The sequence below is a fragment of the Persicobacter psychrovividus genome, from assembly GCF_036492425.1.
Classification (GTDB): Bacteria; Bacteroidota; Bacteroidia; order Cytophagales; family Cyclobacteriaceae; genus Persicobacter; species Persicobacter psychrovividus.
On record NZ_AP025292.1, the window covers coordinates 2996718 to 3112060 of the forward strand.

The following is a 115343-nucleotide window of genomic DNA, read 5'->3' on the forward strand; positions in this document are numbered from 1 at the left end:
GTTATCCAATAGGCTTGAAGAAATTAAAATTAAATTATTTCTTCACCAGCCCCTAAGCACAACCCATTCAAAATATCCATGCCTCGACTGATAATTTTGTATATTGCCTTTCAATATATTTTGCATCCTTCACTTACAACAGCTAAGCATGCCATCCAATAAACTTTTCTTGCTTGATGCAATGGCGCTGATTTACCGTGCGCACTTTGCCTTCAGCAAAAACCCACGAATCAATTCCAAAGGTTTCAGTACTGGTGCTGTCCTTGGATTTACCAATACTTTACTCGAAGTACTGAGAAAAGAAAAGCCCACCCATATTGGTGTTGCCTTCGATCCGCCAGGCCCGACTTTTCGCCATGAGGAGTATGTTGAGTACAAAGCACAACGGCAGGAAACCCCAGAGGACATCCGCATGTCTATTCCGATTGTCAAGCAGTTGGTGCAGGCTTTCAACATTCCCATCCTTGAAGTAAAAGGCTACGAAGCCGATGATGTAATTGGAACCATTGCCAAGAAAGCATCAAAGGAAGATTTCGAAGTATTTATGATGACGCCGGACAAGGATTATGCCCAACTTGTTGAAGATCACATATTTTTGTACAAACCTGCCTATATGGGCAATGCTGTTGATGTGCTCGGCATCAATGAAGTTTTGGCTAAATTTGACCTCGACCGCGTTGATCAAGTGATTGACTACCTCGGCCTGATGGGAGATGCTTCCGACAATATTCCAGGCATTCCTGGGGTTGGGCCAAAAACAGCCGTGAAGTACCTGAAAAAATATGGATCAGTAGAAGGCTTGCTGGAAAATACCCACGAGCTGAAGGGCAAGGCCAAAGAAAAGGTGGAAGCCAATAAAGATCAGGCCCTGCTCTCCAAAAGGCTGGCCACTATTGCCCTCGATGTACCGATTGCCTTTGATGGGGAAGACCTGAAACTTATCCCGCTGAACAAAGAGGCTGTCGCTGAAATTTTCGATGAAATGGAATTCCGCACCCTCAAGCGCCGAGTACTCGGTGAGGATGCTCCCGCAGCGCCTACGGCCAATACACCTGCGCCTCCTGCTCCTGCAGCACCTTCCGCAGGGGGGCAAATGGACATGTTCAGCCAACCACAGGCAAAACCTCAGTCTCAGCCCGCGCAAATGGGCTTGTTTGATGCCGCACCGAAGCCCAAGGCCGCGCCGAAGCAAACGGAGGCACCCAATGCCAACCCCTTGGAGGGACATGCCGTGGTGGCGGAGAAAAGCAGCTTTGAGCAGTCGAAGAAAAACTATCACATGGTGAGCACGGCAGAAGAACGCCAAAGCCTTTGTGAATATTTGCTCCAACAGGATGAGGTTTGCTTCGATACAGAAACAAGTTCCCTCGACCCGCTGAAAGCACAACTTTGCGGAATCTCTTTCGCTTATCAGGCCAATGAAGCCTATTACGTACATATTCCTGATGAAACACCTGAACTGGCTCAGACGGTCGTTGAGGATTTCAGGGCGGTGTTTGAGCATGAGCAGATCACCAAGATTGGCCAGAACCTCAAGTACGATATGCTGGTGTTGGAAAAGTACAACCTTCAGCTTAAAGGGCCATTGTTCGATACCATGATCGCTCACTACCTGTTATCACCAGATGGCAAGCACGGCATGGACGTCATGGCTGAAAATTACCTGAACTACAGCCCAATTTCTTTTAAATCCCTCACGGGGAAAGAAAAAGACAAAGCCAAAGATGGGCTCTTCTATAAAGTGCCCGTCGATAAGCGTGTCAATTATGCTGCCGAGGACGCTGACATTACTTTACAGCTAAAGCAATACTTTGCCCCTAAACTGGCTGAAGTAGCCTCAGAGGACCTGATGAACGGCCTGGAGATGCCTTTACTGAAAGTATTGGAAGAAATGGAGCGTAACGGTGTCAAGATCAATACTGATGCCCTTGCGGATTTGTCTGAAGAACTGGGTGCCGAGAGCAAACAGATTGAAGATAAAATCTACGCTATGGCGGGAAAAGAATTCAATATCGCTTCCCCAAAACAACTCGGGGTCATCCTCTTCGATGAGATGAAACTGGTGGATAAACCAAAAAAGACCAAAACGGGGCAATATGCCACTGGGGAGGAGATTTTATCCAAACTGGCCAAAGAACATGAAATCTGTGCTTTGATTCTCGCATTTCGGGAACTGAACAAACTGAAGTCCACTTATGTAGATGCCCTGCCCGAGCTGATTGCCGAGGATGGCCTCATTCATACTTCCTACCGACAGGCAGTTGCCGCCACAGGACGACTGAGTTCTACCAACCCCAATTTGCAAAATATCCCGATCAGAACTGCAAGGGGTAAGGAAATCCGCAAGGCTTTTGTTCCTCGCCACGAAGACCACCTGATCCTCGCCATTGACTACTCCCAGATTGAGTTGCGCATTATGGCGGGTTTTGCACAGGATCAGCACATGATTCAAGCCTTTAAAAATGGGGAAGATATTCACCGTGCTACCGCAGCGAAAGTGTTCAAGGTAACGCCAGAAGAAGTGGACAGCGACATGCGCCGTAAAGCCAAAACGGCCAACTTTGGGATTATCTATGGTATTTCGGCTTTCGGGCTTTCCGAAAGGCTCAATATTCCGAGGGGCGAAGCTTCTGACATTATCAAGGCGTACTTTGAAGAATTTCCCGCAGTAAAGGCCTATATGGACCGTGTAGTGAATGAGGCCCGCGAACAGGGCTATGTGGAAACCATTATGAAGCGTCGTCGATACCTCAGGGACATTAACTCGCGGAATGCCACCGTGCGCGGTTTTGCCGAACGAAACGCCATCAATGCACCGATTCAGGGATCTGCTGCCGACATCATCAAAAAAGCAATGATCAATATTGCCGCATGGATGCGATCAGAAAATTTGCAGTCAAAAATGATCATGCAGGTACATGATGAATTGGTTTTTGATGTACACAAAGAGGAGCTGGAAAAGGTCAAGGAGAAAGTAACAGAACTGATGGAAAATGCCATTGAGTTTGAAGTACCGCTACTGGTGGAAGCTGGTGTCGGCGAGAACTGGCTGCAGGCTCATTAAGGCTGCCCGGCCATCAGACTAATGATGCAAATTCAATGATTCGACACTGATGTACACAGGGTATCACCGATGAATATTGCAATTCCCAGTCACGATTAAAGATAAGTCAGTCGCTTAGGAGGCTGACTTATTTTTTTACCACTGATTTTGCTGACCGTGGAATTTGCGCCCCAAAGTTCGGGCAGCAATAAACAGGTGCGCCTTTACCGTCCCCATCCATCCATAATGATTTTTCATGATGGCCCACCGCTCTTTCAAGCTTGCTTTCAGGTGTTTGGCAGAATGCCCACCCACAAGATATTCCACCAGTGGCGTTTCAAAGCGCTTACATTGCTTGCTCTTGCTCAAAATTTCTAAACACCAATTGTAGTCTGCACTATGGCGATAAGCAAGGTTATAAGGCTCACACAGGCTGCGCTTAGGCATAAAAGCCTGATGGCACACGACCATTCCTTCCGCAAAGGCATTCTTGTTCAAGACTTGAGGTAACTTTCGACTGGTCAGTTCGGAGCGAAGCCCGAGGTGGTGGCGGGCATCATCCACCATCATTGTTTCCGCAAATATAATATCTGTGGCAGGGGGGAGGTGATCAAAAACCGATTGCAGGCTGCTTTCAGAAAGCAGGCAATCGCCAGCATTCAGAAAAAGGACATAATCGCCCTTGGCCAACGCCAGCCCTTTGTTCATCGCATCATAAATGCCTTTATCGGGCTCGGAAATCCACTGATCAATCCCTTCATAATTGGGCAGTGCTTCCACAAAGCCATCGGTTGATTGTCCATCAATCACCACATATTCAAAATCCTGAAAGCTTTGGCAAATGACACTCTGATGGGTGAGCTCAAATAAAGATTTGGCGTTAAAAACAACCGTAATAATGGACAACTTCAATGTTACAGCACTTTAATGATGAAAACACAAAGTTATAAAACTTTCTCCGCCGCCATCAATTATCGACTGATAATATCATGATAATGCAGGCTGCTGCCATCTGTTATTTCCTCGTAAAAAGTCGGCAGAATCACTTCAAACGTAGAGCCTACACCAAGTTCTGACACCATATTGATGCGGCCGCCAAGTGCATCCACCCGACGCTTTACAAGATTAAGCCCCAGTCCAGTGGTCATGAATTCGTAATTGGTTCGGAAAAAACGTTCAAAAATTCGGGTTTGCCCTTCTTCAGGAATGCCCAGGCCATTATCACGAACTTTAATAATCAGCTGCTGATTAGAGACCATCAGGTACACTTTCACATAAGGCGTTGCCTTTCTGCGATCATGGAAACGATAAGCATTTTGCACCAGATTGAACAGAATAATTTCGATATCAAGCACCGGCAATTGCATCCCCTCAGGAATCTGCGTGTTTGCTTCAAACTTGATCAGCTCACCCATATCCGAGTTGCAGCGCATCCCTTCTTCCCGAGCCTCGGTAATCAGCTGATCGCAACAGACTGCCCGCAATTCACTCTTTTTACTGGGCTGACTGGCATGGTAGTTATTCACCTCAGTCACAAAAACATCGATTTTCTCGATCAAATGCCCAAACTGATCAAAATAATTTTTATAATCTGAAAAGGATGGCTCATTCTGAATCACCCGCAACAAGCCCGATAAACTTGCTACTGGCCCACGCAAGCTGTGCGACATCTGATACACCACCTGATTAAGGTCCTCATTGACCTTATTAAGCTCCTCGGCCTGCTCCAATAATGATTTTTCCACCTTCCCTTTTTCCTCCAGCATATATTCCAGTTTATGATGCTCTTGCAAATCCTGACTGACTTTAATATAAACCAGCAAACCGGTATAAATCATGGCTAAAATCTGATTCACCCACACAACGGTCAGCTCACTTACCCCTAAAGGCAGCGCTACATTGGCCCGAAAATAAACGGTATAAGAACAATAAAGCAATGAGCCGATAGGAACGATCAGCTTAATGACAAAAGGAATAATCTCACTCTTGCGGTGATTTAAACTGATTTGCACCAATATGGGAAAGAAGAAATAGGAAATCCCTGTGGACTGAAATGACCACTGACACACTAAAAAAACATAAGTATTCGTGATCAGGAAGAAAAACTCGATGGCCAGGCCTTGTTCCCTGCTGAGGTAAAAAATATAAGGGAGCATCATCAGCCCCAAAAAAACCAAATGCAGAAACAGATTGGCATCGTGGCTTACAAATAAGCTCAAACCGATCTGAACTAATATTGCAAGTTGCGCAGCTATGATCCCTCCTCGCACAAGAGAGTGGTCAGCATCTTTCTCCTGAGGTTTTGCAACCTCATTAACAAAGAAGCTCATGAGTCGGTGACGTAGTCCAGCTTTCATTATTTTCTTACATTATTAAGTAAAAATAGTAATAAAAAATAGAACTACAATTATATCGAGTACCTCAAAGGCCTCCAAACTTCCATTTTAACAAAATGCAATCACAGAAAATTTACATTACGTGTAAACTACCTGTTTTAAAAAAATAAACTGATTGAACGGAAAGGCAATTTTTACGCTTAATCCTTTGGTTTCTAAGGATCAGCAGCAAAGTCAAATTTGCACATTTAGGCACGAAAAAATAGTTAAAAAAAAACCACTCAACAAAGTGAGTGGCTTAAATTTTATGGTTTTTTACCTGTTGTAAAGTACATCCTGATCACGACTTGATCACCTTCAATTTTCAAACCTTCCAGTTGATCATGAAATGGGCCAGGGGCTAACATCAGTTTATTCTTCTCTTCCATATCCCCGTTGAGCAATGCCTGAACATATCGTGTGATGGTCGCCTTATAATACTTCTTGTCAGTATTCGGTGATAATCGTACGATATTCTCGCCAGGGTTTTCAAGGGTTGGGTCAACGGCATCGTTCGGCAGTAAATTGGAATTCAATGTCCGAAAATCCTCATCCGCTCGGTAAACCAATATCGGGTTCGGCTCTTTCTTGAAGTCCGTCACATCAGTGTCATCATAAGGAATCAGCAATTCTGCTGAATTCACCATAATTCCACCCTGAATACTATCAGATTCCACTGCCTTTTGGTAGTCAGCAAGAATCGAGTCTGTTCTCAATGCTGCAAAAATACCTGCACCAGCTTTCAAATAAGCATCGCCGCCTAAATCTTTATTCACATCTACAAATGCGAGGGTATCTTTCATTGCTGCCAGTGGCGTTCCTGAATAGTCCTGAGCGATACCTGTAAAGTTCGCAAAGAACGAGGTGTCTGCACTATTAAAGAAGGAGAAAGAGAATACCGCATTGGAGGTATCGGTAGGGGTGTGATAAAAAACACGAATTCCTGAATTGTCCAGGTTGAAGCCCAACATACCGTTGGTGGTGTTTCGATCATCTGTAATGGCGAAACCAGGGAATTCAGTACTGAAATCTTTTTGGCTCAACTCATCCAAATCTTCCTGCTCTACCTGTGCCGAGTTGTACAATCTAATGCCGTAACCATCAGGCATACGCAAGTTGTAAAGGGAATCTACCGTATTGCTCGTGGCATCTTCGTTTTCTACCTGAATACTTCTGTTCAAAAGGCTCGATGAATTATAATCGACTTGGTCAAAGGTATAAAAGTTACGATTCTCACGATCTGTAGAATCTGGCGTGTTTTTCAGTTCGTGCAGGCTGATCGCCAAAGGACTCGTGAAAACATCACCATAACCATAAATCCCTGTCAGGCTTAAGGTCGCTGAATCATAAACAGCATCCGTAGGGATGATTTTTGATGATTTACGCATCATGGTATAAACACTCCCTTTCTGCGTTCCAAACTCAGGGTCCTTAATTGTGCCCACCAATGCACGGCCACTCTGATTAACAGATGTACGGACAGAATCATAACGGAACACCTGCACAGGAACATGAAGCTCCACATAATGCATGTCCGTAGGGTCGAAACCGGGGTCGAAACCAAATGTTGGATTCTGAGAATCTTTACATGAGGATAAAAAAAGGACTAACACTACCATTAGTCCTAATATGTTTTGGATGGATTTACTACCCAACAAGCTCATTATAAATGTCGTAATATTTATCTAAAAAGTTTTCTTCTTCGACAGTGTCAATTTGCTTATGTGTCATTCCTTCAAACAGACCTTTCAATGTATCATTGTATTCGTCCTGTTCGGCTTTCACGACAGCATCAGCATATTCAACGCCCATCTTGATGAATCCTTCGAAGTCTGTTGACATTGCTTGCAACATCTCATCTTCAATATCAATCATCTTAATTTTCTCGAATATATCCTGAGAAAACTTCTGAGGCAAGTGATTGTTGTAAATAGTGAACACCGATTTCGCATTTTTGAAAATCGGATCGTTTTTGTAAGAGGTTTTCAAATACATTGGAATCAAACCAGTCATCCAGTCGTTGCAATGTACAACATCTGGCTCCCAGCCTAATTTTTTCACGGTTTCGATCACTCCCTTACAAAAGAAGATCGCCCGTTCATCGTTATCGGCGTGCAGATTATTTTCCTTATCCACAAATACAGATTTGCGCTGGAAGTAATCCTCGTTGTCGATAAAGTACACTTGTAGTCGGGCGTTAGGGATAGAAGCAACCTTGATTACCAATGGTTTCTCCTCTTCTCCTACGGCAATATTAATACCTGATAAACGAACTACTTCGTGCAAACGATTTTTGCGTTCGTTGATCAACCCAAAACGAGGTACCATAATCCGAATCTCCATTCCGCGCTCTTGCATCTCCTGAGGAAGCTTGCGCACAAAATCAGCGACTTGCGAAGTTTGGAGAAATGGGTTAATTTCGGTAGCTACGTATAGAATTCGAAGTTTTGACATACTGTTATTGAGTAAGATTAATCAAACAAAGGGAACACAAAATTACGAAAATTTAAGCGATTCTCAATTTATTTAGGTTAAAATCATAGATTTAGGGTTTAAATTTGCAGGAATAAAGATTAATCATGCTAATTATAAATACTATTTCTGAGATCCGGGCCTATGTACGTGAGCAAAAACGTGACGGCAAGGCGATTGGCTTTGTGCCAACAATGGGGGCGCTTCACGAAGGCCACCTATCACTTATTAAAGAATCTACGGACCGTTCCCTGACGACCATCTGCAGTATTTTCGTCAATCCTACGCAATTCAACAATGCCGAGGATTTGGAAAAGTACCCGCGGACTTTCGAGGCCGATGTCGAGATGCTGGAACGTGCAGGCTGTGCGGCAGTGTTTGCTCCTACTGCTGAGATCATGTACCCCAAAGGAACACCCCTGGGCTTTGATTTTTCCCCCCTCGATCAAATCATGGAAGGGAAATTCCGCCCAGGCCACTTCAGCGGTGTCGGTTTGGTGGTTAATAAGCTGTTCAATATTGTTCAGCCAGATCAGGCTTTCTTCGGCGAAAAAGACTTTCAGCAACTGGCCATTATCCGCAAAATGGTATATGATCTTGATATGCCCGTTGAGATTGTCGGCTGCCCTATCCTTCGGGAGGCCAATGGCTTAGCCATGAGTTCCCGTAACAGACGCCTTTCTGAACATGCCAAAAACGAAATTGCACCGGCGATCAATCAGGCGCTGATGAGTACGGCACAATGCTTGCGACGTTTGGGTTCGTTGGAGAAAGGTCGAAAGGCTTTCGATAACGTGATGTCACAACACCCTGAAATGGAACTGGAATATCTGGAGATTGTCGATACAGCGACCCTTGAGACCGTTGAACGACTGAAACTGGGACAAAAAGTAACGGTATGTGTTGCTGCTTATCTTGAGGGGGTTCGCCTGATTGATAACCGCACCTTCAGCATCTAAGCGGCTAAAAGCCAAACAAATGCTGTTCCCTTGCTAAAATTGGCTTTTCAGCATCAGATTTTTCTATTTTATTAGGGATAGTTGGATAAAAATATAAAATTGCATTTTGAAATATATTGTACTTTCAACTGTTGAATAATGAAGGCACAATCAAAAATTATCCCATCCCAAAGGGGATGACAGATTTTGGAAAGATGAACATTGAAGTAGTAAAATCTAAAATCCATCGCGTAAAAGTTACGCAGGCAGAATTGCACTATGTAGGAAGTATCACTATTGATGCCGACCTATTGGATGGCGCAAACATTTTAGAGGGCGAAAAAGTCCAGATTGTAAACGTCAATAATGGCGAGCGCATCGAAACCTACACTATTGCCGGAGAAAGAGGCAGTGGTATGGTATGTTTGAATGGGCCTGCTGCCCGTCGTGTACAAGTAGGGGATATCATTATTATCATCTCTTACGGAAGCATGGATTTTGAAGAAGCGAAAAAAGGCTTTAAGCCGTCGATCGTCTTCCCTGATGGCGACAATAAAATCGCCTAAACAAAATAGCGAGACCTTTATGGGTCAAATTTAGTTAAGTTCAGCGCACCTCCATTTATGAGTTGCGCTGAACTTTTTTTACATGAATGCCCCTCCTATGAAGCATCTGACCACCGTCATCAAATACCTCATTTCCCTGAGTATTTCTCTTGGGCTGCTATATTATGTCTTTAAAGACATTGATTTTTCTGAGCTGAGCAGCCGCGCCACCGACCTCCGATACAGCTGGTTGTTACTCTCCATGGCACTGGCGATTGTCAGTCATATTGCCCGTGCCTACCGATGGAACCTGATGCTCAAGCCGCTTGGTCATAAAAATCTGAGTGTTTTCAGAACTTTTCTCGCCGTTATGGTGGGTTATTTTGGCAACCTGATTATCCCAAGGGCAGGGGAGGTGATTCGTTGCGGTATGCTGAAACGCTCAGATCAGGTACCAGTATCCACGGGTGTTGGCAGTGTTGTGGCAGAAAGACTTCTGGACCTGATCATGCTTTTGGCGAGCGTTGTTTTGGTCATTTTCCTGGAGTTCGATAAACTGTATGGCTTTATTATTGGCCTGTTTTCCAATAAATACGATCAGCATTCGGCCATTGTGCCTATTCTGCTTATTTTGACTGGAGGCTTCTTTACCATGGTTTTTCTCGGTATTTACCTGTGGAAAAAACAGCGAACATGGCTACGCAAAAATGCCCTTTTCCTTCGGGTGGAAGCATTCATCGAACAACTTAGTGCAGGACTGATGTCCATTCAGTCTCTTGAAAACAAGACCGGCTTTTTCCTCTCGACGATCGTCATCTGGGTGATGTATTTCACCATGTCATATGTCATTTTCTTTTCTACTCCTATCACCGAACACCTGACGCTCCGTATCGGGCTTGCGATGTTTGTGATGGGTGGCCTTGGAATGGCGGCGCCCGTACAAGGAGGCATTGGTGCCTACCACTGGATTGTCAGCCAAACCCTCGCCTTATATGGGATGAACCTGACCGATGGCGTGTTCTTTGCCACCGTAATGCATACCACCCAAACACTGATGATTCTGATTGTCGGTGGTTTGTCGTTAGCGGTTTCCCTGATCATGTTTCAGAAGAAAGGAGAAGCTTCTTCTGGGGAATCCATAATCAGTACCTCCTAAGGTTAAAGTAAAAGATGTAAAGGAGTATTTATTTTGTCCACAGATTACACAGATTTCCGCAGATATTTTTGTGAGATCTACTCATGACAGGTCGTGGCGTCCCGCTACGATCCCCAAAAAATTAAGCACCCGCGCTTATCAATACCGAAAAAATATCATTATGAATACCACAGCAAATAAAATCATTACCTGGGAACAGATCGAAGAAACCATGGACGCCTACCGTAAAGCCGGCGAGCGTATTGTGTTCTCTAACGGCTGTTTCGATATCCTTCATTTAGGCCACATCGACTACCTTGAAAAAGCCCGTGAAAAAGGGGATCGCCTGGTGATGGGACTGAATACAGATGCCTCCGTCAGTAAGCTGAAAGGCCCGGAACGCCCGATCAATAACGAGTATGCCCGCGCAAGAATGCTGGCTGCTTTGGCTTTTGTGGATAATGTGATCCTGTTTGGTGAAGAAACACCACAGCTATTGATTGAGACCGTCAAGCCGGATGTTCTGGTGAAAGGAAATGATTATACCATAGACAATATTGTGGGAGCGCCTTTCGTTTTGGAACGCGGCGGGAGTGTCGAAACGGTCGAGTTGGTGGAAGGATTCTCCACCACCAATATGATTGAAAAAATCAGAAAAGTAGGCCTCTAAAATCGCTTCAATTAAAAAATTAATCCGCACTCTCGCACGCAGAAGGCGGATTTTTTCCTGTCTTCGCCACCTTTTTTGGCTGATTTTCGCTACACCCTAAAAATCAATCGATTACAATAAAAACAGGTCAAAAGTGGGTGTCCCGTTTCTAAATTTTGCCTAATTTAAGGCATGTTTGTGCGTGAAAAACTCAATAAAAGTGGTACCATTAGTGTCCAAGTCATACTGAAATCCTCAAAAAAGTACAAAGTTGTTAAGACTTTTGGCTCATCGGCTGACCCAAACGAGATTTTAGCACTTAAAAATGAAGCAAATCAATGGATTCATGGTCAGACTGGTCAGGTTGCCATTAATTTCGATAATCAAAGAGCCGAAACTGAACAGGTCCTTGACAAAATAGATCAAGTCAAATCAGTTGGCATTGACCTTCTACTAAATTCTATTTATGACGAAATAGGCTTTAATCTTGTCGGTGATCTCTTATTTCGGAGATTAGTATTTTCTCGCATTGAATATCCTGTAAGCAAGCTAGTGCGATAACCCTTAAATACCACCCGATTTAAAACCCACCAAAACACCACTCAATTGGCTTTTTCCATCTTTCATTGTAATACTCAATATAGTTGGTGATTTTTCTTTCTAAATTAGGGACCGAGTTAAATTGCCCATTACGAATTACATGCTTCTGTAAACGGCCAAACCAATTCTCTATTTGGTTCAACCAAGAGCAATGTTTTGGAGTATATTGAAATCTGATTTTATGGTCTTTATCCTCTAAAAATTCCATCCTGGACTTCATCGTCTTTAATACTCCACACCGTCCTTTCTTACCTAAATCACTGTCATAATTTACTTTATCAGCAATTAGCTTGACTAATGACTCTGATTTATGTGTATTAAGCTGGTCTGCAATAAAAACGATTTTTTTGTTAGGGTATTTATCGATGATTGACTCTATAAATTTACAAAAATCCTCCTCATTCCGAGTCTGTCCAAGTTGATATTTGGTGACCTCGCCGTCCATTATATTCAGGCCTGCGATTAAACAGGTCGTTCCGTTCCGCTTGTATTCTGGGTCTACTCGCTTAACTTGACCGCTTTTTGCTGTGGTTATTTTTATGTTTTGTTTAGCTTGAATACCCGTCTTTTCATCCACAGAAATAGTCACAACATCGTCTGATTGCTCCAAATAAACACTGCAAACATCAGAAACACGGTCGTTATGCTCCTGTTGGTCACCTATTTTTGGATGTATCCAATATTCAGTTTTATGAGGACTTAATTCGTTTTTTTAAAAGTCGACCAACATGACTTGATGAGATTTCGATTCCCATTTTCTTCGCTTGCTCACTCAAAGACTCATGAGACCATTCAGTGATTGGAACATCATAATCTTGAGGATCTTGGCAGCTTAATGTTTGCACTTGAATTTTTTCTTCGGCAGTTAAACGAGGTTTCCTTCCGCTTCTTTTAGAATCAGTTAATTGTTCATAAATAAGTCGGATAAATTCAGTATCTCCTATTTTATTTTGGGTTTCATCTAACTCATTGATTGCGTCCCATTTATTAAGCCATCTCTTCACTGTATTGGGATCTGCTTTTTCATTAGCACAAATCTCTTTGAAGCTTAACCCCTTATTAAAATGGTACACAAATGAGGCTCGGCGACGAATATTTGAAGGCGTCTTCCCACTATTAATAATTCTAAATAGTAGTCTCTCTTCTCGCTCCGTCAGATCAATGACAATAGATGTTTTTCTTCCCATACAGTGATTCAAGAAAAAATCATGCTAAATTTAGGGGGTGTAGCACTAGCGACAACAGAGCATTGGTCGTTAAATCATGGGATGAATGTCTCTGTCAATACTGTTTACAGGCTAATGGATAAGGTTCATTCAGAGTATAAAGAGATATTACAACATCTTAGCTTCGAACACTCGAAACAAGTTTTAGAAGGCGAGGTGAATATTGCATTTTATGATGTAACCACTCTTTATTTTGAAACAGATCATCAAGATGATTTAAGAAAAACAGGCTTTTCAAAAGAGGGGAAACATCAAAATCCGCAAATTGTACTGGGCTTATTGGTTAGTAGAGGAGGCTATCCACTTGCTTACGAAATATTTGAAGGTAATAAGTTTGAAGGGCATACCATGTTGCCTATCGTGGATGAGTTCTGCAACAAATATAATATTACCAAGTTGGTAGTTGTTGCTGATTCAGGGCTCATGTCTAATAAAAATGTAAAAGAACTACTTAATAAAGGCTATGGATTTATTCTCGGAGCAAGAATTAAGAACATGAACAAAGAAGTCAAAGACCAAATATTAAACTTGACTTTGGGTAATGGAGAGTCTGCTGAAATAGCTCAACCTGATGGATTAAGGCTGATTATTACATATTCTGACAAAAGAGCCAAAAAGGATGGTAAAAACAGACAAAAAGGGCTTGATAAACTCAAGAAGAATATTGCATCAGGTAAGCTTACAAAGTCCAATATCAATAACAGAGGCTATAACAAATATTTAAAACTTGATGGCGAGGTAAAGGTGCAGTTAGATGAAGAGAAGTTCAAGGAAGATGGTAAATGGGATGGCCTAAAAGGCTATTTAACGAACGTAGAGGGTAATTCTGATGAAATCATTGCCAATTATGGAGAACTATGGAAAATTGAAAAAGCTTTTCGTATCTCGAAGACAGACTTAAAAATTAGACCTATATTCCATCGGATTCAAAAAAGAATTGAGAGTCATATCTGCATTTCCTTTGTTGCATATAAGGTACATAAAGAGTTGGAGAGACAGCTCAATATTAAAGAGGCAAGGCTAAGTCCTGAACAGGCAATCAAAATTGCTCGGAGCATTTACGAAATTCAGGTTCGACTACCAGATGGAAGCAAAATAAACAAAGTACTTTTGTTGCAGCCCGAGCAGGTGAAATTGGCGGAATTATTCAATTTTTGACTTGGGTGTCCCGATGGCGAAAACAGGACAGGTCGTGGCGTCCCGCTACGATCCCCAAAAAATTAAGCACCCGCGCTTATCAATACCGAAAAAATATCATTATGAATACCACAGCAAATAAAATCATTACCTGGGAACAGATCGAAGAAACCATGGACGCCTACCGCAAAGCCGGCGAGCGTATTGTGTTCTCTAACGGCTGTTTCGATATCCTTCATTTAGGCCACATCGACTACCTTGAAAAAGCCCGTGAAAAAGGGGATCGCCTGGTGATGGGGCTGAATACAGATGCCTCCGTCAGTAAGCTGAAAGGCCCGGAACGCCCGATCAATAACGAGTATGCCCGCGCAAGAATGCTGGCTGCTTTGGCTTTTGTGGATAATGTAATCCTGTTCGGTGAAGAAACACCACAGCTATTGATTGAGACCGTCAAGCCGGATGTTCTTGTGAAGGGAAACGATTATACTATAGACAATATTGTGGGAGCGCCTTTCGTTTTGGAACGCGGCGGGAGTGTCGAAACGGTCGAGTTGGTGGAAGGATTCTCCACCACCAATATGATTGAAAAAATCAGAAAAGTAGGCCTCTAAAATCACTTCAATTAAAAAATTAATCCGCACTCTCGCACGCAGAAGGCGGATTTTTTGTTTTTCAGCAGCATTATTTTCCCCATGATTTTAAAACCGGCATTGTATTGGCTATATTTATCGTAAATTCACGATAAACGATAAATATGAACAGCAAGGACAAAATCAGCTTCAGCGAGGAACAAATCCGTATGGCCACTTTGGCAAAAGCCATTGCGCATCCTGCCCGCATTGCTATTCTTCAGCATTTACTTGATGCCAACGAGTGTATTTGTGGAGATTTTGTCAGTAAGCTTCCCTTGTCGCAATCTACGGTCAGTCAGCATTTAAAAGAACTGAAAAATGCGGGTTTGATCAATGCGAGTGCCAACCCTCCCAAAATGATGTACTGTATCAATAAGCCCACCTTCGATGAGCTGGAGCAGTATTTCAAAAATTTAGTCAACAGAAAGGCCATTAAAGATTGTTGTGAAAAATAAGCATTCAGCCGAAAATATCGGCTTTTTTTCACTCCATAACCATCGTAAAATAACGATTAACCCATGTTAAATTCAAAGGCTTCACTTCCCCCTAAAAACCGGCTGATCCGTTTGGCACTCCCCATCATCACGGGATCGCTACTGCAACTGGCCTACAATATTACCGATATGTTCTGGGTTGGGCGAGTGGGCAGCAGTGCTGTTGCGGCAGTGGGAACAGCGGGTTTCTACATGAACCTTGCCTGGGCCTTGCTTACCCTGCTGCTAACAGGCGTGAATGTGCTCGTACCACAAAGCGTTGGGGCAGGCGACAAAACAAAAATCAACAGGGTGGCCTCCACCGCTTTTTGGGGAATCAGTATATTGGCTGTGGCAGTAACGGCAGTACTCTGCTGGGGAAAGCAGCCCCTTATTGGCTTTTTCAAATTTAACGACCCCGCAGTAGAAGAGCAAGCGCAGCAATACCTGTATATTGTCGCTTTCAGTGTTGTGCTTCAATACCTGAACCTATTCTTTGCTTCGCTGATTAATGCTCATGGCAAAACCAAAACTACCCTGAAAATCAATTCCCTGGGTATCCTTACCAATATTATCCTCGACCCGCTGCTGATTACAAGCTACGGCATGGGCGTAAAAGGTGCTGCCTATGCGACCGTCATTGCGAGGGCAGTGGTGTTTGTCCGTTATCTGTACCTGTTACAAAAACAGCAGGACATTAAAATATGGAAGGTTCGTCCGGACTTTAAACTGATCAGGCCCATTATTAAACTGGGCAGCCCCATAGCCCTGCAACGCCTGACCTTCACGGGTATTCAGATTATTATGGCCAAGCTGCTTGCCGAATGGGGTGCCAAGGCTGTTGCCGCACAGCAAATTGGTTTGAGCATGGAGGCTTTGTCGTTTATGACCATGGCCGGACTTTCACAGGCCATGACCATTCAAACAGGTCAGGATTATGGCGGACAGCATTACAAGCTTATCCCCAAAACTTACCGGGAAGGCATCACTTTCGCCACCATCATCGGGCTGAGTATAACCGCGCTGTTCTGGCTATTGCCTCAACAGCTTATGGGCTTCTTCCTGAAAGATCCACAGACTATCGCACTGGGCACCATCTACCTGTATATCCTCGGCGCTTCTCAGGTATTTATGTGCTGGGAAATGGTAACCGTCGGCGCCTTCAATGGGCTCGGCAAAACACAAATTCCGCCTATCGTCAGTATTATCTGTACAGGCGCCCGCATTCCCCTGGCCTTATTGCTTGCACACCAGTTGGATTGTGGCGTCGAAGGTATCTGGGCGGCCGTTACGGTCAGTTCAATTGCCAAAGGAGTCATTCTCCCCAGCCTATTTCTCTGGACACTTTACCAATTCAAGAAACATTCATTTTCCTTTTCTAAATCTATATAAATGATGGACACTTCTGTTTTTACCCTCCCACAAGCAACCAGCCCTTTCCAGATAGAAGGTTTATTCGGTTTGGAAAAAGAAAATTTACGCGTAAACCCTGACGGTACCCTCGCCCTGACCCCACACCCGAAAGCACTGGGCGACAAACTCAAGAACCCTTACATTACCGTTGATTTTTCCGAAAGCCAATTGGAAATGATCACGCCCCCATTGCCGAGTATTGAGCAGGCGCATGGTTTTTTATCCACCATTCATGAAGTGGTCAGTGCCAATATCGGCGAAGAGTTGTTGTGGCCATCGAGCATGCCCCCGATTTTACCTGAGGCTGAAGATGAAGTGCCCTTGGCTAATTTTGGGCAAGCAGGGAAAGATTTTGAAGCGTACAGAAATCATTTATCTACCGCATACGGACGAAAAAAACAGCTTATCTCAGGTATTCATTTCAATATCAGTCCCACGGAAGCGATGCTCCAGCAATTGTTTGAGCAAAGTGACCATAAAGACCGTGAAACTTTTGAACAGGCGCTTTACCTGAAAGTCATGCGCCAAATGATGCGCTACCGATGGATCCCGCTTATGCTGACAGGCAACAGCCCCGTGGCACATCATTCCTTCCTCAATAATGGCTGTGATATGCTTACCGCCAAAGGCGATACCCACACGCATGAGCATTCCCATTCTATCCGTACCAGTATCTGCGGATACAAAAACAAAGAGGAGTTTTTCCTAAATTACAGCAGCTGGAAGCAGTATAAATCCTCGATTCAGGCCCTCATTCAGCAGGGAAAATTAAAAGCTGAAAAAGAGCTTTATCTACCTTTCCGCATTAAGCAACAACCCAAAACCAACCGCATTTCACATCTCGAAATACGTATTCTCGACCTGAATCCGACTGTGGACATGGGGTTGCAATTGCGGGACCTGGCCTTGTACCACCTGTTCTTCCTCTGGGCCTTGTACTCCGAGGAACAAAATGCACAGTTTACACAGGCTGAACAGTTTGTTGCCTACCGAAACCAATATCAGGTCGCCTGTTGTGGTACTCATGTGGAATTGTGGGACGCACAAGAGCAGGTGATGGCCAATCAGAAGGAGCTTGTCGGGGCCTTTCTTCAAGCGGTAAAAAACTTTCTTCCGAAGGATTTACCCACCAGCACCTACCATCAGGCCATCGCCTATTTCGAGCAACTGAACGATAAACCCGAAGGGAATATCACCCATAAAATCAGGCAGGAAGCCCAAAAACAAGGCTTTATTGACTATCACCTGAATTTGGCAAAAACTTACCGACAGCAGGCGCATCAACATGGCTTTCAGTTCAAAGGGCTGGAAGAGCTCGAACTATCCACACAGCTGATGCTCCGCGAGGCGATAAAAAGAGGCATAACTTTCGAGCTGATTGACCCCGCTGCCAATTTTGTGAAATTCACCAAAGACGGGAAAACTGAATTTGTTCAGCAAGCAACCAAAACCTCCCTTGATACTTACAGTGGGGTACTGATGATGGAAAATAAGGTGGTTACAAAAAAAGTGCTGCACCAGGCAGGAGTACAAGTACCACTCGGCGCCGATTTCGATGACCCCAAACGGGCGAAGCAGGCTTTTGCTCGGTTTGCAAATCAGCCGATTGTCATCAAGCCCAAATCCACCAACTTTGGCCTGGGGATCAGCATTCTGAAAGAAAATAACGAGGAAGCACTCTTTTTGGAAGCAATTGAGGCGGCATTCAATGAAGATGACACGATTCTCATAGAGCCATTTATTGCTGGGCGTGAATTTAGGATTTTCGTTATTGGCGAGGAAGTTGTCGGCATACTTCATCGTGTTCCTGCCAATGTTGTCGGCGATGGAAATTCAACCATCGCGACATTGGTTGAAAAGAAAAACCTGGATCCCCTACGGGGTGTCGGCTACCGAACCCCCTTGGAGAAAATCCGTCTTGGTGCCCCGGAAAAGTTGTTTTTAGCCACTCAGGGACTCACTTTTGAGGATGTCCCCAAAGCAGGAGAAGTGGTTTTCATTCGTGAAAATTCCAATATTTCTACTGGTGGCGACAGCATTGATTTCACCGATGACATTCACCCAAGCTACAAACAAATTGCCTTGGATGCCGCAAAAGCCATGGGGGTAAAAATTACTGGCCTCGACATGATGATTCAGGAAATCGATCAGCCTGCAACGGCGCAAAATTATTCCGTGATTGAAATGAACTTCAACCCCGCCATTCACATCCACTGCCACCCCTACAAAGGGAAAAACAGACATCTGGACGCGAAAATGATGGATATTCTGGGTTTTTAATCAGCAAAAAAATGAGGTACCCCCTCATTTTCTTAAATCAAAGCACTGGGGCTTCCACGCCCAATTGCCAGGACAGCATGCCCCGTGCCTGATCAATTATTAAGTTGTGGGCACCAGCATCAATCTTGTTTTCTCGGCCCTGTAAATGGCTTTTTCAAACGCCTTGAAAGCCTCAAAATCATCGGCAGGAAATTTACCTGCGGTATACTGATAGTTCCGTGTCCATACCAGCACATTGCCTTGCATTTCGTATCGCCCATGATAAGTTCCAAAAGGACTTTTCAATTCAACAGGCTCCGGCAATTTATGCGGATGATAGCCGGCAGGTAAGTGCCAGCGAACCACATTGTGCTGATCAAAACTTTGGCTTTGCTGAATGGGAAAGTGACGGCTGTCGCCCTTGATCTGTTCCCCCATGTTCTGAAAAATATTCGGGGTCAGGAAAAGCTTTGCGCCTGCCTTTTTAACGGTGTTACTGGCCTCAATATTGATTTTCTTGCGGTGGATAAATTGTGCCATTTCATCGGATTCCTCATGAGCTTGCAGTGTAAACGACTTCATTCTTAGTGAACTGTAGTAGTACGCTTTCTGCTCTTTTTGTGTCCGCTGATTCCAGTTCAAAAATTCCCCGAAATATACCCCCTGATAGGTTTTTTCGATTTCGCCTATTGCTGTTCCGTTGGCCTGTAACTGCATTTCTGCCCGATTCATCAGTATATTATCGGAAAGGGTATACTGCTTCGTTTTTACCAGCCCACTGCCCTGATCCTTAATATACAGCCCATAGCGGTCGCCTGTAAAGGCACCCAAATACCCCACAGGACTCGTATCGCTGGTGCATTCCAGCCAGGTGGTATCCTGCGCATTCGGAAGTGCCAAAATCACATGATTAAATTGATTGTTCACCATACCTGCATCCACCTCACGCTTTGCCTGCCCACCGTAAACCAAAACAGGATCTGCGGCAATTCCAGCATAATTGAGCATTCCTTTTGTCAGGGTCGTCAGCGCCTTACAATCTCCATACCCCCGACTGAACGTCAAAGCACTCGGAGCAGATTCAAAGCCGCCAATACCTATTTGAATACTGACGTAGCGATTGTTTTTTTGAACCCACTGATAAATTGCCTGAATCGCCGAAGCGCGGTCCTTATCCTTCACTAATTCGGCTGTTTTCTCCTGTAAGGCAACTGGCAAGCTGTATTTATCCTTATTTAGCTCGAAATACCACTGCCCAAAAGTCTGCCAACTCGCGTTGTTACCCACCGTATTTCCATAACTGAAATGCTGTGGAACCACACTCACCGTTATCGATTGCTTATTTTTCGGATAATAATCTTCCCATTGGTCCCTGGCCTCCAAATCGTTCACCGCCCACTTTAACAGACGACCACCTTTCTCGAGGGCTGTTTCTTCAACTGCTGTGGGGTAATTTTGCTCCGCCACTGTTACAGGGTAATCTGCCGGCAGCTGCACCTCAAATATGGAGGACTTTACAGGAGTTCTTAAATACCGATCGGGATTCCAGGAAGGAAGACTCAAAAAGCCCTTTTTCACTCGAATTTTAGAGACAATTTTTACTCGATAAGGGTAATTGCCACTGGTCATGTCCAAGCGCCTAACACGATAATCGGAAACCCCGCCATTATAAATAGAGCGGTCGATAAAGTCTTTTTGCTTGGATTTCCTGACGGGCGTATCACTGTTTAAATTATAAACGGCCCCTTTGAAAGAGACAATCGAGCCTCCGTCATCATAAAACAGATAATCTTCCGCCAAATGAGCCCCTTCAGCATTAAAAATCATCACATCCCGTTCTCGGGTAACCGTGTAGCTCATCGGAGACTCCACCTTTACCCCAAGTTTTTCTTGCAGAATCATCGCATCTGCAGTAGATGACTGTGGTAAAATAAGCCAAAACAGGTAAAGTAAAACACTCATGCTATTGCGATATTTTAGTGAGAATAATCTCTTCTGCAAACTTATTAAGTACCTGATCATAAATTGCCTTGAAATGAGCGAAGCTGTCCGCCTCATACAAAGGTTTACCGATATTGACCTCGAGCATCAATGTCAAAACATTTGGGCTCCTCGAAGGGGTAAAATTGAAGTACGTTACCTTGTCTGGCATGATTACCCGAATTGGCTTCAATTCATTTTCAATCGTATAGCCCTCAGGAATCTTTATCTGGTACAGGTACTTATTTTTAATGGGTGCACCAAAATCAATCGGCACCTTTCTGCCTTCATTTAAAAATTCATTTTTCTTCAGGCCAAAAGGCAAACTGACGGTCAAAAACTCAGGGTCATCAATCTGCTGAGTTGCTGAAAACTGTCTTTCAAACGTTTTATAAATTTGATTCAAATTATTGGCATGGTAATCCGAGATTTCATAGTCGGGTAACATATCTGCGACAGTCTCTTCTTCCTCTCGCTCATTACGCTTAATTTCCAATGCCCGCTCCTGTACTGCGCTCAAGCCCTGGTATTTCAATTTAACGGCAAGCTGCTTTTGCTCCTTTTCTAAATCGAATGAAATAGTGGTTTGATAAGTGCGAAAAAAACCTTTTGATGCCCTGATATTAAATTGTGAGGGGTTCTTGTCATCAATCACTTGCCCGAAAGTACTCATACATCTGAAAGGAAGCTGGCCGGCAGTGAGCAGGGGAGAGGTCGCATCAAGAACGATCGACGCTCGGCTGTCAGGCAAGCGCACCAAAGCACATACATAATTATAATCCTGAATCATGGGAACAGAGATATTGGCCCGCCCATGTGAACGTGTGCTCAATATTAGGGGAGAAACCTCATAGCCCAGTTTCTTCAGGCATCCAATGAGCATCAAATTAATATCTGCAGAATTACCGAGGCCCTTTTCTACCACTTTTGAGGGGGAGCGTTCCTCGGCGTACAAACGGCTCTCGCCATTCCATTTCACCTTTTTACTGAGGTTGTGGTAAACAATGGCTAAATTCTCATTGGAGCACTGAAGATTACCCTCAGAAAGTTCTGCACTGAATCTTTTATAAAAACCCGAGTGCCCATCATAATAATTACCGAAATGTATATAAGTGCTTAAGGAGTAAGAAAACTCCTTCCAGTTCCCCAACAGCGTTGCTTGCATTTGAGTAAATGGGTTTCTGAAGGAGTTCAGTTGAACCCGCATTTGCTGATAAAAGTCCACCGCTGCCGTCGAGAATTTTTCAGGCTTCAATGCCGGCACCAGATAACACGTTTGATGCAAAACATTAATATTCCCAATCTTTGGCTGTTCTGAAGGATCAAATTTAAACTGTCCAACCACTTGGTCTCTTTGGTTGGTGTGAAAAGATAAAAAACCTTGATTTGGGCTCACAAAAGAAAAATAATCGGGAATACTTACGGTGTAATCACTCCAAACCGTAGGAATATCTGTTTGATAAAACCATGTTTTAAATCCAGCAATTGAACTTGATGTGATCTTATATTTCAACTCGATCACACTACCAACCTTCACGTTAGGGAAACGAATTTTTTTCCGAAGCTGATCGTCCGACACCTTATCGTTAAATATATGATCCTTATCCAGCTTATCTTTTACCCATTTTCCATTTTGCAAATTATAGGTATTTCCTTTGATCACAGCGCGGTCGGAATACTGCTCCATCTGGCCGTACAGGTCCAAATCAACATCAGCCCACTCTTTTCCAGACTCGTTATTGACTCTGATCACCAAGTAGCGATTATACGTCCGTACCCAACCTCTATTGGAAATGTACTCAATGCCTTGCCTTCCTTGATCGAAAAGAATCAAGGCCTCTGCTGAGGCGTCCAGCTCAGGATAGTCTTTCGACAAAAAAGCCGGTTTCAGTTTGCCAAACTTCAAATTGGGCAGTTCATTCGCAAAGGTGATGTTAGATACTAAGCAAAAAATGAGCAGGAAAAAAAGTCTATTAAGTGATATCATTATACTAAATCATTATTTTATTTTACAAAATAAATAATTTATTTATTAAAAATAAATTAAATGAAAAAGACTCGCTATCTCTTATCGTATTTATATTCCTTCTTTTTGATAATAAAATGTTAAAAAAAATCCCCTGCACGCTCAACCGTACAGGGGATTTTTATTTTTATATCTAATCAGAGATTAACCATTCATCGACAACAGGAATTCCTCATTGTCTTTGGTGCCTCTCATTTTCTCCAACATCCATTCCATCGCTTCTTGCGAGTTCATATCCGACAAACCATGCTTACGCAGCAACCATACTTTTTGTAGGGAATCGCGGTCAGTCAATAGATCCTCACGGCGTGTACCTGAAGAAAGAATATCAATAGCAGGGTAAACGCGACGGTTGGCCAATTTACGATCCAACTGAAGTTCCATATTACCTGTACCTTTGAATTCTTCAAAGATTACCTCATCCATTTTTGAACCTGTTTCTGTCAGGGCTGTCGCAACGATGGTCAATGAACCACCATTTTCTACATTACGTGCCGCTCCGAAGAAACGCTTAGGTTTGTGCAATGCGTTAGCATCCACACCACCAGACAAGATTTTACCTGATGAAGGAACAACGGTGTTGTGCGCACGTGCCAAACGAGTGATAGAATCCAAAAGGATTACTACATCATGACCACACTCTACCATACGTTTGGATTTCTCCAAGACCATATTCGATACCTTCACGTGGCGTTCTGCCTGCTCATCAAAAGTAGAGGATACTACTTCTGCACGAACCGAACGCGCCATATCAGTAACCTCCTCAGGACGTTCATCGATCAACAAGATGATCAAATAAACCTCAGGGTGATTTTTGGCGATCGAGTTGGCGATATCTTTCAACAATACCGTCTTACCTGTTTTTGGCTGTGCCACGATCATACCACGCTGACCTTTACCGATAGGTGCAAACAAATCCAATACTCGGGTAGAGTATTTGTTGGTTTGATCTACCAAGTTCAACTTTTCCTGTGGGAACAAAGGCGTCAAGTGTTCGAATGGTACACGGTCACGAATTTCTTCGGTAGTTTTGCCGTTTACAGTTTCTACACGCAACAAAGCGAAGTATTTTTCACCTTCTTTTGGTGGGCGGATAGATCCACAAACAGTATCACCTGTTTTCAAACCGAACAATTTGATCTGCGAAGGAGATACGTAAATATCATCCGGCGAAGCCAAATAGTTGTAGTCTGATGAACGCAAGAAACCATAGCCATCCTGCATGATCTCCAACACACCTTCGCTTTCAACGATACCGTCAAAATCCTTAATGGTTTGTTGCAACTGGCGCTTGTTCATGCGGTCGTCACGGTTATCACGATTATCTCTTGGCTCGCGCTGTTCACGACGCTCCGTTTTTTCTTCTGGAGCATCAGCCTCTTCTGTGGCTGCCACTTCTTCTTCAGCAGGTGCAATCGGTGCAACAGGCTCACGCTTGCGTGGTGGAATGGCCACAGGCTCGTCTTGCTTTTTAGCTACAGGAGCGATAGTTTCTGCGGCCTCTTCAGGCGCTTTCTCTTCTGACACAGGCTTTGTTTCTTCAGGGGTAGGTTGGGTAGGTGCTGTAGCCGGTGCTGGCTCAGGAATTTTTCCTGACGTTACCGCAGCAGTGAATAGGTCAAGCAAATCCTCTTGCTTATCCGACTCATTATTTTTGTTGTTGTTGCGTGGTTTACGCTCCTTGCGCTCTTTGTTACGGTCGTTATTATTGCGATCGTTAGGGCGCTCAGTACGCTCTGGGCGTTCAGCACGAGGCTTACGCTCACGTTTTTCACGCTTTTCCGCAGGCTTCTCGTCAATACCAACAGGCTCAATCGTTTTTACAGATTCACGCTTTGGTAATTTCGATTCAAAAGCAGGGGCATCAGCTGCAGGCTTTTCTGCTTTTGGTGCACGTGCCGGTTTTTCTTTGGCTGCTTTTGGCTCACGAGGTTTGCGTGCAGGCTTTTCTTTGGCAGGTTTGTCTTTCTTTTCTGCTTTGGGTTTTGCTTCTTTTTTCTCAGCAGCAGGAGCAGTTTGTTTTTTTTCGATCAGTTTTTGCAACTGGTCTTCGGGCATTACCGCTTGTTGATCGAGGATTTTATAGATCAACTCTTTTTTAGGAAGGCTTTTATATTTGGTAACTCCCAACTCTTCGGCAACTTCTTTCAATTCAGAAAGTAGTTTGACACTCAGTTCTTCGATATTGTACATAGAATAGTAATATAATGGGCACTTACGTGCGAGGGGATTCTCTTTTGAGGGAGAAATGATTAAGAATGAAAAAAATCAGTGATATTAGAATATAGGAATAATCTAATTTGAAACTTAGGAGAGGTTCCTAATGATTTAAGATATGCAATTATATACTAAAGCATTAGAAATGTCAAGTATCCATGGAAATAACCTTGCCTAATTAAGGAAGGTTTCGGTAAAATTCACATTTATCGCCATTATTATCTCCAGAATATAAAATCCTCTGAAAGATTATTCAATGAAAGCCATTGGTTTTTTTTAACTTAGCGACGATATTGGGTCGTTCGTGTGGCAAATGGGTTTTTATGCAGCCCACCGCCATGCACAAGCAACACTCAAAACTTATTTGAAATTAAATTATTCATATATTTTCCTGCAACATGTTACAAATCAGCGAATTTAAGGAAAACAAAGAAGCCTTGATTGCGGGCTTAAAAGTTAAGAACTTTCGCAATCCTGAAGAAGCCGTAGAAAAGGTTTTGGCATTGGACGAAGAGCGCCGTCATACACAACAAGCAAGTGATGACAAATCGGCGGAATCCAACCAGCTTTCCAAACAAATCGGATTGCTGATGCGCGAAGGCAAAAAAGAGGAAGCCAATGAGGTGAAATCCAAAACTGCGGCACTGAAGGAGGAATCAAAAAAATTGCAGGAAAAGCTCTCGAAGATCGAAGGCGATTTGGAACAATTGCTTTTCACAATTCCCAACATCCCGCACGAGTCTGTACCAACAGGTAAAAGTGATGAGGACAATGAGGAATTGCGCCAGTTTGGAGAAATCCCTACTTTGGCAGAGAACAAAAAACCACACTGGGAGCTGATCAAGGATTATGACATCATTGATTTTGAACTGGGCAATAAATTAACGGGTGCTGGATTCCCTGTTTACAAGGGTAAAGGTGCGCGTTTACAGCGTGCGTTGATTAACTTCTTCTTGGACGAAGCCGAAGCGGCAGGCTTTAGCGAGGTATTGCCTCCGATTGTAGTCAACGAAGCTTCGGGGATTGCGACAGGGCAGTTGCCTGATAAAGAAGGGCAGATGTACCAACTGGTAGGGCATGATTATTATTTGATCCCAACAGCTGAGGTACCGATCACCAATATGTACCGCGACGTGATTCTTTCTGAGAAAGACTTGCCGATTAAAAATGCAGGTTTTACGCCTTGTTTTCGTCGTGAGGCAGGATCTTGGGGTGCTCACGTACGTGGCCTAAATCGCTTGCACCAATTTGATAAAGTAGAAATTGTACAGATCACCAAGCCTGAGGATTCTATGAATGCCTTGGACGAGATGGTTGCTCATGTAGAGGGACTCTTGAAAAAACTGGGCTTGCCGACACGCGTATTGCGCTTGTGTGGTGGCGATCTAAGCTTCACTTCTCACATCACTTTTGATATGGAAGTGTATTCTGCAGGGCAGGATCAGTGGCTGGAAGTTTCTTCCATCTCTAACTTCCTGACTTATCAGGCCAACCGCCTGAAGTTGCGTTATCGCCCAGAGGGAGAAAAGAAAACACAATTATTGCATACTTTGAACGGTTCGGCATTAGCTTTGCCTCGTATAGTTGCCACCATCCTTGAAAACAACCAAACACCGGAAGGCATTAAAATCCCTGAGGTTTTGGTACCATACTGTGGTTTCGACATGATTAAATAAAATAAAAAGGGCGTAAGGGATTTATCCGCAGATTATTTTTGGAGCACCTCCTTAAAAATGTGGATAGCACCTTCAGGCTGCGCTATCAGTAGTGTTCCCCTTGATATTTAAAAATAATAATGCTTTTGATCGGAGGGTAAGGCCGGTTCTGAAATAGGAAATCTAATCGTTTTGCCTTCCGTCGAAAGCCTTTAACCTCTATCCGTTCGGGTAGAGGTTTTTTTTGTGAATTACCTTCGGAAAGTATTTTGGGAGCATGATTTACCCATTAAAAAAAGGCCGTACCTCCCGTTACGACCTTTATTGAAATACTGATTTAATACTTTGAGCGCTTCATGCTGTGCTACCAGATTAAAAAGAGCGATAAACATCCGATAATCACCCACAGGCATAAGCCCATCGCGAAAGATCTCCAGCCTACTTTTTTCAGTGTCTGAAAATGTAAACCCGTACCTACCCAAAACAACGCCAAGGTCATCAGGTGCTTAGAAACCACATTCACTTTTGGGCCCCAGCTTGAAACATAAGGCAAGTAGCCATGAAAAAAGATAACGGCTATAAACAAAACGAGGAATAACGGGATCGGCAATTTTTTATGCTCGGTTTTTTTCCACCAGCCAATACCGATGCAAACGGGAATGATCCAGAGTGCTCGGGCGAGCTTAACTGTCGTGGCCAATTTCAGTGCTTTATCGCCGTATACAGAGGCTGCACCAACCACAGAGGAAGTGTCGTGAATTGCCATGGCACACCACCAGCCAAAATGCGTCTGACTCATGTTTATCAGGTGGCCAAGTAATGGAAACAACACCAAGGCGATGGCATTAAATGTAAAAACAGTGCCCAGTGCAATAGACATATCCTCCTTCTTGGCATCGAGGGTTGTTCCTACAGCAGCGATGGCGCTACCTCCACAAATGGCCGTTCCACAGGCAATCAATAAACCTGCTTCTTTTTCGAGTTTAAAAACCTTTGTAAAGATTAAACCAAGCACGAGTGTTACGCTGATGGTAATGGCTGTTATGCCAAATCCTTCCCCTCCAATAGCCATGGCTTCTTTGAACGACATCCCAAAGCCCATACCTACAATTGCGGTATTAAGCAGTATTTTAGTCCATTTATGCGATTTGGCCTGATAAGAGGTACTGACAAAATTAGACAGCAGCATGCCGAGAATCAGTGCGATAAAAGGGCTGCAGATGGGTGAAAGGCAAAACAAGCCGACCACCCACCAAAGGATTTTTTTCTGATCAGGCTTAGCCGCTATTGTTAATGTGTTCATGTATTCTTCTTTTGATTCCTGTGTCGAAGCGACATTACAAAAGAAGAAAAAAGGCATGAATAAAAGTTATGCTAAATCTTTATTCAAAATAACCACAGGTTATGACTTTAAAAAGCGAAGGAAGAGTCCGCCTAAATCCGAGAGTGCCTGTTGCCCATGTTGTACCAAAAAAAGCGGGCGTTTGATATGCCATTGTTTGGCGTCTATTATTTCCAACCGATGCAGCAACTCATCTTCAATAGCACACTGCGGTAAAAATGCGCAAACATCTGTATGGCGTAAATAAGACTTGATGGCCTCTGTACTGCCCAACATCATTTGAATGTTCATCTGATTCAACCGCACGCCCTTATTTTGCAGATAATGCTCAATAACAACCAACGTACCAGAGCCTGTTTCCCTGAATACAAAAGGCATTTTCGGCAATGCCTCAAGCCCTTTGGCCTCCCATTGTTTTTTCCATTGGCTCCCTTTTCTGCAGACCATCAGCAGGTCGTCCTGCCACAGGTCATCATATTTCAGTCCGTGGTGAAAAGTATCTCCCTCAGACAGCCCAAAATCCACCTGATTTTGCCTGACCAGGTTTTCCACCTCCGTTGTATTGCCACTTTCAAGGTGAATAATTATTTCAGGATGCTGCGCCTTAAATTCAGAAAGGTATTTTGGCAAAATATATTGTGCAATGGTGGTACTGGCCGCTATCCGAAGTGTTCCGCTATACGATCCTTTAAACTCCTGCATGGCAAAATCCATTTGCGCATACTTTTGCATAATGCCCATCACATGCTCATGCAGCCGCTCGCCAGCCGCAGTCAGCTGTATCTCATTCCCACGACGGATAAATAACGGTATGCCCCAATGTTCCTCCAGGGCTTTAATATGTTTGGAAATTGCAGGCTGACTCACAAAAAGGGCATGTGCTGCCGCGGTAAAGCTTTTCAGCCTAACCACCATTTCAAAAACTTGTAATCGGAAATCGAACATAAATAACGAAGCGGCTTGTTTCTCTCAAAAGTAAAAAAGCCATGCAAGGAACATGGCTTCTTTAAGGATAAATTATTTCAGCAATCGTAAGAATCCTTCAGTCACTAAAGCCACAACGCTCAATATTTACACAATAGTTTTGTCCCCACGATTAATTTTTACACCAATCCGTTCTGTTTGGAGCGAATTCAGTAGTCATCTGCCTAAACTTCGGATAGAAGATCAGACGATCATGGAGGGCTGTGGCGCTATGCTAAGAATAACAACAATTCGTTTATCTGATCTGGAAAGTTACCCCTATGGTGAAAGCATTCAGCTCAGGTGCATGATCTTTCTGAAAGATCGGGTTCAGGTCGTAAGCCACAAAGAACTGGCTGTCTTCCCAACCCAACTGCGCACGGAGACCGTAGCGCAGGTTTTCAAGATAAAAATCCTTATGACTTTTCGGCTTATTGGTAGAGCCGTCCACTTTTTGCTTTACTTTGGTGTGCGCCCCTATTCGGTAACCGCCATAAACCCCTGCACCAATACTTAACCCACGATAGCGAGGACCAATTTTAAAAGTCGGAATAAACGAAGCGTTAATGTAAGGCACCGTCAGTTTAGATTTGATAGAACTGATATTTGGCGCCGTTTCATGAACAAATTCCAGCTCGTCAGGCCCTTTGACCAACCGAACAGTAGCATCCTGAAACTTGAAGTTATACCATGAAATGCTGGTGGAAAAATCAAACCCAAAATGGTTGCCAAGCATCAGCATATAACCTCCTCCAAGCCCCACATACCACGACCCCCACGGTCTTACGTTATAAGGTTGATTTCCACTGACCGTCTTGCCATCTTCCAGCCAGTTGTTTCCGCCGAAATCTATCAGGCCATAGCCATAAGAGCGACGTTTGGCGGGCTTATCACGGTACTTTTTATTAATCTCCATCTTGTATTTCTCGCCCCAATAAATGCCCATGCCTTCGTCATTATCAAAGCGCATCGCTCCTTGGGCCTCAAGATCCTTGTTCATCTCAGAATCCTTTCCGTAATGGATAATCAACCGTTTCTTCTCTTTCACAGGCTGTTTCTGATATTTCTTCCCGCGCTTTCTGAAAGCCTCATCGGAATGATCTTCAAGCGGTGCATCGAAAGGCTCAAGGGTATTTTCAGCCCTCAGATAAGTGTCATCAGTCTTTTTAATCACCAGTTTCTCCTTTTTGACCGAGTCTGCCGCCACGTCCATATCTTGCAGAATCTGATTGACGTCAAGTACTTTCAGCTCTTTCAAGGCCTCTTTATCATTGGCGATGATCAAGATTTTCGCCCCTTTATTGGTTTCCACCTTGAGGGTGTCGGTTACTGGTGAGGTGCCTGAGGCCAGGGCCTGCACCGAAAAATAAACACAGCAAATGAGGCAAAATACGATTTTGCGATATTGATTGTCCATGAGTATGAATTATAAGGTTGTTATCTTCTTCTAAGTTTTGAAAATTGTTTGGCGATAAATTGCTCGCCGTCCTGACGTTGGTTCCACTTCTTTTCCAAAAAGCCTTTCACTTTGTCGATCGGTTTTTCTTCGGAAGGAATATAGGTGATCGTCACCGCTACACCACTCCGCTGATCGGGCAAGCTTTCCTCCATCGCCAAAAGTGACTCGTCTGACGCTGCCGCAGGTGCCGCAATCACTTTTTCCACCTCTTCCAATGCCACTTCAGTATGCATTTCAATTTTTACAGGTTCAGGCGCAGCCATCGCGAGGGTCTGAACAGGAAGGGCCTTTACCACAGCCCGTTCCTTCACGGGCGTTGGCCTTGCTTTCGCTATTTTCGGTGCCCTGTGTTGCGGTCGCTTGTGTGCCTTCTTTGGCACTGCTGCCGCAATTTCCGTGGCTCCACGGCTCGGCGTGGTGGTTTCTGCCTTCGAAATGTTGGTCGCCAAGGCTGAAACATCAGGCTTAATCAGCTGGTGCTTCTGCTCCACCTTGGTGTCCTCCACCTGCTGGCTCAGCATCGGCACCTGCCGCAGCACCGTTCTTAATGATAAATAATAGCCCCCGCCAACAAAACTCAGCAACAGCAATAAACTTGCTGCCACCCGCCAGTAAGGCATGCCCCTTCTCGAGGAAGACTTTTGCTGAAGCCCCATAGCAATTTGGCTCCATGCCTCAGCAGAAGGTGGGGTTTCGTGCTGGGATAATTTATCCTTGAATTCTTGATCAAAAATTTCCATTTCCCTTTATTTCAATTTTTTCCAATGCTTTTATTTGTTGCTGAAGCAGTTGTCGTGCACGGCTCAGCTGTGACTTTGAGGTATTGATACTGATCTCAAGTTGGTCAGCGATTTCCTGATGACTAAAGCCCTCTATGGCATACAGGTTAAAAACCGTTCGGTAACCTGTAGGCAACTGCTCAATAAGCATCATCAGTTCATCCGCTTGCAGGTCACTGTCTGCTTGCAAAGGGGCTTCATGGGATGCTTCTTCCACCTCCACAAAAAGCACCGCTCGCTTTTCCTTTCTCAGGTACATCAGGCATTCGTTCACCATAATTTTGCGAATCCATGCCTGCAGCTTCCCTTCACCACTAAAAGAATCAATACACTCGAACACCTTCAGAAACCCCTGTACCATGACGCTTTCCGCCTCCTGAGCATCCGCCACATAGCGTCGGCAAACCGACAGCATCTGCGGGGCCACTTGCTCATAGAGCAATCGCTGCTGCTGAGGGTCGCCCTTTCGGCAGCCCTCCAAGAGGCGATCCTCTTTAGATTTTGGCTTAAAACGTAAAAACATGGGGTAAATGATATAGCATAAATTTCAGGATGTTCACCTACATGATGATCGCAGGGGGCAAATGGTTGCATGAAGATTTGAAAAAAAATCTCCCGCTCAAAAGAACAACAACAAAACCCTGTAAAAGAGTGAATTACCCCCGAAAAAACTTTTTCAAAAACAAAGATAGGGAATTCAGCAGTTGAAAAGCAGCTTGCTGAGGCTTAAAAAAATCTCTGATTGAAAAGCCTTATAGACTCATTAGCAAAGAGTATAAAATAAAATTTATTTTGTAATTTAGAATGACAATATTTGGGGTATCAAATTACAATTAACCGCCTGCGTGGTTTGTAAGGCCTAATGTCATCTATAACTGACAGAAAGGCAGGCTTTTGAGCTTGGTCTGATTTATGACTACAAAACACGTAAATGCCTGTTAGCTGACAATCCCTTTGGGCGTGTTCAGCGTACATTTGATTATCTAAAGCATTTAAAATCTAATACATAAAAAATTAATTTTACTACTATGGGTAAAGCTATTGAAATTACCGACGCAAACTTCCAAGAAATCATCAACAGCGACACGCCAGTATTGGTTGACTTTTGGGCTGAATGGTGTGGACCATGTAAAATGATTGGGCCAGTAGTTGAGGAATTGGCGGGTGAGTACGAAGGTAAAGCAGTAATCGGTAAAATGGATGTTGATGCTAACCCATCTACTCCAGGACAATTCGGTATTCGTTCTATCCCAACTTTGTTGGTATTCAAAAATGGCGAAGTTGTAGACAAGCAAGTTGGTGTTGCAGCCAAAACAGCTTTAGCGGCTAAATTGGACGCTCAGCTGTAAGCTACCGTCGATATAAAACACTGAAACCACGCTTTTGGGCGTGGTTTTTTTTGTGTCCTGATTTTCGATCCGCAGATAAATTGGGTTGGTGTTTTAGACCATGATTACCTTGATTTACAGGATTACCATGATTTTTTATTTTGCATAAACCTACCCTATCGCGAGAGTCCCTCTCGTGATAGCAAATCATAAGACCTATCAGGGGCTATTGCATAACCGTAATTTAAAATTGCCCTACAAAACTTTATTCTATTTGGTGCGGGCGATCCCACGTGTTCGCCCGAAACTAACGTTATAATGATTGTTTCGGTCAGATACACGGGTCTGACCCTACCAAAACGAAATATTATTTGATGATATAAACTACAATCAAGTTGCGCGACAGCCCCCTACGAAATGGAAATCTGTGGTTAAAAAAACATCCTACTGATGATCCTTCAGCCATTCCAGCCGGCGCTCATCTGCGAGATGCTTCACCTTGAAATCCTTGAAAGTTGCCTCAAATCCATCACCATCAGGGCTTGCGGCCATCATTCCAACCTTAACAGGCACCTGCTCGGGCAAATAGGAGAGGCCAGCCATGGCATAGTTTTTACCGTCCGTAGAATAGAAAATTTCCACCCCATCTCGGCGACGCGTTGCTTTAATCCAAATGGCATCTGGTTTTTCCTTGAGGGCGGTTACTCCCCAGCTGCTGACACCATTGGTGGTCACTACACTGAAATGATAAACCCCATCAACGTATTCAATGCCCGTTTTAATCCAGTGCTTTTCATCTACCCGCAACATCAAGCCCATTTGGTCATAGCGGGATTTATAAGCCCCCTCAATCTTTACCGAAGTTTCAAACTCTCCTCCCCGAAGGGTATATAAAAATGGGCCATCGTCAACGGTAAAGCCATAATGGGTTTTTACCCAATAATCTGACTGCGGAGTAACCTGCATTTTCAACTCCTGATTTTTGATGCTCCACTGAGCAGGTTCATTGAACCACTGCATATGGTTCAGATCCTGCGCAAATGCCTGCTGAGCACAAAGCATTCCTAAGGCTAAAACAATCTTCTTCATGCTGCAAAAGTAAAAAAGCCCACCACAATGGGTGAGCTTTATCAATTTATTTTTTTAAGCTAAAATTAAGCTTCCTGTGTCAAAAGACCATTGGTTTTCTTCACGCCTTCCGCTGAAGCAGTCAATTTTGCTTTTTCGTCTTCATTCAAAGCAACCTCTACGATTTGCTCGATACCGTTTTTACCGATAATTACCGGAACACCGATACAAAGGTCAGAAAGACCATACTCGCCATCCAACAATGCTGAACAAGGGAACATTTTCTTAGAATCCAATGCAATGGCTTTAACCAATTCAGAAACTGCCGCACCTGGAGCATACCAAGCTGAAGTTCCCAACAATTTAGTTAATGTAGCACCACCAACTTTTGTAGCCTGAACGATTTCTTCTTGCTGTTCAGCAGAAAGGAATTCAGTAACAGGTACACTGTTACGTGTTGCTTTAGCGATCAACGGCACCATACCGGTATCCGAGTGGCCACCAATAACCATTCCTGCAACATCTGACTGAGGGCAACCCAAAGCTTCCGCCAAACGATACTTGAAACGTGCGCTATCCAAAGCACCACCCATACCGATGATACGGTTTTTAGGAAGGCCTGTCGCTTTCGCAGCAAGATATGTCATGGTATCCATAGGGTTAGAAACCACAATGATGATCACGTTTGGAGATTGTGCGATCAGGTTTTCTGCTACTGTTTTTACAATACCAGCATTGATCCCGATCAACTCTTCGCGCGTCATGCCCGGCTTACGAGGAATACCACTTGTGATTACAGCAACATCACTGTTGGCTGTTTTGGTATAATCACCTGTTGTTCCTGTAATTGTTGAATCAAAGCCATTCAATGAAGCAGTCTGCATCAAGTCCATCGCTTTACCTTCAGCAAAACCTTCCTTGATGTCCACCAAAACGATTTCATCAGCGAAATCTTTAATGGCAATGTACTCTGCACAACTTGCTCCTACGGCTCCGGCTCCTACTACTGTTACTTTCATTGTTTTATTGTTTTATTTAAAAAATCAAATTAAAAAATATATTATTATGGTATAGACAAATGTAATTAACCCGAAGGATTAAAAAAAAACTGAATATGTGATATTCATCATTATTCAGATAAAATAAAATGACGTTTGTTATTTTTCCAAAAGAAAGGCGATAAACAGCGCCTAAATCGGCATTTTAGTTAGATATCTGCTTATTTTTTGGGGATTTGTTATCCTCAACTTCCGTCTTGCGGTCGTCCATTAATATCCTGACCCCAGGGGATACAGTATCTTCATACTGCCCCGATTTAACCGACCAGAAAAAAGCGGAAAGAAAGATCACCGCAACCACGATGCTGATAGAAATCAGAATAAAGATGACAGACATGGGTAGATATTTTGATGTACGATATCGGACAATGCGTACGATTGTCCGCTAAAACAGTGCAGCAGATCAAATTTTGAGCACCCCAAATAGGGCGTTTAAATACCGCCAGGCGGGATTATAGTAAAAATACATTTAAATTTTTACTTGGCATATTGTTTGGCCTATATAATCCAAGAAACCTACATTCATTGGAACAAAATATTAAACCATGCTTACATACATCGCATTCTGCTTGTTGGTCTGTGTTTTGGCACACAACAAAAAACGCTCTACCGCTAAAGCCTTTTTGGTCTCCTTTTTTTTCTCTCCCATCATTGGGCTGATCGTTGTGGCGCTCCTACATGATTATTCCAAGGGATTCCCCTGCGAGCAATACATAAATAATTGCAATGAAAATTCCTCCGTCGCTCAGAAGATTCGTAATTTACGCTTGCTTTTGGAGGAAGGTATCCTGACGGCTGATGAGTACGAAAGACAGTTGAGCCGACTTCGCCAAAAATATTACAGCAACCTTTAATTTAATTTACCATGACGGGATTTTCTATATATGTCTCTTTGGCCCTTTTGGTCGCTTATTACGCCTCCACTAAAGGGAGATCGGGTGTCAAAGCCTTTTTTCTTTCCTTTTTCCTGACACCACTGATCGGACTGATTGTGGTATCGCTCTTGAGGGAGTCAAGCATCCGAAAGATGCAACGCACCATGGAGGCTCAGCAAAGACCTGCCGAAGAACACCTGAACGACGTCAGCAAAAAAGTGCAGGAACTCAAGGACCTGAAAAAGGAGGATATTATTTCTGAGGAAGAGTATCAAAATCGGATCAGTGCTTTGCGCCAAGCACATGAAAACCGAAAAAATGCACCCGTACAAACTATTGTTGCCGATCAGCATGCGCAAGAAGCCAAACGTGGAAAGATCGCGGGAGGAATTGTTGCGGTAGCCTTGTTGTTCGTTTTTGCTTACGGAAGTTTTACGGCTGATGAGATAGCAGATGATTTCAACATCACCTACACCACCAACAACAACGGAAACATCACCACCAGAACTTACAGCAATCGCAACGCTGAACCGAATCCTTTCGGGGAGTTTGGGGAATACCGAACCATTAATATGGAGCCTGTTAATGCCGATGGCATGGAAGCCCGCATCGTGGTGGATCCGCTGATCGGTTATGACAGCCTCAAAGCCACCCTTTTCGATGCTTATCAGCAGTGTTTAGCCAAAGCGGGACGTGCCGGAAAAGTTCAGGTTTTGGCCTATGCCGATGAGCGAAATATCAACAATGGTTTTTCCTATGGACGATTGCGTTGGCAGGCAGGAGATGAGGAGCCCACTTATGAGATCAAGGATAAAGTAGGCCGACTGACCGAAGCCGACCTGCCGACCGCTCAGGAGTTTGATATTTATTTTATTGAAATGGAAATGGTTAATCAGAGCAATGATTCCTATGATACCATCGAGGCGAATATCGCCAAGCAATATAATGTTTCAGCCGATCAGATCCGTGATGCTTTCAATAAGGTGGAAGAGTTCATGAAATATTGATTGTACAGAGCATTTCAAATTCTATCGCGAGAGTCCCTCTCGTGATAGATTTTACCCTAAGACCTATCACGTCTCGCGATAGGAAGTTTCGTTGGGTAAGACCTATTCGGTTGTTCCTCAAAAATAAATAATCATGGTAATCCTTTTAATCAAGGTAATCATGGTCAATAACCCCCCTCCAATTCTATCGTGTCGTGTTTACAACCGATACCTGCGCGCCAACACCTGCACCGACAAGGTCGCGAAAGCCACCACCGAAATGCTACTGACAGGCATCAGGATCGCCCCCAAGACGGGCGTCAGCATACCTGCTACGGCAAAACTCAGTCCGATGATGTTATAGGCAAAAGAAATCACAAATGAAGCAATGATGATCTTTTTGGCGGTATGCGAAAAACGGATCAGTCGCTGAAGCATCGGCAGTTTTTCGGCATCCAAGATCGCATCGCAGGCGGGGGTGAAAGCGCCAATATCATCCGTTACGGCAATACCGAAATCTGCCTGTTGCAAAGCCACCGCATCATTCAGCCCGTCGCCCAACATCGCTACCGAAGCGCCGTCTTGCTGTTTTTGTTCTACAAATGCCCGCTTTTGATCAGGCGTCTGATTGAACATCAAAGGTACCTCCTTCGGAAAATATTCACGCAACTGTTCGGCTTCACTGTCATTATCCCCCGAAATCAGTGCCATCGAAAAATGACCTTTCAGCGCATCAATCAAACTTTTCAGTCCTTTTCGATATTGATTATGCAGGATAAAATAGCCCCTGAACTCCCCGTCAATTTTCACATAAACCTTCGAAGCGCCCGAAAGGGTAGCACCCACATAGTCGGCTTCCGTAAACTTGGCTGACCCCAACAAATAGGTTTTACCTTCAAAAACCGAGGACTGCCCTTTGCCTGCAAACTCCTGATATTGCGCCAAAGCCAAAGTGGTTTCTTCCCCCATATACTCCGCCAATTTCCGGCTCAGTGGGTGGGTAGAATGCTGGACCATATTTGCCAAAACTGATAACTCATCCTTACTAATCGCCTTACCCTTGTATTCGACTTTGCCTTTGGCTGAATAAGTGATCGTTCCCGTTTTATCAAAAATCAAAGTATCAATACTCGCCAAATTCTCCACCGAAGCGGTATTTTTCAGGTAGAAATGTTGCCTTCCGAAAACACTCAAAACCGCACTCAGCGTAAAAGGTGTTGCCAAAGTCAGGGCGCAAGGGCAGGCCACAATCAATACCGCCGTAAAGGCATTGAGGATTTTACTTGGATCCACCAACGTCCAATAGCCCGCCGAAGCAAAAGCAATCAGCAAAACCACCACCGTGAAATATTTACTGATCTGATTGATCATCGAACGGCGATCCTGTGCATCATCCTCCATCGCTTTTCCCTGATTCCACAACTGCGTCAGGTAGCTTTGCGAAACCGGCTTTTTCACCACTAATTCAATCGAGGCACCGACCTGTCGGCCACCGGCAAAAATCTTTTCTCCCTGCACTTTCCGCACGGGTTCCGATTCCCCCGTAACAAAGCTGTAATCAATATTGGCCTCCACGGAAGTCAAGACGCTGTCGGCAGGAATAATCTCATGATTCCGGACCATGATCTGATCGCCCACCTGCAAATTCGCCACGGGAACGGGCTTCATTTGCTCGTCCTCTTTTCGGTTAATCGCCAAAGGAAAATACGATTTGTAATCCCGATCAAAAGAAAGTGACTCGTAGGATTTGGACTGAAACCATTTTCCCGTCAAAAGGAAAAACAGCAAGCCCCCGAGCGAATCAAAATAACCCGATCCCCAATCGAAACCAACCTCCAAGACCGAACGCACGAACAGCGTAACAATCCCGATAGCAATCGGCACATCAATATTAATATGTCGGTGTTTGAGCCCTTGATAGGCACTTTTGAAATAATCTGTACTGCAAAAACCAATGATCGGCAGGGAAAGAAATACATTCAGCCAAGAGAAAAATCGGCGATACTCATCATCCCATCCGCCATCAAAACCAAAATATTCGGGGAAGCTCAGCAGCATGATATTGCCAAAGCAAAAAGCGGCCACGCCAATTTTCAGGAAGAGGGTGCGGTCTGGGGAACTTTTTTTCTGCTGATCGTTTTCTTCCAGAGAAATATGAGGTTCGTAACCAATAGAAACCAGTGTTTCTACCAGCTGCCGTAAACTCAGCGCTTCATTACTGAATTCCACCATCAGCTGTTTCTTCCCGAAATTAACCCGCGACTGGCGAATCCCCCCTTTCAGCTTGTAAAGATTCTCGAGCAACCAGATACACGACGAACAATGAATTGCCGGTAACAATAAACGTACACGGCTCATCTTTCCATCGGTGAAGTCAAGCAGCTTTTCCTGAATTTCATCATGGTCAAGGAACGCATATTGGTCTTCAAAATCCTGTGGCTTTAGATTGATGCCCGGGTTTTGCTCCAAGTTATAATAATCCCCGAGGTCATTTTCCTTCAGGATATCATAGACCGTCTGGCAGCCGTGGCAACAAAAATCCCTCTGATCAAAACGTAAATGTTCCTCTTCGCAGGGGCCTCCACAGTGGTAGCATTGGGTTTGTTCCATTAAGTTTGATGGTAGCTCGCTCATATTATCCTGTCCCTTCTCTAAAAAAATAAGCGTGAAGATTCCCTCACGCTGAAGAAGCACAAAATTACAAAAAAAGGAGAAAAAGACTACACGCCCTTTTCTCCTTTTGTCATCTGTTCAGATAATAAATGCTGAATGATCAGGATTTTAGCCATTTACGAAACACCTTCCCGTACCGCACGGCATTCAATACTGCCCGCGAAAGGGTTTTGGTACTGAGCATATTTTTGAGAACATATTCATGAATGCCCTTGGCAACCACCGACCACCGGTTACTGTTCTTCACCAATGTAATAGGCACATGGCGCAAGTACTGGTCCTGCTGCAACATTTCCGAAAAATGCTGAATCTGCTCTTTGTCCAGATTATCATCAAGCACAATACAGTCAGGCTTAAAATTGGTCGCTTTTCGCAGGGCGTCATGCTCATTAAAACTGACCTCAAGCTGGTACTCCTGCTCCTTGCTTGCCTGCAGTAAATCGTAAAGTCGCCCAAGTTCAATGGGGTTGTTGCCAAGCATCAAAACCCGCAAGCTTTGTGCAGACGCATAATCTGAGGGGGAAAAAATAGGGTTTGCGTTCATCGTTTTGGGGGTTATGGTTGATATAACCTTTTAAACGAAAAACCCTGCTTTCCGAATATTAAAACATCAACTTTTATGGCATCACCCTACAATAAAATCGTTCTTCCTGCCAACGGGGCTTCCTCCCTTAGAACATTTTTCTTTCCCAAATCATTTCAAATAGACTATGAAGATATTTTTGACAGGAGCCAATGGGTATATCGGCCGCCGATTATTGCCCGTACTGATTCGCGAAGGACATTTTGTGTACTGCCTGGTGCGGGATAAAGGCCGAATTGAACTTGAAGAAGAGTGGGAGGGAAAGGTCGCCCTGATCGAGGGAGATTTGCTGAAAATGGGCGATGATTTTAAACTGCCGGAAGATATTGAACTTTGCTACTACCTGGTGCATTCGATGGGCCAGAGTTATTCTGACTTCAAGGATTTAGAGCAAAAAGCCGCCGAAGCCTGTGTGCAGATTTTAAACCCTACCCAATGCCGACAGATTGTTTACCTGAGTGGAATTGTGAATGACGACGACCTTTCCAAGCATTTGGCTTCTCGACTGGCCGTGGAGAAGGTGTTTTTAGCTTGCAGAATTCCGGCCACTGTTTTGCGCGCGGCCATTATTATCGGTTCTGGTGGGGCTTCTTTTGAGATTATCCGTGACCTGGTGGAAAAGCTCCCGATGATGATCACCCCAAAATGGCTAAAAACCAAATGCCAGCCTATCGGTGTCAGAAATGTGATTCATTATCTGGCGAAAGTGATTGACCACGAAGAGTCCTATCAGCAAGTGTATGACATTGGTGGGCCGGAAGTGCTGACCTATAAAGAAATGCTGCTCAAGTATGCAGAGGTGCGAAACCTGACACGCCACATCATCACTGTTCCCTTTGTATCCCCGCGGTTGTCATCATGGTGGTTATATTTTGTTACAACCACCTCTTTTGCTTTGGCCCGAAGCTTAGTGGACAGCATGAAAAATGAGGTTGTGGTTCAGAAAAAAGGTATTCGGGAACTGATTCCACAGGACTTACTCACCTATCAGGAAGCCCTGGAACTGGCTTTCAGTAAAATTGAACAAAATGAGGTGATCAGCAGCTGGAAGGATGCTTATTCTGAAAGCAACTTTCATACGGACAGTAAAAAGTATATTAAAATCCCTAAAAATGGTTGCTTCCGGGATGTTCGCAAGGTAGCCTTCGGACGATCCAAAGAAGAAGTTATTGATAACATCTGGAGCATCGGGGGAGACCGCGGCTGGTACAAGTGGGATTCGCTGTGGCGACTGCGTGGATTTTTGGATAAGGTGGCTGGGGGGGTAGGGCTCCGAAGAGGCCGGCGCAGCCCAAATCAACTGATTGCCGGTGATGCCCTGGACTTCTGGCGGGTGCTGGTCGCCGATCGGGAAGCGGGGCGCTTGTTGTTGTATGCTGAAATGAAATTACCCGGCGAGGCTTGGCTGGAATTTAAAATTGAAAAAAATGACGACCCCGACAAACCCTACGTATTGGTGCAAAATGCAACTTTCCGACCTGTTGGTGTGAGTGGGCGCGCCTACTGGTGGGCGGTATTTCCGTTCCATGCTTTTATATTTCAGGGAATGGCCGAGGGGATTGTGAATAGGAAAAACAGTGCCTTTTACATTCCTTCCACCACAGAAAGCCGTTGAGAAGAATCCCAAATATTGTTCCACAGTGTTTCACAACTCCTGCGCTATGCATTAAAACAACTATAATCAATCAGTTACCTCTTTACCCTTTTTGTTTCACAGTGTTTCACGGGAATTTTAAAATAAAACGGAGAGCAATAAGGGAGCTGTCTCGGTCCTCAGTTATTCGGGCTGAGTACCCTATATTGGGACTCGCCTCTTTGTTTCACGGTGTTCCACAAAAGCCAGTGAATACTGTGTCCCATAAAAAACACCTGTCAATCATCACAAAATCAATGTTTTGAAAATGACCAACAGGTGTTTCACAAAGTTTCACGGCAGCTGCCATCAATTACATTTTGTATTCGCTCCTCAGATTGTTGAGGTGATTGGTTAATGCTTCCTGCCAGGTTTCGTCCGCATCCCATTTATCGCCAAGGTAGATTGCCCCGTTAATCGTCGATCTCATGTACCATTTATACACGGGTGCATTGGCTGGAATAGAACGGAAAATAGCCCCATTAGGCTTTTGTTTCACCGTAATAATATCCGTTTCGTTCGGATCCACCTCATACCTCAAAAATTCCTGAATGGCTTTACCAGAGGTATTCATAGGGATCAAAATCACCTGAATGCCCTGCTTTCTTAGTTCTTTGAATTTGGAAGGATTATAGTCCAGCATTTCATATTTGAAGGGGTACTGCTTCATCATCTCGGCCAGCTGATCATTGGCGCGGTCAATTTCCGCATTCATCTTTTTGGCCTGCTTCATTAAGTTTTTGTTGATCATCCCTCCGGGGATATCATTCGGAATATTGATTTTCCGAAATTTCACCACCCCCACTTTATCCGTTTTCAGGTTAATGCTGAAAGAAGTATAGCGTTTGCCTTTGCCGAACAAATCCGTTGACCGAAAAATTTCCGGCTGATCGATAATCAGGTTATTCTCCACCGGCTGATCGTCCCGCTGACTGGTCTTGTAAAGCTTCTTCATCACATTGTTCAGGTCTTTGTTCTGATCCATCCAGGCCAGTTGCCCCGTTTTAGTCAGCGAGCTTTTACCATTGAAAGAGGTGATCACCACAACATTTCTCAGCGAAGGCTTTTTGCGAATCTTCAGCTCTACTTTGGATAAAAACACAATATTGGAGATCCGGCGGGCACGCCATTCCTTTACAAATGCTGCGGTAACATCCGTATTGGCCATTACATCATCATAGTAATAGTAGGCTACAGCATCAATATGTGCTTTTTTCAAGCCTTTATGTGCCTGGGTAGCAAAAGCCTCCCAGCCTGTACGGCCCGTGGTACCATCAGCCTTGGTGGGCATCGATACCAGCACAATCGATCGGCTCGAAAGGGCATCATCGGGTAATTTGTTCCCGAAATCCAGAAAACGGAGGCCTGTTGCCGCATTGAGGTTCTCAATATCATCGTCCTGGCAGTGCGCAGGGCTCGCTCCCCACAGCATTGCGATCAATAGCAGGCTGAAAATTCTAAGCAAATGGTTCATGTCGTGGTTGTCTTTATTTATTCTGTAAATTTCTTTTTAGGCAACGTGATTTTCAGGGAATCCGAGGGGGCCTGTTTTTTCAGCAAATTATCCTCCAGAATCAGGTGCATATGCCCGCCTTTACGAATATCCATATTCAGTGCAACGTAATGCCCTTGCAGGTCAGGGTAAATTTTATTTTCCATTTTGGCAGAATAATTCCTGCCCTGATTGTCTATTCCTGTAAAGAAAAATTGCTGTCGCTTTCCTGGTACCTGTCGTGTTTCAATGATAAAAACCACCGACCTGCTCCCTTCAAACTTGATCATCATCTCATCCTTCTTCACAATCAACTGCCCATTCATTGGTGTCAGGGGCTGATTATTGAGGGAAATCTGACGGATGACAAAACGGCGGTCGAGCCACTGCCCTCGGTCAACAGTCTGCCCGATGGCAGTGGTGGCCCAGCTGCAAATCACCAGGAAAGTCAGAGAAATTATGCGAAACTTGTTCATTATAAAAGGAAATTTTAACCGCAAAGTAATTGTTAGATCCTAAAGATCGGAGGTAATTCCTCAATTTTACGCACATGATTTCACATATCCCTTAAAAGCAATAAGAAAATACCACATAGATCATAAGTTTACCTTTGGGATTCTCCTATATTTGTCGAAAATAGAAACTTACATTCATTATTGATATAACCGATCATGAGAAAGAAAATTGTTGCAGGTAACTGGAAGATGAACAAAACCTTGGAAGAAGGTAAAGTTTTAGCGTCTGAAGTAGTAAACATGGCCGCTGATGAAGCACCATCTGATGTAACCGTAATCATGGGTACGCCTGCGATCCACTTGGATGCCGTAGGTAAATTGGTGAAAGATTCAGCAAACGTAGCTGTTGCTGCTCAGGACTGTAGCTCACATGAGTCAGGTGCTTACACTGGTGAGATCTCTGTATCTCAAATCAACTCTGTAGGTGCTGAGTACGTAATCTTGGGTCACTCTGAGCGTCGTGAGTACCACAATGAGTCTAACGAATTGTTGGCTGCTAAAACAGACATCGCTTTGGCTGCAGGCCTAAAGCCTATCTTCTGTTGTGGAGAAGCTTTGGAAACTCGTGAGCAAGGTGATGACGTTGCTTACAAATTTGTTTGCGACCAATTGACTGCTTCATTGTTCCACTTGTCTGCTGAAGTAATGACTGGTTTCATCATCGCTTACGAACCAATCTGGGCGATCGGTACTGGCCGTACAGCTTCTGCTGAACAAGCACAATTAATGCACGCTGAAATCCGTAAGCACATCGCTGCTAAATACGGTCAGGAAGTTGCTGATTCTGTATCAATCCTTTATGGTGGATCTTGTAAGCCATCAAACGCTAACGAAATCTTCGCTGGTGCTGATGTAGATGGTGGTTTGATCGGTGGTGCATCTTTGGCATCTCGTGACTTCATCGACATCGTTAAAGCTTTCTAAGCAAAGCTTTTCTGATCAAGAAAAAAATAGATAAGAACACAGTCTGGCAACGGGCTGTGTTTTTTTTGGCTCAAAAATCAGAGGGCAATTTTTTTCCATGCCACTAAGGCCTTATCTTTCAAAGATCAATTCACCAACCCAAAAAAATGTTCCCTATGCCAGGGCCACACCATACGGCCAGGGCAAGGCAAAAATCACCATGAAAAAGTTCGTCCTATTTTTTTTCTTCCTGATATGCTGGGCAGGCTTAGCCTCCACGGCACAAGCACAATACGCCTCTCCATGCGAGCTTTTTGGCAAAGTCTATGAAGTCAAAAACCCCAAGTTTGCCCAATTCCTGGTGTATGAGGAAGAGTATGAAAGCAGCGCCGATGTGGTTGTTTACGAAGAAGACAACTGGCTATACTGCACAAAGCCCGGCCTGTGGCACTTTGTCGATAATATCGAACAGTCCAACTTCACGGTCGCCTTTGTTGAAGATCGTTCACTGGCGCACTTTACCGTCTATTTTACCGATACCGAAAGCTTTGCCGGCTGCAACCGCCGATAGAAAAAATTTGCCCCCGCCCCCGCAGACTCAATTAATTGCCTTAAATTGCGCATCTGTTTTTATGGGGCGGAACATCCTTGCCCCGAAACAGGTTAGCATTACCGTCATCGGAAATATTAGTTATGGAATTCATAGAAATAAAAGTAAAGAGCACTCCTGAGTTTGGGGAGATTCTCCAGGCTGAATTGGCAGAGGCCGCCGGGTTCAGTTCATTTATGGACAATGCCGAAGGTTTCGACGGCTGGGCAGAGGTGAGCGCCTTTGACAAGGCAGCAACGGAGGAGGTCATGGATCGCTATACAGCAATGACGCCCCTGAGCTATGAGCTTGTTGAAATCGAAAAGCAAAACTGGAACGAGGAATGGGAGAAAAACTATGAACCGATTTTTATTGGTGATCAGGTAGCTATTCATGCACACTTCCATGAATTGCCAAAGCAATTCCCTTACGATATTACCATCACGCCAAAGATGTCTTTCGGTACAGGACACCATCAGACCACCCGCCTGATGATCCAAAACATGCTCAAGATTGACCATAAGAATAAAAGCGTTCTGGATGCCGGAACAGGAACAGGTATTCTGGCCATTATGGCCAAGCAACTTGGTGCCGATGTGGTAGAAGCTTATGATATTGATGAGTGGTGTGTGGAAAACTCCAAAGAGAACTACTCATTGAATGATATGGAAGGTTTTCCGGTTTATCAGGGAACCATTGCAGAGATGAATTTTTCAACTCCTTTCGATATTCTTATCGCCAATATTAACCGTAACATTTTAGTTCATGAAATGGGCGATTATAGCCAAAACCTGAAAAGCGGTGGGCATCTACTGCTGAGTGGTTTCTATGAAGAAGACATTCCCGTGATTGAGGAAGAAGCAAAAAAACACGGTCTGACGAAAATTGACTATATCAAAGAAAATAATTGGGTATCAGTACATTTTCTGAAAAACGCTTAAAGAATCAGGTATAAGCCTGATTATCAGCATCAAAAATATTATCTTTGAAGGAGTAGGGCGATCTTACTCCTTTTTTTATAGGTCAATATCACTTTGTTAACATTTGTTAAAAAGACCTATTCAAAATTATAAAGCCTAACTTTGTAAATTATAATTGAAATTAAAACTGGTTTATCTCACCACACTCCAATGTCGATAAACCAGTGAGCGCATATACAGTCTTATGAAAAAAAAATGGTTCGGGTGGCTTTTATTCTTGTTACTCATTTCTTCAGGTTCATACTATTTATTAAATCACCTTCAGCACCAGCAACAGTTCAGCACCAATAGCCAGGATCTCCCCATAGATACCGCAGCGGTCAAAAAGGTTACCGTAGAAAGTCCGCAAATGCTTTATGGCTGTGTGCCCGTGGATGATAAAGTAATTATTCAGGATAGAATAAGGCGAAACGAGCCGCTGAGCAAATTGCTGGAACCTTATAATGTTCCTTATTCAAAAATCAACGAAGTCGCTCAAAAAAGTAAAAAAGTATATGATGTCAGAAGAATCAATTATGAACATCAATACACCCTGATTTGCGCACAGGATTCCGCTCAAACTGCCGAGCAGATGATCTATGAAATTGATCCTGTCAATTTTGTAATCTTCAACTTCAAAGATTCTGTTTATGTACGCAAAGGTCAACGGCCGGTAGAAATTGTTGAAAAAGCAATTGCCGGAAAAATTACCAGCTCTTTATATCAGACCATGATCGAGGAAGGCGCAACGCCCGTGCTGGCCAATGAACTTTCAGATCTTTATGCCTGGCAGGTGGATTTCTTCCATGTGCAAAAAGGCGATCGTTTTAAAGTCATCTACAAAGAAAAACAGGTAGACGGAAAAAGTGTCGGAATTGACCGTATTGAAGGGGCTTACTTCCACCATGCAGGCAACGATTACTGGGGAATTTATTACCAAAGTGGAACGCAGGACTCTTACTATGATGAGGAAGGAAATTCCATGCGCAAGGCATTCCTGAAGGCGCCATTGAAATACAGCAGAATAAGCTCAAGCTTCAGCCGACGTCGTTTTCACCCGGTACAAAAACGCTGGAAAGCACACCTCGGCACCGACTACGCCGCCCCAACAGGTACACCGATTATGTCGGTAGGAGATGGGGTAATTACGGATGCCCGCTACAAGCGATTCAACGGAAATTACGTTAAGGTAAGGCATAACGCCACCTATACCACCCAATACCTGCACATGTCTAAAATTGCCAAAGGGATTCGTCCAGGTGTTCATGTAAAACAAGGGCAGGTGATTGGCTATGTCGGCATGACCGGCCTGGCGACTGGCCCACATTGTTGTTTCCGATTCTGGAAAAATGGAAAACAGGTGGACCCTCGCCGTCAAAAAATTCCAGCGGCAAAGCCCATTGCTGACGATCAGCGCGAGGCTTACAATATCGTACGCGATGAGATGGTCAAGCGCCTGAACCAGGTTCACTACGATGAACCTCGCATTGATTTACACGAAAAAGTTACTGGTGTTTGTACACCCGATAGTCTTAATATTTGATGTAATAAATCATTAAAAGGTGACAGTTTCACCTGCAATAAAAGCACTTTGAGCGGTCAATCGTACAAAGTGCTTTTTTTTATGTTGCCGCCCGACCGTTATATTACCACATCAGACTGATTCGCTTTCATTGCCTATCAACAAGCGCCCTTTTCATTGGCACTTCCATTCTGCAAGTCCACCGTTGCAGCGGGCAATGATCATCGCTATTCGCCACCCTCTCATCACCAATCACATATTTGCCCTATTGGTCAGCTATTTGAAGCCTTCAAACCAAAAAGTGCCCCAGTAGTATAACCTTCATAATAACCACATTAAGCGGAATAATTATGAATAATAATTATATTGCATCTTATTGGCGTTCAATAATGCCCCAAGATTGAACCTATTTCCAACATAAACCAATCTGCTTTGAGATTCATATTTTATCTCCTTATAGCTATTTTGTCGCTTTCATGCGCCGAAGAATGCAAAGCGCAGAGCTTTAACCAATTCAGTATTCGTCACAAAACCCGCTACCACAAGCCCAAAAGGGAATGTAAGAAAGGGCGGAAAAAGAAGCGTGTAAAATACAGCGCAAGGCGCAAAAAAGTAAAGGCCACTAAAAAGGACTATAAGGTGGTCGTGGTTTCAACACCTACGGAAGCTCCAAAAAGCCGAGTGGTCACCACCCCTCCGGTACCTCAAATGAGTGTACCACCAACCGAGTTGAAACATCAGCCTGAGTTGGCAAAAGTTTCGGACAGAATTCTCCCCGAGCCTATCAACCCTGATCATGCACGTATTCGGGAAATGATCGATAAAAGAGAAAAGTCCGGAGGCTCTCCTGATGAAATGGTGGAATCCCTCTACTTTATTACAGGTCAGGATGAATTTGCCTATGTCAATTTTGATCCCTTCCTGATTGCCGTGGAGTATGCTTTGCGAGGAGCAATTGTATTGGTGGAAGGCTACACCGACAGTATCGGTAAAGAAGAAGACAACCTTCAGCTTTCCATGAAACGTGTACGGCAAATTGAGCGACTGATGATTGAAATCGGGGTAAGGGACGAGCAGATTTCCGTGATTGGCTATGGGGAAGAAAACCCAACCTATGATAACAGCACCGAAGAAGGCCGACAAAAAAACCGTCGGGTGGACTTTAAGATCTTTATGCCGCAGAACGAATAATGGAGTACTTGATATGCCAATGGTCATATTTTAGCCACGGATAGGACTGCCATGAATTTTGAAAGGCGTTTCACCTTGCGCATAAAAAAGCGTGAACGTGAAATGCCCTACAAACAATGAATCGCATCGCTGCCCCTTTAATTTGTACTCCCCTTAAAGCGTGTTTAAAACTTAAAATTCGGCGTGTTGTAGAAGTGATAAATAATTCAACATCAATTCCAGTAATCTGAATTTACAGTAGGGTAATACGTTTTTGTAGCCCCGCTTAGCTCACTGGGCAATTCTGAATATCTACAATTGCTCATCAGCAAGCGCCTCCACGAGCAGCTTCCGCTCTGCCAAAAACTCTTCCCACAACTGCTCCAGTATTTCTTTAGCCGGACGGATTTGATCAACCGATGAAACAATCTGCCCAATTTCCAACTCTCCTTCCGTCAAATCTCCTTCAAAAATCCCTTTCTTGGCTCGTCCTCGACCTAAATGCTCACGGATAACTTCGCCTGATGCGCCGGCCTCTTCCATCTGCTTCACCGATTGGTAAAAAGCATTCTTAAGCATTCTTGTCGGGCTCACACTTTTCAGTGTCAGCACCGTAGCCCCTTCAGTGGCCTCCACCAATTGTTGCTTGTAATTTTGATGTGCCGAAGATTCCTCCGCCACTGCAAACAACGTCCCGACCTGCACACCACTTGCTCCAAGTGCCATTGCTGCCAATATCGACTTTCCGGAACCTACCCCTCCTGCCGCAACCACTGGCACCTTCACCGCTTTGGCAACCTCAGGGATCAGGCAGAAAGTTGTGGTTTCTTCACGCCCATTGTGCCCACCGGCTTCAAAGCCTTCGGCGATAATCGCATCAGCACCTGCCTGTTCTGCCTTTAGTGCAAATTTTACACTCGATACCACATGGAGTACCTTCGCCCCAGACTTCTTCAGCTTCTCCGTCCATAATTTGGGATTTCCTGCGGAAGTAATTACAACCGGCACTTTTTCTTTAATGAGAATTTCCATAATCCTGTCAATTTCCGGGTACATCAGCGGTACATTCACCGCAAATGTTGCTTGGCTTGCTGCCCGAAACGACCGGATATGATCAAGCAACATTTCAGGATGCATCGATCCGGCACCAATCACCCCCAAACCACCACTGTTTGAGACCGTTGCTGCCAGCCTCCAGCCACTAACCCAAACCATTCCTGCCTGAATAATCGGCAGCTTTATCCCTAATAATTTACACAGCGAATTTTCCATAGGATTAAAAAAAATTAAATACTCCTTAATTAAAAAGACAATATCCTAAAGACTAAGTTAATAAAAACATCAATCAATTATAAGTGATTACTAATTTGTGGTTCTTGGCATAGATTTGGAAGAAATATTTCACTATTACCGCAGGTATTTATAGGGCGAAAAACCATTAAGGTCTAATGCTTTAGTTATATTTGCGTCAATTAATATGCTTAGATACCGTTCCCATACGGGGAACGAAATGACTTGAGAACAATATGAAGAAAATGCTACGAAAATTCCTCTTCTGGAGGGTAAAGCATATCAGTAATCAACACTTCACCATTTTGCTCAGTGGTGTTGTTGGGATTTTAGCGGGGGTATCCGCTGTACTGCTGAAAGAGACGGTACACGCCTTGCAACATTTGCTCCAGGGGAGCCACACAGAGCTTTATGAAACTCCTTACTACATTCTGTACCCCATCATTGGTATTTTGCTGACGGTAATTATTTCCCGTTACATCATGAAGGAAAGGGTAGGGCACGGAATCTCCGACATCCTGTTCAATATTTCCCAGAAATCAGCCGTCATGGCACGAGGCAAAACATGGTCACGCATGATGCTTTCTGCCATTACTGTAGGTTTTGGGGGTTCAGTAGGACTGGAGGCCCCAATTGTAGTAACAGGCTCTGCCATTGGTTCCAACCTCGCATCGATGATGCACCTGGATTACAACCGCCGCTCACTGATGATTGGTTGTGGTTCCGCCGCCGCCATTGCCGCAATCTTTAACTCGCCTATTGCGGGGGTAATTTTCGCCATTGAGGTCATTCTTTCAGATATCTCCGTATCTGCTTTCATTCCGCTACTCATCGCTTCTTCCGTAGGAACCCTGACAAGCCTTGCTTTGGGAAGCCATGAGATCATGTTCTCCTTTAAACATATTGATGCTTTCAGTGCCAGCGATGCCGTTTGGTTTATTGGTCTTGGCGCCTTCTGTGCACTGATTTCTGTTTATTTCACTCGCGTTTCTTACTTCGTGGAGCCACGCCTTCACAACATTAAACATTACGCACTGCGCGCACTGGCTGGTGGTTTGGCCCTGGCCTTCATTATCGTTTTGTTCCCTTCCATTTACGGTGAAGGTTATGAAACCATCAAAGCACTTCTGAATGGACAAGGCCATGAGGTATTCCACTTTGCAGGCTTCTTCTTCCATAATTCAGGGCAAGGGCCTTACGTCCTGATTGCCATGCTTGCCGGTATTTTGCTACTGAAACCATTCGCGACCTCCCTGACGATCGGTTCTGGAGGCTGTGGGGGTATCTTTGCTCCTTCGCTCTTCTTAGGCGGTATTGCTGGATTTTTGTTCGCTACGGTTATTAACCTGATTGCGGGTTATACCCTTTGTTCGCCCATCAACTTTAGCCTGGTAGGTATGGCTGGGGTCATGAGTGGTGTCCTGCATGCTCCACTGATGGGGATCTTCCTGATCGCAGAAATTACGGGTGGTTATGCCCTGATGGTACCGCTGATGATCGTTTCCGCCATGAGTTTCTTTGTCAGTATGCTCTTTGAAAAACACTCTATTTATACCAAAAAATTGATTGAAAGAGGACAGATTTTCCAAGACGACCGCGATGGTCAGGTACTGAATTCACTGAATATCTCGAAACTCATTGAGACCGATCTGCTGAAGGTTTTGCCAACGGCGACCATTGAAGAAATGATTCCGCTGATCAAAGAGTCGAAGCGAAATATCTTCCCTGTGGTGAATGAGGAAGGGCACCTGAGAGGGATTGTTACACTTGATGATATCCGTGAACTGATGTTCGATGAAACCAAGCGCAAAGAGGTGGTCATTAAAACGATCATGCACAAGCCTCATGCCGAGGTGGATCCTACGGAACATATGCGTAACGTTATGACTAAATTTCAGCGTACAGGCGACTGGAACTTGCCTGTGATCGACAAAGAGAATGATAACCAATATTTAGGCTTCGTTTCCAAAGCTCGAATATTTAATGCTTACAGAACAAAACTGCAACGCCAACAGCACAAAGTGTAATTGCGTTCCGTTTTTATTGATACCAAACAGCCATCACTTTTACTGTAAAGTGATGGCTGTTTTTTTTTGCGCTTTATTTGGTTAACCAATCTTAGGATTTTATAAAGTCAATTCTTAAATTTATTTTATTGATCAAGCCCGATTACCTGCCGCATCAATCAGTAATTTTTGCGCATTGATTGACTCCATCCGTAACGATCATTTTTCAGTCAATAAAATTTTTAACAATGCAAACCAAGTACAAAGTTACAGGCCTCATTTCGGTTGTCGCCTTTTTGCTATTCCTTTATTTCCAACTCACGGACATCACCACTTGGGAAGGGCCCTGCCTGATTACCGCCTTGCTGGCGATGGCCATCACAGCAAAAGGTACGGAGAAATTCAGTGGTTTTTCCTATTCTTTAATGATCCTGACCGCCGTAGCAGTCTCTTTGTATTTCCCTGCCCCCTTTGTCCAGGTAGGTTCATTTCAGATGAAAAACCTCATCGTCCCCCTGTTACAAATCATCATGTTTGGCATGGGATCGCAAATGAGCCTAAATGATTTTGCTGGGGTCATCAAGATGCCCAAGGGCGTACTGATCGGCCTGTGCTGCCAGTTTACCATCATGCCCATCGTTGGTTTTATCATCATTTATATCTTCAATTTCCCTGCTGAAATAGCCGCAGGAATTATCCTGATCGGTTCTTCGCCAAGCGGTATGGCCTCCAATGTGATGTCGTTTATCGCCAAGGCCAATTTAGCGTTATCGGTAACCATTACGGCCTGTGCCACCCTTTTGGCACCTTTCATGACACCCCTGCTGATGAAATTACTGGTGGGCCACATGGTCGCCATTGATTTCTGGGGCATGATGATCGGGATTTTCAGTATGGTGATTCTGCCAATATGCGCAGGTCTGATTTTCAATATGTTTATGCACCGCATCAGGATGAAGCAAAACGACCAATTACAGCTTCTTGTACTGAGTGGTATTATCCTGCTCAAAAACGTGATCAGCTTCCTGACAGCTCCAATGGAAACCAACACCCTGATGATTAATTTCGGTACCGATATGGCTTTGTTTGCTGGTCTGCCTATTGCGCTGGCCACCGCCCTGCGCTATTATCAACAAAACCATCAGGCCATTGACCTTGAAAAAATCCTTTCTTTTATCTCCATGGCAGGTATCGGTTTAATCATCACCATCATCACGGCTGCTGGACGGGACAGCCTTCTGCAGGTGGGGCAAATCCTAATACTCGCGTGTCTGCTCCACAATTGTATGGGGTACACCCTTGGCTACGGCCTGAGTAGGCTTTTCCGACTGAAAGAACAGGATTGCCGCACCATTGCACTTGAAGTGGGGATGCAAAATGGAGGCCTGGCCTCAGGCATTGCCGTAGAGCTTGGAAAAACAGCAACCTTGGGCCTTGCAGCCGCTATTTTCGGGTCTATGATGAATGTAACAGGCTCCTCTCTGGCCTCATGGTGGCGAAGAAGAAGCCCCGAACTACCAGAGGACAAATTGGAAAAAATCCCTGCTGAACTGATTTAAGTTCCGGAAAAAGTTCCCCCTGCTGAAAAATCAACTGGTTAAAAATGGCTGGTGAACGAAGCCGTCAAGTCTGCCGTTCACCAGCCACTTCAGCCAACACTTCTTCAAAATGAACGGGGGGTAGAAATGATGGTACTGTCATTTAAAAATCTTTGAAATACACTTTCATACTCCGCAGCACAATCGTTCAGCCTACGCTCAAAAAACCTCATTTACAGCAACATAAAATAGAAAAAGACTATGATACCGTTTGAATGCAAGCGCATAAAAACAGAATAATCATAAATTTTGATTATTTTAGTGAGATACCATTATCCTACTTATCTATTCAAACATGAAAGTTCTCCACTTCTATTTGCTGGCCTTATTGTTTACTTTCAGTGCTTGCGCTGACAAACAGGAAAATAAAGACGCTCCTTCTGCTTCCACAGATGACCCGCTGACCCTCGTGGCAAGCTCCAAAAATCAATGGACAGGAATTACTATCAGCCCCGAAGGACGAATGTTTGTCAATTTTCCCCGATGGTCAGATAATGTCCCGATTTCAGTAGGAGAAATTGTGGATGGGAAAGTTGTTCCGTTTCCCAATAAAAAGTGGAACGACTATCAAAACACCAAAAAAGACGAACCCCATTTTATTGCTGTACAGTCGGTAGTGGCGGATGAGGCGGGCTTTTTGTGGGTACTTGACCCTGCCAACCCCAAGTTTACAGGCGTCGATAACAAAGGGCCAAGAATTCACCTTTTCCATTTGCATGGCGACCATGACGAATACGTAAAAACCATTTATTTCGACTCAAGCGTTTACAGTCAGAACTCCTATTTCAACGACCTGCGTATCAATCATAAAAATGACATGATCTACATTACCGATTCCGGTGCAGGTGGTTTGATTATTTTGGATCTCAATACAGGTGTTTCAAGAAAAATATTGGCCAACCACCCTTCCACACATGCGGAGACCGGCTACCTGAAGCTGAAAAATGGCTTGTGGAAACGCAATATTCATGCGGATGGCATCGCCCTGAGCCCTGACAAAAAGCACCTCTATTACGCGGCACTTTCAGGGCATAGCCTCTATCGGATTTCGACAGAAGTGCTCGACCATCCTGCCTATAATAATGAAAACTATGTGGAGCATGTGGAGCGAATAGCTTCAATTAATGCCCCCGATGGCATGATGTTCGATCAGGAGGGAAACTTATACCTGGGTGACCTTGAAAACGAAGCCATTGCCATTTATAAGGAAGGCTATTATTTCCGGTGGATTAAAGATCGCCGAATCCGATGGGCTGACACTTTTGCCAAAGACAGTAAGGGGAATATGTACTTCACCACTTCGGAAATCAACTACGGGCAGGAAGAGCAACAAACTTATGCAATTTATAAGCTGAACCAAAAACCGACCCTTCCAAAATCAAAAGGTAAAATACTGCTGGCCATTACGAGTCATCAGAAATTGGGCACTTCAGAAGACGCTAAAAAAACGGGCTATTATCTCTCTGAGGTGAGCCATGCCTACTACACCTTTAAGGCAGCCGGCTATGAGGTCGAATTTGTCAGTCCAAAAGGAGGCAAAAGCTATATGGATGGGGTCGATACCACCGATGTGCAAAATGCCCGCTTTCTCAAAGATGATCAGGCGCAACAAAAAATCAACAACAGCTTTGCCGCTCAGGACATTAAACCGAAAGGCTATCGGGCGATCTACTATGCCGGGGGACATGGAACAATGTGGGACTTTCCCAAGAGCGAACCTTTAGCGAATGTGGCGCAGCAAATTTATGAAAATGGGGGTGTCGTAGGGGCCGTTTGTCATGGACCTGCCGGATTGCTACCTGTTACACTCTCCAATGGCAAGGCACTGATTGACGGAAAGAAGGTGAACGGCTTTACCAATGCGGAAGAAAAAGCGGTGAAGCTGGACAAAATTGTTCCCTTCCTATTGGAAGATCAGCTGAAGGCCAAAGGAGGTATTTTTGAGCATGGAAATAAATGGGAAGAGTTCTCAGTGGCAGATCAGCGAGTGATCACGGGGCAGAACCCTGCTTCGGCGGAGGCTGTGGCGGAGAAGATGGTGGAGTGGCTGGCGAAGTAAAAATGTAGCCTTATATTTTATTTTCTACGTTTTAAAACCCGAGGCTAAAGTGTACTTTCGGTACATACACCCTGAAAGGCTTTTTCAAAAAAGGTATGGAATCCATTCCATGGTATCCATAAAAAAAGAGACGTTCTTCGGAACGTCTCTTTTTTTATTATTCCCCCAACAATTGGTTGATTTCTTTTTCAGCATTGGGACCCAATTCATAAACAGCGCCCTGAAGTTCTTTCAGTAAGGCCCGGCCTTCACCTTCCTCACCCGTATTCAGCAGAATTTTAGCGACTAAAAACTGGCTGTCTGGTGGCAAACCATCCTCATCCAAAAGGTCAAGTGCCGTCTTTTTGGCAGTATCATTTTGTCCGTTGATATACTGCGCATAGGCTAAAAGCGCCTCCACGTCTGGTAAATCCCGCAATGAACGCTCATGCTCCGCTAACTGCAAAGCTTTAGCCTGCGTATTGGGCTTACTGAGCCAATACTTCACCAAATCATGGTTATAGGTATCGCCGTATTTTTCCTGACTTACCAGGTCAGCGAACTGTTGCATAAAGCTTTCTGCACTCTGGCTGTCGCCTCGGTATTCTGCCAAATCGGCTTTCATCAGTAACATCCCGGGATCTTCCGAGCGGACTTTCAGCAGGTGATCGGCTATGGCTTCAGCTTTATCTGCATTTCTTTCTCCCGAAAAGTTGATCCACGCGATGCCCTTAAGCGCATGAAAAGAAAGGGGGGAAACTTTGAGTGCCATTAAATATTGCTCGTAGCTTTTTTCCAGCTCATTATTATGTCCGTAGAAATCTCCCAAATTGGAATGTGCCCAAACAAAAAGTACTTTTTGATCTTCAGGAATAGCAGGAACAATTCGCTCCATAGTTTCTATTGCCTGATCCAGCTTGCCTTGTGCATCATAAATTCTTGCCAGCCGGATGTGGTAGCCGATACCTTGTGTCTCTTCAATTTTTTCAAACTCATCAAGGGCAGGGCGCAGGCCTTGCGTCTCAAAAATGGCATCTACCAATAGCAAACGACTGGAATAAGGGTTTCCGGTAACAGACAACGCCTGTTCAGCACTTGTTTTAGCCGTCTGGAAATCGTGGCGTTGAACGGCATTGCTACTGCGCAGCTGGAACAGCGGTTCCTGGGCTGGTGCAGGTGCAAAGGTAAGTGCTTTCTGCAGGTAATCGTCCGCTATGGCCAACTGGCCGATATCACCCGTCAGTTCATAATGTTCAATGGCCGTTTCTGCCAGCTTTTGTTTGTAAAGAAAATTATTCAGCTGTTCCGACCGCTTTTCTTCCCAGAATTTTTTCACTGATGCATTTTTCGCCACACTTTCATTCATCAGGGTTTCTGCGGAGGCATCAATAGCAAATTGGTAATCGGCTACATTGGTTACTGTGGGGGGATTTTCAGCAATGTTTGGGGAATCGGCATCATCCTGACAAGCCCACATCGCAGGAATCAATATCAAGAGGTAGAATATTTTTTTCATGGGGGTTGGTTATGGTAGAAGCAGGGCTTCCCCTGCCATAATTTAGGTCAAGCCTATCGCTTGCGGTAAAAATAAAAAGCTCTGATCCAAGCGAGATGCTTGAATCAGAGCATGTGTTATGTAATTCCTAATTAATTCGGTGCTGCCACATATGGGAAAGAAGTCGAAAATTCTTTGTCGTTGGCATTAACAAAATCACTGATCAAGCCCTTCTGGGTATCATTGATATTATTTAGGTCTGGTCCACCGAAAGTCAAAATCAAAGTAACATCAACAACATCATCTGCTAATCCACGGCCATTCAAGGTGCCATAGCTTGTTGCTGAAGACTTATCCGATTGCAGTACATCAACGGCCAAAACACTTGCTGTAGTTGCATTGTCAAGTCCTAAAATGTTAGTGTAAGTTGCAGGGTCCAAGCCAATATAAGTTTGCAAAGCGTCGAAAATACCTTTAAATGCATCTGCATTCTGAGCCCCATCTGAAGGCAAGGTCTGATTGTAGGCATTTTTTGTATCTGCATCACCAAAGAAGTTGAAAACCGTGTTAATCGCAGGGCGTCCCATCTGATCTTTAGTCATGAATACAGGGCTTAAAACAGTAATGGTTTCTTCAAGGGTATCATCGCCTTCAGTTCCATTGACCATCAAGCTTACGGTATAGTCACCCGCCATTTCAGGCATGAAAGTCGCCATATCTGTATTGGCATTCAATACGGTCATCTCATTGCCATCTGAATCGGTCACGGTCCAGTCGTAAGTCAGGTTAGTTCCTGCAGAGTTTGATCCATCGAGGTTAATCATGTCAAGAACGTCGTACTCATCATCAAGCTGAAAATCAGCGGCCAGTGCTGGCGGTGCTGGGCTTGGTGCCGGGTTGTCGTTATCATCGCTGCTACATGAAATTGCAAACACCCCCAACAATAGGAGCAAGGGGAGGTAGATATTAAATTTCTTCATCTTATTTTTTCGATTTAGATTCCAACCAAGAAGTAAATTTGGTGGTTTCATTCCCACCGAGCATCGATTTTGGAAGCTCAATAACCATCGACATCACGTTTGTACCTGCGAAGGTATCCGCTCCGCCATCACGGTCAAAACTGGTTGGAGGGTTCTCCGCACCACCAGCACCGTTCACAATAGCTACAAACTTGAAGAAATCCATGAAGAATGGATCATCTCTTGGTCCGGCAAAAACTTTAATGCCGTTCTCCTCCATCACTTTGGCTTCTTCTCCTGCTTTGGTAACATCTACCATTACACGAGGAGCAGAACCCATGATTTCAGAATCAAGGCCAGTTGCTGAAGGGGCAACAGGGCCGATAAATATGGCTTTGTCGCCACGAAAAATCACCTGAATGACCGCGTCTTCAATCGCATCGCCATCATAATCAAGGTTAATTTCATAAAGGTAATCTTCAGAGAAGCTAACATCTGCAGTATTGTCTGGTGCAATCAAGCCATAAACATTCCCTACAAATACGTAATTATCGCTGTTTTCAGGACTTTCAAAAGCGTAATAGTCCGTGATGTCAGCGAGTGAACTCCCCCCATCCAAGGTTCCGACTAATGGAGCGTCAATGTGGTCCGCACTCCATAATCCGACCATCAAGCAAAGCAAGACAGCGGGCAGCCAAATTTTTCTGTTTTTTAGCATAGCTACAGATTAAAGTGATACAAGTTATATACCGTTTGGTATCATACTATTGGCTGTAACAGGCTTTTTTATCAGTAGTTATGAAATTTTCCTATTTAATGATGAACACCATTTTTTTGCACGTATGAAATTTCATCCCGCAATCAACCCGTTGATCACAAATGCTTGCCAGTGATCCACAGGGCGGTAAAGACACAAAAAAAAGCCACCCCCAAAGAGGTAGCTTTTCATATTAAAATAGTGTATTTTTTAAAACTTGCTTGAGAAGATTGTTGGGTTGATGTTGATCATCAACCATCCCCAGTTTTGGCCATTTTGGTTGGTTCCAGGATACAATTGGTTCAAGGCATCTGTTCCGAACATTTGCGAGAAACCACCCATCAGTACAACATCTTTCATCATTTTGTACTTGAAGGAGAAATCCGCTTCAGTTCCTAAATAGTTGCTTTCTGTAGCACCTGATTCAGATTTGATACTTCCAGCACCGTTAAAGTGGTGTGCTGTACCTGTGATCGACAATTTTGGATTCACCTTGTAAGTCGCACCAATGTGCTTATCGAACAAACCGATATTTCTGCCATGGTTACCCACATAGAAGTAATCCATGAAACCATAAAATTTGTGGTGTGTTCCAAACAATGGATCAAATGCCTTTTGTGTGTTGTCTTTAACAGTTGGGTTAATTTCCCCATCGGCATCCAGTTCAGCATCGTTACCTGACAAGTAATCCAAGCCACCGGCGAAGCTCCAGGCAGATCCCTGTTCAGCAAAAATAACTTTCAAAGCCAACATATGGGCATTTACCCCTTGGCCACTGTTATTCTGACCTAATTGCTTATAAAAAGTACCATTAATTTTCCAAGCGCCTTCTTTGAAGTGAAGGTTCGCTCCCAAAGTTTGCAAATCGTAAATGCCATCAACAGCACTTCCGTTTTCCATTTTCTGAAAACCGAGGTTCATCAACAAAGCCGTTGCTGAGAATCGCTCATTGAACTTTTGGCTCATCCATAAAAACTGCATGGTTTTGTATGGCTGTGCGCCTGTTGGATTGTACCACGTATTGTCTTTTGTTTCTGCATTCTGGTTGAATGCCAAACCTACGTGTGCCTGAAAGTTATCAAACTTCATTTTGGTCAGGAAGGCATCATGCCATCTTCCTGACACCTGCCAGTCCAAAGTACCGAGGATACGATCATCATCGTAAGCGAGTTGCTGACGACCAATGCGGAAAGCGAAATGCTCAGAGGCTTTCAATTCTGCCCAGGCCTCGTTCAGCATAAATGTACCTACTGATTCTACCTGTGGTGTTGCACCCCAAACAGAAACATTTTGGCCCGACATACCGACGGTCAATTTTCCTGAGGCATCAGTATAATAAGCACTCAAACGAGCACGGTTATTTACGAAGAAAGCAGGTGTGCTGCCTGTAGACCCCAAAGCACCATTTCTGTATTCCGCACGAGGGCGAATTTGTGCTTTCACCTCCAATTTGGAAGCGTTATCCTGTTGTTCTTGTGCTGAAACCTGAAGAGGCGACCATAGCATGGCAACCATCCCCAAGGCGGCGATGTAAAGATTTTTCATTTAAAAAAATTCGATTAAGTAATGTTATGATGTATAAGTATGCACACTCATTTGGGCTGAAGGAAGGTAATTGATACCAAACCAGCAGATCAGCAGGACAATGAAAGCAATGGCCAGCGTCCAAAGTGCTACATTTTCTTTTTTCGGATGGAAGTGTCTGTAATGGATGTAAACCATATAAGACAGCCAGGTAATGAAAGCCCATGTTTCCTTAGGATCCCAGGTCCAGTAATGGCCCCAGGCTTCTTTTGCCCATAATGCACCAAACAACAAGCCCAGCGTCAAAAATGCCGTTCCTACATTGACAAGGTGATCGGCCACTTTCAGTAAATTAAGGCTTTTTTGTGGCTGAATAAGCCCCTGAATAGCCACTACTGAAGACGCCGAAAGTATCGCGTAAGCAAAAAGATATACGATAACGTGTGGCACAAACCACAGCGATTTCAGGGCGGGCATCAAAGCTTTATTCATGGCCTCCGGGTGCATGATGTTGATCGTGATAAACATCACGGCCATTCCTGCAGAGTAGGCCAACAGCCAGAAGTACTTCCAGCGACGGTAGGCAAACAAGCCAATTAAAGGAATAAATAAGGAGTACCACAGGCGGGTTTCGCCGAGGGTTCTCAGTGGTGGGCGATCAAGGTGCACCCACATGGCGGCCACAAAGCCCCCAAAAATCAGGGAACCTAAAATGAACAATAAGGTTGTTAATCGGCTATCCCACTTTTTGTAAGCGGAAAAGGTACCGGTAAGCCAGAACGCTGCGCTGCCCACACCGATAAAAGGAAAAATCATCCAACTCATCTTTTCAAAAATTTATGCTACAGGACTAACGTCGTCTTTATTTAAAGTAAACAGGTACAATGCACCGACGATCATCATGAATACGCCAATGTAAACTACCCACAGCCATGGATCTCTGACCAACTCTACTACCGAGAGGTTGGACCAACGACCTTTGGAGTCGTCATAGCTTAACTGATAAATTTTCCAGTCACCTACTGAAATTGGGTGGTTTACTTCCACCAAATCTTCAACAGCTTCCTGTTCGCCTTTTTTGAAAACTTTTACGCGGGATGCAAAACGCTTGGGTTCTGGCGGTGCCATGGCCAAGGTATGGGTGCTGTCCAAAGCCAGCCATGCCGGTGAAGCCGCAAAACTTCCTGCACTGATCCAGCCTTCTTTCTGCTCGCCATTCGGCAATGTAACGGTTACATAAGCCGTAGGGGAAGCACCATATTCATTAACCTCTTCGTAACGGGCTTTTCCTGCACTTGCTACATAGGCTGCCGATTTCATCATTCGGCTGGTCTGGATCTTATAACCCATAATATCTCCTGATGTGGAATCTGATTCCACCATCATGAAGAACTGTGGGTCCTGATCGTAAATCGCTCCATCCGTAGGGTTGACCATCATCAGTTTCGGAGCATATTCCTCCATAATAAACTGCTGAAGTTCCAATGCCATATCAAGTTCATGAACACGATCCTGGGCATCGTATGCGCGCCATTCTGCCTGCCCTGTATATAGGTCCATTGACAATCGCTGCACATCGTAAGCACCAAAACCTGCCGCCCAAAGGGCAATCCATAAACCGGCATGATTGGCAAAAAATCCCCAGTTTTTATTTCGCCACGGGAAGCATCGCTTCATCGTCGCAAATCCTAAAGTCACTAACAGGAATATGTAGGAAAGAATGAAAGGGTAAGAACCGGTCATTTGGTTCCAGCCCAAGGTCATGATCCAGTGTGGATCAAGGTGTGGTTGCTGAGGCGTAAGGGCCATGATCGTAGAGAGCAAGCCAAAAAACACCAGACTGACGATCGCTGCCGGAACACCGGAAATCCACTTTACCCAGGCTTTTTTTCTGTTGAGTAAATACAGCACCACAATGCCGAAAAACAGCGCACTTCCACAGATGATATTTGAAGGCCATTGCATGGCGATCTCAGGAAGTGGCCCATTCATCCACTGCAATACTGCTCCGATACCCCATAGGCCTGCCGCCACCACGGTTGCTTCGGCGTAACCCATTGGGCCCGTCCACAACTTCCTTTTCCTACTATTCTCCATCTGACTTAATGATTAAAAAACTTAAAAAGCGAGGGAAAAATAAGTCCCTCGCTTTAAATATTTTGTAAAATTAATCAATTATTAATTTAAAGCAATTTCCCTTTGGCCTTTGCTTCTTTGATCCACTCCGGCAATAAATTTTGCTTGAAGGTCTCTTTGTCTTTGTTCAGTTTGTCCATATCCAAGCCTGCTACTTTTTGAGCTTTCTCTTTCGTAGAGTAATCAGGAAGTGGTACCTCGCCAGTGTAACCCAACTCGATCAACACCTTCTTGATTTCCATTCTTGCTTGGTAAGATTTCTCCAATGCACTACCCAAAATACGACCGATCTCGATTGGTGCGTGGAATGCGGCACCGTGAGATGCTACAGCAAAATCCCATCTCCATCCAGCATGGCGAATCAAAGTCAATGCTTTTTTCATTTGCTTTTCAGTTGCGCCTTTTTCCCATGCGAAACCTGCTTCCAAGTGAGCAATCGACAATTCGCGCTCTACTTTATCACGTGTTTCTTTGATGGCATCCTGACGTTCGTAAACATTGCTGATCAATGTTTTTTCCTCCTCGCGGTGACAAACCTGACAAGAGTTCGCTACATTGTTCAATGGCGACTGAATATGGTGATCGGTGAATTTTTGTCCACCTTCCGTTTTATATGGCATGTGACAATCTGCACAAGATACCCCACGCTGACCGTGAATACCCATTTTCCAAGTTTCATAACCTGGGTGCTGAGCTTTCAACATTGGAGCCTTAGAGATTTTGTGTGTCCAGTCTTTGAAGTCAATGGCATCGTAATATGCTTCCATATCTTCAACCGTTGTTCCTTTATCCCATGGGAAAGTCAGGTAGTTTTGTTTTCCTTCCGACTTGTCGAAATAATACTCTACGTGACACTGCGCACAAACCAAAGAACGCATCTCCTGATGGGAAGCTTTCTCGATATCTTTACCCTGACGCTCGAAAGCCTCTTTCAATGCCGGGCGACTGATCTGCAAGTTCATCGTTTCTGAATCGTGACAATCCGCACAACCGATTGGGTTCACGATCTCAGCACCTTTACCTGCCCATTTTCCTTTGTAGAATTCCGCTACACCATGCTCTTCCATCATACGTGGTACATCTGGTGATTTACATGACCAACATGTTGCTGGCATTGGGCCGTCATCCGGACCAGTAGGAGCACCTGTACGCAAAGTATTCTGGATATCTTCAATCGCATACATGTGGCCACGTGGGGCATTGTAATCTTTAGAGAAACCGTAACCTGCCCAAAGAATTGGCAAGTTTGGATCTTCCTCCAACATATCACGCATCACATTACCGTTGTATTTCGAGGAGAAGTCCATTTCTTTAGTCGCTTCCCATGATTGGTATTCTCTTGGGTAGTTCTTACCCCATAATTCATTTTTTGCTTCTGTCTTGCCAAGCGCAGTCATTGGTTTGTTGACCATCTGTGCTTCCACACGACGCTCAGTAATTGAAGAGGCCAATAGCCCTAAACAAAACACTGCGACCAGCGAAAGGCCAAATAACAACCAACCAAGCCATGGTTTGTTGTTTACACTTTTGGAAATATTTGACATATCGAAAATTATTAATTTAACTTTTTACTTTTTGATTTTTCTTAACCACTCTGGCACGACCGACGACGGTAATGGCACACGAGCATTTGGTGTAGAAGATAAACTGTTCACTCGCCCATGGGGTACTTCCCTGTGGCAATCCCAGCATAACTTTCCTTTGCCATGCTCGGCTTCTTGGTAAGAGACTTGTAAATTCTTGTTGGTCTCTGTTAGGTGATCATGACAACGCTGACAGTTTTCCTGAACAACTCCAGCACCGGCCTCATGGATTTTTATCACTTGAGGTTCCATTCTCAAGGTGAACATCGTTGCGTGACGCAAACCATCCATTGCCTTGAAATAATACTTTCTCAGAGCTGAATCATGCGGAACGTGGCAGTCATTACAAGTTGCCTGTTCCCTATGCGCACTATGTTGCCACGTTGCATATTGTGGTGCCATAATATGGCAATTCACACATGCCGCAGGATCATCTGACAGATAAACCCACGCCTTAGAAACGTAAACAGTATAGGTTGCTAACCCAAAAAATACCCCAAGAAGTATGGTTACCGGGAGTCGCCATTGCTTCGGCGGCACGAAAAATTTGAAAATCTTTCCCATATTTTTTCTTGATTTTGGTCTAATTTCGAGATTATGTAAAGGTATTAATCAGACAATCGAAAGGTGCGCAACTGACAATTATCATATAATGACATTGTATTAAAAATCTATTAGCTTCATTGAAATAATGATAATTCATCAGCCGATCAAGAGATATAAATCATAATTATATCATTATAAATATCAGTGATCAGGAGAAAAAATATTATACTTTTATTTTATCGCTTCATAAAACGATGGGAAAGTGACTCGATATTGATGAATAACCAACTAAAATCCTACACGGTACCTGGCCAACGTTCCGCTTGCAATTAACGCCTGCCAGGTTTTGGGAAATGGAATCGTAGGACAGAAATTTTGTGGTTTAGTGGACTTGCTTAATTTTGTGGAAAGATTTACACCGATGAAAAAAATATCCAGCTATTTATTAGCCTTCAGCGCACTGCTTTTAATCTTCAGTTGTTCCCCACAAGACGACCGATGCGCAAAACAACCCGACACGTCAAACATCAATATAGACCTTCAGTTTGAGCAAACAGAAACTGCCCTAATGCAGGACCGCAGCAAAGCGGGCATTCAAAAATTTCTCGAAGAGCATCCTGCTTTTGCCACCTTGTTTTTAAAGCGCGGGCAACAGCCTCACGATTCCATTTTAGTAAATGACCTTTATCACAGAATCAACCACCCCTCGTTTTTGGAACTGAAGAAACTCACCGATTCCACCTTCAATCAGGTAGATTTAAAAGGGCAGTTTGAACAAGCTTTCAGGAATATAAAATTTTATTACCCTGCATTTCAAGCACCGAGAATTATCACTGGAATTACAGGCTTTGACACCAACTTTCAGGGCTTGGATGATGACCTTTACGTTTCGGATTCCCTGATCGTCATCGGCCTTGATTATTTCCTCGGGCCACAATCTAAATACCGCCCCATTGGTATTCCTGAATATATTCTAAAAAGATATACTCCCACCTATATTGTGCCCTCGGTACTGAATCAGATGGCCAATAAATATATTGGTAACAACCCAAAAGACCGCAGCTTACTCGCCGATATGATTTTCTTTGGCAAGGCATTTTACTTTACCAAAACCATGGCGCCCTGTACACCAGATTCGGTCATTATCGGATACACCGCTGAAGAGCTCCAGGAATCCAAAGACCACAGCCAAATTATCTGGGCAAACCTTGTGAAAAACAAGATGCTCTATGAAACAGGCCACGAGATGAAAAAGAAATTTATTGGAGAGCGACCAAAAACCATCGAAATGGGAGAAAAATGCCCCGGGAGAATCGGTCAATGGGTAGGTTGGGAAATCGTGGAAAAATACATGCAGGCGCGAAAACATACCCACATTCAGGACTTCCTGAAAACTGACAGTGCACCCGCAGTGTTGGCCAAATCGAAATACAAAGGATAATAAAAATGGGTGGCGTGCAGAAGTCCCACTAACTCGTGATGGATAAATGCACTTATCGGTCAGGGGTGGGCGATAGTTTTGATTTCTGTGCAATACAAAAAATTTCTATCATGAAACAGATTCTTTTATCAATACTTCTGATACTTGTTTTTAATCCAATATTTGGACAAAAGCATTTTGACATACCTGAAAATAAGGTAGTAGGTCGCTTTATAGAAACATTATCAAAGAATTTAAAAGATTTCGACTCGCAAGACCTACGAGTATCTGAAGATTCTTTGAGTATTAGGGTTTGGAAAACACATGAAGTTTTTACAATAAGTCAAAATAACGCCTCGACAAGTTCAGATTGTAAATTTCATACGACAAATAAGGAATTGGTATTTAAGTCTTTTCATTTTTCAGAGAGTGTCTCACGAAGTATAATGGACTCATTGTTGGTTGCAGGAATATGGAATTTAAAAGACGAAAATTATAGAGGGATTGATGGTAGCTTTGTGTTTGTTGAGATTTCAACTAAAAGCAAATACAAAGTTGTTAGTTATTGGTCGCCAAATTCAGAAAGGAGTAATGACTGCAAGACTGTAGTGCAAATCCTTAAAATGATTGACAATACAATTGATTCAAAAAAACTGAGAAACGAATTCCTTAACTCATTACCATCCGGAAGTTACAGGTGGGGTATGGCAAGTATCCGAATTGATAAATTTTTAAACAAAGACATAGCCAAGACGGATTTTTACAAAGAAGCTGAGTACAAAATTAAACAGGAACTGGAAATTACGAACAAAACCAATCATTGGGAGTACCCATTAATCCTTATTGATAATGAATATGCTAAGATTTCAGACTTAAATAAATACAACGACAAACAGATTTCTAAATTTGAAGTATTAAAAACTGATAACAATGTGATTGCTATTTATGGAACAAATGGCAATAATGGAGTTGTAATAATTGAGACGAAATAAAAAGTACAAGCACACAACGGTTAATATAAGAATATTAGCCGATTGCGGGCTTCATTCCTGTCAAGTTACAAGAAAGCTGAAGCGGTCTACAACTCTCAAATTCACTGCTATTTCGACTATTATTTTTATGCATTGTTATGTGCTGGCATTTTTTAATTCATTATTAAATATTTCAGTCGCTTCTTCATAAGGATAATGCCCTACATTATCTAATTTTATTACTGTTTTAGGTTGAAATTCGTCTATCCAAGCATTAAGGTCTTTCTCAGTGAACGCAAAATCTTTCAGTCCCCAAATCATTGATTTTGGAATAGCTTTAATACTTTCACGTCTTTGCCACAAGCTATCCACCCAGTCATCAGATGCAACTATCTGTTTTGGAAAAGTCCAACAACCTTTTCTATCATTTTTTGTTTCAAGGTGCCTGTAAATAGCTGGGTTAAAATATTTTTTATCGCCCATACAGTTTTTGATAATCACCTTACCGAAAAAGTTGAAATGCTTAATCAAAAATCGACCAACTAAACCACCTGCAAAACCACTAAATCTTTTACTTGCCGCATTATCTTTAATAGACCACATCCAAGTATTAGTAATTATTAAGTGTTTTATTTGATTAGGATTATTAATGGCATATGATAAGCCAATGGGACCTCCCCAATCATTCACAACTAAGACGAATTTATCTAAATTTAAGTGCTTTATAAATTTAGAAAGGTTGTTTGCGTGGTTTTCTGGCAAATAATTCCAATCTACTGGCTTGTCAGATAATCCAAATCCAATATTATCAACTGAAATACATCTGTTTGTCTTCAATAGTTCTTGTATTGATTTTCTATATTCAAATGACCATCCTGGATTACCGTGTACAAATACAATAGGTATCCCTTTGCCTTCGTCAATATAGTGCATTCTGCCAATTGGTAAATCAAAATAGTTTGACTCGAATGGATATTCTTCCTTATTTAACCACGATTTTTCTTTTTTCATTTAATCATTCATAATTTACTTGATGCTATTCTTGGGCGTCTCTGCTTGCATACAACAATAAATATACGTAATACGGAGCGATATAATAAATTTTAACATTAGCACATTTACTGGAAATTATCTCAGTTTGATGCAGAAGTGTTTTGAAATCCCCTAAAACGCTTATTCGAGCCGTCAGCATACGCCATCAAATGAGATCGGGGGAGGGCTCCGATCTCAATGGCTGCCCTCAGGCGGTAGCACCATGCTTATCCAGCCAGGCGCCCATCACGGCAATGGCCCAGAGTCGCTCATGCTGATCTGACTTCCCCTGCAAAGCCTCGTCGAGGTGTTGTTGCGTTTGTTCAAAATCCACAAACTCATAAATAGCCGATTCCCGACGTGCAAGCTGTGTTTTCACGGGTATTGCGCCACCTGCTTTCAGCCATGAAATCCACGGCAATTTAGTCTGATGCTTCGGTCGGGAAGCCACGGTCTCTTTTCCCCATGCCCTGAGCATCGCCTTTAAATGTGCATTCCGCCCATTCTCCAGCAAATCCTCTACCGATGAATTAACAAACTGCCCAACCACAAGGTCATTCAGAAAAGGCATTCTGACTTGTTGCTGATTTGCCCTGAAAATCTGCCGCACTTCCGCATTCAGGTGGTCGCCAACCTTTTCAAAGCAATTTTCATACTTCATCTCTTCCAATGGCATCGCAGCAGTTCCCTCAGTAAACTCCTCCAAAATACTGAACAGCTTTCGTTTTACCTCCTTAGGGTCTTCATCAATATGCTGCCCGAGTATATTCAGCAAATCGAGGTGCTTCTTCACTGGCAGCATACTTTTTTCAGGCAGTAAGCCTTTCATTTTTTTCAGCATGGGAATCCACGGCTTCAGGCTGTCATAATATTTGATATACTGATAATAGGCATAAGTTTTTAAATCTGACAAAGCCAGGGCATCGGCACCGAAGCCTGACAATAAAATGTGCGACCGCTCACCAATAAATTTACTCAAAACAAAATGGACAAAGGCTGATGCTGTCAATACCGGGCTTTCCATTTTCTGAATAAATTCATCCCACATCTCCAAAGATTTATCAGAGAGGACTTCTTGATATAATGCTAATCCCTCCTCATAGGACGTATCTTCAGCAAAGCGGAAATCACCGTAGCGTTTATCACCTTCTTTGGGGGCATTAGCCAAGCTGTAAGTCAGGGCTGCCCTTACCCCTCCAACACGCCCTGCAGTAGCCAAAGAGGTAGAAATTTGCCCTCCAGTAAACAATAAACCGATGTTCTTTTCAGCAGTAGTTTCCATGAATAAGGCATCGACCAGAGCTTCCTCCAAAGCATCTAAATTGGTGATATTTTCACCTTGAGAAACTTTATCCACGGACTTACCCACGATTGTGGATAAGTTGCCAGACAGATCTCCACAGTCATATTTATATACTTTTAATGATGTAAGCTTTTGAATGTTTTTAAACAAAGTTTGATTACCTGAAGCAAAACCCTGCGCCAAAATTTGACTAACTACCAAATTATCAATGGATTTAACAGGTAACGCTGTCGCTGAAATTGCCTGAAAAGCGGAGGATAATACCAAATAATTCTTGTCCTCATAATGATAAACCGACCGACCGCTCTTCGAGTTATCCACAATTATCAACTTATCAACAGACTTATCCACAAAAAAGCCCGCAAAATCTCCGTTTAGGTTAGAAAAGGATTCAAATTCGTCATTTTTGCACCATTCCATCCACACTTCAGCATCGGAAAGAGAGCTGAAATGCACCCCACTATCCATTAAGTTATTCTTAATATCATGATAGTTAAATAAATCGCCTTCCATTGCTGCAAAACAAGTGCTTTCTTTATCCTTGAGCGGCTGAAGTGTCGCTTTCTCCAGTTCACCGATCAGTAAATTATTCACCGCAAGGTAAATTGTTCCTATTGATAAAGGTATTTGTTGATAACTCAACGGCTGGTTTCCCATGTGTTCACATGCACCAAGCATTTTATTGATAAGTGCTTCGCCGTTTTGATTTTGCTTGTCCCAGATGAGGTGTATTGCAGACATAAAGAAGATCGATTTTTTGGAAATGGATAATCAATAAAAAAGGAGTCATATAAAATGCTCCTCAGTGATAAATTTAAAAGGTAAATACTTGCTTATCATAAGCCTTACAAAAAGCCGTGATCTTGCAATCTTCACATTTAGGTCGGCGCGCCAAACAAACGTACCTCCCATGCAAAATCAGCCAATGGTGTGCTTTGGGCACCACTTCCGTAGGAATATGCCGCATCAATTGTTTTTCGACTTCCAAAGGGGTTGAGGAGGTCATGTTGACCAAACCAATACGTTTAGAAACCCGATACACATGCGTGTCCACGGCCATTGCAGGCTGATCATAAACCACCGATACGATTACATTGGCCGTTTTCCGACCAACCCCAGGCAATTTTACCAGCTCTTTGATCGTTGAAGGCACCTCGCTATTGAAATCCTCTACAAGCATTTTACCCATTCCAATCAGGTGTTTAGTCTTATTGTTGGGGTAACTGATGCTTCGAATATATGGAAATAGCTCATCAAAATGAGCATTGGCCAAATGCGCTGGCGTAGGAAAATCCTGAAACAGGGCAGGGGTTACCATATTCACCCGCTTGTCGGTGCATTGGGCAGAAAGTGCCACCGCCACAATGAGTTCAAAAGGGTTGGAGTAATGCAGCTCCGTTTCTACTTCGGGTTGCGCTTCGGCAAAATAACTTAATATGCCTTCGTATCTTTCTTTTCGGGTCATGCTAATTCGATCGAAATGTGCTTTCAGGTATAAAATACTCAATATCGTATTTCAGATTTGGATAAAAAACTGCCCAAGCTGATTAAATGTGAATAAAGCCGAATCAGTAGCCGTCAGTTGATAATGAAGATGATTTGGGGTTGGTGATATTCGATTTACCAAATAAAAAATCTATGAACATCTGTTGACAATATGACGCCGTGCAATAATCAGGAGCTACACCATTAGCTTAAGCATTTACTCAGGCGATGTATTGACCGAACACTTAACAGCTTAAAAAGATTCCCGCATGGTAAAGAAAATAGCCACTTCTTCCCCAGGACTCTTCCCGATATCAAGCCTGAAATTGATGTGATCTTTAGGCAATAACTGAAACCGAAGCCCCGCACCGCACATCCACTTGCCATCTCGGGTCAGGGAGGCCGACCAATCTTCCCGACGGTTACCCCAACCACCGAAAAAAGCGGCACCAAATCGGCCATAAATATGACGGCGATATTCTGTCTGTAAATAATAGATATGATTATCGATATACTTGTTTGGGTGGCCTATTGAACGCAGCAATCGACTGCCACCCAAGGAGGGTAATTTGTAAAATGGCACATCGTCTCCCACCACAAACTCATAATACCCTTGCACTCCGATCACATTTTTGGGTGAACCAATCGACCAAAAGGAGGCCAAATCAAGCTCAAAATGCTGAAAAGTAAAATCACCGAAATAATAGCGGTAATCAAAAGTAAAAATCTCACCTTTGGTAGGATAGAGAATGTCATTTCTCGTGTCGAAACGCGCATCAAGCCCTATTCCCGTTAAAAAACCTCCTTCATACCCATTTATATTTTCATTCAGTCCGCCATTCGAGAAGCCTGAATTGCTTACCCAGGAAAGGTCATAAGAACCTCCCAGAAAGAACTTGTCCGTGATAGGGTGCAACACTACGCCTTCGAGGCCAAAGGTATTGGCGAAAAAACTCGTTTCTTCGCCTGTCGGTCCACCAATTCCAAAAAAAGTATCGGGAATACGTGTCCATAACATTCGAGAGGTCACCAGCCACCCATTTGGATTATAATAAATTAAATCGGCATCAAGGTGCAGTTGTCCTTTTGTAGAGTAAGAAAAAGAGGGGACAATAGAAGTTGGGCGGCTGTACTTACTTTTCTGAACTTCCTGCAGATGAGATTTAAAAACGATCACAGGCATGATGCCCACATCCAGGCCAACCTGCTCACTGTAATCCAGCAGAGGATAAAATGAAAGTGTATATTTTGGACGGTCAATAGTGATCAAGTCCATTACTTGCTCCACAAATTCCATGGATCCTTTCTCAAAATTATCCTGCCCTTCTACTACATCCTGTGCAAATGCGGAAATAAACGCAGTACACAATAGCATCAAAATCAATCCCTTTTTTTTCATTAACTAAGCAACATGTCGTAAAAGCTGTAAGTTAGTAGGTAATTTTTTTAATCAAATATACAATTTTCTATATTTCTGTATTTGCTCACTAACTGTTCGGAGGCATAACGCTTCTCGGTAAAAATTGTTAATTTTGGACTTCCTTTTAAACCATACGATTGATATGAACTCCCTCCAACTCCCTGCCGACTGGCAGACAATACTGGCTCATGAAACCGCTCAGCCCTATTTTAAATCACTGGAAAAATTTGTGGACGAAGCCTATAAAAACAGTATCGTTTACCCGCCAAAACCCATGGTATTCAATGCTTTTGAGCGGTCGATATTTCAAAATACCCGAGTTGTAATATTGGGACAGGACCCTTACCACGGCATGGGGCAAGCACATGGATTGAGTTTTTCGGTGATGGATGGGGTCGCCTTCCCACCTTCATTACGCAATATTTTCAAAGAACTGAAGCGTGATCTGGACATTGATCCTCCCTTCAGCGGTAATTTGGAACGTTGGGCCGACCAGGGAGTTTTGCTGTTGAATGCCACGCTAACGGTAGAAAATGGGAAAGCAGGAAGCCACCAAAAGCAAGGTTGGGAAACATTTACTGATGCGGTAATTCAAAAAATTGCAGATGAAAAGGAGCATGTCGTTTTCATCCTCTGGGGCGCTTATGCACAAAAGAAGGCGAGCTTAATTGATGAAAGTAAACATTGTATTTTAACCTCCGCACACCCTTCGCCACTATCAGCACACCGCGGTTTTTTGGGGAATGAGCACTTCAGTAAAACGAATAAATATTTGAAAGAAAAGGGGTTGAAGGAAGTGGAGTGGTGAGAATCTCACATCTTAATCTTTATTTTCATCGGGTTAAAACCCGAAGCTATTACTAAATGCACCTTCGGCACAAGAGCCATGACAAAGGCTTTTCGTAATAGGCATGAGATTTATTCCATGGAAAAATGAAACATTAGCAAGTGTTGAAAAGGACCTTGATGAAAAGGATTACCATGATTTTTATTTTACCCTGTCTATCGCGAGAGCCCCTCTCGTGATAGCTCTAATAGCCTCGATATCCCTTACCCCATCTTTTTACTTACTGAGACCAAACTTGCCGGCATAGGTACATCTAATGCCCATTCGATACTCATCGGCTTTTCGCCACGATGTTTTCGATAAGCAACAGGCCCTAAAAAGGTAAATGGCATCGTCAGGCCGTATTCATCCCGTTTCTTTTCTCGGACAAATAGTAGAATGTTTTTCTTATTTCGTTTTTGTTCGATATAAGAAAGGCCTACGCCGCGCAAAGGGGTGGCACTGTTTTGCGATTGCCAATGAAATAAGGTATCACTTATGGCATAATCCTCATACATTGTCGAAGTGGAAAAGTCTCGTTCAGATTTATCCAAAGTAACGAATAACAGATCGATATTGTCCTTTTTGATACTCAATACCCCTTCCCTTGAAGAGGATTTTTTTTCAAACGTACTGTCACCAAAAGCGGCCAAAATCTCTGTTCTGCTGTATTGGGCATGCAAATTTAACTGACAGGGAAAAGCAAAAGATGATGTCGGCATCACGTAATCAATCTGATCCAGGCGATGTTCAATAATCTCATTAAACTCCTGCAGCAGATCAGGAAAATCTTTCAATCTATTTACCGCCTGCTGCTCATTTTCAAAGTTCAGTTTCTTTCCTGCATCATCCCAAATGAGATAGTGGAACATCCGGTTGAGTGCTTCCTTTTGAGTGGCTGATTTACCTGCCACATAAGCACGTAAATATTGTAGATACGCCTGATCATTAGCCGTAATTAATCTTTTGAGTCCGGCTACGATCTTCTTGAAATAGTTGTCATTATCATCAAGGTCCATCATGCCTGCCCAAAGCTTAAGCTGTGTCCAACATCCCACTTTATACACCGCCCGTATATCCAAATCATGAAAGGACAAGAAGTTGGATAGTGTCAGTTGCTGAGTGGTGTCGGAATGCCAATTTTCAAGTTTGGAGACCAAAGAACGTCGATTGACGACAGCTGCCCGAATATGCTCCAAGACGACCTGCTGCGCTTTCTGTTCCATTATGATCGAGCAACCAAAAGCCACATGAGGAAAGCCCTGCGTGATTTCTTTGGTTAAGCCATAAGGTGCTTTTCCCACCAAAGCACGGAACTTTTTAGTAAAATCATAAGCCTGATGTACCTGCCCCACAAAATCCAGAACGGTCAAACATTCCTTGTTTTCCTGCAAGCGCAAGCCACGCCCAAGCTGCTGCAAAAATACGGTTAAGCTTTCCGTAGGTCGAAGAAAAAGTACCGTATCCACCTCCGGAATATCCACTCCCTCATTGAATAAATCCACCACAAAAAGATAATTGATTTTTCCCGAACGAAGATCGGCGACTACCTGCTGACGGTGTTCTCTTGATTGATCGCTTGTCAGATAATCGGCTGCCAATCCCGCAATCTGAAATTTCCCCGACATGTATTGTGCATGCTCTTTAGTGGTACAAAAACCAAGTGCACAACATTGTTGATAATCATTGAGGTAGTGTGCCAACTTATCCAAAATCAATTGTACACGCTGATCATTTCCGGTATAAACTCTGCTCAATTCAGCCTTATCATAGCCTCCATTTTTCCAGGCAACACGCGACAAATCAACGCTATCATCTGTTACCACAAAATATTGAAAAGGAGTCAGCAATTGCAAATGCATGGCGTCGGGCAATCGGATTTCTGCACTGATGCGATGATCAAAATCTTCCCGAATATCGCGTCCATCCATCCGTTCAGGAGTAGCCGTAAGTCCCAAAAGAATTTCAGGCTTAAAATAATCAAACACAAAACGGTAAGAACTCGCCTGACCGTGGTGTGCCTCATCAACGATAATAAAATCGTAATAATGTGCTCCCAAACGCTCTTCAAAAAATGCTCTTTGATTGTTGAGCGTTTGAACGGAAACGAAGAGTTGTTCATGACCATATTCGGGTTGATGTTCACCCACCCACAACTCGCCAAAATTGGCATCTTTGAGTAAAGCCGCAAAAGTCCGTTGAGATTGTTCGAGGATCTCTTTTCTATGCGCTACAAACAACAGCTTGGCCGACGGATTTTTTTTCTTATACCTTAGAAAATCAAATGCGGAAATAACTGTTTTCCCCGTTCCCGTGGCTGCTACGACCAAGTTCCGATACCGATGATGAATGCTTCTTTCAGCCTCCAATCGATCCAGGATTTGTTGCTGATAGGGGTAGGGATGAATTTTAAAAATTGGCAAGATCATGCCCTTTTTATCCCCTTTACTTTTTCCGAAGCTCAGTGCCTGTTGTAGCTTTTCTATACCTCCGAGACGGAAATCCTCAAAATCCGGACTTGACCAATAGGTTTCAAATGTTCCTTTGGCTTTACGAATGATGTGAGTATTTTCTACTGAAGTCACCCTCATATTCCATTCAAGCCCTCGGGTCATGGCCGAATAAGACAGGTTTGACGATCCAATATAAGCGGTATCATAGCCCGTGTTTCGCTCAAATATATAAGATTTGGCATGTAACCTTTCCTGCTGTGTATTATAGGAAACCTTGACCTCGGTATTGGGTAAATCAGCCAAAAACTGAACGGCTTTGGCCTCCGTAGCACCAACGTAAGTCGTCGTGATAACTTGTAGCTGACCACCATTGGCCAAAAATTGCCTTAACGCTTCTTCATAAATCCGGACACCCGACCAACGGATAAAAGATACCACCCAATAAATCCGATCAGCGGATAAAATATCCTTGATCAGTTCTGTATCCATGTTCAGGTCTGCATGGCTACCGGTAAATAAGCTACTTTTCTGCAAACCCGACACCGGAAAATATTCTGCTAATTTGCCCTTCAATTGTGTATCAGAATGCCCCAATTTCGAATGGACAAGCTTCAGCAAATTCCCTTTTGTAGCGACAAGATTTTCATCAATAAAATGATCCTGATCCTTTAGCTTTTGAGCAAGGTCTGTAATGAGTTGATTGGTGAAATTCAGTTGAGCCTGTAGCCTTTCAGCCGGTTTCCCTTTGAATTCATTGAGTACATATTGAAGTAATTTCAGCAGATATTCTGATAAAATCCGTGCTGCGTCAGCGGGTTCGATCTCCGTTTGTTCAATAAAATATTGATCTGCCTCCTGCAACTTTTCCTCTAAAGTACAAGTGATTAGCTGCTCGTAAATCCCTTCGGTCAATTTCATCTTATCTACAAATAGTGGTTTCCAATCCTGGAAAGTAACAACAATTTGTCAGGGGGCCAAATGCATGGCAAAGCGTCTCCTTTCTATTTGAAAACAAGCGAATTTCATTATCATAAACATTACTTTAAATTCAATATTTATCCCTTATGGTCATTGGGCACACTTTCTGCAAAATCAGAATAAAACCATTTTACCATGAAAAAAATCAAAACAAACCTACTTAGCTTGGCATTAGGTGCTATCGTGCTATGCTCATGCAGCACATCTAATGATGATCCCAAGCCTGTTGCTCACAAAGCAGCACATCAAAAAGTGCAAGGTACCTCACCATATTCAACGACCGATAAACCATCGACAGAGGAAAATAAAGAGCAGCCTGTTAAAAATGAATCGAATGTGACTGCTCCAACGGCATCAGGGAGTTACCACTTCACGATTCAAATGGATGTACCTGTTGAGGGGATTCAGAACACGAATCCAATAGAATTTAAAATTTTATACCATGATGGTTCCGCTTGGCTATTCAAGCCTACGGCTATTAAAATGGTCATTAACGATGACCCTAAATACCCCGATAATAAAGGCATAAAGACGATTATTTTCGATGCGGATAAAAGTCTGCAATGGGACAAGCTCGACGGTTTTAATATTCGCGACACTAAAACAGGGGTAACCGTGGAAGCATATGGATTTGACCTTGCAAAGAAAGTATTTGACGCAAAAGGCAAAAGAGCAGACGTATTCTCTTTAAGTATATAACTAACTTCTTAAACACAAAAGCCCCCGCCAGAACGAATCCGGCGGGGGCTTTTCTCATTTTAAAATCTTTGCTTAGCTACAAGCGATTTTGCTCACACGGCCCTCGTGGCGTCCGCCTTCAAAATCAGTACCGAAGAAAACCTCCACCATTTCCAAAGCTTGTTCTTTTGCGGTGAAACGCGCAGGAATGGCCAAAATATTGGCATTGTTATGCTGGCGAACCAAAGAAACGATTTCCTTGTTCCAGCAAAGTCCAGCACGCACGTTAGGGTATTTATTGGCCGTCATGGCTACCCCATTCGCGGAGCCACAGATCAAAATACCAAAGTCAAACTCACCATCATTTACCCCTTTGGCTACTGGGTGGGCGAAGTCTGGGTAATCCACAGAATCGAAAGTATCGGTGCCGAAGTTTTTCACTTCGTAGCCTTTTTCTTCCAATTGTTTAATGATCGCTGCTTTGTATTCTGGTGAAGCGTGGTCACCACCGATTGCTATTTTCTTGGACATCTTAATATGCTGTTTTTACTGAAATTCTCTTTTATCCTTAACAGGTTAATCCTCCATTTGATCTAAAGGACCCGAAATATTTTTGCGCTCAGCAGCTTGTTGCTGACGGTATTCTTCCTCTTCGGCAATCAGTGCGAGCTCTTCAAGCTGTTTGCGCTTATCAATTCTTTTGGCAATCACAATACTGATTTCATACAAGAAACCCAGCGGGATGGTCAGCATAATCTGACTCATGACATCTGGAGGCGTCATGATTGCTGCTATGATCAGGAACACAATCAGGGCGTGCTTTCGGTAGGCAATCAACATTTGTGAATTCACCACACCTGCCTGCGTCAGGAAGTAAATCACGACGGGTAGCTGAAACAACAAGGCACATGCCAGAATGATCATGGTGATGGTACCTACATAACTGACAATATCAAACTCATTAAGAATACTTGGGTCGATCTGATAATTGGCCAGGAAGTTCAAAGAGATTGGTGTTACGACAAAATAGCCGAACATAACGCCAGTCAAAAATAAAATACTGACAAAAAATACCGCTCCTCTTGCTGCGCGCTGCTCTGTTTTATGCAAGCCTGGTTTAATAAACCGCCAGATTTCCCAAAAAGCATAGGGGAAGGCCAAGATGATCCCGACGACAAAAGAGGACTGAATATGCATCATAAACTGCCCAGTAACTTGCCTTGACTGTAAGATGAACGGTAGCTTTTCAATGCACAGCGCATCGGAACCTACCAGCTTACCGAATTCGCAAAACATGCGATAGGTCCAAAAGTCGGATCGGGAAGGGGCCAAAATGATATCGTGAAAAAGGATCGTTTTTGAGAGGAAGGCCACAACGGTAAAAACAAAAATAGAGGCAAACGCCCGAATCAGGTGCCACCGCAATTCTTCCAGATGATCCAAAAAGGTCATATCCTGCTCCTGCTTAATAGACATAAAAGATGAGATATATGGTGCTAAAAGTTAGCGATTAATAATCAGTTAAAAATTCGAAAAACAAATTTAGCCCATTCGCGCAAAATAAATGTTAATCCACGTCAAAAATAAAAAAGGATAGCGCAAATAACACCTTAAAGTATCATTTGTCGCTATCCTTTAGCAATGTATTTATATTTTCTGATTATGCGTAAAGTGGGAAATTTTTCATCCACGCATTGATTTCACTTTTCACTTTGGCCAATTTTGCCTCATCCTCAGGGTTGCTCAATACCGCATCGATGAACGAAACGATGGTTTCCATATCAGCTTCTTTCATATTTCGGGAAGTAACCGCCGCAGTACCTACGCGCATCCCTGAAGTAACGAAAGGAGATTTATCATCAAATGGCACCATATTTTTATTGATGGTGATATCCGCTTTTACCAAAGTGTTCTCCGCTAATTTCCCTGTCAATCCTTTCGAACGAAGGTCAATTAGCATACAGTGGTTGTCGGTACCTCCAGAGATAATTTCATAACCACGATCAACGAAAGCTTTGGCCATCGCTGCTGCATTTTTAATCACCTGCTTGGCGTAAACTTTGTACTCATCGCTCAAAGCCTCTTCAAAAGCGACTGCCTTGGCGGCAATTACGTGCTCCAACGGACCACCTTGCGTACCAGGGAATACCGCCATATCCAGTTGCGCATTCAAAGAGCGAACTTCTCCTTTAGGCGTTTTATCACCTTTAGGGTTTGGCATTTCACCGCGAGTCATGATCAAACCACCACGAGGTCCACGAAGGGTTTTGTGGGTTGTTGTGGTTACAATATGACAGTGCGCCAAAGGATCTTTGAGTAAACCAGCAGCAATCAAACCTGCAGGGTGGGAAACATCCGCCAATAGCACAGCACCTACTTCATCAGCAATTTCACGGAAACGGGCATAATCCCAATCGCGGCTGTAAGCAGAAGCACCACAGATAATCAGTTTCGGCTGAACTTCTTTTGCCTTGGCAGCAACTTTGTCCATGTCAATGATTCCTGTTTCTTTTTCCACACCGTAGAAATTCGGCTGGTAGGTTTTACCCGAGAAGTTCACAGGCGAGCCGTGAGTCAGGTGTCCACCATGAGAAAGATCAAAGCCCAAAATGGCATCGCCAGGGTTCAGCACGGCCAACATTACAGCGGCATTTGCTTGTGCTCCTGAGTGTGGCTGAACATTGGCCCAGTCCGCATTGAACAATTGCTTTGCTCGATCAATCGCCAACTGCTCAATCTCATCGACGACCTGGCAGCCTCCGTAATAACGACGCTTCGGCAAGCCTTCTGCGTATTTATTTGTCAAAACGCTTCCCATCGCCTCCATCACCTGGCGCGAAGTAAAGTTCTCTGAGGCAATCAACTCGATGCCTTCTTCTTGTCTTTGTTGCTCTTTGCCAATTAAGTCAAAGATTACGTTATCTCTTGTCATGACCGAGATCTGTGGTTTAGGTTAATTAAAGTTCTCAAAAATACACTTCATGATCTTCATTAGCAAGATAAATGACAAACATCATTCGTGCAATGAGTCCGAATTGGATCGATATCAATGTATAAAATAATCATCCTAAATTTACCGAATCTGCGTTAAAATTCCATAAGAAGGCCCCCATTGAAGCCATTGGGATTTATATAACACAAAAGGGCAATTTTAGGGCGCTAAATTTAACAGCAATGGGCTTGTTGATGATGGGTTTGGAAGCTGTGGATCAATCGCATTGAACCACCTGCGTGCCTGCCGCTGTTCTGAGCTGAGGGCTCAGGTAGGGGATGCCCAGGTTGAGTCCGCGAAGGATAAACATCAGGGCAATCAGGAGGGTAAAAACAGGAACAAGGCGATAGAAATTACGGTAAAAAGACTTCCCTTTGATCCAGTTCCCCAACAGATTTACCGACAGCATCATGGGGAATGTTCCGAGCCCAAAAGCCCCCATATATAAGGCTGACTTTTGCCAGTCGCCAATAGCCAGCGCCCCTGCAAGGGCAAGGTAAACCAGGCCACAGGGCAACAGGCCGTTCAATAAGCCGACACCTGCAAAGGACCACAGGCTTCGTTTTCTGAAGAAATAACCGAAGCCTTTTTTCAGCTTGGCCGCCCATTGGCCACCCACACGTTTTTCCATGGCCATAGTCCAGGCTTTGGGCATGATAACAAACAGGAGCATCAGAAGCCCCATTGCCACCGACAGGTTTTGCTGCGGGGCGGCAAAGCTGATACTCACGCCCAGCAAACCAATAATTGCCCCCAAAAGCATATAAACCAATGTTCGGCTGATGTTATAAAGTATTGCCGCCTGCAATACCCGAACAGGGGTACGGTTGGGAACAGGCAGTGCCATACTGATTGGCCCGCACATGCCCATGCAATGCAGGCTGCCCATTAGGCCGATCATGAATGCGACGGAAAAAAGCATAGTCCATTTTTTTAAGATAAGATCAGGGCAAGGCCTGAAATAAAGTCGGGTATTTTTTTTCTGACGGATGAAATTTAGAGCGTGATCACCTTCTCGTCAAAATATTCTTTTTGCCCATCAGTCCAGGTGGTGCGCACTCGCCAACGTCCTTTTTTCATTTGCGAGAGGTCACATACCCATCGGCCAATTTCATTGTCTTCTATCGGCTGCGCAACATCCAGGCGGGCATTGTCGGGACGAAACCAATGGATTTGCCCCTCTTTAATTTTGCCGATCATTTCTGAAGGCAAAGCCACAAAGGCGGTTTTCCGATCTGATGAAAGCTCCACAGTAACCACGCCATCGAGTCCCTGTACATTCTTTATGCGATCAATCTGATCCTGATAAGCCAACTCCTGCTTGTAATAATCTTCTGCGACCAAAAACTGATCTGTACGGCACATCATGACCACCAACGAGATGATGAAGACCATAAAAGCACCTGTTACGAGTATTATTCCTTTTCCCCAGTTCATAAAATTTCTTTTTTATCCATCGTCAGCGATGGGCTATTTTTTTAATACAATCGGTCCTAAAAAATTCGTTTTTTCGACCACCATCAGCTCGCCGTCGTGATAAACTCCCACTTCAAGTTCCGTTTTGGTTGTGTGGATTTCAGCTTGCGGTATGCGGACAAAAAACATGGCATCTGTAAGATCATTGGGCCCAATTTTTATCGGTTCCCCTCCAACGCGCTCTATGGTGCCGTCAGAAAAGTTTTCCAGCTTCAGTTCCAGGCTTACGTCCGAAAAGGTTTTATTGATAAACTTGACATTGTACAAGTTCTGAATTTCGCCATTGTCGGTTTTCTGATACAACATACCAGGTACACGAAGCATGGTGGCCTCCACATCGGTACGTGTAGCCAGCAGGGTTGTGAGCAATCCGAGGATCACCACCAGCACCACACTGTAAGCCACGGAACGGGTATTGAAAATCTTGCTGTGGCCATGCTGAATTTGTTCTTCAGAAGTATAGCGAATCAGGCCTTTGGGTTTGTTGACCTTGTCCATTACCTCATCACAAACATCAATACAGGCGGTACAATTCACGCATTCGAGCTGGGTACCATTCCGAATATCTATCCCCGTAGGGCAAACATGCACACACAGTTTACAGTCGATACAATCTCCCTGATCGGCGGGAGGCGTGGCATTCTTCTTGAGTTTCCCACGCTTTTCACCACGAAGCCAGTCATAGGCAACAACAATGGATTTTTTATCCAGAAAAACCCCCTGAAATCGCCCGTAAGGGCAAACTGTGGTACAGGCTTGTTCTCTGAATCTGGCAAATACGCCATAGAAGATAGCGGTGAAAGCCAGCAGGCCGATGAAGCCCGACAAGTTTTCCATCGGTGATTTGGTAACAATCTCCCTGACTTCATCAATCCCGATCAGGTAAGCCATTGCCGTATGGGCGATCAGCAGGGAAATCAGCAAGAAAATGATGTGCTTACTGGTTTTCTTGAGGATTTTCTCCTGTGTCCATGGGGCTTTGTCGAGTTTGCGTTGCTGTGGGGCATCGCCTTCAATCCAGTATTCTATTTTTCGGAAAACCATCTCCATAAAGACCGTCTGCGGGCAAGCCCAGCCACACCAGAAGCGCCCAAAGATGACGGTAAACAGGACGATAAAAACCACAAAGGCAATAAATGCCAAAGCAAAAAGGATAAAATCCTGGGGCCAGAAAGCAGCACCAAAGATGATGAACTTTCGCTCAAAAACATTGAAAAGGAAAAAGGGGTGGCCATCTACTTTGATGAACGGCACCAAAAAGAACAATGAAAGCAGAAAAACCGCCACTACTGCCCGCGCACGGTGGAAATAGCCTTTGGGCTTTTTAGGGTACACCCAAACACGCTTGCCCTCGGCATCTACGGTAGAAATGACGTCCCGAAACTCGGCATCGTATTCATAAATATTGTTTTCTGGTTCCATACCTTCCCTCAGTCTTAAAAAATCGTTGATCCTTATAAACCAAAAAGCGGGAGAACTGAAGTCCTCCCGATTTTTATGTTTTGATATAAAGTTTTATTACTTAGCGCTATACAAATCTCCCTCTGGTGCTTTCGCCTTGGCAGGCGTAGTACCCTGGAGTGTCAGGATATAAGAGGCGACACTCTGAATATCCTTTGGTGAGAGTTGTTTTTTCCAGGAGATCATCCCTTTGCCTGGGCGTCCACCGTCTTTCACTACTTTGAACACATCCTTAATGTCTCCGCCGTGAATCCAGTATTCATCCGTTAGGTTAGGACCAATCCCTCCACCGCCATCGGCAGCGTGACAAGCCACACATTTCTTGGCGAAAATTTCCGACCCGTGGTCAATCGCCTTGTCGTCGGTCAGTAAAGTAACATTGGTTTCATCTACCGAGGCCGCTTTCAATGCTGCCTGTGCCACTTCAATGTCATAGGCCTCACCGGAAAGTGGTGCTACTTTAAAAACATGGAAGATACCGACATAAACCACTGCGAAAACCACCGTTGCGGCAAATAGCCCTTTCCACCATGGTGGCAAGTGGTTGTCAAGTTCCTGAATGCCGTCATAATTATGGTCGAGCAAAATATTTTTCTCTTCCTCAATAGGGACAGCATCGTTGGCAATGTTCCACCACCAGTCTTGCTTCACATGCGGCACACCTTCAGCCTCCGCTTTTTTCTTGGCCTCATTGTCCATTACTGATTTCACCACCTTCAGCGTAAACAAGGTGACCAGCAATACTGCAATAGAGACAATGGTGGTCAGCCCCAGCACGATCTTCAGGATGCTCATCTGATCCGTGCCGCCAGCCGCCTGCGCGAATGCCGTTTCGGGAAGCATACCTAAAACCAAGGCCACACACATTATACTCATGTATTTTAGTGCTTTTGATTTCATTTGATAGGAGTTATATCTTGATCTAATTATCCTCAAAATCATCGTTAGGGTCTTCTTCCAGCGGCATATTCTTCATCTTATCGACATGCGAGGAAGACATCTTCCAGACATACCACAACAACCCCACAAAAAATGTAAAGAAGATCACCAAAGAAATGATGGGCCATACCTCTACATTATATACTCGCTCGAAATAATGCTTAAACATATTTAAAAAAATTGTTCAGCATCCCCGGAAACCAGGGACCCTGAGATGATTATTTTGCGACAGCCACTTGTTCTGGCTTCACTTTAATGTCTGTTCCTAAACGTTGCAAGTACGAAATCAAAGCAATGATCTCTGCCTCAGGTTGTACCTCCACATTTATTTGTGCTTTCAGGTTACCCGCAATTTGTTTTGCCTGTGCCTGTACATCAGCCACCACCTGCGTTTCATATCCTTCCGCATACGGAACACCAAGCTTGCGCATGGCTGTTACCTTTGGTACAATTGATTCGGCATCGTAGGCTTGCTCAAACAACCATGGGTAAGGAGGCATAATAGAACCTGCCGATGTACTTGTTGGGTCCATCATGTGGTTATAATGCCATGAATCTGAATATCGGCCACCAAGACGGGCCAAATCTGGACCAGTACGCTTGGATCCCCAAAGGAATGGGTGATCGTAAACAAACTCCCCAGCTTTGGAATACTCATCAAAACGCTCGGTTTCAAATCGGAAAGGGCGAACCATCTGAGAGTGACAGCCCACACAACCTTCACGGATGTAAAGATCACGTCCCTGCAATTCAAGCGGGCTATAAGGCTTAACGCTTTCAATCGTCGGGATATTTGAATCCACCAGGAAGGTCGGCACCATTTCTACGGCACCACCAATGGCAATCGCTACAATTGAAAGACCAGAGAACACGATAGATTTGCGCTCCAGTTTCGAGTGCCAGTATTCTCCAATAATTTTCTTTTTCTCCAAAGCGGGAGCTTCGGCCTCTTCCTCCTCCTGGAATACTCCTTGCGCTGCCGTTTTGTAAAGGTTATAGGCCATTACAAAGGCACCCCCCAAATAAAGGGCTCCACCAAAGGCACGCAATGCATAAAATGGAATAATCTGCGTTACTGTATCGAGGAAGTTACCGTACTGCAATACCCCATCGATGGTGAACTGACGCCACATCAGGCCTTGCGTAACTCCTGAAACATACATTGGAATGGCATAGAATACAATCCCGAGAGTTCCCACCCAGAAGTGTACATTGGCCAATTTGCTGGAGTATAATTTGGTGTTCCACATTTTAGGAATCAAATAATACAACATCCCGAAGGTCAGGAATCCGTTCCAGCCCAGAGCACCAACGTGTACGTGAGCAATAATCCAGTCGGTAAAGTGTACAAAACCATTGACACTTTTCAGCGATAACATTGGCCCTTCGAAAGTCGCCATACCATAACAGGTTACGGCTACTACCATAAATTTCAGTACGGCATCTTCACGCACACGGTCCCATGCGCCACGAAGTGTCAGAAGGCCATTCAGCATACCACCCCAAGATGGTGCAATCAGCATGATTGAAAACACCGTACCCAACGTCTGTGCCCAATCTGGCAAAGAAGTGTAAAGCAAATGGTGTGGACCTGCCCAGATGTAAATAAAGATCAGTGCCCAATAGTGAATAATGGACAGCTTATAAGAGTAAACAGGACGATTGGCCGCCTTCGGCAAGAAGTAGTACATCAAGCCCAAATAAGGGGTTGTCAGGAAGAATGCTACCGCATTATGCCCATACCACCACTGTACCAAAGCATCTTGCACCCCTGCGTACATCGAGTACGACTTCCAGAAAGTTACTGGCAACTCGAAAGAGTTGACAATGTGCAAGACCGCCACTGTTACAAAAGTTGCGATGTAAAACCATACCGCCACATACATATGGCGTTCACGACGTTTGAAGATGGTTCCGAGCAAATTGGCTCCGAACACCACCCAAATTAAGGTAATGGCAATATCAATTGGCCATTCCAATTCTGCATACTCTTTGGAGGTCGTGATCCCCAAAGGCAATGTGATCGCAGCCGCAACAATAATCAGTTGCCAGCCCCAAAAGTGAACCCACGAAAGGATATCATTAAACATCCGCGCTTTCAATAAACGCTGAAGTGAATAATAAACTCCCGCAAAAATTCCGTTCCCCACAAATGCGAAAATCACCGCATTGGTGTGTAATGGACGGATACGGCCGAAGGTTAAAAACGCCGTATCAAAGTTGAGTGCTGGAATAAAAAGTTGCAATGCGACGATCAGCCCCACCAACATGCCGACGATACCCCAGATGACGGTGGCGATAGCAAAATACTTTACTATCTTGTTGTCATAACGAAACTTCTCTAAATGCATAGCTAAAAAAACAATAGTTCGATTCTCCCGAATTTAAAGAGATGGATCGCCCCAAAACATGACATTTGTCACTTGGGGTGTAAACCTTACATCAGTTTCATTCTTTACTTATATTAATTTTAGGATTATATCAACCTAAAGAGGGTTGTGACAATGCTTTAATTGAATTAATTTAATATTCCGTTTCGGGACATTTTATTAAAAAAAAATGATGGTCTTAAAAATTTATTAGGGGAAATATCTCAAACTGACGGCCTCAGGGCACTTTCTGGATTTTTTCTATCATCGCCCAGGAAAATGGTTCATGAAAACTTTTTTTTATGTAATAATTTATGACTTTTTTCGCATTACCATTCCTACATTATAAATTGGGAGTGATCGGTCATGTATAATTCATCAAACCTCACTGACCATCATTCTTTTTCACCCGCTCATATTAGCTTTTTACTATGTCAAAAACAGCGTTGAAATTACCTCAACTGGTTCAGGACGACCAATGGTTAGCCCCTTACACAGACGAAATTAACCGAAGAATTGAGTCATTTATCTCAGCCAAAAAGGAAATTGAATCCCTTGCAGATAGCCTCACGGCCTTTGCAGGCGCCTACAAAGAAATGGGGCTGCAGCTCGATAAAAAGAAAAAAAGATGGACTTACCGTGAGTGGGCTCCAAAAGCGCAGGAGCTACACCTTATCGGGGATTTCAATCAGTGGGACCGCAACAGTCACCCACTGACCAAAGGAACCGATGGCATCTGGGAGATCAGTCTTCCGCAGGAAGCCATTCAGGAAGGATCATTGATTAAGGTTCAGGTGAAAGGCGACAACGGCACTTTGGACCGTATCCCTGCTTACATTAATTTGGTACAGCAGGATCCTGAAACCCATGGATATTCTGGCGTGGCTTATAAAGCGCCTTCTTTCCGATGGACCGATAAAAAATTCTCCTCCGCAGCACAAAAAGCCAGCCCGATTATCTATGAAGGGCATATCGGTATGGGTTGCGAGGAAGCGAAGGTAGGTACTTACCGTGAATTTGCGGACGATGTGCTGCCGCGCATCAAAAAACTTGGCTACAATACCATTCAGTTGATGGCCATCGCCGAACATCCTTATTATGGCTCCTTCGGCTACCATGTATCGAATTTCTTCGCGCCTTCGTGTCGTTTTGGGACACCCGAAGATTTCAAATATTTAGTCAACAAAGCCCATAAACTGGACCTGGCGATTATCATTGACCTGGTACACTCACACGCGGTAAAAAATCTCGGCGAAGGGCTTAACAAGCTTGATGGTTCCGACGATCAGTACTTTCACCCTGGAGGCAGGGGAGAGCACAGCGCCTGGGATTCCATGCTTTTCAATTACGGCAAAAAAGAAGTACAACAATTTTTGCTTTCCAATGTCCGCTACTGGATGGAGGAGTATCATGTGGACGGCTACCGCTTCGATGGCGTAACCTCCCTGATGTACTTGCACCACGGCGACAATATTTCCTTTGATCACTATGATAAATATTTCCTCGATCAGGTAGACTGGGATGCGCTGACCTATTTACAACTGGCCAATGCGCTGATCCACGAACTCAACCCTGAGGCCATTTCTATTGCTGAAGACATGAGTGGTATGCCTGGCCTTTGCCGACCAATTCTTGATGGAGGCCTTGGCTTTGATTTCCGCCTGCAAATGGGCATCCCTGATTTCTGGATTAAATACCTGAAGCACAAAAAAGACGAGGAATGGAATATTCATGAACTTTGGAGTGTGATGACCAACCGCAGAGCCAACGAGCGTTCTATTGCCTATGCGGAATCTCATGACCAAGCCATTGTTGGTGACAAAACAGTTGCTTTTTGGCTGATGGACAAAGAGATGTACTGGCACATGAGCAAAGACAGCGACAATTTGGTGATTGATCGCGGTATTGCTCTGCATAAAATGATCCGTATTTTCACCATGGCACTGGGTGGCGAGGGTTATCTGAACTTTATGGGAAATGAGTTTGGTCACCCAGAATGGATTGACTTCCCTCGTGAAGGAAATGACTGGAGCTACCAGCATGCCCGCCGGCAATGGAGCCTTGCCGATGCTGATTTCCTGAAGTACCACTTCCTGAAAGATTTTGACAAGGCGATGGTCAAGACTTTAAGCCAGCACCATACGCTTCAGGCCAATGGGGCTTCTCAGCTAAATATGGATGATACCAACAATACCATCATATTCCAGCGCGGAGAGCTGATTTTTGCTTTCAACTTCCACCCAACCAATGCTATTCCAGATTACAAGTTCTGGGTACCTGCAGAAGGGGAGTATGAGTGCATTCTTTCTTCAGACAGTGCCGACTTTGGGGGCTTTGACCGTGTGGACACCTCGATGACCTATCACACCGATGAAGACCAGAAGCTGAGTATTTACATGACCAACAGAACCTGCCTGGTATTTAAGAAAAAGAAAAAAAAGAAGGCTTCTACCAAAGCCCAAAAGAGAAATACTAAAAAATAAAAAAAATGCCTGACGCAAAAACGTCAGGCATTTTTTTGATCCGCTCCCGTACTTCGGATCACTTTACGAAAATTTCGTATGCTTTTCCTCACCCGTAACTCCTGGTCAATATAAAAGACATAATCAATGTCAGAGCCTTTCTCATTAAAGCGCCATGCACTGCCGTCACGGCCTTTATCAGACTTCAGGCTGATTTTCTCCCGCTTACTGACCCAGCCTTTTCCTGGCGTAAGCACATCATATTTGACACTGTAACTTCCTTCATGAACATGATAAGTGTGCCCCAGCTGAACAACCGAGGAATCACCTATAATATCCGTTTTGAGGTTCCGGATATTCAGATATTGGCTGTCTGCTAAAAAAGTTACTGTTACTTCCCCTGCCGTGCCAGGATGCCCCTTATAGGTCAGCCCTACCAACAAAAGCATGGAAGCGATGATCAAATATTTCTTCATTCTATAAATCCGTATTACGTCAATATCAAATCCTATAAAACAAAGAATATGCCATATTAATAATTAGCGCAATATAGCCGCTGTAATGATATAATTTATCTTTAAATGGTACAACAACTACTTATTTGATGAAATTTTAATTACAAAAAGATAAAATAGGAGTTAGTAAATTAGAAGCAATCAACGCTGTTATGCTAAACTACCGCCAACAAAAAAGTTACAAGTTTGAAACGGAGAAATACCGTGACGGCTTAAATCAGGTTATTTTTTACTATGATCAATGGATTGAAGCCCTGCGCTCTTATGTCGCCAATAAAAACGAGTCGCCTACCCGTTTAGAGGAATTAATTTATGATGAGCGATTCCCACAGTGGCTTGATCAACAGCTTATTCCTGCATATCCCAATTACCCCATTATTCATACTTTGCTTGTTCAGCAAGAGGAGATCAAATCCAATGTGAAGCTTTTGATTGAAAGTAAAAGCAATGGCGACTCCCAACTGCAAATTATTCGGCACTATCAGCAATGCGCCAACGACCTTCAGTTTGGTATTGAAACCATCGAATTAGTAAGAAAGCAAATCGCCAACCCAACGATGGTGAGTCAGCGAAGATCGGGAAAAATTTAAAAGGCCGTTAATTCTTAGCCTCCACAGCAGAAATCTCCACGCCTATCACTTTTGGCAGAGAACGAGTGAGCACCTCCATATCAGCCAATGCACGCTGCAACGCCCGCATTTGGTTAGGGTATAACCTGATTGCCTGCTCCATATCTTTAAGTTGCACCTGATCAAAAACAGCATCAACAAGCTGCACTTGCTCATGAAGCTCCTCGAGTTCTTGCTTGCCCTCCAACAGTGCCTCCAGGCCTTTAAAGTGTAATTGCTCTTCTCCTACACTTATTGATCCGTCCCACAGCCCCTTCCAGAAAACCCACTGCAATCGGAGTGCCCGTAATGACTCTCCTGAGTAGGCACCCTGAATAAGCTCAAAATTCACCTGATCGCCATTGTTTATTCCTAACGGCAAGGCGAGACGCTTGCCATTCATCAAATCAATCGTTTTTATGGCAGAACTGACCAACATCGGTACCGCTTCCCCTGCTTCCACTCCTGTATTGCTGGTAAACTGGCCTTTGTAATCGTTCCATAACTGATCGTACTTTACGCCAATGTCTTCCATGGCCTTCACTTTATCTATTAATGCCATTCGGAAGGCCGCAGAGCTTCGGATCAACTGTAACGTCTCGTCGTTATCTTTAGCAAAAATCATGTATTCCACAGCCATCAAGCCCACCTCTTCTGCCACTTTATAGCGACCATTAGCTGCGGGCAGTATCCCTTCAGGGTTAATAGGGTATTTACCGATCAGTTCAGAAAGCATCAACTGTTCAGCAGGACCAAAATGCAGTAGCGAAATTGCCTGCCAGGTAAAATAGGCCTGTTTCCATGCCAGGCGCATGGTATTTAAAGCCTGCAAGCTCTGTGATCTCAAAAGGTCTTGGGTGGCGATATCAAGTGTGCGCATATCCTGTCTGAAGGTTTTGGCATTGGGAACAGCAAGGGTATCTGCCACTTCCTGAGCGAGCTGTTCGAAAAGTTCGACATCATGGGTCGGCCGATGATCTTTAAAATCAACGGATTCACATGATAAGCTCAAAAACACAATCGGACTAATTGCAATAATCAATAACAATCTTCTCATCTTTCTTTCTGATGTTTACACCCTTAGTTTCTCAAAAACAAAATACAGTCACCGTTTTCCCCTTCAAATGCCCTTGAAAGCATCCATAAAAAGTACAGCAGAGATGAAATTTACATGAAGAAACAATTTTATTTGGCGAAACCCCAATAAATAACTTATAAAAATAAAAAGTCAGCTATTCTATTGACTGAATAACTGACTTTTCGATAAGGGATTCTATTACTAAATAATCCTCATTAATAGCGGTATTAATTGCCTTAAATCTTACTTATTTCCAGCGAAATTTCACCCCAAGCACCACTGACGTCGGCATGTTCGGTCTTAATCCGTCAGGTCTACGGCTTACCAAATAAGTTTGATTCATAATATTATTCCAATTCCCGTAAATCTCTACTTTGGCATGAGGATAATAACGCACACTGAGGTCCATGGTGAAGATATTATCAGTGCCTTCTCCTGCAGGAATCTCTCCAATGCCTGCAACGGTTCTCATAGCCGCCTGATATTTGGCAACGGTGTTCACGGCAAATTTTGGTGCGGCAAAACCAGCACCCAGCGCCCATTGGTGAGGAGCTACATAAGGTAGGAAATCTCCTTTTTCAACATCGCCCCATGGTTCAAATTCAGAAGCAAAAGTGTTTTGGAAATTGGCCACAGTATAGCTGTAAGAAAAATTAACAGGAAGCTGGTACTTTGTTGTTCTGCCATAGAGCAAATTACCATTGGCCTCCAACTCTACTCCCTTTGAATGAACACGCCCACCATTGAACATATCTCCTGATCCAGCGCCACCGCTACCTTCATTATCGCTGGTCAGCAGGTTTTGGTAATCATTGAAATAATAAGTCGCTGAAGCGCTCCACATCGGTCTGTTGGTACGCAAGCCCACCTCATAGTTAACACTTTCCTCAGGATTGGTCTCCTCTTTAGAGCCAGGAGGAGAGAAGCCCTTGTGCACACCTGCAAAAGTTGCCCAATACTGCCCAATACCATACTCAACACCTACACCAGGTAATATTACACTCACTTGATTCGACTTTTCTGAAAGGTCTTTGCCTGTACGGTCTGGATCATCAGCACCGTAATCATTCCTAACCTGATAAATGGACTCGTAGCGTACGCCAGGAATCACCGACAAGGCCCCGTATTCCATGCTGTACTGAAGGTAAGTGGCAAAAGCATAGGCATTTTCCAGGCGGTTATTACCGCTGCCAACACCCTGAACACCTGCAGTTGTTTTGGTCATTTCCATATTGGTCATGCTGTATTTATCTGACCACTGAAAACGATCCATGCCATCTTCATGATATCTGAAACCTACCTCAGGCATATGCTTGAATTTTCCAGTATTGAATACAGCGTTGATACGCGTCTGTACTCCTTGAGAGTAATAGGCCCTGTTATTCGCCTTCACTTCGAGCCCATCGGCAGGCACTTCTGTAGCGCCTGTCATGTAGCCGTACTCTGTTGGATAAGCCGAAGGGTCGTCAAGGATTTTACCAATACTTACCCCGCCCACTTTGCTGAGTTTGTACCAGTTCCGAGCGAAATCGGTACGGTAAACCGAAGTTACAACGGACATAAAATCTGTAGGCTCAATGACATGCTGCAAGGAGTAAATTTTTTGCTCAGAAGTCATTTCATCCTTCTGAGAGGCAATATATCGCTGATAAGGGTCCAATTGAAAATCCTCCTCAGTAAGCCCGAGGTACGTTTCCTGGGATGTTTCCTTATTGTAGCCCACTTTAAATTGCAAAGACTGAAATACCTTCGCATCTGCTTTGGTATTTAGCTGCCCTTTAATCATATAATCCTGTTTAGCAAAACCAGTATTGTCGTTATTCGGCAGTGTTTTGAATCCATCTGCAAACTGCTGAAATGTTTCTACCAAAATTCCGTACTGCTCGCCAGAAGTTCCCGCATAAACATGGGCATTTTTTTGTCCGTAACTTCCTGCGTTAAGGTCTACCAAAGCCGTTGTTGATTGTGGGATCGCTGTAGAAACCAAATTCAGAGCCCCCCCAGTAGTATTTGGGCCATATTTTATCTGGCTGGCACCTTTTAGAATCTCAAAGGCTTCCATACGTCCTGCGGAAGGAAAGTAATAAGCTGCAGGAGCCACATACGGCGCTGGAGCAATCAAAATCCCGTCTTCCATCAGTGTTACCTTGGAGCTACGCTCAGAGCCTGTACCTCTGATCCCCACATTAGGGCGAAGTCCCCATCCGTCTTCCTGAACCAGGTTCATTCCTGGAACAAAAGCCAACACACTATTAACATCCCGATAGTTAAAAACCGCCAACTCCTCAGGAGAGATGTAATGATTAGCACCTGGTATCGCCTCAATTCCGGCACCAGAGCGTGTCAAAGACCCACCATTAATCGTTACATTTTCAAGGTCTGTTACCGCAGGTTTCAGTACAATTCGGTAATGATAGGATTTTCCATTCTTAACCATTACCTGAATGCGGTTTTCTGAAAAGCCAACTGATCGGCTCACCAACACTGTTTTTCCCGAAGGCACATGATCAATGATGAATTTTCCTTCAGCATCGGTAACTGCACCAGCAGTTGTTCCTTCAATGCCAATTGTTACCCCTTCGAGTGTTTGCTGTTGATGGCTTAAAACCTGACCAGAGATTTTCCCCTGCGCCATAGCCACTTGGCTCATAGCAAAAAATGCCAGTACAAAAGTTAAATAGGTGTAGATGTTTTTCATAATGAATTAAGCGTAATTAGAATCTCATTACAAGAATAAATCTTATTTAGACTAATTACAAATTAAGATTAAAAAATATAACGCCTTTCTTTTCTACCACTGAATTATTAACCAAAGGTCACAGCAGGCATGAATTATTTAACAATCATTTTACATTAGAGATGACCGCTAACACAAAATGGTTTATAAATTTGCAGTCCCTATAAAATAAGGGGACCACTTAATGAAAGAAAATTTGACATCATATAGCGAACCAGTATCCTCTCCGGTAGATCAACCTAACCGAAGGAAAAACCTGTTTAAGGGTATTATTTCATTTGCGCTGACATTACTTTTATTCGCCTTTTCGCTTGAATTGATGGTGAAGGCATTGGCTTTGGTAGGCTCGCGGGCAACAGATATGATGCTGACCTATGAGCTTGGCCCATTTGTCGGGCTGTTTGTCGGGTTGCTTTGCACGGCTATTCTTCAGAGTAGTTCCACCGTTACGGCGGCATTGGTAGCTGTGGTGGCCTCGGGCAGTATTTCACTGGCCAATGCGGTTCCCATTATTCTTGGAGCAAATATTGGGACCACACTTACCAGTACGCTGGTCTCCTTTGGGTTTATCAGTGACCGAAAAACTTTTCAGCGGGCGATTTCCTCAGCATCCATGCACGATTTCTTCAATATTTTCACGGTGCTGATCGTCCTTCCGCTTGAATATTTCTTCCAGATATACACCCATACGGCAACCGCACTGGCACAATATATCCCGATCATCAATTTGGATAATCTCTTTTCTGCCAAATGGCTCTCGTTGGACCCATTGGTTTTTTGGCTCGTTAATATCATCAATAACGGTACAGTAGTGGTGGTGATCTCCATGGTATTACTTTTTGCGTCTATCAAGTTGTTGGCAAAAATTATCTACCGCTATTTGGATTATGAACTGAAAAGTACTTTTGAAAGCCTCTTTCAAACCGAGTGGAAAGCACTGAGTACGGGCACTTTGCTCACCATGCTGGTGCAATCGTCCTCCCTGACCACTTCGCTCATTGTACCCCTTTCAGCTACCCGAAAGGTGCAACTCAGCAAGGCATTTCCGTTTATTATTGGCTGTAATTTAGGAACAACCATTACGGCATTGGTGGTGGGAATTTTTATGTCGCCAACAGCTCTGGCCATTGGCATTGTTCACTTCCTGTTTAACCTGACTGGCGTAGTGATGCTGATGCCATTCCGAAAAATACGCCACAGCATTGTTTCGCTGTGTATTTGGCTGGGCATCATGACGGTAAAATACCGAGTGATCGGCTTGCTGTATTTGATCGGCATGTTCTTCATTACCCCATTTTTACTCATTTATTTCAGTCAATAGCCTTTTTTATTGCGGTTTGGAATCAAAATATTTTCAGATCCAAACAGATTTGATTTTATTGCTTGTTGAAAGGAATTTAACACATTATGATTGATAAGCATTTTTTTTACCGCATTGTATTACTCATTGGTATTCTGACTGCCGGACTGGGCACGGCTGACTGCTTTGCACAGTATGGTTATGGTGGCTACGGAGGGTATGGTGGCTATGGTTACGGTGGTGGCATGAATCGCCAGCGTTTACCCCAAGCAGGAGAGGGCACCAAGCCAAAAGAGCCAACGGCTTCTGAGCTTGCTGAAAAGGCTACGGCACAAATGAAAAAGGACCTGAAATTAAGTCTGGATCAAGAGCTGAATATAAACGTTCTGAATCATGATCATTACGACAAAATTTTTAAGATGCGTGCAGAAGCGATGGCGGGCACGGCTGACCCTCAGGACTTAAAAGATGAATACAAGGCACTTCAGGAAAACTACAAAACAAAAGTAGAAGGCCTGCTTAATGAAAAGCAACTTGAACGCTGGAAAAATGGCGGCAAGAAAAAGAAGAAGCACAAAAAGAAGAAAAAGAAAAAACACGATAAACAGCAAAAGGAGGAGGCAAGCCAGCAAGAGGACGCCACTACAACACCTGCTGAATAAAAATCTTAAGACATCGTTCATTAATTTGGGCGATGTTTTTTTTGGTCTGAATTAAACCCTGCACCGAAGTTTTCATCCTACTGATAAAAATAACGTGATGAAAAAACACCTCATATTCATTGGACTGACAATCGCTTTGCTGGGCTATCAGCCTGCTGCGGCACAACAACAATCTCAGCGCACTCCTCAGGAACAGGCGCAACAGTTAACAAATAAAATGACTGAAAGATATGATTTATCCGAGGCGCAATCGGCGCAGGCACTGCCAGTCAATGAGGCCTTTGTCGGTAATATGCGAAGGCTGAAAGAGACGTCTGGCGACGACCAGGAAAGTCGGAGAAAATCGGGACGGGCATACCGTCAGGCTTACCACCAACAGATGAAAGAAATCTTGACACCTGAACAATTTGAGCGATGGAAGGCCGACCAGAAGGCACGAATGGCCAAGCGGCGTGCGCAAAAACAAGCTCCCGCCAACCCATAAATACATTGGCTAAAATTAATGCCCACAGAAAGCCCCCTATTTTCATTAAATAGGGGGCTGCTGTATAATACGTACTGATATCAATTACAGACGGCACTGAAAGGTTCTCTGATTTTCACGATCACAAGACCGCTTTTCACCCTCAGTCTGTTATGCACTCCAATCAATAAGCCGCTTCATATATACCGATCGCATCTTCGAGGGCAACTTCTTTGGGGTTTCCGCCCGTACAGACATCTGCCAAAGCGTTGATGGCCATTTTTTCGAAGTCATCCTTTTTTACCCCCAATGCTTCAAGGCCTGAAGGAATCCCAACTGCGGTGGATAATTTTGCGATGGCTTCCAGTGCGGCATCGGCCGCCTCGGCGGTACTCATTGCAGAAATATCAACGCCCATTGCCTGGGCTATTTTACCGAATTTCTCTGGACAGGCACTAATATTGAATCGTTCCACATGCGGCAGAAGAATCGCATTACATACCCCGTGTGGTAAATCATATTCGCCTCCCAGCTGATGAGCCGCAGAATGTACAAATCCCAGACCACAGTTAGAAAATGACTGCCCAGCGATAAATTGCGCCCAGGCCATTTTACTTCTCGCCTCAAGGTTTGCACCATCTTTCACAGCCGTTTCCAAACTTTCACTAATCAAACGAATGGCATACAGCGCCAGCTCATCCGACCACGGGAAAGCGCCTTTGGTAACATAAGCCTCAATGGCATGGGTAAGGGCGTCCATACCCGTAGCAGCGGTAAGCGCCGCGGGCTTGTTGATCATGAGCGTTGGGTCGTTAACGGCAATAGACACCAAGCAATTTTTATCGACCATCACCATTTTCACCTTGCGCTTCTCATCGGTAATCACATAATTGATCGTTACCTCACTGGCTGTTCCAGCGGTAGTGTTTATCGCCGCAGTAGGCACCGCAGGGTGTTTCGACATGTGAATGCCTTCGTAATCCCGAATGTCACCACCGTTCGTCGCCAGAATACCAATCGCCTTACCACAATCCTGTGGAGAGCCACCGCCAATTGTCAATATAAAGTCACAATGCTGTTGTGTAAAAACCGCTAAACCATCCTCCACATTTTTACATGTTGGATTAGGCTGCACCTGATCAAAAATTGTAAAATCAATCTGGCCTTCAGTCATTTTATCCGTTACGGCAGCCACCATACCCAATTCATTCAAAACCCTGTCGGTAACAACAAGGACTTTTCTGAACCCTCTTTCCTTGATTTCCTCCACTAAATCTTCTGTAACATGTGGGCCTACCAAACTCAAGGGTGGCAAATAAATTCTTCTTTTCTCAAGCATATCAAAAAATATTAAATACAGCCGAATGTAGAAGATCGCAGTTATAATTCTGTTGGGATCAAAGAATGAATACTTGCCATTTATGATTTCAAATAAAATAGATTTTTACTTCATGACAATTGTCATTCCTCAATAAATCAAAAGTTATGAATCACGAAAAACCCCCTCTTTTAATAAAAAAAGCCTGCCGAAAAGGGCAGGCTTTCAATCTGTTTATGACTTACAAAAGTTCGAGTACTTTTTCTGGTGGACGACCGATTACAGCGGTTTTATCTGTAATAACTATCGGCCTTTCGATCAGCTTGGGGTAGGTTACCATCGCTTCAATCCAGGCTTCTTCCGACAACTCTTTACCTTTAAATTTTTCTTTAAAAATGGCCTCTCCTTTGCGGATCAGCGATGATGCCGGTATTTGAAGCAAAGCCAAGATTTCCTTCAATTCCGCTGCGGTAGGAGGTGTTTTTAAATATTCAACGATTTCTACCGCTTGTTCTTTTTCCTCAATCAGTGCCAAAGTCTGGCGCGACTTGCTGCATCGTGGGTTATGAAAAATTTTCATGGGTTGTACTTGAATTAAAAATTAATACTTGATCATCGCGTAAACATCTTCAGCAGATGACAAACGAGCTGTACCATCGAGGAAAGCAAGCTCTATCAGGAAATTGACCAACACACTTTTAGCACCAACCTCCTGCACTAATTCCAAAGCAGCCAAAGCTGTTCCTCCTGTTGCCAACAGATCGTCGTGCACCAATACCACATCGTTCTCCCCAATAGCATCTTTATGCATCTCGATCGTGTCTTCGCCATATTCAAGGGCATAAGACTTCTGAATGGTATCCGCAGGTAACTTTCCTGGTTTGCGAATCATAACGAAACCCGCTCCCAGACGAGCCGCCAAAGCGGGACCAATAATAAAGCCCCTCGACTCAATTCCTGCGACCTTCGTGATGCCTTTATCTTTATAATATTCATAAAGGTGATCGATCATAAAAGACAATGCCTTGGGATCCTTTAGCGCCGTGGTGATGTCCTTAAACTGAATGCCCGGCTTCGGGAAGTCAGGTACATTCCTAATCACTGACTTTACATACTCAATATTCATAACAGTAACTTCTTCTTTTTACTTTCTGAAAGACAAAAGCCAAGTGATAGATGCCATGCCCTCAAAAAATTAATACCTTTGCTATTGCAAATGTTTTCTATCGACAAATGCAGTTTTAAATATAGGGAAATCTAAAAAGACCAAAAACTGTCGCTCGTAAAAACACTTCAATAATAAAGTAAGCGCTATTGAAATGACAAAAAAGCAATCATTAATTACAATACTTGGCCCTACCGCTTCAGGAAAAACACATTTGGCCGTGCATCTGGCGGCATTAATTAAGGGGGAAATCATCAGTGCTGACTCCCGACAAGTGTACCAGGGAATGGATATTGGCACAGGTAAGGATTTGGAGGAGTTTAACGTAAATGGGCAGCAGATTCCCTATCAGCTCATCGATATTCACCCTCCAGGATATGAATATAATGTTTTTGAATTTCAGCGAGATTTCCTGCAAGCCTATGCAAACATCCAGGCCAAGGACCGGCAGCCTGTGCTATGCGGCGGAACGGGGATGTATATCGATGCCATTCTCAAAGGTTACCATTTGGTGCAGGTGCCCGAAAATTTACCATTGCGGGCAGAGCTTTCCATGATGGAAACCAACGACCTTATTGAGCGCCTCAAAAGCTTGAAGAAACTCCACAATACCACCGACATCACCGACAGAAAACGACTCGTCAGGGCGATAGAAATTCAGACTTTTGAGCAGCAAAACCCAGATCATAAACAACCACTGCCCGCAATGGACCACCATGTATTTGGCATACAGTGGGAGCGGGGCGTGCTTAAAGAGCGCATTACAAGCCGACTAAAAGCCCGCTTAAAAGAGGGGATGATTGAAGAGGTGCAAGGCCTTTTGGATGCAGGATTTACTGCGGAGCAACTTAAATTTTATGGCTTAGAGTACCGGTTTGTTACACAGCATATTATGGGAGAGCTCAACAGCAACGATCTGTTCCAAAAGCTCAATGCGGCAATTCACGCTTATGCCAAACGCCAAATGACCTACTTCCGACGCATGGAAAAACATGGCATTAATATCCATTGGTTAAAAGGAGAAACCGCTGTTGATGAAAAAATTGCGGAAATAATGAACTCTTCGCTTATGTAATGTTTTTAGACATTAGACAAAATGTACCTGCCAAGCGCAAAAAATTGAAAATTTAATTTCTCAATACTCTTTTACTTTATTCCTTTCACTTTAAACCGAGTTCCTATTTCCTAAAATTACCATTACCAGAACACCCCCCATCAGTACTCAAACCCCCAAGCACTATGAAAAAGCTCTTGCTCTTATCATTGTTCTTGAGTGGGTACATTTTTGCTCTGGGTCAAAATTTCCCGCCAACAGCCAAGCCTGAAAAGCAGTTGTTTTTCAGCCTTCGCTATGGATATGGTGATGTGATTGCCCATAGAAAAAACATGGAGGCCATCACCAATCAACCCTACCACTTTGTGGATGTTAAAGTTGGGCTGCAAACCCTTGGCCAGCAGCAGTTCCATGCCTTGCTGAACTATCCCGCCTTTGGGGTGGGCTATTCCAAGGGCAGCCTCGGCTACAATAAAATTTACGGTTTACCCAATGCCCTTTACGGCTTTGTGGATTTTCCGGTATTCAGGGGACAAAAGCTGCGTATTTCCCTGGAGCCCTCTATTGGTTTTGCCTTCTCATTCAAGGCATATGATCCTGTCACTAATCCTGAAAACATTGCTATTGGGTCGGCTGAAAATGCTTACCTGCGGCTTCGGATTGCCACTCAGCTGTATTTGGCACCTCAATGGGATTTGGATCTTTCACTGGACTATACCCACTTCTCCAATGGAAACACCCGTTCCCCCAACCTGGGGCTCAATACCCGTGGTGGCAGCATCGGCTTCAATTATTATTTCAATAGAAAACAATATTTTGACCCCAAAAATAATGCTTACCAAACGACTTACGAACCTTTCACGGCCAACCACAGCATTGTGATGCGATACGGTTACGGGGTACGTTCTTCAGATGAAACTTTCCGCTTTTATAACGTTCATGATCTTGGCCTGTATTACAGCTACCAATTAAGCCCGGTGTATGCCGTAACCATCGGTAGTGATGTTTTCTACAATGAGGCTTACCGACTTTTGCTTCATCCTTTTCAGCAGTCACAGACGCAGTTTGAGCAATTGCTGAGCGTAGGGCTTTATGCAGAAAATGAATTGATCCTTAATCAGGTGAGTTTTGTATTGGGCATTGGCGCTTATGCATATCACGGAAACAGTGCTCAGGAAGAATCCATATACTGGAGGCTGGGTGCCAGATACCGGATTATTGATCCGCTGTGGGTTCAGGTGGCCTTGAAGGCTCATGCTTCTGTAGCCGAATTTGTGGAATGGTCGGTGGCCTATCAGCTACGCTTTAAAAAAAAGAGGTAAACCAATACTGGCTTACCTCTTTTCGTTCTTTTGAAATTTAAAAGAACCTTATCTGTTATGACCGATCACGTCACGGGAGATATTAAATACGTGGTCATTCACACGTGAATAAACCATCACCAAATCAGAATAAAGAATACCCGATTTAATGTCGTAGTTCTCCGCCTCAGAGGCCGTCAATAATTTTTTATTCAATTGCTTCACCCCCAAATAAACAGAACGCTGTGCGTTGCTTGCTTTCTCGAAATCAACTCTTGTTGGGTTGTTCGCCACCTGCAAGTTCTCTTTCATAATCTTAAACCCTTCTTTCAGCTTATCTGAAAGGTCGATCAAAGACTGCTTTTGCTTAGAGGTGAATAAAAGCTCTTGCTCATTCTTTTTGGTGAATACCTTTGCTGCGTGACTGAAAACATCACCGATACGTTCCAAATCATTGATCACGTAGTGCAAATCAGAGATCACCTCGATAGAGTTTTTACTCAGATCATTGGCAGAGATTTTCAACAAGTACTTCGCAATTTCCTCATGAATTTCATCCGTAGTGGATTCGTATTTACGAATTTTATCGATGAATTTCTTTTGTTTCTTTGGCTTCTCTTCCTCAATCAGCTTACGCAGATTGTTCAGCATTTTCTCGGTGTATTCTGCAAAACGCACCGCTTCTTGCTGTGCTGAAAGAATGCTTGACTCCGGTGTGCTCATCAAACCTGTTGTGATGTACTCTAGGCGGAAATCATCATTGTCCTCTTCTTTTGCAGGTAACAAACGGGTTACGGTATCTGCAATGAAATTCACAAACCAGATCATCACAAAGGTATTGATCAGGTTAAATGTGATGTGGAACAATGTCAGTCCCCACTTAATCGACTCAACTTCAGTGAATGGGTCGCCCAATCCGAGGAAATGATCCATCGTGTAACCAATACCCATGGTGAAGTAATGAAATACGATCAGCATCCATACCACCCCAAAAATGTTGAAGATAAAGTGTGCAAAAGCGGCGCGTTTGGCATGTACGTTCGCAATCATAGCCGCCAAGTTTGCTGTTACCGTTGTCCCGATGTTCTCCCCAAGGATGATCGCCGCAGCGGCTTCAAAAGGGATCAGGCCTTTGTTACAGAGCACCAATGTAATGGCCATGGCCGCACTGGAGGATTGCACAATGATGGTCAGCAGGGTACCTAAACCAATGAAAATGATGGTCGAAATAATGCCTCCGGGCCCTATTCCTGTCAATCCTTTTACAAAGGATAAAATCTCTGGGTTTGCTTTTAGGTCAGGAACGGCACCTTTCAGCGCATCCAATCCCATGAACAATAAGGCAAAACCGATCAGGAATTCTCCCAGGCTCTTGGCTTTATTGTTACTCATAAACAACATTGGGAATCCTAAAGCAATAATGACCAACGCATAGGCGGAGATACTTACTTTTGAGAACCCAAAGACGGTCAGTAGAACGCCGGTCATGGTTGTACCAATATTGGCCCCCATAATCACACTTACTGCCTGTACCAGGGATAATAGTCCTGCATTTACAAAACTCACTACCATCACAGTGGTTGCGGAGGATGACTGTACCAAACTGGTGGTAACAAAACCTGTCATCATTCCCATGAATCTATTTTGGGTCATTTTACCCAAAACCTCTCTCATCTTGTTTCCTGCAACTTTCTGAATTCCTTCAGACATTACTTTCATCCCGTAGATGAAGAAACCAAGAGCTCCAATCAGCTCCAGAAAATCAATTATTCCGTATTCCATTTCTATAGAGAATTAGGCATTCGTGCCAACTATTTTTCGAGTTCAAAAATGATACATTAAAACGGGTTCGCAGTTAATTTTCATGTTAATTATTTGTTACCAAAAGCTAAAATCACTCCATTCAGAATAAAAAACGCTAAAATTGAATGAATTACGCATTTTGTCGATCAATTAATTAGAGTGATTCTAAAAGAAGCTTAGTTTATTTTGATAATCAGATTACCTGAATATCTCGCCCTGGGGCCAAATCAGCAAAAACCCTGCGCGATTAACATATCCATTACAGTTAATTCATGCAGGGTTCTCAATGGAATTAAAAAGCTATAAAAGGGGCAATATTCCTTCAATATACGATCGGTCGTTGGACAATCTCGGTACCTTATGTTGGCCTCCGAGTTTTCCTCTTTGGCGCATCCACTCATAAAAAGTGTGCTTTGGCGCAAAATGTACTTTAGGCATTTCAAGGGCGATGTCCTTATACCGTTTGGCGTCATAGTCCGAATTGATTTTCCGGAGGGAGGCATCAAGTGTTTCTACAAACTTGGCATGATCCGCAGGCGCTTTATCGAACTCGACAATCCATTCGTGCCCACCTTTCACACCCACCTCAAGAAATCGTGGGGCGGCCGTATAATTACTCATGATTGCACCTGTCGCCTGACAGGCTTCTGTCATGGCCTGATCTGCATTTTCGACAATCACTTCTTCCCCAAAAGCATTAATAAAATGCTTGGTTCTTCCGGAGATTCGGATGCGGTAGGGGATCAGTGAAGTAAAACGGACGGTATCCCCGATCAGGTAGCGCCACAGCCCGGCGTTGGTGGTAATGACAATCGCATAATTTTTTCCTATTTCCACCTCTTCAAGTCCGAGCGTGGTCGGGTGTTCTTTATCCCATTCATCCATCGGGATAAACTCATAGAACACGCCATAATCGAGCATCAGCAACATGTCCTTACTGTCTTTCTGATCCTGAATTCCGAAAAAACCCTCGGACGCGTTGTAAGTTTCCATGTAGCGCATATTCTCCCGGGGGATCAGTGCATCGAAAGAGCTTTGGTAGGGCTCAAAGGCGACAGCACCATGTACGAAAGCCTCCAAATTGGGCCACACTTCTTTGATGTGTGATTTGCCCGTAATTTCAAGAATGCGTTGCAAAAGGACGAGGGTCCAGGTGGGCACCCCTAAAAAGTGGGTAACATTCTCATGGATCGTCGTTTGTGCCATTTGTTCGATTTTGGCTTCCCATTCGTCCATCAGGGCGATATCCAGGCTTGGGGTGCGATACATCTGCGCATAGAATGGCAGGTTGGCCATAATCACAGCCGACACATCACCGTAGTGGGAGTTTTCATTGATATCGAATTCATTCACCTGCAGACTACCGCCTATCCCCAGTCCTTTTCCAGAAAATATCTTGGTGTCGGGGTAGTTATTGGTGTAAAAAGAGTAAAGGTCTTTTCCTCCTTTCATGTGGCAGTCGTCAACAGCCTCTTTGGAAACAGGAATGAACTTACTGCGGGCATTGGTGGTTCCCGAAGACTTGGAAAACCACTTGATTTCGGTAGGCCACAGCACGCCTTGTTCCCCTTTCATCATTCGCTGGATATAAGGGTACAGGTCTTCATAACGGGCAATAGGTACCCGTTCCCTGAAGGCTTTTTGAGTGGTAAGATCTTTGAAATGGTATTTGCGGCCAAATTCGGCCTCGGCCCCCATTTCAATCAAACGCTGAAAAATGTCATGTTGCACCTCATGAGGGTGCTTCATAAAAAGTTCGATCTGGTGAATGCGCTGTTGCATTACCCAGGTAATTATGGTGTTGATGAATGTCATATAGCAGTTTTGATAAACAAACAGCTACAGCTTATATCTTTCTTTTCAGCTCAAAATACTCCCCTAAATAAACCCTGCGCACCTCTGGATCATTTGCCAAATCTTCTGCTGTACCTGCTCTAAAGAGCTTTCCTTCCACCATCAGGTAAGCCCGGTCGGTAATGGCCAGGGTCTCGTTTACGTTGTGGTCGGAAATCAATATACCGATATTCTTGTTTTTTAGCTTCGCCACAATGCCCTGAATTTCTTCCACGGCAATGGGGTCTACCCCAGCAAAAGGCTCATCCAGCAACACAAAGTTGGGATCAACAGCCAAAGCACGGGCAATCTCTGTTCTGCGTCGTTCTCCTCCTGAAAGCACCATCCCGAGGTTCTTCCGAACGTGGGTAAGGCTGAACTCTTCAAGGAGTTCTTCCATTTTGGCTTTTTGTTCTGGTTTAGACAGCTTGGTCATTTCCAGCACCGCGAGCAGGTTTTCCTCCACCGTCAGGGACCGGAATACGGAAGCCTCCTGCGCAAGGTAGCCAATTCCTTTTTGAGCCCTACGATACATGGGCAAGGCAGTAATGTCCTCATCATCCAAAAAGATTCGGCCGGCGTTAGGCTTAATCAAGCCAACGGTCATATAAAAAGAAGTGGTTTTCCCTGCTCCGTTTGGGCCCAAAAGTCCCACAATCTCTCCCTGGTTTACCTCTACGGAAACCTGATTCACTACCGTACGCTTTTTATATTTCTTTACCAGCTTTTCAGAACGCAATTTCATATACTAATCTTTCTACGATTCAAACAGTACTCGGTCATCGACCAACTCATAATTAAACAAATTAAAAGAGATTATTCTTCAAATTTGATATCTTTCACATAAAGCTGAAGATTTTTTCTTCCCATATAAGTATTTTCCTCTACGGAATAAGCCATACGGAAGCGCATGCCACTGCTCACAAGGTCATAATACTGCCCAAAACCAAAGCCAATGGCTTCGATGGGCTCTTCATTACCATCCTGTGTTACTTTAAACTTTAAATGCTCCCCTTTCAGCAGGCGAGGGCGATCGACCACCTTGAGGTTTTCACTCACAAAGATGGGCGTCATGTTTTCCGGGCCAAAAGGCGCCATTTGCTTTAAAATATTGTACAATTTATAATTGACCTCATTCAGCGCAATTCTTCTGTCGACATTCAGTTGTGGGGTCAGCTGATCCTCTGTAATTCGCTCAGCGACAATTCTGTTGAACTTCTCCCGGAAAGCGTCCACTTTATCAATGTCCATCGTCAGGCCGGCGGCATATCTGTGCCCACCAAATTGGTCGAGCAATTCTGCACACTCACTGATCGCCTCGTAAACATCAAAACCATTCACGGACCTGGCAGAGCCTGTGGCTTTGCGGTTGGATTCGGTCATGATGATGGTCGGGCGGTAAAATTTATCAATACAACGTGAGGCAACAATGCCAATCACGCCTTTGTGCCAGTCACTTTTAAAGAGCACGGTCGATTTCGCATTGTCATCCCCCTGCGATTCTATCATTTCGATGGCTTCCGCAGTAATATTACTGTCGAAATTCCGTCGGATTTCATTCTTGGATTCAATCTGTTTTGCAAGTTGCTCGGCCTCCACCTCATCTTTAGCCAATAGCAAATCCACGGCTCCCGAGGCATGTGCCATCCTTCCAGCAGCATTAATTCGCGGACCAATACCAAACACGATCGCAGAGATCGACATTTTATTCATGCCTCCCCCCAAGTTCATCAAGGCTTTAAGTCCATGTGAGGGTTTCTTGTTCAGGAGTTTCAGTCCAAAATGCGCCAGCACACGATTTTCATCAGATACTGGGACAATATCTGCGGCAATACTCACCGCAACAAGATCCAGGAAGGCAAATAATTTGCGCTCAGGAATATCGAATCGCTGACAATACCCTTGCATAAACTTGAAGCCAACCCCACAGCCTGAAAGTTCAGTGAATGGGTAAGGGCAATCCTGTTGTTTGGGGTCAAGAATAGCAATGGCAGGAGGGAGGATTTCCCCTGGGCGGTGATGATCACAGATAATAAAATCGATGCCGTAATCTTTGGCCTGCTGAATACGGTCTACTGCTTTTATCCCACAGTCAAGGGAGATAATCAGCTTGAAATTATTATCGCGGGCGTATTCCATCCCTTTGGTCGATACGCCATAACCTTCCTTGTAGCGGTCTGGCACATAAAAGGCCACATTCGGGTAAAGGGTTTTGATAAATCCATAAACCAAGGCCACGGAGGTGGTTCCATCGACATCATAATCACCATAGATCATGATTTTTTCTCTTTGCTGAAAAGCCTCCTGCAATCTATTTACGGCAATATCCATCCCTTTCATCAGGAAGGGATCGTGCAAATGCGCTAAGGAAGGACGAAAAAACGCTTTGGCTTCTTCGTAATTACGAATCGAGCGCTGGGCAAGCAAAGAGGCTACGGTTTCAGAAACCCCCACTTCCGCCATCAATCGATCTACATCCTCCTGCGGAGCTGCCGATTTATAAATCCACTTTTTGACCATACATCTAAGAAAAAAAATCGTGATAAGCCATCCAGTAAGCTGAATGGCTTAAATATTTGTACGGGAAACAGCCGTCTCCCTATTGAAAATAATGTGGGAAGTTAAAAAGCCTGATAGCCCTTTTCTTCCAGATCAGCAGCGGCCGACAATACTTTGTCTTTCATTTCTTGCTTGAAGGTGTCAAGGTTTTGAGCGATTTGCTCCTCATAAGCCCCAACGATCTGCGCAGCAAGAATTCCTGCATTTTTTGCGCCATTCAGTGCCACTGTCGCTACTGGCACGCCTCCAGGCATTTGCAGAATCGACAATACAGAATCCCAGCCATCAATGGAATTCGATGATTTTACAGGCACTCCAATCACTGGAAGGCTCGTCATCGAAGCCACCATCCCTGGCAGGTGAGCGGCACCACCAGCACCAGCAATAATCGCTTTAATACCCCGTGCACGTGCCTCCTGAGCGTAAGTCACCATGCGTTCAGGTGTGCGGTGTGCGGAAACAATCGTTACCTCAAAAGTAACCCCTAACTCTTCTAAAACCTCTGCGGCTTGTTTCATCACGGGCAGGTCAGAATTACTGCCCATGATAATACCTACTTGCACCTTACTCATGCTTTTATTTTTAAAGTATTTTTGATGTATGTTGCTTTCTCTTTCAGTCTTTCCAGGTCGGCATCGACGATCGTAACGTGCCCCATTTTACGAAAAGGCTTGGTGTAGCTTTTGCCATAAAGGTGAACATGTGCACCATCAACGGCCATAACCTCGTCGGTACCTTCATACTTGGCCATTCCTTCGAAGCCTTCTTCCCCTAAGAGGTTCACCATTGCGGAAGGCTGAAGCGCCTCGGTAGACCCCAAGGGAGTGTTCAGAATAGCGCGGAGATGTTGTTCGTACTGTGAAGTCTGATTGGCCTCAATGGTTTGGTGGCCACTGTTGTGCGGACGTGGCGCTACCTCATTAACCAGCACATCGCCCGATTTGGTTGCAAACATCTCAACAGCCAACAGACCGACCATGTCCAGTTTAGTGATCACGTCCCGGGCAATATCATCCGCTTTTTTAGCTACGGCCTCAGAAATATTTGCTGGCGCAAAAAGGTATTCTACCAAATTGGCTTCAGGATGATAGATCAGCTCCACTGCAGGGAATGTTCTTACCTGTCCGTCCTCATTTCGAGCGACAATCACCGAGATTTCGGTTTCAAAATCAATCAGTTTTTCCAAAACACCTGGCTTGTCAAAAGCTTTGGAGAGATCCTCCACCTGGCGTAACATCTGTACCCCACGGCCATCATAGCCTTCTTTTCCCAGTTTATGAACCGCAGGCAGGAAGTCAGCATGACGCATCACTTCGTTACGGTCTTGGGTAAGAATAAATGGCGAGGTTGGAATGTTATTATCCTGATAGAATTGTTTCTGAACCCGCTTGTCCTGAATCAGTTCAATGACCCGTGGCTGAGGGAAAACTTTTTTCCCTTCAAGCTCTAACTGACGCAAAGCTTCGGTATTAACGTTCTCAATCTCAACGGTAATCACATCACACTGCTTCCCGAATTCATATACATCCGTATAATCTTTCAGTGAACCATTGGTGAAATTACTGCTGATACGGGCACAGGGAGCCTGTGGGTCTGGATCCAAAATGGCGATATCCAAATTAAAATCTAAGGATGATTGAATCAACATCCGTCCCAACTGTCCACCGCCAAGAATGCCCAATTTAACGCCTTGAAATAATGAAAATGCCATGTTGTTTTGCTGTTAGCCTATCTTAAAGTTATTGACATACAAAACTAAGCCTTTTTCGATAGTTATGAAGGTAAAAGTCAAAAGAAAGCAAGGAAAAAAAACATCTAAAACTTAAAAAATTCCTCTAATGTCCGCTGCATCACTATCGGATTCAGTGGTTTGGTCAGGTAGCCGTTCATCTGTGCGAGCTTGGCATTTTCTTCCCATCGGTCAAATCGTGTTGCGCTCAGTGCGATAATGGGGATCTCATAATAATGCTTGTCCTGATGCCGGATCGTTTGCGTAAGGTCTTCCCCATGAGCATCAGGAAGGTGCAAGTCCATCAATATCAAATCAAACTGTTCTTGCTTTACCCACTCAAGGGTGGCTTTTCCCGTTGCGGCAATCTCTGGATTGATCCCAAATTTCTTCAGGTACTTTTTCGTAATCACCTGATTTACCACATCATCTTCTACCAGCAAAACTTTACTTGCACTGAAATCCTTACGTGTGCGCTGCACAAATTTGGAAGTGAGTTGCTCATTGCGATCGAAAGGCATGGAGATCAAAAACCGCGTGCCTTTGCCTTCTTTGCTTTCCACGCGAATATTGCCTCCCATACTTTCCACCAACAGTTTACTGATACTCAGGCCAAGTCCTGTACCTCCAAACTTGCGGGTGGTCGATTTTTCGGCCTGCGTAAATGGCTCAAAGATCCGTTCGAGGCGGTCTTCAGGAATTCCGATTCCCGTATCTTCAATCACAAAGCGCAGCCAAGCCCTGTTGGTCGCTTTGGGCAATCGCTCCAGGCGGATGGTTACGGCTCCTTTTTCAGTGAACTTAATGGCATTGGTAATCAGGTTGATCAATACTTGTTTCAGGCGGTGGGCATCGCCAAGCAACTGTTCGGGGATCTCATCTCCTACCAAAACTTTAAGGCTGATGGATCGGGCATCGGCACGCTGTTGCAGCATCGCTTTAATATCGGTGGCCAGTTGTTTTGGAGAAAACCTCGTTTGGTCGAGTTCCAGTTTACCGCCAAGAATTTTGCTGAAATCAAGCACATCGTTGATTAACCCTAACAGGTGCTCTGCGGAGTATTGCATGGTTTTGAAGGAGTTATGCAAATTTTCCTGTTCATTTTCCATCTCAAGCAGTTGTGCCAAGCCCAAAACCGCATTCAGGGGCGTCCTTAGCTCATGCGCCACAACGGATAAAAAGGTGGGGTCTTCGAAAGGGGAGGGGCGGGATTTTTTCAGGCACCAGACGGTTTGCTGGTCATCCTCACTGAGCTTGCTTAATTCCCATTCTTTCAGAGGAGTCTTCGAAGTGCTCAAAGTGCATTGCGCGCCCTGCTCCCAAATACTGACCGACTTGAATAAATCCTGCTGCGCCTCCTTGGCCTCAGGAAAATCATCAAACTGCTCTTTCATCTCCTGATTACAGTAAATCAATGCGCCTCCTTTCTCTTGTACCAATACAGGAATGGGGAGCTGATCCAAAAAGGACGGAGGGATGTTCGAAGGGCTTAATGCTGAATTCATAGTTGGTTTTATATGCGTACTCCTTAAAGTGGCGAAAAAAGGTACTCCTTTTCAATTTGAGCCTTTTCAGGCTTAATCTGTTGTACGAATATTTTCGGTTAAAGCGGTCTATTTCTCCGCTGAAATAATTATTTTAGAATCATCAAAGACCCCATTTGTTTAAAGAATAACGAAAAGACATGGTTAACTTAACCGTACAAGGCGTGATCGTAACGCTCATGGTAGCTGCTGCTGTGGGTTGGTTGTGCTGGCATTTTTATAAAAAAATTACTGCAAACAGCCGAAAAAAAATGTTCCGGTGGCGGATGTGATAAATGCCAGGATTAATTCAATTTATCCTAAACAGGCTATTATTTGAATATTCTTACAAATCAGATAAATTTTTAAATAGTCATTTATTCAGATTGTATTATATTTAAAAAAACAAAGATTGACTAATACAAAACCGTTAGCTGTTCCCTCTTTCGATGAACCTCCATCCATAATAATCACTGGAATCGTTTGTGCAATTCAAACGCCATAATCTTGCTAATCCATTACATTTTATTTGATAAAACCCGTTAAATTCCCATTTTGGGTTTTAATACACCTTTTATTATTAATACCATCTTAATTGTTCAAACCTAATTTTTCAGACAATGAGTTTACCAACGAAATTTCAGCATCCTTATAAATTTGATCCTAAATACAGCAAGAAAACCGCTTACTTCTGTATGGAGTTTGCGATCGATCAATCCTTCAAAATCTACTCAGGTGGATTAGGGTTCCTTGCGGGTTCACATATGCGCAGTGCCTACGACCTAAAGCAAAATATGGTCGGTATTGGACTACTATGGAAGTACGGATATTATGACCAAATCCGTGCGAAAGATCAGTCAATGGATGTTCTTTTTCAGGAGAAAACCTATTCTTTCCTTCAGGACACAGGCATCAAGTTCTCGATTCGAGTGAACAATCATGATGTTTGGGTAAAGGCTTTCTATCTTGATCCAGAGCAATTCGGTACTGTACCGATGTTCTTCCTTTCTACTGATTTACCAGAGAATGATTATTTAGCACAAACAATTACTCACCGCCTGTACGAATCCAATACAGAAGGGAAAGTCGCTCAGTCTATCCTTTTAGGCCTGGGAGGTGCTAAACTTTTAGATGAATTAAACTGGGAGCCAGATATTTATCACTTGAATGAGGCACACGCCCTTTCTTCGGCTTTCCACTTGTATAAAAAACACGGCTCTATCGAGGAGGTGAAAAAGCGTATGGTTTTCACTACGCACACTCCTGAAGAAGCTGGAAATGAAAAGCATAACATCCACTTGTTGGATAAACTCGGCTTTTTCAATGGTGTTCCTTTGGATCAAGTTCGTGAACTTACAGGCATTCATGATGATACTTTCAACCACTCGCTGGTTGCTTTACGCTTTGCGCATTTTGCCAATGGGGTATCGAAACTACATGGGGAAGTATCTCGCGAGATGTGGAAAAACCAAACGGGTATTTGCCCAATCACGCACGTTACCAACGCACAAAATGCCCGCTACTGGCAAGATCCTGAGCTGAAAGCTGCTTTGGTAAAAGGAGATGATGCGCAACTGACCGACCGTAAGAAAAAGCTGAAGAAAAACCTTTTCCAGATTGTTGCCGACCAAACAGGAAAGTGGTTTGACCCGAACGTTTTCACGATCGTATGGGCGCGCCGTTACGCTGGATACAAACGTGCAGATTTGATCACACGCGATATGGAACGTTTCCAAAAATTATTGAGCAACAGCAAGTACCCAGTACAGATTATCTGGGCAGGAAAGCCTTATCCAATGGATTACGGTGCAGTGGGTACTTTCAACTCTTTGGTACACATGACGAAGCATAACAAAAATGCTGCGGTACTGGTAGGTTACGAGCTACAACTTTCGCGCATGCTAAAATATGGTTCTGATGTATGGTTGAACAACCCACGTGTTACCCGTGAGGCTTCTGGTACTTCAGGCATGACGGCAGCCATGAACGCTGGGGTAAACTTCTCGACTTACGATGGATGGATTTGTGAATTCACCCGCCATGGCGAAAATGGGTTTATCATTCCTGCTACGGATCACCGCAAGCCGCATCATATGCAGGATCATGAAGATATGGAAGCGATGTTCTACATCCTGGAGAACGAAATCTTGCCGACTTATTATGATGAGCCTAAGAAGTGGACTGAGATTGTGAAAACATCGATGAAAGACGTTACGCCTTATTTCGATGCTGACCGTATGGCACAGGAGTATTACGATCACGTATATACAAACCCTGAGCAAAAGAAATTCAAAAAATAAGAAAGCCTGAGGCTTGAAAATACAAATCCCGATCAGATGACTGGTCGGGATTTTTTATGTTTTATTTTGCCCACAGATTATTTTAAAATCATGGTAATCATGGTTAAAAACAATAGTTGGTATTCGCAGGACGTTTGAACTAAAATATCAGCATTCCTTTTGGGCGTAAAATTACGGCGTCAAACTATCGCGAGCATCCCTCTCGTGATGATCAATCATTGACAATCAACGAGGAGGAAGATCGCAATAGCGTATGCTTTAAACTACTTTCCCTTCTTCGCTTCGTTCCAGTAGTAATCCATTTCTTCGAGGGTCATCTCAGATAGGGTTTTTCCGTCAGCAGCGGCGGCTTGCTCCAAGTACTGAAAACGGTAGATAAATTTTCGGTTGGTGCGCTCCAATGCTTCTTCGGCATTGATGTCCAGGAAGCGGGAATAGTTGATCAGGGAAAATAACACATCTCCGAATTCGTCCTGTGCTTTTTCATGATCGATTTCGCTACCATCGGCGATGTTGAATTCGGCTTTAAACTCACCCAATTCCTCTTCGACTTTCTCCCAAACCTGTGTTTTATCGTCCCAGTCGAAACCTACACCACGGGCTTTTTCCTGAATGCGCATGGCCTTGACCAAAGCGGGCAGGGTTTTCGGAACGCCTCCCAGAACAGAAACATTGCCTTTCTCTTTCAGCTTGATCTTTTCCCAATTCTGCTTGACGGCTTCTTCATCATCCGCCACTGTATCGCTGTAAATATGCGGATGGCGGTGGATCAATTTATCACAAATACCATTGAGCACGTCGGTAATATCGAATTGCGCATTTTCTTCCCCAATTTTGGCATAAAACACCAAATGCAACATCAGGTCACCCAACTCCTTGCGTACCTCTTCAGCAGCACCCTCCATTATGGCGTCTGAAAGTTCATACACTTCTTCGATCGTCAAATGACGCAAAGACTCCGTAGTTTGTTTCTTGTCCCACGGGCAGTTCAATCGCAACTCGTCCATGATGGTCAGCAGGCGATCAAAAGCGGCTAATTTCTCCGCTCTTTTGGTATCTTTTGGAGGATCTATTTTCGGCATGGTATTTCTTTTTTTCTGCAAATAACAAAGGGTTGAACAGAAAACAAAAATGCCTTCCGAATGATTTCAGAAGGCAGCTTATGTGTTGTTCGATTGGTCTTTATTTTTTTGGCCGTGATTACCTTGATTTACAGGATTTCCGTGATTTTGATTTTCCTGTAAAGGCATAATTCATTATGTCTCACGTAACAATTTGAATATAAGGGTCATTATTAGGATCAGCATTGTGTTAGACGTTAAAAATAACGTCTCTACAGCATCTTAATGACATTGGATCAGCCCCTACAGCGATTAAATTTTGTCAAATATCAGTTAAAATAAATCATGGTAATCATGGTCTATAACACCTCCCAAAATCAACCTTGTAATTCTTTAAATGCCATAAACGCCATCAGTCCCGATCCGATTTCCAAAGCATCATGATCAATATCGAAAGTAGGCGTATGAACGGCCGAAGTGATTCCCTTGGCTTCATTCCTTGTTCCTAATCGATAAAAACAGGCTTTCATTTCTTGGGTGTAATAAGAAAAATCTTCGGCACCCAACCAAATATCCAAATCAACGACATTCTCTTCACCTAAATATTCCTCTGCCACGGCACGGTTGCGCAAGGTCAGGGCTTCATCATTTTCCAGATAAGGGTAGCCTTTGCGAATATCGAAATCTACCGTTCCGCCCATGCCTTCTACAATCCCTTTGGCCATTTTCACGATTCGCTCATGTGCCTCGGCGCGCCATGGCTCATTCATGGTTCTGAAGGTTCCTTTGATCTTGACTTCATCAGGAATAATATTGGTTGCGCCAAAAGCACGAATATCCCCGAAGGAAAGTACACAGGGGATTTTTGGTGGCGCAAAACGACTGACAATTTGCTGCAAGGAGACGATCATGTTGGCCGCAATCACAATAGGGTCAATATTGTTTTCAGGCAAGGCCGCATGTCCGCCTTTTCCACGAACGGTGATATAAATTTCATCACATGAAGCCATGTACATCCCTGGGCGGAAACCTACTTTCCCGACAGGAATAAAAGGCATCACGTGCTGCCCGATGATGGCTTCAGGCTTGGGATTTTCCAGTGCGCCATCTTTGATCATCAACGAAGCACCACCAGGAAGCTGCTCTTCACCAGGCTGAAATACCAGCTTGACAGTCCCTTCGAACTGATCTTTAACCTGGTTCAGTATATAGGCCGCCCCCAACAAAGAGGCCGTGTGTGCATCGTGCCCACAGGCGTGCATCACCCCATCATTTTGTGATTTGTACGGTTGATCATTCTCTTCAACAATTGGCAGGGCATCAAGATCAGCACGTAAAGCGATAACTTTTTTCGTGGGATTCTTGCCTTCAATCAGTGCCACCAATCCTGTTTCGGCCTTGGTTTCCTGCCGCGTGATTCCCATGGCGGTGAGCTGATCAGCAACATACTTTACGGTATGGTGTT

93 protein-coding genes and 2 pseudogenes (1 of these 95 only partly in view) are annotated in these 115343 nt (G+C 43.8%); 36 read left to right on the plus strand and 59 right to left on the minus strand.

Going from position 1 to position 115343, the window contains the following annotated elements:
* Positions 1-148: 148 nt before the first annotated feature.
* Positions 149-3064: a DNA polymerase I gene (polA, locus tag AABK40_RS12940; protein WP_338397223.1), complete on the plus strand. Its 2916-nt coding sequence runs from the start codon at positions 149-151 to the stop codon at positions 3062-3064.
* Positions 3065-3199: 135 nt separating this feature from the next.
* Here the strand turns inward: polA and AABK40_RS12945 are convergent, their stop codons facing one another.
* The 4 genes from AABK40_RS12945 to AABK40_RS12960 form a co-directional block, all read right to left on the minus strand.
* Entirely contained in the window at positions 3200-3955 is a 756-nt protein-coding gene (locus AABK40_RS12945) for a glycosyltransferase family 2 protein (RefSeq protein ID WP_338397224.1), read from the minus strand.
* A gap of 59 nt (positions 3956-4014) precedes the next feature.
* Positions 4015-5400, minus strand: coding sequence for a sensor histidine kinase (locus AABK40_RS12950; protein WP_338397225.1), 1386 nt, complete (start codon positions 5398-5400; stop codon positions 4015-4017).
* 284 nt (positions 5401-5684) lie between these two features.
* Positions 5685-7037, minus strand: coding sequence for a DUF4270 family protein (locus tag AABK40_RS12955; RefSeq protein ID WP_338397226.1), 1353 nt, complete (start codon positions 7035-7037; stop codon positions 5685-5687).
* A gap of 28 nt (positions 7038-7065) precedes the next feature.
* Positions 7066-7872 (minus strand): glycogen/starch synthase, encoded by an 807-nt coding sequence (locus tag AABK40_RS12960; protein WP_332919574.1) that lies wholly within the window; start codon positions 7870-7872, stop codon positions 7066-7068.
* Positions 7873-7997: 125 nt separating this feature from the next.
* Between AABK40_RS12960 and panC the strand changes: the two genes are divergently transcribed.
* The 5 genes and pseudogenes from panC to AABK40_RS12985 form a co-directional block, all read left to right on the plus strand.
* On the plus strand, positions 7998-8849 hold the full coding sequence (panC, locus tag AABK40_RS12965; RefSeq protein ID WP_332919573.1) for a pantoate--beta-alanine ligase: 852 nt from the start codon (positions 7998-8000) through the stop codon (positions 8847-8849).
* A gap of 194 nt (positions 8850-9043) precedes the next feature.
* Positions 9044-9394 carry an aspartate 1-decarboxylase gene (gene panD, locus AABK40_RS12970; RefSeq protein ID WP_332919572.1) on the plus strand — a complete coding sequence of 117 codons (351 nt, stop codon included), beginning with the start codon at positions 9044-9046 and terminating at the stop codon, positions 9392-9394.
* Between the two features lie 97 nt (positions 9395-9491).
* Complete coding sequence (locus AABK40_RS12975) at positions 9492-10529, plus strand: lysylphosphatidylglycerol synthase transmembrane domain-containing protein (RefSeq protein ID WP_338397227.1); 1038 nt, start codon at positions 9492-9494, stop codon at positions 10527-10529.
* A gap of 160 nt (positions 10530-10689) precedes the next feature.
* Complete coding sequence (gene rfaE2, locus AABK40_RS12980; RefSeq protein WP_338397228.1) at positions 10690-11178, plus strand: D-glycero-beta-D-manno-heptose 1-phosphate adenylyltransferase; 489 nt, start codon at positions 10690-10692, stop codon at positions 11176-11178.
* Positions 11179-11349: 171 nt separating this feature from the next.
* Positions 11350-11709 (plus strand): annotated as a pseudogene (locus tag AABK40_RS12985) (IS1634 family transposase); the annotation flags it as partial.
* A gap of 28 nt (positions 11710-11737) precedes the next feature.
* Here the strand turns inward: AABK40_RS12985 and AABK40_RS12990 are convergent.
* Together AABK40_RS12990 and AABK40_RS12995 are read right to left on the minus strand one after the other, a co-directional pair.
* Positions 11738-12367, minus strand: a complete 630-nt coding sequence (locus tag AABK40_RS12990; RefSeq protein ID WP_338397052.1) for a transposase — start codon at positions 12365-12367, stop codon at positions 11738-11740.
* Between the two features lie 79 nt (positions 12368-12446).
* On the minus strand, positions 12447-12944 hold the full coding sequence (locus AABK40_RS12995) for a helix-turn-helix domain-containing protein (RefSeq protein ID WP_338397051.1): 498 nt from the start codon (positions 12942-12944) through the stop codon (positions 12447-12449).
* 45 nt (positions 12945-12989) lie between these two features.
* Between AABK40_RS12995 and AABK40_RS13000 the strand changes: the two are divergent.
* From AABK40_RS13000 to gshAB, 5 genes and pseudogenes are all read left to right on the plus strand, one after another.
* Positions 12990-14141 (plus strand): annotated as a pseudogene (locus AABK40_RS13000) (IS1634 family transposase); the annotation flags it as partial.
* A 101-nt stretch (positions 14142-14242) separates the two neighbouring features.
* Positions 14243-14731: a D-glycero-beta-D-manno-heptose 1-phosphate adenylyltransferase gene (gene rfaE2 / locus AABK40_RS13005; RefSeq protein ID WP_338397228.1), complete on the plus strand. Its 489-nt coding sequence runs from the start codon at positions 14243-14245 to the stop codon at positions 14729-14731.
* A 143-nt stretch (positions 14732-14874) separates the two neighbouring features.
* Complete coding sequence (locus AABK40_RS13010; RefSeq protein ID WP_332919569.1) at positions 14875-15207, plus strand: ArsR/SmtB family transcription factor; 333 nt, start codon at positions 14875-14877, stop codon at positions 15205-15207.
* 63 nt (positions 15208-15270) lie between these two features.
* Positions 15271-16617 (plus strand): MATE family efflux transporter, encoded by a 1347-nt coding sequence (locus AABK40_RS13015; RefSeq protein WP_338397231.1) that lies wholly within the window; start codon positions 15271-15273, stop codon positions 16615-16617.
* Positions 16618-18918 carry a bifunctional glutamate--cysteine ligase GshA/glutathione synthetase GshB gene (gshAB, locus tag AABK40_RS13020; RefSeq protein WP_338397232.1) on the plus strand — a complete coding sequence of 767 codons (2301 nt, stop codon included), beginning with the start codon at positions 16618-16620 and terminating at the stop codon, positions 18916-18918.
* Positions 18919-19017: 99 nt separating this feature from the next.
* Here gshAB and AABK40_RS13025 read toward each other — a convergent pair whose 3' ends face one another.
* The 3 genes from AABK40_RS13025 to rho all read right to left on the minus strand — a co-directional run bounded on the left by AABK40_RS13025 (position 19018) and on the right by rho (position 25096).
* Positions 19018-20859, minus strand: coding sequence for a transglutaminase-like domain-containing protein (locus AABK40_RS13025; RefSeq protein WP_338397233.1), 1842 nt, complete (start codon positions 20857-20859; stop codon positions 19018-19020).
* 1 nt (position 20860) lies between these two features.
* Positions 20861-22753, minus strand: coding sequence for a DUF3857 domain-containing protein (locus AABK40_RS13030; RefSeq protein ID WP_338397234.1), 1893 nt, complete (start codon positions 22751-22753; stop codon positions 20861-20863).
* Between the two features lie 294 nt (positions 22754-23047).
* Positions 23048-25096 (minus strand): transcription termination factor Rho, encoded by a 2049-nt coding sequence (gene rho, locus AABK40_RS13035; RefSeq protein ID WP_338397235.1) that lies wholly within the window; start codon positions 25094-25096, stop codon positions 23048-23050.
* 422 nt (positions 25097-25518) lie between these two features.
* Here rho and serS point away from each other — a divergent pair, with 422 nt between their 5' ends.
* Positions 25519-26796, plus strand: a complete 1278-nt coding sequence (gene serS / locus AABK40_RS13040) for a serine--tRNA ligase (protein ID WP_332919563.1) — start codon at positions 25519-25521, stop codon at positions 26794-26796.
* A gap of 343 nt (positions 26797-27139) precedes the next feature.
* Here the strand turns inward: serS and AABK40_RS13045 are convergent, their stop codons facing one another.
* From AABK40_RS13045 to AABK40_RS13065, 5 genes are all read right to left on the minus strand, one after another.
* On the minus strand, positions 27140-28078 hold the full coding sequence (locus AABK40_RS13045; RefSeq protein WP_332919562.1) for a YeiH family protein: 939 nt from the start codon (positions 28076-28078) through the stop codon (positions 27140-27142).
* Positions 28079-28177: 99 nt separating this feature from the next.
* Positions 28178-29062: a LysR substrate-binding domain-containing protein gene (locus AABK40_RS13050; RefSeq protein ID WP_338397236.1), complete on the minus strand. Its 885-nt coding sequence runs from the start codon at positions 29060-29062 to the stop codon at positions 28178-28180.
* Between the two features lie 274 nt (positions 29063-29336).
* On the minus strand, positions 29337-30497 hold the full coding sequence (locus AABK40_RS13055) for a hypothetical protein (RefSeq protein ID WP_338397237.1): 1161 nt from the start codon (positions 30495-30497) through the stop codon (positions 29337-29339).
* A gap of 20 nt (positions 30498-30517) precedes the next feature.
* Complete coding sequence (locus AABK40_RS13060) at positions 30518-31279, minus strand: hypothetical protein (RefSeq protein ID WP_332919559.1); 762 nt, start codon at positions 31277-31279, stop codon at positions 30518-30520.
* Complete coding sequence (locus tag AABK40_RS13065) at positions 31266-31841, minus strand: RNA polymerase sigma factor (RefSeq protein WP_332919558.1); 576 nt, start codon at positions 31839-31841, stop codon at positions 31266-31268. The genes AABK40_RS13060 and AABK40_RS13065 overlap by 14 nt, the downstream gene beginning before the upstream one ends.
* 505 nt (positions 31842-32346) lie before the next feature.
* Between AABK40_RS13065 and trxA the strand changes: the two genes are divergently transcribed.
* The gene (gene trxA, locus AABK40_RS13070; RefSeq protein ID WP_332919557.1) at positions 32347-32667 is read left to right on the plus strand and encodes a thioredoxin; all 321 of its coding nucleotides are present in this window, start codon (positions 32347-32349) and stop codon (positions 32665-32667) included.
* A 423-nt stretch (positions 32668-33090) separates the two neighbouring features.
* Here the strand turns inward: trxA and AABK40_RS13075 are convergent, their stop codons facing one another.
* From AABK40_RS13075 to ccoS, 3 genes are all read right to left on the minus strand, one after another.
* Complete coding sequence (locus AABK40_RS13075) at positions 33091-33735, minus strand: DUF1349 domain-containing protein (RefSeq protein ID WP_332919556.1); 645 nt, start codon at positions 33733-33735, stop codon at positions 33091-33093.
* 65 nt (positions 33736-33800) lie between these two features.
* A complete protein-coding gene (locus AABK40_RS13080; protein ID WP_338397238.1) occupies positions 33801-34733 on the minus strand; it encodes a malate dehydrogenase in 933 nt (310 codons plus the stop codon).
* A gap of 184 nt (positions 34734-34917) precedes the next feature.
* Entirely contained in the window at positions 34918-35109 is a 192-nt protein-coding gene (gene ccoS, locus AABK40_RS13085; RefSeq protein ID WP_332919554.1) for a cbb3-type cytochrome oxidase assembly protein CcoS, read from the minus strand.
* Positions 35110-35317: 208 nt separating this feature from the next.
* On the opposite strand from ccoS, the gene AABK40_RS13090 reads away from it, so the two are divergent.
* Together AABK40_RS13090 and AABK40_RS13095 are read left to right on the plus strand one after the other, a co-directional pair.
* Positions 35318-35626, plus strand: a complete 309-nt coding sequence (locus AABK40_RS13090) for an SHOCT domain-containing protein (protein WP_338397239.1) — start codon at positions 35318-35320, stop codon at positions 35624-35626.
* A gap of 11 nt (positions 35627-35637) precedes the next feature.
* Complete coding sequence (locus AABK40_RS13095) at positions 35638-36654, plus strand: hypothetical protein (protein ID WP_338397240.1); 1017 nt, start codon at positions 35638-35640, stop codon at positions 36652-36654.
* A 198-nt stretch (positions 36655-36852) separates the two neighbouring features.
* Here the strand turns inward: AABK40_RS13095 and AABK40_RS13100 are convergent, their stop codons facing one another.
* Together AABK40_RS13100 and AABK40_RS13105 are read right to left on the minus strand one after the other, a co-directional pair.
* A complete protein-coding gene (locus tag AABK40_RS13100) occupies positions 36853-39243 on the minus strand; it encodes a heavy metal translocating P-type ATPase (RefSeq protein ID WP_338397241.1) in 2391 nt (796 codons plus the stop codon).
* Positions 39244-39406: 163 nt separating this feature from the next.
* On the minus strand, positions 39407-39850 hold the full coding sequence (locus tag AABK40_RS13105; protein ID WP_332919549.1) for a response regulator: 444 nt from the start codon (positions 39848-39850) through the stop codon (positions 39407-39409).
* 166 nt (positions 39851-40016) lie between these two features.
* Between AABK40_RS13105 and AABK40_RS13110 the strand changes: the two genes are divergently transcribed.
* A complete protein-coding gene (locus tag AABK40_RS13110) occupies positions 40017-41504 on the plus strand; it encodes an SDR family oxidoreductase (protein ID WP_338397242.1) in 1488 nt (495 codons plus the stop codon).
* Positions 41505-41835: 331 nt separating this feature from the next.
* On the opposite strand, the gene AABK40_RS13115 is transcribed toward AABK40_RS13110, so the two are convergent.
* Together AABK40_RS13115 and AABK40_RS13120 are read right to left on the minus strand one after the other, a co-directional pair.
* Positions 41836-42996: a hypothetical protein gene (locus tag AABK40_RS13115; protein WP_338397243.1), complete on the minus strand. Its 1161-nt coding sequence runs from the start codon at positions 42994-42996 to the stop codon at positions 41836-41838.
* Positions 42997-43013: 17 nt separating this feature from the next.
* Positions 43014-43490 (minus strand): hypothetical protein, encoded by a 477-nt coding sequence (locus AABK40_RS13120; protein ID WP_338397244.1) that lies wholly within the window; start codon positions 43488-43490, stop codon positions 43014-43016.
* A 195-nt stretch (positions 43491-43685) separates the two neighbouring features.
* Between AABK40_RS13120 and tpiA the strand changes: the two genes are divergently transcribed.
* The 5 genes from tpiA (at position 43686) to AABK40_RS13145 (ending at position 48693) form a co-directional block, all read left to right on the plus strand.
* Complete coding sequence (tpiA, locus tag AABK40_RS13125; RefSeq protein WP_332919545.1) at positions 43686-44453, plus strand: triose-phosphate isomerase; 768 nt, start codon at positions 43686-43688, stop codon at positions 44451-44453.
* Between the two features lie 199 nt (positions 44454-44652).
* Entirely contained in the window at positions 44653-45003 is a 351-nt protein-coding gene (locus AABK40_RS13130) for a 7(1) septoil knot domain-containing protein (RefSeq protein WP_332919544.1), read from the plus strand.
* A gap of 122 nt (positions 45004-45125) precedes the next feature.
* Positions 45126-45962 carry a 50S ribosomal protein L11 methyltransferase gene (gene prmA / locus AABK40_RS13135; protein WP_338397245.1) on the plus strand — a complete coding sequence of 279 codons (837 nt, stop codon included), beginning with the start codon at positions 45126-45128 and terminating at the stop codon, positions 45960-45962.
* Positions 45963-46185: 223 nt separating this feature from the next.
* Positions 46186-47523 carry a M23 family metallopeptidase gene (locus AABK40_RS13140; RefSeq protein WP_338397246.1) on the plus strand — a complete coding sequence of 446 codons (1338 nt, stop codon included), beginning with the start codon at positions 46186-46188 and terminating at the stop codon, positions 47521-47523.
* A 411-nt stretch (positions 47524-47934) separates the two neighbouring features.
* Complete coding sequence (locus AABK40_RS13145; RefSeq protein WP_338397247.1) at positions 47935-48693, plus strand: OmpA family protein; 759 nt, start codon at positions 47935-47937, stop codon at positions 48691-48693.
* A gap of 291 nt (positions 48694-48984) precedes the next feature.
* Here AABK40_RS13145 and AABK40_RS13150 read toward each other — a convergent pair whose 3' ends face one another.
* Entirely contained in the window at positions 48985-49944 is a 960-nt protein-coding gene (locus AABK40_RS13150) for an NAD(P)H-dependent flavin oxidoreductase (RefSeq protein WP_338397248.1), read from the minus strand.
* A 254-nt stretch (positions 49945-50198) separates the two neighbouring features.
* Here AABK40_RS13150 and AABK40_RS13155 point away from each other — a divergent pair, with 254 nt between their 5' ends.
* The 3 genes from AABK40_RS13155 (at position 50199) to AABK40_RS13165 (ending at position 55625) form a co-directional block, all read left to right on the plus strand.
* A complete protein-coding gene (locus AABK40_RS13155; RefSeq protein WP_338397249.1) occupies positions 50199-51989 on the plus strand; it encodes a chloride channel protein in 1791 nt (596 codons plus the stop codon).
* Between the two features lie 227 nt (positions 51990-52216).
* Positions 52217-53527, plus strand: coding sequence for a bile acid:sodium symporter family protein (locus AABK40_RS13160; RefSeq protein ID WP_338397250.1), 1311 nt, complete (start codon positions 52217-52219; stop codon positions 53525-53527).
* A 334-nt stretch (positions 53528-53861) separates the two neighbouring features.
* A complete protein-coding gene (locus AABK40_RS13165) occupies positions 53862-55625 on the plus strand; it encodes an L-dopachrome tautomerase-related protein (protein ID WP_338397251.1) in 1764 nt (587 codons plus the stop codon).
* 157 nt (positions 55626-55782) lie between these two features.
* Here the strand turns inward: AABK40_RS13165 and AABK40_RS13170 are convergent, their stop codons facing one another.
* The 8 genes from AABK40_RS13170 to nrfH all read right to left on the minus strand — a co-directional run bounded on the left by AABK40_RS13170 (position 55783) and on the right by nrfH (position 64622).
* A complete protein-coding gene (locus AABK40_RS13170; protein WP_338397252.1) occupies positions 55783-57120 on the minus strand; it encodes a tetratricopeptide repeat protein in 1338 nt (445 codons plus the stop codon).
* 131 nt (positions 57121-57251) lie between these two features.
* Positions 57252-58079 (minus strand): DUF4331 family protein, encoded by an 828-nt coding sequence (locus AABK40_RS13175; protein WP_338397253.1) that lies wholly within the window; start codon positions 58077-58079, stop codon positions 57252-57254.
* Position 58080: 1 nt separating this feature from the next.
* The gene (locus AABK40_RS13180; RefSeq protein WP_332919534.1) at positions 58081-58776 is read right to left on the minus strand and encodes a DUF4331 family protein; all 696 of its coding nucleotides are present in this window, start codon (positions 58774-58776) and stop codon (positions 58081-58083) included.
* A 249-nt stretch (positions 58777-59025) separates the two neighbouring features.
* Positions 59026-60360 carry an alginate export family protein gene (locus AABK40_RS13185; RefSeq protein ID WP_338397254.1) on the minus strand — a complete coding sequence of 445 codons (1335 nt, stop codon included), beginning with the start codon at positions 60358-60360 and terminating at the stop codon, positions 59026-59028.
* A gap of 24 nt (positions 60361-60384) precedes the next feature.
* Positions 60385-61164 (minus strand): cytochrome c biogenesis protein CcsA, encoded by a 780-nt coding sequence (gene ccsA, locus AABK40_RS13190; RefSeq protein ID WP_338397255.1) that lies wholly within the window; start codon positions 61162-61164, stop codon positions 60385-60387.
* 12 nt (positions 61165-61176) lie between these two features.
* Positions 61177-62436: a cytochrome c biogenesis ResB family protein gene (locus AABK40_RS13195; RefSeq protein ID WP_332919531.1), complete on the minus strand. Its 1260-nt coding sequence runs from the start codon at positions 62434-62436 to the stop codon at positions 61177-61179.
* Positions 62437-62522: 86 nt separating this feature from the next.
* Complete coding sequence (gene nrfA / locus AABK40_RS13200; protein WP_332919530.1) at positions 62523-64019, minus strand: ammonia-forming cytochrome c nitrite reductase; 1497 nt, start codon at positions 64017-64019, stop codon at positions 62523-62525.
* Positions 64020-64043: 24 nt separating this feature from the next.
* Entirely contained in the window at positions 64044-64622 is a 579-nt protein-coding gene (gene nrfH, locus AABK40_RS13205) for a cytochrome c nitrite reductase small subunit (protein WP_332919529.1), read from the minus strand.
* A gap of 403 nt (positions 64623-65025) precedes the next feature.
* Here nrfH and gldB point away from each other — a divergent pair, with 403 nt between their 5' ends.
* Together gldB and AABK40_RS13215 are read left to right on the plus strand one after the other, a co-directional pair.
* Entirely contained in the window at positions 65026-66045 is a 1020-nt protein-coding gene (gene gldB / locus AABK40_RS13210) for a gliding motility lipoprotein GldB (RefSeq protein WP_338397256.1), read from the plus strand.
* 110 nt (positions 66046-66155) lie between these two features.
* Positions 66156-67016: a hypothetical protein gene (locus tag AABK40_RS13215; protein ID WP_338397257.1), complete on the plus strand. Its 861-nt coding sequence runs from the start codon at positions 66156-66158 to the stop codon at positions 67014-67016.
* Positions 67017-67151: 135 nt separating this feature from the next.
* Here AABK40_RS13215 and AABK40_RS13220 read toward each other — a convergent pair whose 3' ends face one another.
* The 4 genes from AABK40_RS13220 to AABK40_RS13235 all read right to left on the minus strand — a co-directional run bounded on the left by AABK40_RS13220 (position 67152) and on the right by AABK40_RS13235 (position 72214).
* Complete coding sequence (locus tag AABK40_RS13220) at positions 67152-68006, minus strand: alpha/beta fold hydrolase (RefSeq protein WP_338397258.1); 855 nt, start codon at positions 68004-68006, stop codon at positions 67152-67154.
* Between the two features lie 229 nt (positions 68007-68235).
* Positions 68236-70071, minus strand: a complete 1836-nt coding sequence (locus AABK40_RS13225; RefSeq protein WP_338397259.1) for an asparagine synthase-related protein — start codon at positions 70069-70071, stop codon at positions 68236-68238.
* Positions 70072-70144: 73 nt separating this feature from the next.
* Positions 70145-70795 carry an endonuclease III gene (gene nth / locus AABK40_RS13230; RefSeq protein WP_332919626.1) on the minus strand — a complete coding sequence of 217 codons (651 nt, stop codon included), beginning with the start codon at positions 70793-70795 and terminating at the stop codon, positions 70145-70147.
* Positions 70796-71068: 273 nt separating this feature from the next.
* Entirely contained in the window at positions 71069-72214 is a 1146-nt protein-coding gene (locus tag AABK40_RS13235; protein ID WP_338397260.1) for a BamA/TamA family outer membrane protein, read from the minus strand.
* A gap of 163 nt (positions 72215-72377) precedes the next feature.
* Here AABK40_RS13235 and ung point away from each other — a divergent pair, with 163 nt between their 5' ends.
* On the plus strand, positions 72378-73043 hold the full coding sequence (gene ung, locus AABK40_RS13240; protein ID WP_332919525.1) for a uracil-DNA glycosylase: 666 nt from the start codon (positions 72378-72380) through the stop codon (positions 73041-73043).
* A gap of 242 nt (positions 73044-73285) precedes the next feature.
* Here ung and AABK40_RS13245 read toward each other — a convergent pair whose 3' ends face one another.
* Positions 73286-76432 (minus strand): DUF3427 domain-containing protein, encoded by a 3147-nt coding sequence (locus tag AABK40_RS13245; protein ID WP_338397261.1) that lies wholly within the window; start codon positions 76430-76432, stop codon positions 73286-73288.
* A gap of 195 nt (positions 76433-76627) precedes the next feature.
* Between AABK40_RS13245 and AABK40_RS13250 the strand changes: the two genes are divergently transcribed.
* Entirely contained in the window at positions 76628-77191 is a 564-nt protein-coding gene (locus tag AABK40_RS13250) for a hypothetical protein (RefSeq protein ID WP_338397262.1), read from the plus strand.
* A gap of 72 nt (positions 77192-77263) precedes the next feature.
* On the opposite strand, the gene rpiB is transcribed toward AABK40_RS13250, so the two are convergent.
* The 9 genes from rpiB to ccoN all read right to left on the minus strand — a co-directional run bounded on the left by rpiB (position 77264) and on the right by ccoN (position 86389).
* The gene (rpiB, locus tag AABK40_RS13255; protein ID WP_332919522.1) at positions 77264-77701 is read right to left on the minus strand and encodes a ribose 5-phosphate isomerase B; all 438 of its coding nucleotides are present in this window, start codon (positions 77699-77701) and stop codon (positions 77264-77266) included.
* Between the two features lie 45 nt (positions 77702-77746).
* Complete coding sequence (tatC, locus tag AABK40_RS13260) at positions 77747-78646, minus strand: twin-arginine translocase subunit TatC (protein WP_338397263.1); 900 nt, start codon at positions 78644-78646, stop codon at positions 77747-77749.
* Between the two features lie 184 nt (positions 78647-78830).
* Positions 78831-80102: a serine hydroxymethyltransferase gene (gene glyA, locus AABK40_RS13265; RefSeq protein ID WP_332919520.1), complete on the minus strand. Its 1272-nt coding sequence runs from the start codon at positions 80100-80102 to the stop codon at positions 78831-78833.
* A gap of 277 nt (positions 80103-80379) precedes the next feature.
* Entirely contained in the window at positions 80380-81084 is a 705-nt protein-coding gene (locus AABK40_RS13270) for a sulfite exporter TauE/SafE family protein (RefSeq protein WP_338397264.1), read from the minus strand.
* A gap of 74 nt (positions 81085-81158) precedes the next feature.
* Complete coding sequence (locus AABK40_RS13275; RefSeq protein ID WP_332919518.1) at positions 81159-81599, minus strand: FixH family protein; 441 nt, start codon at positions 81597-81599, stop codon at positions 81159-81161.
* Positions 81600-81632: 33 nt separating this feature from the next.
* The gene (gene ccoG / locus AABK40_RS13280; protein ID WP_338397265.1) at positions 81633-83060 is read right to left on the minus strand and encodes a cytochrome c oxidase accessory protein CcoG; all 1428 of its coding nucleotides are present in this window, start codon (positions 83058-83060) and stop codon (positions 81633-81635) included.
* A gap of 96 nt (positions 83061-83156) precedes the next feature.
* Positions 83157-83999: a cbb3-type cytochrome c oxidase N-terminal domain-containing protein gene (locus AABK40_RS13285; RefSeq protein WP_332919516.1), complete on the minus strand. Its 843-nt coding sequence runs from the start codon at positions 83997-83999 to the stop codon at positions 83157-83159.
* Positions 84000-84021: 22 nt separating this feature from the next.
* On the minus strand, positions 84022-84207 hold the full coding sequence (locus AABK40_RS13290; protein WP_332919515.1) for a CcoQ/FixQ family Cbb3-type cytochrome c oxidase assembly chaperone: 186 nt from the start codon (positions 84205-84207) through the stop codon (positions 84022-84024).
* Positions 84208-84256: 49 nt separating this feature from the next.
* Complete coding sequence (gene ccoN / locus AABK40_RS13295) at positions 84257-86389, minus strand: cytochrome-c oxidase, cbb3-type subunit I (RefSeq protein WP_332919514.1); 2133 nt, start codon at positions 86387-86389, stop codon at positions 84257-84259.
* A 449-nt stretch (positions 86390-86838) separates the two neighbouring features.
* On the opposite strand from ccoN, the gene AABK40_RS13300 reads away from it, so the two are divergent.
* Entirely contained in the window at positions 86839-88890 is a 2052-nt protein-coding gene (locus AABK40_RS13300; protein WP_338397266.1) for an alpha-amylase family glycosyl hydrolase, read from the plus strand.
* 23 nt (positions 88891-88913) lie between these two features.
* On the opposite strand, the gene AABK40_RS13305 is transcribed toward AABK40_RS13300, so the two are convergent.
* Positions 88914-89345, minus strand: coding sequence for a hypothetical protein (locus AABK40_RS13305; protein WP_332919512.1), 432 nt, complete (start codon positions 89343-89345; stop codon positions 88914-88916).
* A 191-nt stretch (positions 89346-89536) separates the two neighbouring features.
* On the opposite strand from AABK40_RS13305, the gene AABK40_RS13310 reads away from it, so the two are divergent.
* Entirely contained in the window at positions 89537-89974 is a 438-nt protein-coding gene (locus AABK40_RS13310) for a hypothetical protein (protein WP_332919511.1), read from the plus strand.
* Positions 89975-89981: 7 nt separating this feature from the next.
* Here AABK40_RS13310 and AABK40_RS13315 read toward each other — a convergent pair whose 3' ends face one another.
* Together AABK40_RS13315 and AABK40_RS13320 are read right to left on the minus strand one after the other, a co-directional pair.
* A complete protein-coding gene (locus AABK40_RS13315) occupies positions 89982-91049 on the minus strand; it encodes an imelysin family protein (RefSeq protein ID WP_338397267.1) in 1068 nt (355 codons plus the stop codon).
* A gap of 268 nt (positions 91050-91317) precedes the next feature.
* On the minus strand, positions 91318-93768 hold the full coding sequence (locus tag AABK40_RS13320; protein ID WP_338397268.1) for a TonB-dependent receptor domain-containing protein: 2451 nt from the start codon (positions 93766-93768) through the stop codon (positions 91318-91320).
* 223 nt (positions 93769-93991) lie between these two features.
* Between AABK40_RS13320 and AABK40_RS13325 the strand changes: the two genes are divergently transcribed.
* The 3 genes from AABK40_RS13325 to AABK40_RS13335 all read left to right on the plus strand — a co-directional run bounded on the left by AABK40_RS13325 (position 93992) and on the right by AABK40_RS13335 (position 96253).
* Entirely contained in the window at positions 93992-95128 is a 1137-nt protein-coding gene (locus AABK40_RS13325; RefSeq protein WP_338397269.1) for a Na/Pi symporter, read from the plus strand.
* 86 nt (positions 95129-95214) lie between these two features.
* Positions 95215-95769, plus strand: coding sequence for a hypothetical protein (locus AABK40_RS13330; RefSeq protein ID WP_332919507.1), 555 nt, complete (start codon positions 95215-95217; stop codon positions 95767-95769).
* 97 nt (positions 95770-95866) lie between these two features.
* Complete coding sequence (locus tag AABK40_RS13335) at positions 95867-96253, plus strand: hypothetical protein (RefSeq protein WP_338397270.1); 387 nt, start codon at positions 95867-95869, stop codon at positions 96251-96253.
* Between the two features lie 163 nt (positions 96254-96416).
* Here AABK40_RS13335 and AABK40_RS13340 read toward each other — a convergent pair whose 3' ends face one another.
* The 3 genes from AABK40_RS13340 to AABK40_RS13350 form a co-directional block, all read right to left on the minus strand.
* The gene (locus AABK40_RS13340; protein ID WP_332919505.1) at positions 96417-97571 is read right to left on the minus strand and encodes an iron-containing alcohol dehydrogenase; all 1155 of its coding nucleotides are present in this window, start codon (positions 97569-97571) and stop codon (positions 96417-96419) included.
* A gap of 220 nt (positions 97572-97791) precedes the next feature.
* The gene (arsC, locus tag AABK40_RS13345; protein WP_338397271.1) at positions 97792-98130 is read right to left on the minus strand and encodes an arsenate reductase (glutaredoxin); all 339 of its coding nucleotides are present in this window, start codon (positions 98128-98130) and stop codon (positions 97792-97794) included.
* A 21-nt stretch (positions 98131-98151) separates the two neighbouring features.
* A complete protein-coding gene (locus tag AABK40_RS13350) occupies positions 98152-98676 on the minus strand; it encodes an adenine phosphoribosyltransferase (protein WP_332919503.1) in 525 nt (174 codons plus the stop codon).
* 193 nt (positions 98677-98869) lie between these two features.
* On the opposite strand from AABK40_RS13350, the gene miaA reads away from it, so the two are divergent.
* Positions 98870-99790: a tRNA (adenosine(37)-N6)-dimethylallyltransferase MiaA gene (miaA, locus tag AABK40_RS13355; RefSeq protein WP_338397272.1), complete on the plus strand. Its 921-nt coding sequence runs from the start codon at positions 98870-98872 to the stop codon at positions 99788-99790.
* 164 nt (positions 99791-99954) lie between these two features.
* On the plus strand, positions 99955-101091 hold the full coding sequence (locus AABK40_RS13360) for an acyloxyacyl hydrolase (RefSeq protein WP_338397273.1): 1137 nt from the start codon (positions 99955-99957) through the stop codon (positions 101089-101091).
* 48 nt (positions 101092-101139) lie between these two features.
* Here AABK40_RS13360 and AABK40_RS13365 read toward each other — a convergent pair whose 3' ends face one another.
* From AABK40_RS13365 to AABK40_RS13395, 7 genes are all read right to left on the minus strand, one after another.
* Positions 101140-102852 carry a Na/Pi cotransporter family protein gene (locus AABK40_RS13365; RefSeq protein WP_332919500.1) on the minus strand — a complete coding sequence of 571 codons (1713 nt, stop codon included), beginning with the start codon at positions 102850-102852 and terminating at the stop codon, positions 101140-101142.
* A 321-nt stretch (positions 102853-103173) separates the two neighbouring features.
* Positions 103174-104688, minus strand: a complete 1515-nt coding sequence (locus AABK40_RS13370; protein ID WP_338397274.1) for a GH3 auxin-responsive promoter family protein — start codon at positions 104686-104688, stop codon at positions 103174-103176.
* Between the two features lie 31 nt (positions 104689-104719).
* Positions 104720-105451 carry an LPS export ABC transporter ATP-binding protein gene (lptB, locus tag AABK40_RS13375; protein ID WP_332919498.1) on the minus strand — a complete coding sequence of 244 codons (732 nt, stop codon included), beginning with the start codon at positions 105449-105451 and terminating at the stop codon, positions 104720-104722.
* Positions 105452-105522: 71 nt separating this feature from the next.
* Entirely contained in the window at positions 105523-107226 is a 1704-nt protein-coding gene (recJ, locus tag AABK40_RS13380) for a single-stranded-DNA-specific exonuclease RecJ (protein ID WP_332919497.1), read from the minus strand.
* Between the two features lie 101 nt (positions 107227-107327).
* Positions 107328-107837 (minus strand): 5-(carboxyamino)imidazole ribonucleotide mutase, encoded by a 510-nt coding sequence (gene purE, locus AABK40_RS13385; protein ID WP_332919496.1) that lies wholly within the window; start codon positions 107835-107837, stop codon positions 107328-107330.
* On the minus strand, positions 107834-108976 hold the full coding sequence (locus AABK40_RS13390) for a 5-(carboxyamino)imidazole ribonucleotide synthase (protein ID WP_332919495.1): 1143 nt from the start codon (positions 108974-108976) through the stop codon (positions 107834-107836). Before AABK40_RS13390 ends, purE begins: the two co-directional genes overlap by 4 nt.
* A 104-nt stretch (positions 108977-109080) precedes the next feature.
* Positions 109081-110499 carry an ATP-binding response regulator gene (locus AABK40_RS13395; protein WP_338397275.1) on the minus strand — a complete coding sequence of 473 codons (1419 nt, stop codon included), beginning with the start codon at positions 110497-110499 and terminating at the stop codon, positions 109081-109083.
* Between the two features lie 638 nt (positions 110500-111137).
* Here AABK40_RS13395 and glgP point away from each other — a divergent pair.
* The gene (glgP, locus tag AABK40_RS13400) at positions 111138-112817 is read left to right on the plus strand and encodes an alpha-glucan family phosphorylase (RefSeq protein ID WP_332919493.1); all 1680 of its coding nucleotides are present in this window, start codon (positions 111138-111140) and stop codon (positions 112815-112817) included.
* 263 nt (positions 112818-113080) lie between these two features.
* On the opposite strand, the gene mazG is transcribed toward glgP, so the two are convergent.
* On the minus strand, positions 113081-113899 hold the full coding sequence (gene mazG, locus AABK40_RS13405) for a nucleoside triphosphate pyrophosphohydrolase (RefSeq protein WP_338398067.1): 819 nt from the start codon (positions 113897-113899) through the stop codon (positions 113081-113083).
* Between the two features lie 356 nt (positions 113900-114255).
* Positions 114256-115343, minus strand: partial view of a M20 metallopeptidase family protein gene (locus AABK40_RS13410; protein WP_338397276.1) — the 3' portion only. Its footprint extends 97 nt past the window's final position; only the last 1088 of its 1185 coding nucleotides appear in the window; the start codon falls outside the window, past its right edge; the stop codon is at positions 114256-114258.

Excerpts from the sequence above, each read along its gene's own strand:
- AABK40_RS13250 (WP_338397262.1), top strand. The coding sequence starts at position 76,628 with ATGAAAAAAATCAAAACAAACCTACTTAGCTTGGCATTAGGTGCTATC.
- AABK40_RS13015 (WP_338397231.1), top strand. The coding sequence starts at position 15,271 with ATGTTAAATTCAAAGGCTTCACTTCCCCCTAAAAACCGGCTGATCCGT.
- AABK40_RS13160 (WP_338397250.1), top strand. The coding sequence starts at position 52,217 with ATGCAAACCAAGTACAAAGTTACAGGCCTCATTTCGGTTGTCGCCTTT.
- glgP (WP_332919493.1), top strand. The coding sequence starts at position 111,138 with ATGAGTTTACCAACGAAATTTCAGCATCCTTATAAATTTGATCCTAAA.
- AABK40_RS13120 (WP_338397244.1), bottom strand. The coding sequence starts at position 43,490 with ATGAACAAGTTTCGCATAATTTCTCTGACTTTCCTGGTGATTTGCAGC.
- AABK40_RS13395 (WP_338397275.1), bottom strand. The coding sequence starts at position 110,499 with ATGAATTCAGCATTAAGCCCTTCGAACATCCCTCCGTCCTTTTTGGAT.
- rho (WP_338397235.1), bottom strand. The coding sequence starts at position 25,096 with ATGTACAATATCGAAGAACTGAGTGTCAAACTACTTTCTGAATTGAAA.
- AABK40_RS13165 (WP_338397251.1), top strand. The coding sequence starts at position 53,862 with ATGAAAGTTCTCCACTTCTATTTGCTGGCCTTATTGTTTACTTTCAGT.
- gshAB (WP_338397232.1), top strand. The coding sequence starts at position 16,618 with ATGATGGACACTTCTGTTTTTACCCTCCCACAAGCAACCAGCCCTTTC.
- AABK40_RS13095 (WP_338397240.1), top strand. The coding sequence starts at position 35,638 with ATGACGGGATTTTCTATATATGTCTCTTTGGCCCTTTTGGTCGCTTAT.
- tpiA (WP_332919545.1), top strand. The coding sequence starts at position 43,686 with ATGAGAAAGAAAATTGTTGCAGGTAACTGGAAGATGAACAAAACCTTG.
- lptB (WP_332919498.1), bottom strand. The coding sequence starts at position 105,451 with ATGAAATTGCGTTCTGAAAAGCTGGTAAAGAAATATAAAAAGCGTACG.
- AABK40_RS13325 (WP_338397269.1), top strand. The coding sequence starts at position 93,992 with ATGAAAGAAAATTTGACATCATATAGCGAACCAGTATCCTCTCCGGTA.
- AABK40_RS13130 (WP_332919544.1), top strand. The coding sequence starts at position 44,653 with ATGAAAAAGTTCGTCCTATTTTTTTTCTTCCTGATATGCTGGGCAGGC.
- AABK40_RS13080 (WP_338397238.1), bottom strand. The coding sequence starts at position 34,733 with ATGAAAGTAACAGTAGTAGGAGCCGGAGCCGTAGGAGCAAGTTGTGCA.
- AABK40_RS13060 (WP_332919559.1), bottom strand. The coding sequence starts at position 31,279 with ATGGAAATTTTTGATCAAGAATTCAAGGATAAATTATCCCAGCACGAA.
- AABK40_RS12950 (WP_338397225.1), bottom strand. The coding sequence starts at position 5,400 with ATGAAAGCTGGACTACGTCACCGACTCATGAGCTTCTTTGTTAATGAG.
- AABK40_RS12955 (WP_338397226.1), bottom strand. The coding sequence starts at position 7,037 with ATGGTAGTGTTAGTCCTTTTTTTATCCTCATGTAAAGATTCTCAGAAT.
- AABK40_RS13180 (WP_332919534.1), bottom strand. The coding sequence starts at position 58,776 with ATGCTAAAAAACAGAAAAATTTGGCTGCCCGCTGTCTTGCTTTGCTTG.
- ccoS (WP_332919554.1), bottom strand. The coding sequence starts at position 35,109 with ATGTCTGTCATCTTTATTCTGATTTCTATCAGCATCGTGGTTGCGGTG.
- AABK40_RS13340 (WP_332919505.1), bottom strand. The coding sequence starts at position 97,571 with ATGCTTGAGAAAAGAAGAATTTATTTGCCACCCTTGAGTTTGGTAGGC.
- glyA (WP_332919520.1), bottom strand. The coding sequence starts at position 80,102 with ATGACAAGAGATAACGTAATCTTTGACTTAATTGGCAAAGAGCAACAA.
- AABK40_RS13320 (WP_338397268.1), bottom strand. The coding sequence starts at position 93,768 with ATGAAAAACATCTACACCTATTTAACTTTTGTACTGGCATTTTTTGCT.
- AABK40_RS13115 (WP_338397243.1), bottom strand. The coding sequence starts at position 42,996 with ATGAACCATTTGCTTAGAATTTTCAGCCTGCTATTGATCGCAATGCTG.
- rfaE2 (WP_338397228.1), top strand. The coding sequence starts at position 14,243 with ATGAATACCACAGCAAATAAAATCATTACCTGGGAACAGATCGAAGAA.
- purE (WP_332919496.1), bottom strand. The coding sequence starts at position 107,837 with ATGAGTAAGGTGCAAGTAGGTATTATCATGGGCAGTAATTCTGACCTG.
- nrfH (WP_332919529.1), bottom strand. The coding sequence starts at position 64,622 with ATGGGAAAGATTTTCAAATTTTTCGTGCCGCCGAAGCAATGGCGACTC.
- AABK40_RS13225 (WP_338397259.1), bottom strand. The coding sequence starts at position 70,071 with ATGTCTGCAATACACCTCATCTGGGACAAGCAAAATCAAAACGGCGAA.
- AABK40_RS13090 (WP_338397239.1), top strand. The coding sequence starts at position 35,318 with ATGCTTACATACATCGCATTCTGCTTGTTGGTCTGTGTTTTGGCACAC.
- AABK40_RS13155 (WP_338397249.1), top strand. The coding sequence starts at position 50,199 with ATGAAGAAAATGCTACGAAAATTCCTCTTCTGGAGGGTAAAGCATATC.
- AABK40_RS13390 (WP_332919495.1), bottom strand. The coding sequence starts at position 108,976 with ATGGCATTTTCATTATTTCAAGGCGTTAAATTGGGCATTCTTGGCGGT.
- AABK40_RS13235 (WP_338397260.1), bottom strand. The coding sequence starts at position 72,214 with ATGAAAAAAAAGGGATTGATTTTGATGCTATTGTGTACTGCGTTTATT.
- AABK40_RS13025 (WP_338397233.1), bottom strand. The coding sequence starts at position 20,859 with ATGAGTGTTTTACTTTACCTGTTTTGGCTTATTTTACCACAGTCATCT.
- AABK40_RS13335 (WP_338397270.1), top strand. The coding sequence starts at position 95,867 with ATGAAAAAACACCTCATATTCATTGGACTGACAATCGCTTTGCTGGGC.
- miaA (WP_338397272.1), top strand. The coding sequence starts at position 98,870 with ATGACAAAAAAGCAATCATTAATTACAATACTTGGCCCTACCGCTTCA.
- AABK40_RS13100 (WP_338397241.1), bottom strand. The coding sequence starts at position 39,243 with ATGGAACAAACCCAATGCTACCACTGTGGAGGCCCCTGCGAAGAGGAA.
- panC (WP_332919573.1), top strand. The coding sequence starts at position 7,998 with ATGCTAATTATAAATACTATTTCTGAGATCCGGGCCTATGTACGTGAG.
- AABK40_RS13175 (WP_338397253.1), bottom strand. The coding sequence starts at position 58,079 with ATGAAGAAATTTAATATCTACCTCCCCTTGCTCCTATTGTTGGGGGTG.
- AABK40_RS13350 (WP_332919503.1), bottom strand. The coding sequence starts at position 98,676 with ATGAATATTGAGTATGTAAAGTCAGTGATTAGGAATGTACCTGACTTC.
- ccsA (WP_338397255.1), bottom strand. The coding sequence starts at position 61,164 with ATGAGTTGGATGATTTTTCCTTTTATCGGTGTGGGCAGCGCAGCGTTC.
- ung (WP_332919525.1), top strand. The coding sequence starts at position 72,378 with ATGAACTCCCTCCAACTCCCTGCCGACTGGCAGACAATACTGGCTCAT.
- AABK40_RS13140 (WP_338397246.1), top strand. The coding sequence starts at position 46,186 with ATGAAAAAAAAATGGTTCGGGTGGCTTTTATTCTTGTTACTCATTTCT.
- AABK40_RS13365 (WP_332919500.1), bottom strand. The coding sequence starts at position 102,852 with ATGGAATACGGAATAATTGATTTTCTGGAGCTGATTGGAGCTCTTGGT.
- AABK40_RS13310 (WP_332919511.1), top strand. The coding sequence starts at position 89,537 with ATGCTAAACTACCGCCAACAAAAAAGTTACAAGTTTGAAACGGAGAAA.
- arsC (WP_338397271.1), bottom strand. The coding sequence starts at position 98,130 with ATGAAAATTTTTCATAACCCACGATGCAGCAAGTCGCGCCAGACTTTG.
- AABK40_RS13305 (WP_332919512.1), bottom strand. The coding sequence starts at position 89,345 with ATGAAGAAATATTTGATCATCGCTTCCATGCTTTTGTTGGTAGGGCTG.
- AABK40_RS13290 (WP_332919515.1), bottom strand. The coding sequence starts at position 84,207 with ATGTTTAAGCATTATTTCGAGCGAGTATATAATGTAGAGGTATGGCCC.
- AABK40_RS13150 (WP_338397248.1), bottom strand. The coding sequence starts at position 49,944 with ATGGAAAATTCGCTGTGTAAATTATTAGGGATAAAGCTGCCGATTATT.
- AABK40_RS12995 (WP_338397051.1), bottom strand. The coding sequence starts at position 12,944 with ATGGGAAGAAAAACATCTATTGTCATTGATCTGACGGAGCGAGAAGAG.
- AABK40_RS13105 (WP_332919549.1), bottom strand. The coding sequence starts at position 39,850 with ATGAACGCAAACCCTATTTTTTCCCCCTCAGATTATGCGTCTGCACAA.
- mazG (WP_338398067.1), bottom strand. The coding sequence starts at position 113,899 with ATGCCGAAAATAGATCCTCCAAAAGATACCAAAAGAGCGGAGAAATTA.
- AABK40_RS13010 (WP_332919569.1), top strand. The coding sequence starts at position 14,875 with ATGAACAGCAAGGACAAAATCAGCTTCAGCGAGGAACAAATCCGTATG.
- gldB (WP_338397256.1), top strand. The coding sequence starts at position 65,026 with ATGAAAAAAATATCCAGCTATTTATTAGCCTTCAGCGCACTGCTTTTA.
- panD (WP_332919572.1), top strand. The coding sequence starts at position 9,044 with ATGAACATTGAAGTAGTAAAATCTAAAATCCATCGCGTAAAAGTTACG.
- tatC (WP_338397263.1), bottom strand. The coding sequence starts at position 78,646 with ATGTCTATTAAGCAGGAGCAGGATATGACCTTTTTGGATCATCTGGAA.
- AABK40_RS13170 (WP_338397252.1), bottom strand. The coding sequence starts at position 57,120 with ATGAAAAAAATATTCTACCTCTTGATATTGATTCCTGCGATGTGGGCT.
- AABK40_RS13195 (WP_332919531.1), bottom strand. The coding sequence starts at position 62,436 with ATGGAGAATAGTAGGAAAAGGAAGTTGTGGACGGGCCCAATGGGTTAC.
- AABK40_RS13300 (WP_338397266.1), top strand. The coding sequence starts at position 86,839 with ATGTCAAAAACAGCGTTGAAATTACCTCAACTGGTTCAGGACGACCAA.
- AABK40_RS12960 (WP_332919574.1), bottom strand. The coding sequence starts at position 7,872 with ATGTCAAAACTTCGAATTCTATACGTAGCTACCGAAATTAACCCATTT.
- AABK40_RS13045 (WP_332919562.1), bottom strand. The coding sequence starts at position 28,078 with ATGAACACATTAACAATAGCGGCTAAGCCTGATCAGAAAAAAATCCTT.
- AABK40_RS13110 (WP_338397242.1), top strand. The coding sequence starts at position 40,017 with ATGAAGATATTTTTGACAGGAGCCAATGGGTATATCGGCCGCCGATTA.
- AABK40_RS13220 (WP_338397258.1), bottom strand. The coding sequence starts at position 68,006 with ATGAAAAAAGAAAAATCGTGGTTAAATAAGGAAGAATATCCATTCGAG.
- serS (WP_332919563.1), top strand. The coding sequence starts at position 25,519 with ATGTTACAAATCAGCGAATTTAAGGAAAACAAAGAAGCCTTGATTGCG.
- AABK40_RS13215 (WP_338397257.1), top strand. The coding sequence starts at position 66,156 with ATGAAACAGATTCTTTTATCAATACTTCTGATACTTGTTTTTAATCCA.
- rfaE2 (WP_338397228.1), top strand. The coding sequence starts at position 10,690 with ATGAATACCACAGCAAATAAAATCATTACCTGGGAACAGATCGAAGAA.
- AABK40_RS13075 (WP_332919556.1), bottom strand. The coding sequence starts at position 33,735 with ATGAAGAAGATTGTTTTAGCCTTAGGAATGCTTTGTGCTCAGCAGGCA.
- AABK40_RS13360 (WP_338397273.1), top strand. The coding sequence starts at position 99,955 with ATGAAAAAGCTCTTGCTCTTATCATTGTTCTTGAGTGGGTACATTTTT.
- AABK40_RS13185 (WP_338397254.1), bottom strand. The coding sequence starts at position 60,360 with ATGAAAAATCTTTACATCGCCGCCTTGGGGATGGTTGCCATGCTATGG.
- trxA (WP_332919557.1), top strand. The coding sequence starts at position 32,347 with ATGGGTAAAGCTATTGAAATTACCGACGCAAACTTCCAAGAAATCATC.
- AABK40_RS13285 (WP_332919516.1), bottom strand. The coding sequence starts at position 83,999 with ATGAAATCAAAAGCACTAAAATACATGAGTATAATGTGTGTGGCCTTG.
- nth (WP_332919626.1), bottom strand. The coding sequence starts at position 70,795 with ATGACCCGAAAAGAAAGATACGAAGGCATATTAAGTTATTTTGCCGAA.
- prmA (WP_338397245.1), top strand. The coding sequence starts at position 45,126 with ATGGAATTCATAGAAATAAAAGTAAAGAGCACTCCTGAGTTTGGGGAG.
- AABK40_RS12975 (WP_338397227.1), top strand. The coding sequence starts at position 9,492 with ATGAAGCATCTGACCACCGTCATCAAATACCTCATTTCCCTGAGTATT.
- recJ (WP_332919497.1), bottom strand. The coding sequence starts at position 107,226 with ATGGTCAAAAAGTGGATTTATAAATCGGCAGCTCCGCAGGAGGATGTA.
- AABK40_RS13315 (WP_338397267.1), bottom strand. The coding sequence starts at position 91,049 with ATGAGAAGATTGTTATTGATTATTGCAATTAGTCCGATTGTGTTTTTG.
- AABK40_RS13050 (WP_338397236.1), bottom strand. The coding sequence starts at position 29,062 with ATGTTCGATTTCCGATTACAAGTTTTTGAAATGGTGGTTAGGCTGAAA.
- AABK40_RS13330 (WP_332919507.1), top strand. The coding sequence starts at position 95,215 with ATGATTGATAAGCATTTTTTTTACCGCATTGTATTACTCATTGGTATT.
- ccoN (WP_332919514.1), bottom strand. The coding sequence starts at position 86,389 with ATGCATTTAGAGAAGTTTCGTTATGACAACAAGATAGTAAAGTATTTT.
- AABK40_RS13370 (WP_338397274.1), bottom strand. The coding sequence starts at position 104,688 with ATGACATTCATCAACACCATAATTACCTGGGTAATGCAACAGCGCATT.
- ccoG (WP_338397265.1), bottom strand. The coding sequence starts at position 83,060 with ATGGAACCAGAAAACAATATTTATGAATACGATGCCGAGTTTCGGGAC.
- rpiB (WP_332919522.1), bottom strand. The coding sequence starts at position 77,701 with ATGTCCAAGAAAATAGCAATCGGTGGTGACCACGCTTCACCAGAATAC.
- AABK40_RS13270 (WP_338397264.1), bottom strand. The coding sequence starts at position 81,084 with ATGCTTTTTTCCGTCGCATTCATGATCGGCCTAATGGGCAGCCTGCAT.
- AABK40_RS13055 (WP_338397237.1), bottom strand. The coding sequence starts at position 30,497 with ATGGACAATCAATATCGCAAAATCGTATTTTGCCTCATTTGCTGTGTT.
- AABK40_RS13065 (WP_332919558.1), bottom strand. The coding sequence starts at position 31,841 with ATGTTTTTACGTTTTAAGCCAAAATCTAAAGAGGATCGCCTCTTGGAG.
- polA (WP_338397223.1), top strand. The coding sequence starts at position 149 with ATGCCATCCAATAAACTTTTCTTGCTTGATGCAATGGCGCTGATTTAC.
- AABK40_RS13245 (WP_338397261.1), bottom strand. The coding sequence starts at position 76,432 with ATGAAATTGACCGAAGGGATTTACGAGCAGCTAATCACTTGTACTTTA.
- AABK40_RS13275 (WP_332919518.1), bottom strand. The coding sequence starts at position 81,599 with ATGAACTGGGGAAAAGGAATAATACTCGTAACAGGTGCTTTTATGGTC.
- nrfA (WP_332919530.1), bottom strand. The coding sequence starts at position 64,019 with ATGTCAAATATTTCCAAAAGTGTAAACAACAAACCATGGCTTGGTTGG.